We start from the raw sequence: 115,343 nt of genomic DNA, 5'->3' as shown, positions 1-115,343 counted from the left end.
AGGATGTTATGGATGTTGTGCACCCTATCTTTGCGTACAACAAAGGACAAAGGCTCGAGATACAGAACAAATCCTTCAGGACAGACAATCTGCTCATGGTGGATGTATATGAAAAGAATAAGCCCAAAACCATATATTTTTCGCTGCTGCACGACAGCCATAATTGCATAGGCTTTATGGCATCGGAGTTCGATTCCATGAAGGATACGGTTGATCAGTATTATTTTGACTGGGTTCTGAAAATATCGCTCGCCCTGAATAAGCATTTCATTTCAGCTGAGCTAAAACACCTTCTGGAGCAGACAAAACAGAAGAGTCTTACTGATTTCATGACCGGTATGAGTAACCGCCGCGGTTTTGAGATGTGGGTTTCAAAGAATACAAAGGAATGGATTGCATCTAAGGAAGAAATCGCATTCATGACGCTCGACCTCGACGGCCTTAAGAAGATTAACGACAATCTTGGACACGAGGCAGGAGATATGGCTATAGTAACTGCCTCTAAGATCATAAAAAAGAAATGCCCCAAAAGCGGCATCTGTGCGCGAACCGGTGGCGATGAATTTCTTATGGTATTCCCTGCCTCAAAGGCATCACCAGAGGAGGTGGCAGCTAAGATTGAGAGCAGTATGCAGAGAAAAAATGCAGCCGGAGCCTTCCCCTTCAAACTGAGTATTTCTCAGGGCTGGTACATCACCAGGATGCAGCATACCACCCGCGTGGAAGACTGTCTCGCCGAGAGCGACAAAAAAATGTACGAAATGAAGGACCTCCACCACCAGGACGAAACCATGTAAAAAATACGCCCCCTAGATATGTGTATTCGCTCCCAGCCTCGTTGCGCTACGCGCATAATCGGCTGGTTTCGAACACATATATCCCGGGGACGTATTATTCCATAGATTTTAGGGCATCAGTACCTGTAGGCGGTGTAGTAGATTTCGTAGGTGTCGGCGCCATCGGGAGGAGTGAGATCGTTCACTACCGTTTCGCCGGCCTTTACGTTGTAGTTACTGTTTACAACATAGGAATCCTCGAAACCTACGATATTGTGATCTTCATCGAAGAACAAAGTAGCTGCCTGGATGGTACTGATATCCTTGTCGCTATTGTTTGTTGCCTGGATGATCAGCTTGCCGTTGCTGGACATAGATGCCTCAAGGGTTACATCATTTTGTGCAGGAACAATGTACTGTGCATTATCTATTTTGATCTTGTAATCGTAATTTTCCGCATCATCAGAGTCAAGGAAAAGAGCATAGAGTACAAACCATTGACGGCCAACTACGTAAGAACTGTAGGATGAGCCGGTTTCCAGAATATTATTGTTTGCATCATAACTAACGGTATCCCAGGATACCTCAAGATCCTCATCTGTATTGTTTTTGCATACGGCGATAAGGTACTTATAACCCCACTCAGAAGAGTGCTCATAGGTTTCCATTACCTGAATATCGGCATCGGGAGAGGTTGCGTCAATCATATCGCTATCGGTGGCTGCAGCTGCCAGTGCGGTGTTTGCTGAAAGCAAAAAAATAATCATCGCTGCCATGAAAGATTTCAATATTTTCATAGTAAGAGACCTCCTTTTCGCAAGAAATTTCCTACATATAATCTAGCTTAATCATGTGTACGTGACATGTCCGAGGTCTGTATTTTTTATAAAAAAAGGATGAAAAATATGGTAAGATAGGGATGCGGCACGCCGAAAAATCAGGAGGAGATACGTTAATGGCACAGCTATATTTCAGATACGGTGCGATGGGATCATCCAAGACAGCCAACGCGCTAATGGTCAATTACAATTATCATGAGAGAGGTAAAAACTCGATCATATTAAAGCCCGGTCTTGAGAACAGAGACGGAGCTACAATCATAAGATCAAGAATCGGCCTTCAGGCAGAGTGTATGCTTGTGGAGGATTTTTTGGATGAATACCACAGAAAGCATAAGATGATAGAAAAATACGATGCGATCATAGTCGATGAGGCTCAGTTCCTTACTGCAGAGCAGGTCGACATCCTCTCGGACATCGTTGATTTTGATAAGGTTCCCGTTATCTGCTACGGACTTCGTACCGACTTCCAGGAGAAATTTTTCCCGGGTTCTGCGCGCCTTATGGAGATCGCAGACAAGATAGAAGAGGTCAAGACCGTCTGCTGGTGCGGAAGAAAGGCAACCTGCAACGCCAGAATATGCGATGGCAAGATCGTACGTGACGGCGAGCAGGTCTTCATGGGTGGCAACGAAAGCTACATCGCCCTCTGCCGCAAACATTTCAAGAAGGGCAAGCTTACGATATAAAACCCTCATCCGGCACTGCGTGCCACCTTCCCCACAGAGGGGGAAGGCAAAATAGTAAAGCCTTCCACCCCCCAGGGGGAAGGCAAAATAGTAAAGCCTTCCCCCTGGGGGGAAGGTGCCCGAAGGGCGGATGAGGGGAATTTTTATGAAAAACTACGCCCCGGCAATATATATTGTCGGGGCGTATTATTTTATAAAAAGATTACTTAATCGACCCAGCGTTAGATTTGTCTACAGGTGTGAAGGGAACCCATACAAAGGTGAGGTCGTCGGTTACATACTCGACATCCTTTGTGGTTCCTTTTTTTGCAAGAGCGATAGCTGCTTCGATGCAGGCTGCGCCTTGGTCGGATGCAGACTGGAGAACTGTGAACTGCATGCCTCCGTTCATAATGGAAGCGCAACCGTCTGTTGTTGCATCAATACCTACAACAGGAATAGCAGAGGTATCAATACCCAGTTCGTCCATCGCCTGAACAACGCCGATAGCCATTGAATCGTTATTGCAGATTACGCAGTCATAGGGTTGCTGAGTTTTAAGGAAAGTCTTGAAACCATCGGCTGCCTTCTGAGTATCCCAGTAAGCTGTATCGTTGAATACATAGTTTACGTCTACGCCATTATCAATGAAATACTTTTTAACCGCATGAGTTCTCTTGATAGCAGCGGGGTGTCCGGGCTGTCCCTGGAAAAGAACTACGTTAAGGCTCTTCGGTTTTCCGAGAGTATTCCATACATATTCGGCCTGCATGGTTCCTGCATCAATCTCATAACTACCCACATACATGTATTTGTCGGGCTTGAGATAATCATCAGCAGGCTGTGTGTTGGTGAACAGAATTGGAATATCACCTGCTATAACCTCAAGCTGAAGTGCAGTATCGGCATCTACAGGATTGCAGATAATGGCATCGTAGCCCTTTGCTACAGCATCTCTGAACTGCTGAACCTGCTCATCCACGGTGGCGCACGGGGTTCCTACATCTACAGTTACGCCATTTTTTGCACCTGCTTCAATTACTGAGTTCTGGACAAGCTCTTTGAAATCATCAAGAGTCAGTGTGGAGAAAAACACCTTCACACCGGATCCATCGGATCCGCCACCGGAGGAAGCTTTTCCGCATCCTGTCAGGGTGGATGCCGTAAGAACAAGAACTACAGCAATACTTAATAATTTAGTATAAAAATTCTTCTTCACGATAAGACCTCCTCTTAAATCTTGAACTTCTGAACATGGGAAGTAAGAGTGTCGGATGTGTCTGCCAGCTCGTGGGAGTTGTTTGCCACATCTTCACTGTGCTTGGAAATGTTCTTTGCTTCCACAACCATGTTCTCTGAGGTTGCCAGTATCTCATCAGCGCTGGCTGCCTGTTCTTCGGCAATGGCAGCTACGTTCGTTGCTACATCATCAACCTTTTCAACATCTCTGATCATTTCTTCTATGCAGTCATTTGATGCTTGTATGTTCTCATAAATCTGATCGAAGGTTTCTACAGCTACATGGATAAGCTCACTGTTTTCTTCAATGCTGTCGGCACTTGCATTAGCCTGGCCTACAGCCTCATCGATAAGTCTGTGAACTTCCTCAATCAGGTTGGAGATATTGGTTGCACTCTCTGAACTTGTCTGAGCAAGCTTTCCGATTTGAGTAGCTACAACAGCAAAGCCTTTTCCGGCTTCACCTGCTCTTGCTGCCTCGATAGATGCATTGAGTGACAACAGGTTTGTCTCTTCAGCAATTTCACCGATCATGCTGACAATATTTGTAATTTCTTCGGAAGCCTTTCCAACTTCGTTGATGGAATCAACAAGTTTGGTATTTGCGGTCTGGATACCATCCATGGCATGGGATAATTTTTCCATATCCTCGCGGCCCTTCTGGGAAATCTTTACGGTTTCCTTCATGCTCTCATCAGCCTTGACTGAATTGTCACGGGTGTCGGCAACAACAGCTGCAAGAGTGGTAGCATTGTTTGCAATATCGCCGACAGCTAAAGCAAGCTGATCAACGGTGTCGTTCAGCTGCTGCATTGCCTCAGCCTGTGACTGGGATGCATCGAACATGCTTCTTGAAACGGAATCTGAAGCCTCGGACTCTGCCTTAAGCTTTTCGGACTCTTCGCTGATACTTGATAGCATATGTCTCATGCTCTCAACGAATTCTGCAATCTTTCCGCCCATGGCACCGATTTCATCATTACTCTCTGCTTTGACATCAATCGTGAAGTCACCTTCACTCATAGCGTTGATACTCTTGGTGATGCCTGCAAGAGGAGCAATAACTCTGCTGACAACATATAGAATAAGGATGATGATAAGAATGGTTGCTATGAGACCTGCAATTACAAGGTAATTAACAAGCTCTTTGATGCTGGCCATTATTACGTCCTGTTCGATATATGATACAAGTACCCAATCAGTTCCGGTTATTGTTTTGAAAGCAACTACATAGTTGCCGATTTGTTTCGTTGTATAGTTTTCAGCGTTAATTGCCTTTGCCACGTTGGCAAGAAGAACATCACCATTGTCCTCCGCAATCTTAGTGGATACAAGAGCAGTGTCTCTGTGAGCAAGAATCGTATTATCATTTGTGTCTACGAGGAAAGAACTGGCCTTATCCATCTTGACACCTGAATTTACGATAATGGTGATTTTATCAAGGGTAACATCAGCTGCTATAACCTTGATAGATTCGTCGCCCATGTTTAAGATACCGGATGCACTTATAACATCCTTGCCCTGGGAGTTTGTATAGGAAGTTCCGTACTGAAGATTAACTCTTGAAAGACCCTGTTTATACCAGGTGGATTCAGTGGGATTCGCTTCCTCCAGAGTAGATTCGGTGGCCTTATAATATGCGCCATCGGCAGTTCCTATGCGCAGTCCCTCAGGGGAATCGCTGTTATAACCATAGAAACCGTCCAAAATAGTCTGGAGCTGTGCTTCATCAGGGTTTGCAGCTTCTATGGACTGCTTTGCCGTTGAGAAATACTCCAGATTCTTATTTAGCCATGCAACGATGTTATCAGCCTGATTCGAAATTGAGGAATTCAGGTTGGACGTTGCAAGCTCGGTCATACGCTTTTTGGACATGGTGGAAGCGATGGCGATAAGAATGATGATCATGATTACTACGATAGGAACGATGTATAGCAGAAGCTTGTTCCTTATCTTTCCGGTTTTGCGGATTTTTGTGGGCTTGTCACTCATAATGTCCTCCTTAGCAAAAAGGAAATAACTGTTATTTGATAAAAAATTGCGCTTAATTATTTCGATGATATGGCAATCCTATTTATCATTAATAAACGTATCATATTCCTATAAAAAGACTCTTTTTATATTCTTAAATTTGCATAAAATATTACGAAAAAAAGAACAAACTAAAATGATGTACTTTCATGGTTTTTGACGTGTTTTCATTGAAAAATCTGCCGTAAAAGCATATACTTTTATGTAAATCAGCGCTAATTGCGCTAAGTAGAGATAGGGGGCAATTAAATATGGGTAATGATGAAGTGATGCAGAAATTACTGGACAATTCTAATAAGAGCCTTAAACTTCAGAAAATCAGAACTGTTTGCGTTCTGGTGATACTGGTTGCAGTGGGTATTTCGATTTTTGCAATTGTTCCCAGAGTCGTAAGCACTCTGGATAAGGTTGAGACGGCAGCGACTTCTGTTTACGAGACTATTGGCAAGGCAGAAGCCACAATAGATAACATTGATAAGATGGCCGAGTCACTTAAGTCCACCGGTGATAACATGAATTCGATTTTGAATGATAACGGTGATAAGCTGACAGAGTCTCTTGATAAAATGGCAAACATTGATTTCGACGGCCTGAATCAGGGTATTAAGGATCTTCAGGATGCGATCGGACCTTTAGCCAATTTTATGAACAAATTCAGATAATCTATAAACTAACTTAGGAGGGTATGAAAAATGGCAACAAAGAAGACTACAGATAAACTCAAGGATATTGCTAAGGATGTACAGGAGGCTGCAAAGCCCTATGTTGAAAAGGTAGAGCCCTACATCGAGAAGGCAAGGGAGAAGGCTGAGCCGATGCTTGACGAGGTTAAGGAGAAGAGCGCTCCCGTGATCAAGGATGTAAAGGAAAAGGCTGATCCTGTGATCAAGGATGTTATGGAGAAAGCAGATCCTGTAATAAAAGAAGTAAAGAAGAGAACTGCTCCCGCAACAAAGGCAATTAAAGAGCAGAGTGAGAAGGCAGCAGATGCGGTCAAGGCAGCAACTAAGGATATCACTGAGACAGCTGCCAAGAAGAGCACCAAGACAGAGTTCTTTATCCAGTATCAGGACTACGAAGTAAGAACTCAGGATATTGCTGATAAGATTCGTGAGCAGTACATATCTTTAGGCCACAAGGCATCTGACATCAAGGAGCTTCAGATTTACTTAAAGCCCGAGGAAAATGCTGCCTACTATGTGGTTAACCACAAAGACACAGGAAAATTTACATATTAAAAGAAAAGATCACCTGGCGAGAGTATTCGAGCCAGGTGAAATCATTGGAGCACTTATGGCTATTGAAAAGAAAGTATTTTTTAATCTAAAGCACTATGAATACGGCGAAGCATTCTTTGGAAGCTACAAAGGAATGCGTTACCGTCTTGCCAGAGAACCGCTTGAAAACGTGGTTTTCACACCTGTGGAGCAAAGAAATCCGGAATCCCGTCTTATGGCCACGGTCTGGCCTGAGCCCTACAGCTATCACGACACTGAGGATGAAAAGAAAATCTCTGAAAAGTTCGAGATTACAGAGGAAGGCTTCGACGCTGCCATCGCCTGGATAAACGAACAATACGAGTCTCGTGAGTGGAAAGAATAACGCCTTCCCCTTGGGGGATAAGTTTTTTATAAAATAAAAAAGGAAATACAAAATTCCCGCAGAATATTACTAAAGTGAGGAGTTTTTCCGGGAAAATCCAAGATTTCAGGCTTGGTACCAGACTGGAGTGTGTATGAAAATACGTGAAAGCTTAGAAAACAGAGAAAGACTGAACCTAAGTCCGTATGCTACCCTTAGCATGAATTCCAGGGGGAGGAACACGGAGGAGGAACCCTGTGATATCAGACCTTGCTTCCAGAGGGACAGGGACAGAATCCTATATTCCAAATCTTTCAGGCGACTAAAGGATAAGACGCAGGTTTTCCTGACGCCGGACGGCGATCATTACAGAACCAGGATGACCCATACGCTTGAGGTTGCCCAGAATGCCAGAACTATAGCGAGAGCGCTTAAGCTCAATGAGGACCTGGCAGAGGCGATTGCCTTTGGACACGACCTTGGACACACACCCTTCGGCCATGCCGGAGAGCGGGCACTCAATGAGATATGTCCCTATGGCTTTAAACATAACGAGCAGAGCCTTCGAACAGTGGAACTTTTGGAGAAGGACGGACAGGGACTCAACCTTACTTTTGAAGTAAGGGATGGAATTATCAATCATGAGATGGACACGACTCCCGTAACTCTCGAGGGAAGAGTGGTGCGTCTTTCTGATAAGATTGCTTACATTCACCATGACATGGATGACGCTATCCGCGGAGGCATTCTTAAGGAATCCGATGTGCCTGAGAATATTTCAAAAGTAATCGGACACAGTAACCGCGAGTGGCTAGACACCTTTATCCATGACATTGTGGAGGCCAGCACCAATCGCAACGACATCCTCATGTCGGAGGAAGTTCATGAAGCCCTTATGGCGCTTCGAGCTTTCATGTTTAAGAGCGTTTATACCAATCCGAAGGCCAAGAACCAGGAGGGGAAGGCCGAGAATCTTGTGAAGATACTTTATCAGTACTACATGGATCATGAAAATCTTCTGCCGGATTACCTGAAAAGACTCATGGATTCACAGCCAAAAGAAAAGCTTGTCTGTGACTACATAAGCTCAATGACAGACCGTTTTGCGATTGCAAGGTTCCAGGAGTACTTCGTACCCAAGAGCTGGAACGTACTATAGATTTAGGACAACAACATGAGATATTCTGACGAGATCATAGAAGAGGTCAGATCCCGCAACGACATCGTCGACGTTATAGGTCAGTATGTAAGCCTTAAACGAGCAGGTGCCAACTACGTGGGACTGTGTCCTTTTCATAATGAAAAGTCGCCATCCTTCAGCGTATCGCCGGGCAAGCAGATGTTTTACTGCTTCGGCTGCAGAGTGGGTGGAAACGTCTTTTCATTTTTGATGAAATACGACAACTTAACATTTGGAGAGGCCATGAAGACGCTGGCGGAGAGAGCCGGTGTTAAGCTTCCTGAGGAGGATGAATCCCCGGAAGCGAAGAGGATGCGTGATAAGCGCCAGACTCTCTTGGAGATAAACAAGGAAGCTGCCAAATATTATGTATATCAGCTGAAATCTCCGGCCGGTGAGAAAGGCCTTAAATACTTTAAGGATAGAGCTCTTTCCGACGAGACCATCAAAAAGTTCGGGCTGGGGTATTCCAATGTCACGAGCGACGACCTCGTGAAGTATTTAAAGAGCAAGGGCTACAGCGACTCCCAGATAATTGACGCGGGGCTCGCCTCACACGATGAAAAGTACGGAACGCACGATAAGTTCTGGAACCGTGTGATGTTTCCGATTTTAGATGCAAACTCAAAGGTCATAGGCTTCGGCGGACGAGTGATGGGAGATGGCAAACCCAAGTACCTGAACTCTCCGGAGACCATGATTTTCGATAAGAGCCGAAACCTTTTCGGACTTAATTATGCAAAAAATGCCAGGGCAGGTTACATCATAATCTGCGAGGGATACATGGATGTCATAGCGATGCATCAGGCCGGATTTAATATGGCGGTTGCTTCACTTGGAACGGCGTTCACATCCCAGCAGGCAAGTCTTTTAAAGCGTTACACGGATCTGGTTATATTGTCCTACGACAGTGACGGAGCGGGAACGAGCGCCGCACTTCGAGGGATAGAGATATTAAAGGGTGCGGGATTAAAGGGAAAAGTACTCAACTTAAAGCCCTACAAAGATCCCGATGAATTCATAAAAAATGAAGGAAGGGAAGCCTTTGAGGAGAGAATCAAAAAGGCTGAAAATCCGTTTTTCTTTGAAATAGCAGTAAAAGAAAAAGAGTTTGATATGAGCGATCCGGCCGAGAAGACAGAGTTTCACAGATATATAGGAAAAAAACTCTGTGAGTTTACCGAGGCAGTGGAGCGTGAGAATTACCTTGAGGCGGTAGCACAGCGCTATATGATAAGTGCTGATGATTTGCATAAACTGGTGGCGGGACTCGCTGCCGAGGGCGGTATTGTGAAGTCTTCAGAGAGACCGAAGACGCCTAAGCAGTACAACACTCCAAAGGAAGATCCATCGAGAAAACCGCAAAGACTACTTATAACATGGCTTGCAGATGAGCCTGAAGTTTTTTCGGCAGTAAAGAAATGGATAGGTCCAAAAGATTTTGCAGATGAGATGTACCGCAGCATCGCGGATGAAATGTGGAAGGGACTGGATGACGGAAGTTTTGATCCGGCGAAGGTCATGAACCATTTTACCGATGAAGAGGAGCAAAGAGAGGTCGCAGAGCTTTTCAACACTAACCTTGTTAAGGTGGATACAAAAGATGAACGTGAAAAGGCTATGCATGACATTCTCTATGACATAAAAAAATCCGGCTATGAAAAAACGCTGTCGGATATGGAGGCAGATGCTCCGGAGAGGTGGAATTACACTCTCGAAGGCAAACGTATGCTGGAGGAATTGTCGAGAACGAAGATCGTTTTGAAGGCATGAGACAAAAGTTGAAAGGATGGGTAACGTAGTGGCAGATAAGAAAGTGACCGGCAAGGCAGCTGACAAGGATAAAGCAAAGAAGACTGTCGCAAAGACAGCAGAAAAGAAGGAAACTGCAAAGAAGGCAGCTAAGGAAGAGACAGCAAAGAAAGAAACCGCTAAGAAGGAAACTGCAAAGAAAGAGCCTGCAAAGAAGGCGGCTGAAAAAAAGCCTGTTGAGAAAAAAACAGCAGAGAAGAAAGAGACAGTAAAGAAGGAAACTGCTAAAAAGGAGCCTGCAAAGAAGGCTGCTGAGAAGCCTGCAGAGAAGAAGGAAACAGCTAAAAAAGAGACAGCTAAGAAGGCTGAGAAAGCAACCGGATCTTCAAAGAAGGCAGCTAAGGAAAAGGAAGATACAAGCGCTAAGGGCGAACAGAGTAGTGAGGGTCTCGATGAGGAGACCCGAGAGAAGTTTTTACAGAAAATCAGAGAACTTCTCGCTCTTGGCAAAAAGAAGCAGAACACTCTCGACTACAACGAGATTAGTGATTTCTTAAGAGAACTTAATCTGGATGAGGACAACCTCGACAGAGTTCTTGAGCAGCTTGAGGCTGCAGGAATCGACATCATCAGAATGGAAGATGATGTGGATGTTGATATTCCCGATGATGACGGAGTGGTACTCGGTGATGAGGAAGAGGTTGATATGGAAAATATCGACCTGTCGGTTCCGGACGGAATAAGCATCGAGGATCCGGTTCGTATGTACCTTAAGGAAATCGGTAAGGTTCCGCTTCTTACCGCTGATCAGGAGATCAATCTTGCACAGCAGATGGAAGACGGTATGATGGCTGAGCGTATCATGGAAGCCGGCGGCGCCGATAAGGTAGATGTCAAAGAGGAAGAACAGGAAGCTTACGAGCGAGTTAAGGACAAGGATGAGAAGGAACTTAAGAGCATTTCCTTTATGGGAAATGAGGCAAAGAAGCGCCTTGCAGAAGCTAACCTCAGACTTGTTGTAAGTATTGCAAAGAGATATGTCGGAAGAGGAATGCTTTTCCTTGACCTTATTCAGGAGGGTAACCTCGGTCTTATCAAGGCAGTTGAGAAGTTCGATTTTCGTAAGGGATTCAAGTTCTCCACATACGCTACATGGTGGATCCGTCAGGCCATCACACGTGCGATCGCCGATCAGGCCAGAACTATTCGTATCCCTGTTCATATGGTTGAGACTATCAACAAGCTCATCCGTATCAGCAGACAGTTACTTCAGGAACTCGGCCGCGAACCCACTCCCGAGGAGATTGCAAAGGAGATGGGTATTCCGGTAGAGCGTGTGCGTGAGATCTTAAAGATTTCACAGGAGCCTGTATCACTTGAGACTCCTATCGGTGAGGAGGAAGATTCACATCTTGGTGATTTCATTCAGGATGACAATGTTCCGGTACCCGCTGATGCAGCAGCTTTCACACTCCTCAAGGAGCAGCTGGTTGAGGTTCTCGGAACCCTTACAGAGCGTGAACAAAAGGTACTTCGCCTCCGTTTCGGTCTTGATGACGGAAGAGCAAGAACTCTTGAAGAAGTCGGCAAGGAATTCAACGTAACACGTGAGCGTATCAGGCAGATCGAAGCAAAAGCGCTCCGTAAACTTCGTCATCCCAGCCGCAGCAGAAAACTTAAGGATTATCTGGATTAACACTATGAAAAATGTGATTTTATCTAAGAGACTTAGCGCAGTAGCAGAGCTTGTAAAGGGCTCTGCCTGCGTGTGCGATATCGGGACGGATCATGGATTCGTTCCGATTTATCTTATTAATTCCGGCGCCTGTGATCATGTGATAGCAATGGACATAAATGAAGGACCGCTTGAGAGAGCAGGACAGCACATCGCCGAATACGGTCTTGGAGACAAGATAGAAACAAGGCTCTCAAATGGCATGGAAAAGCTGAAGCCAGGCGAGGCTGATACGATTATCTGCGCCGGCATGGGCGGACTACTGATGAAGAGAATCCTCGAAGAGGGCTCTCCCCGTGAAAAAGGGATAAAGAAAATGATCCTTCAACCCCAGTCGGACCTCAGAGCTTTCAGAGAGTATCTGAGGCAGCAATGTTTTTTCATAGAGGATGAGGCTGAGATTTTCGAGGATGGAAAATACTACACCGCCATGCTTGTAAGAGTAAGCGACGATGATAATAATGAAGCTTATGAGAAGGTAGTGGAAGAAATATCTTCCGCTGAAGACGCCATCAGAATCTGCGACCGCTTCGGCCCCACTCTTTTCCTTAACAGGGATAAAACTCTCTACGAGTACCTGACCCACGAGAAGAGCGTCCTGGAAAGCATTTTATTAAAATTATCTGAAAATGAGCATAGCGAAAGAATACATGATATTATAAGTAAAATAAACGATATTTCAATCGTACTTAATTTGTATTAACGCCTTCCCCTAAGGGAGGTATTAGCGAAGATATCATTTTTTGCCTTCCCCTTGGGGGGGAAGGTGTCAGCAAAGCTGACGGATGAGGGGGTATCAATATGCCAAGACTCAATATAGAAGGCGAAGAACGCGAATACGCAAAGGGCACAACCTTTGAAGAGATAGCCGGAGAATTCCAGCACAAGTATGACAATCAGATTGTAGCAGTGGTTTACGGATCCAGAATCCGTGAGCTCATGAAAAAAGTGGACAGGGATGAAAACCTGACCTTTATTACTACTGCGGATGAGATTGGCAACAACACCTACACCCGTACTGCTATCATGATGCTCATCAAAGCTGTTCGCGATGTCTCAGGAAAACATCATGCCTTCACTAAGGTTGAATACAAAATCGGTAATGGTTTTTACTGCAGTATAAAAAGTGACTTCAAGGTAACTGAAGTGTTCGCCGAAAAAGTCCAGAAGAGAATGCAGGATATGGTGGATGATGCCCTTCCTATAACCAAGAAGGGGTATCCCCTTGCAGATGCCATCGAGATTTTCAGAAAAGAAGGTATGGACGATAAGGTTAGACTTCTTCGCTACAGAAGAAGCTCCGAGGTCAATGTCTATAAGCTCGATGAATTCAGCGACTATTTCTATGGATATATGCTTCCGAACACCTCTTATGTAAAGTGGTTCAAGGTTGAAAAATATCACGACGGACTTATTCTGCATCTTCCATCCAGAAAACAGCCGGATCAGATCACGGAGAGTGAGCCCAGGGAAAAGCTGTTTAATGAAATGGTCCGTTCCACAAAGTGGGGCGAGATGATGGGAATCGAAACCGTCGGAGACCTCAATGATGCCATCTGCAGAGGCGAGTTCAATGACATTATGCTTGTGCAGGAAGCTCTTCAGGAGAGACGTATCGGCGAAATTGCCCAGAAAATCTATGAGCGCAAGGATGTAAAATTTGTGATGATCGCGGGACCAAGCTCTTCGGGAAAAACCTCCTTTGCCAACAGACTTTCAATTCAGATGCGTACCTATGGCCTTCGCCCGCATCCGATCAGTCTTGATAATTACTTTGTGAACAGAGAGGATACTCCTCTTAACGAGGATGGAAGCTACAACTTTGAATGTCTCGAGGCTCTTGATGTCGAGCAGTTCAACAAGGATATGGTGGCTCTTCTTGAGGGCAAAAGAGTTGAGATGCCGACCTTTAACTTTGTCACAGGTAAGCGTGAGATGAACGGAGATTTCATTCAGCTTAAACCCGGAGATGTACTTGTTATCGAGGGTATTCATGGACTTAACGAGAAGATGAGCTATGCTCTTCCGGCAGAGTCCAAATTTAAGATTTATATTAGTGCGCTGACAACACTTAGTATTGACGGACATAACAGAATCCCCACAACCGACGGGCGTCTCATCAGACGTATAGTTCGTGATGCCAGAACCCGCGGTGCCACCGCAAAGCACACGATTGCAATGTGGGATTCCGTAAGACGCGGCGAACACCAGAACATCTTCCCGTTCCAGGAAGGTGCGGATGAGATGTTCAACTCCGCCCAGATATACGAACTTGCGGTTTTGAAGCAGTACGCAGAGCCCCTCCTATTTGCTATCAAAAAGGATGAGCCCGAGTACTTTGAGGCAAAGCGCCTCCTAAAATTCCTTGATTACTTTGTTGCAGTCGACTCGCAGACACTTCCCAAGAACTCACTCACCAGGGAGTTTGTCGGTGGCAGCTGCTTTAAGGTGTGAGGATATATTGGATATTATTGGAAATACGAGTAAAATAGGCGTGCATAATTGTACGTCTATTTTTGTACTCATTTTCAAATATGCTTGACATAATTTAATTCATTGCTACAATTCTTATGTATGAGCAGGACAAATGATCGCGGCCGCTAGTCCCGTAAGGGCGCGGGTGAGGAAAGTCCGGGCTTCGTAGGGCAGGATACCGGATAACGTCCGGCGGAGGTGACTCCCGGGAAAGTGCAACAGAAAACAACCGCTCTTTAAGAGTAAGGGTGAAAAGGCGGTGTAAGAGACCACCGTGCAGATGGTAACATCTGTAGCCATGTAAACCCTATCCGAAGCAAGACCAAAAAGAAAACTATGGGCCGGCCCGGTCCGTTTTCAGGTGGGTCGCTTGAGGCTGTCGGTAACGGCAGTCCTAGATAGATGATCATTCTCGACATAACCCGGCTTACAGGCCTGCTCATACATAAAAGGACGAAAGCCCTGCTATAGGATTGATATCGGCAATATGGTATGTGTCATTTTATCGAATCTATAGCAGGGTTTTTGGATATAAAAATGTCCGAAACCGGAGAGAAAAGTAATCATGCATCTGAAAAAGATATTAACAGTATTACTTGCCATGCTTATCACTGTTGGCGTGGATTCATTACATACATCTGCCCAGGGTCCTATGCCTTCCGAAATTGCACAGGACATGCTTTCTATTGATGCATTTGCAGTTCCCTACAATTTTCCAGAAACAAATACAGAAGATGCAGTTATAAAAACCGCACTAAATGTACGATCTTCAACAGTTCAGATACAGGTTGGCAAGCAGTACGGAACCGGAAATATCATATCTATAAATTCAGAAAAAATAAGAATTCTCACAGCAGCTCACGTGGTGCAGAAGTGGGACAATTCAGAAAGTAACTATGTCATTTTCTTTAATGGCAAAGTGGCAGATGCGAACCTTGATACAATCGATGATTATTATGATGCTGCAATTATCAGTGTTGAAACGGCAGCATTAGAGCCCTATGATTTAATGAATCTCAGAAGGGTTACTTTGGATTACTCTGTCATGTCAGGTTTTGATAAGCAAAAAGATGAGAGAGTAATTGCGCTTGAATCCAATCATCTCGTAAATGCCAAGGAAGTCCAGACCTACAACTACTATGGTAACGACACCGGTATCGCCGGCAAGTATATTTACGGTCCTGTCATTAATCCCGATATTCTTGTTGTCGACTACGGCTATAAGATGATCTATACAAAACTTGCTGCCCACAGTGGAATGTCCGGCGGCGGCATATTTGACATAAACGGACATTATGTCGGTATTCTTGTCGGCGGCTCCGATACCGGTGAAACTGTTGGCGTCAGACTGACAGACATAAAGCCGCTACTTTCCATGAGTGAACACTAGACTGCAACAGAGCCTCCCCTTTTTAGTTACCTCTAACAAAATCTTAAGCCTTTCTTAATTTCAAAAAAATCTCTTGCCACAAAATTTTTGCTGTGGTATAGTCTCAACTTGTCGGCATTCAGTCGACAAATGTTCCGGAGTTTCTCCGTGACGATTTTCCATTTATTTTTTTCCAAGAAGTTTTTATGAAAGGCGGTTTTTAGTTTTATGAGACCAATTAAACAAAGTAACTCGATGAAAGAGCTTTTAAAGAAGCTTAAGAGGCATGATACGCTTGTCCTTGGATCAGCTGTAGTGCTTGCGACTATAATGTGTGGAGGATTCGTCTATGTGACAACTCCGGCGATAAGTGCCGATGCAGCTCAGCAGGAGGTTAAGAAGGACTCACTCGGAGTACAGAAAAAAGCGAACGATCAGCTTAAGGAGATTGAGAATTATCTTGAGAGACTTGATAAGGTTGTTACAGAAAGCTCAGAGCTGGTGAAAGAAGTTCAGACTGTTCAGAATGAGCAGAAGGAGCTTACGGAGAAAACTCTGGAAAAAGAGAAAACTCTGGAAAAAGAGAAGAACAACAGCACAAATACTAATACAAACACAAACAACACAAAGGTTGTAGAGAAGATAAACGGACTTGATAAAGCACTCGAGTCTATACATTCAGAAATTACCACTACCAATAATCAGATTAAGAAACTCCAGGAGAGCATGGAAAAGGGCGGAAATAAAGATTCTGACAAGGATAAGGAGAGCTTTGCCCAGATTACGAATGCACTCAGTGATATAAAAAAGAGCTGTGATAAGTCGGGCGGTGATGTGTCAGGACTTTTGGCAGAACTTAAAGAGAGCAAGAAGGAAAATTCCGATTCACAGAAAACGGTTATCAATAATCTTGAAACCATCGAGAAGACCCTTGAGAAGGTAGAATCAAGAGAGAATCTCACAAGGCTTGAGAATGATCTTAAGAGCACTCAGACTACCTATATCAATATGCTTGATAATGTTGAAAAGAGCGTGAGCAAAACAACTGAGGGCGTGAAGAAAGTTGGAGATAAAGTCAGCAAGGTTTCCGAACATATTAATAATGTTGGAAGTGATGTTAACAAAGTCTCTGAGAATGTCAACAAGGTTTCAGAAAATGTTAATAGCGTTGGAGATGGAGTAAACAAAGTGGCTGAAAATGTTAATAACATTGGAAGCGGAGTAAATGAGGTTCGTCAGGCACAGATTAGTACAGACAACCGCATTGATGCATTGGGAACAGGTATCGGAGATGTAAAGGGCGATATTGGAACAGTGAATGCTCAGATAGGTGATGTTCAGGGACAGATTGGTTCTGCACGAAGTGATATTGACGAAGTCAGAAATTCACTTTCGGATACAAACTCCAAAATAGATAAGGCTAACACCAAGATTGAAGAAGTTGCCGGAATGGTACAGCAGGTTTTTCAATGTGCGGACAGTAATCGTAATAAACTAGCATCCATACTGTCCGACCTTTGCGGCTATGAAGCCGGTAAGGATGCAACAATGGCTGAGTTGATTGAAGCAGTCAAGCTTATTCCCTCACATGTAATTAGTTCAGGAAATGTAACTTATGAGCATCATTATCATAAGGATGTAAACGGAAATGTAGTCAGTGATAAATCAGCTTCCAAGGGAGGTTGCTTTACTTCACCGGTATATCACAAACATATAAGCTCATGTTACGAGACTACGAGAACGTATATATATCATCCTCACTTTACTCAGATTAGTGAGGAGACTGAAAAGACCGGAAGTAATAAGAAATACAATGCAGGTAATATGAAAATCAATGAAAGTAATACGAAATACAAATGTGATGTGTGCGAAATGGTTGTAGATAGAATTCCGGAAGATCATAAACATCAGACTACGGACAGAAACGAGGCGCGACAAAACAGTAATTTTTTTAAGGAGATAACAAATACAAATGTAATTTGCGGGAAAACCGAGCAGACAGCCGAGTATTGGCTTCCGGCGTGCGGTTACAAGCATGGAGATATAACCAAGGCAGTAATCGTTTATCCGAAAGTTTATCAGAATTATGAAGTTAATACACTTAATACTTCTATGGTTTCCAATTATGGTGGAATTGAGATTTCAGAAGAAATATTCAATATGGATAGTTATGGCGCCGAAGCTCAGGATGAAGGAGAAGTGACAGATGAGGAAAGTGCTGATGAAGAAAACAATAACTCCGAGGAATCAGAGAACCCCGATGCGAACGATGATGCAACTGTCCCCGAGGAAAACGCCCCGGCGCAGATTCCTGCTGCTGTAAGTGACGGTAATAGCCAAGGCTAACAGGGTTTCTTGACTAGTAAAGCCTCTGGTAATAAAATATGCGTTGAGACATTTAGTATTAGGAACGGAGTGTGATAAATATGACAAAAATTGATATTATATCCGGTTTCCTTGGAGCTGGAAAGACAACGCTTATTAAGAAGCTTTTAAAGGAAGCTCTTGCAGGAACCAAAACTGTACTTATAGAAAATGAATTCGGTGAGATCGGTATTGATGGCGGATTTTTGAAGGAATCCGGAATCGATATCAGGGAGATGAATTCAGGTTGCATCTGCTGCTCACTGGTAGGTGATTTCGGAACATCTCTTAAGGAAGTAATGGATACCTATGCACCTGAGAGAATTCTCATTGAGCCTTCAGGAGTAGGAAAGCTTTCCGATGTTATGAGAGCTATTCAGAACGTAGCAGATGAGAGCGAGAACCTTACTATGAACAGCGCCGTTACGGTTGTTGATGTAAGTAAGGCTAAGATTTACATCAAGAATTTCGGTGAGTTTTTCACTAACCAGATTGAAAATGCAGGAACAATTCTCCTTACCAGAACAGATAAGGCTGATGCAGCAAAGATAGAGAAGGCTGTTGAACTTATCAGAGAGCACAATCCCAAGGCTACAATCATTACAACTCCTCTTGCGGAGCTCTCAGGAAAAGAGGTTCTTGATACTTTTGAAGGAAACCATGATCTTGAGGCAGAGCTTTTGAAGGAAGTTCTTGCGAAGAAGGCTGATGAGCATCACCATCATCATGATCACGGTTCTGAGAAGTTCACAGATGAAGAAGGCGTAACTGTATACAGAGCACACAAGCATGATCATGACCATGAAGATGATCATGACCATGATGATCACGATCACGAGCATCATCACCACGATCATGATGAGCACGACCACGAACACGAGCATCATCATCACGACCACGATGAGCATGATCACGAACATGAGCATGAGCACCATCATGACCACGATCACGATGAGCACGACCATGATCATCATCACCACGATCACGATGAGCACGACCATGATCATCATCACGATGCTGACGACATATTCACAAGCTGGGGTATGGAGACACCTGCCAAGTACAACAAGGCAGAGATAGAGGCTATGCTCGGAAGACTTGAGGAAGAGGAGACCTTTGGAGTAGTTCTTCGTGCGAAGGGCATGGTTCCCAATGAGAATGGCGGATGGATTGAGTTTGACTATGTTCCGGGTGAGCCTGTAGTTAGAGACGGTGCAGCAGACGTAACAGGAAAATTCTGCGTAATCGGTGCAGAACTCAACCAGGACAACCTCGAGAAATTATTCAGGAAAAAGCTTTAAAATTTTATGACTATAACAGGCCCCACCGAAAGGTGGGGCAATTGTACATGGAGTATTGTTTTATATGTTTGGAAGGAATAAAGAAAAGAAAATGAAACCGGTTTATGTAATAAATGGATTTCTTGACAGCGGAAAAACAGACTTTTTCAAGTATACTCTTGCTCAGCCTTACTTTAAGACAAAGGGGGAGACACTCCTTATCGTCTGCGAAGAGGGCGAGAATGAGTATGAAGAAAAGCTTCTGACTGCTACAAACACTATTTTGGAAACTATCGAGGATGAAGAGGATTTCACACCCGCAACACTTATGGCTCTCGAGGCAAAATACGATCCCGAGAGAATTCTTATCGAGTACAACGGCATGTGGAATTTCAAGAACTTCAGACTCCCCAAGGCATGGAGACTTGAACAGCAGATTACTATAATAGATGCTTCAAGCTTTGAACTGTATTTTACCAATATGAAATCACTTCTGTCAGAGCAGCTTAGAAATTCAGAGCTTATCCTTTTCAACAGATGTGACGGAATAGAGGATCTTGCTACATATAAGAGAAACGTTAAGGCTATAAACCAGAAAGCGGATATTATTTTTGAAGATATGAATGGTGAGGTGGATGTAACTCTTGATGAGGATCTTCCTTTTGATCTCAACCAGGATCCCATCGAGCTTAATAACTTCGGATATGGAATGTTCTACCTTGACGCTCTTGAGCATGTGGATCGCTATGACGGAAAAAAGGTTAGCTTTACAGCAATGGTCGCTAAGCCCTTTGATATGGCAGATAATGCATTTGTTCCCGGAAGAATGGCAATGACCTGCTGTGCGGAGGATATGCAGTTTTTGGGATTTAAATGCGAATATGATAAGGCATCTGACTTAAAAGAGAAGGAATGGATCAAAATTACAGCAGAGGTAAGAAAAGCTCTCGTTCCCGAATATCAGGGAGTAGGACCTCTTCTTAACGTAGTTGAACTTGAGCACGTCTCAGAGCCCAAGCACCCTGTAATCGATTTTTCGAATCCGGAAGTATAAGATATTACTCTGAATATAGAAAAATAAAAAGCCTTCCCCTTTTAGGGGGAAGATGGCACGAAGTGCCGGATGAGGGTAAAAAAATACCTCAGATATCGGTGAGAAGATATCTGAGGTATTTTTATTATTCGTATAAATAAATCTTACTGAATCTTGTTAACAGCCTGAGCAAGACGAGAAACTTTTCTGGAAGCTGTGTTCTTCTTGAATACGCCCTTTGACTCAGCCTTGTCGATTGCTGATGTAGCAGCAAGAAGTGCCTTAGCAGCCTCTTCCTTGTTACCAGCCTCGATTGCTGTTCTAACCTTCTTGATTGCTGTCTTAACGCCAGACTTTACAGCCTGATTTCTAGCAGCCTTCTTCTGATTTGTAAGAATTCTCTTCTTGGCAGATTTGATATTAGCCATAATTTCCTCCATATTGTTACTAAATTGAAAATTTGATACGTTATCATTAGGTAATATGGCTATGAAACCGGACACGGACAGTCAATGCCACATACACCATGATATTTTAGCTATTTACAGCTATAATGTCAAGGGTAATTTTGTTCAGAACAATGTCGAAGCCGGATATATGCATAGATAAGTAGTTTCATTAATATAAAATAAAAAAAGTATAATTGCACTTGAAATAAATCATAAAATAGAATATAATTGCAAAATATGTTAAAAGTATGATTGAGTAAAATGTTATTTGTTGGGGCTGACAGTCACTTAATTTGTTTTTTATGAGGTCATATTTATATTATGAAGTACAAATTAAAGCTGATCATAGGACTATTTATATTTTTCTTTGCACTGACCTTTAATAGTAATTTAAAGGTTCAGGCAGAGAATTTCAACTACATATCTAATGATTACGTTACTCCGCCGTTACCTGAAGTTGGTGAGCTTGAGCCGATTATCTACAATGGGGTAGGGCTTAGGGTTCGAAATGCAGCTAATCTGAACATGGATGCTGACACAGGAATCCACTACAGATATCTCGATGATACTTCGAAGAAGATGTACAGGGCATTATACAAGGCGGCTCTTAATGTATATCCCCATGATACAGCAAGCTTTCTTATAACAGATTCCCATATGATTGGAGTCGCGTATGGTGATACTGAGGAGTTTACATTCACAGCTGACCAGTATCAGGCTGCATACGAGGCTGTTAGATACGATCACCCTGATATGGTGCAGTTTAACGCATGCGTAGTTAAGATGTGGTCAGGCTATACCTCATATACTTCTTCTGATGTAAAGGTGTATAACACTTATTTGTGTCTTATTGCGAACGAAGGATATGACCAGGCCAAATTCGACGAGATTACAGCGGAGATTCAGCAGGGACGCACAAGGTTTCTTAATGATTCTTCCATAACAAATGCAACGGGCAAATATGCTAAGGAGCTTGCTATTCATGACTTGCTTCTTAATATAACAACCTACGACTATGATTGTCTTGCGGAAAACACTGTGTATAATATGGGACACAGTGTTTATGGCATTGTAAAAGACGGAAAAGCCGTATGTGACGGATATGCTATGGCATTTTCATATCTTCTTGAAGGCATCGGCATAAACTCTGTGATTGTATCAAGCCAGAGTCATGCCTGGAATGTTGTTCAGCTTGGATATGAATGGTATGAGGTTGATGTCACATGGGATGATGTTAATTCAACCGATGAAGGAACTCTGCACAATTATTACAACTTGTCGACAGAGCAGATAAGCGATGGCTCGGCTGCAAGGACAAGGACAGATGCTTCGGCAAAATTCCCTATAGCTTACGGAACTACATATAATTATACATATGTAAAAGAGCTTATTTTCAAAAACTCAGAAGCGGCGCTGGTTCCTGTTACGGGTCTTACATTGGCCCCGCAGCAGCTAACGGGAAAAACCGGAGACAGTGGGCGCTTTACACTGACCTATAGTCCTGAAAATGCTAACAATAGAAGTGTTTTATGGGAAAGTTCTAACACGGATGTAATTCTGGTAGACGATTATGGCTATTACATTCTTAAAGATCCGGGAAGTGCTACTGTTACGGCTATGACAGCTAACGGTACAGTAAAAAGCAGTGCATCCGTATATGTCACAGATGAAAACGACAATATTTTCGTAGGAAATATTACTTTATCTGATACTTTGCTTGAATGTGAATACGGAGATACCGGAATAATAACTTACACAGTTGCTCCTGCTAATGCTACAAATAAGAATATCATCTGGGAAAGCAGTAACAAGTATGTTGTAACAGTAGAGGATAAAGGAGCTGAGGGTATAGTATATACTGTTACAGGCCCCGGAAAAGCGATTATAACAGCTAAATCAGAAGATGGATCCTGCGAAACAGCATGCGAAATAAATGTACCTTATGTAAATATCAAGGTGACCTATGATCTGGCCGGAGGAACCGGTGATGTTGAGGATAATATCTGGCAGATATGCGGAAGAAGATACAGTCTTCCGACGGAAGTTACCAGAGAAGGATATGAGTTTGCCGGCTGGTATACAGCTAAAGAAGGCGGAGATAAAGTAAACTACTGGACTGTAGTTACTGCAAAAGAAGACCATACTCTCTATGCACATTGGAATGCTATAAAATACACGGTTACTTTTGATGCAAACGGTGGAAGTGTTGCATATGCCGATGCTCAAAGAGAAGTGGCTTATGGTGATGCTATAGGAGAACTCCCGGAGGCTGCATTTGAGGGATATACCTTTGACGGATGGTTTGATGCTGCTGAAGGCGGAAACGAAGTTACAGCTACGGCAATAGTGACCGGAGACATGACTCTCTATGCGCATTGGACAATTATACCGCCGGAAGATCCGGAGCCAGAACAACATGCAGATCCTGATCCGGAACCTGAGCAGCCGGCAGATCCCGATCCTGAACCCACGCAGCCGGCAGATCCCGATCCGGAGCCAGAACAACCGGCAGATCCCGATCCGGAGCCTGTACAACCGGCAGATTCCGATCCTGAACCTGAACAGTCTGAGGAACTCGTGACTCCTGAGCCAGAACAGTCTGAGGAACTCGTGACTCCTGAGCCAGAACAGCAGAAGGCGGAAGTCTCCGAGACCGAGACCGGTACTGCAATTTCTAAGAATGATGTAAATGATTCAGCACAGACAACAGCCAATGAGGCAGTGTTACCTGCAGACGGTAATATTGAGGTTGCGGGTAAGGAATATCACGTAGATGAGACCGGTAATGCAACTGTGATGGTGGCTGAGAATAAGGATGTCACATCAATTAAAATAGGCGATACAATCAACTACAACGGTGAAAGCTACAAGGTTACCGTTGTTCAAAGTAAAGCCTACAAGAATTGCAAAAAGCTTAAGAGCCTTACACTTGGCTCCAATATCGAGAAGATAGGCTCGGGCGCTTTTAGCGGCTGTAAGAACCTCGGTAAGATAACAATCAAGGCAAACAATCTTAAAACTGTCGGTGGTGGCAGCTTTAAGGGCATAAAAAACGGCGCGAAGATTACCGTTGTATGTAAGGATAAAAAGACCTACGATAAGGTGGTTAAGAAGCTTAAGAAAGCCGGAGCAAAGACGGCAAAGTTTAAATTCAAAAAGGGTTAAGGTTTTTAGAAGTTAATGGGCGAAAAGCATATGAAAAGAATATATTCGCTTATGTTGTCTGTGTTTGTGGCGGTGTCCATCCTGGGTGGAATACCGTTCACAAATATAGATGTTAATGCCGCGCCCAAAAATCAATATTTAAGGAAGACCAATGACCTTGTAAAGCTTCCCATGCCGGAAAGCGTAGAGTTGGCAGAACGAACTGTAACAGGGGCGAAGTCGAATGTCCTTGGCAGTACCAATTACAATACCGGGGTCACAACGGGCACACATTATAATTACCTGAGTGATAATGCCAAGATTATCTACAGAGCGTTTATGGCAGCAAGCAGTCATGTCTTTGCTTATGGAACAGATGTAGACAATGTAAGCTACACCGAGCTTGCACCGCTTGCAAAATATGAGACTGCTGTATTTTCAGTCTACGACCAGGATTTACAGGATGCATACGAAGCAGTCAGATATGATCATCCGGATTTGCTGCAGCTTACAATGTCTGATATTCAGATAGCCTATGAGCCGGTTAATTATGGGAATGAAATAAAATATAACACATATCTTTTTCTGGTTTCTTCCGATCCTGCTTATAATCAGGCTTGGTTTGATCAGACTACAAGTTCAATGAAAGCTAAGAGAACCGAGTTCCTCTCTGATCAGAGCATAACAAGTGCGAGCGGAGTTTTGGGAAAAGAGCTTGCAATTCACGATAAGCTCATGTCAATCACTACATATGATTTTGATTGTGCAAATAATCCTGCTTATGCAAATAATCCTGCTCAGTTAGGCCACACTGCTTATGGTGCGCTTTTTAGAGGCCTATCAGTTTGCGATGGATACTCCATGGCTTATGAATATTTGCTGGAAGGGGCCGGAATCCATTCTATGGTTATAGGCGGAATGGCTGATGGCGGCGGCCATGCCTGGAATATTGTCAAGCAGTCAGGCCAGTGGTACGAGGTTGATGTCACCTGGGACGACGACGATACGATCAGCGGCGTGTCTGCGGAAACAGAGTATGAGGAAAGGCACCGTTTTTATCATCTGACAACAGCTCAGATATCTAATTATTCATATACTGATGGTTCTACGCAGGTAACAATTACCAGATACAGGGATGGTTTTTCAACAAATTCTCCAAAAGCGACGTCAACACAGTATAGCTGGGAGAATGTTAAAACGCTGCTTGCTTCCGGTGGTGACGTTCAGTATGTTGAAGTTACAGGTATATCTATTGATCCTCAGACTGTGAAAGCTACAGGAGCTGATATCGGCACAGAAGGAGTCCTTACAGCGACGATAACTCCTGCAAATGCAACGAATAAGACGCTTGTCTTTTCAAGCAAAAATGAACAGGTTGTCACGGTGGATGAAAACGGTCGCTACAGGATTGTAGGCACAGGCAGAGCATATGTCACGGTTTCGACTTACGATGGAGAATATGAGGCTTCCTGTCTGTTTACAGTAAGCGCTGATGATAATGCTGCAAAAGATGATAATATCGACTATACTGGGATTTTTGACGGCGATGGAGATAATGCCGAAAATAACGAGCAGGAGACTGCTATCGGAGATAATATCAGCAGTAGTGACAAGAACTATCTGGTAGTCTCTTCTGACAGTGTTGCTGTTACAAAGCAGAGTAACAAGAAGGTCAAAAAGGTGAAGATTGGCGATAGCGTCACCTACAACGGCAAAACCTATAAAATCGTTGAAATCAAGGCGAATTCCTATAAAAATTGCAAGAAATTAAAAACTCTCAGCCTTGGTAGAAATATTACCAAAATTGGCAAGGGCGCCTTTAGGGGCTGCAAGAATCTCGATAAGATTACAGTAAGGGGCAACAGCCTAAGTACAATCGAGTCAGGCAGTTTTGCGGGCATAAAGGATGGAGCCAGGATCACAATTATTTGCAAGAACAGGAAGATGTTTGAAAAGCTTGTAAAGAAATTCAAACAGGCTGGAGCGAATAAGGCTGTTTTCATCTATAAAAAGGGATGATTAAAAAATAAAATTTTTGTATATGTTTCCGGAGGGTATTTAAGAAATGAACAAGAGATTTTCCAATGTTTTGACTGCGGTGGCAGGTTTGATGATTGGAAGTACTATATTAACAGCTTCTGGCATGGGGGTACATGCTTCAGAGGCTGTTAATTTTATGCAGACAGAACCTGAAGAAGTTTTCATAACTGATAATGCGGGCGAATCTGAAGAACTTCTTGAAGGCTTCATGCATAAGCAGGCTTATTCGAAGTCTTCAGTAAAAACCAGAAACAGTAAGAGAAGATCAACGCTTAGCGGAGTGAATGTATATATTTACGATGAATTAAAGAAGTCAATAGAAAAAATAGCAAATGGTGAACTTGCTTCTTCTAAAATGACAGTGTCAATTTCTCTAAAAGATTATTTTGGAGATAACTGGAAAGACAAATATACTCCGGCGGACTTTGGCCTTTCGAGTTTTAGAGATAGCGATGGATATCTTTCAGCAGAAGTGACTAAGACTTTGACAGGGTATTTGGGGTATGAGCCTTCAAAAATAACGCAAGCGCTTCGCTTTGATTCACCTTATGAGATGTACTGGTTCGGAAACAGTACATCTCATTCTACGGGGTTTTCCTGTAAAATTTACGGAGATGGTACCACAACTTGGTTAGAGTTGGATGAGGTTCAGAATTATACATTTTCTTTTACTGTATCTGCTAATTATAGTGTATCCGGGGAAAAGGACACATTTGATGTAGATACTAATAAGTGTAAGGCAGTAAAGACTGCTGCAGCTAATGCTAATGCTATCATAAGAGCCAATGCAGCGAAGAATGACTACGAAAAGCTTAAGGCATATAACGATGCTATTTGTGAACTGAATACTTATAACAAGCAAGCTGCAAAAGATGACAGCACTCCTTATGGAAATCCCTGGCAAATGATATATGTTTTTGATGAAGATCCCACTACAAATGTTGTATGTGAAGGGTATGCGAAGGCCTTCAAGTATCTTTGTGATGGTAGTACATTTGAAAACAGTTTGATTGAATGCTACATCATAACGGGAACAATGAGTGATGGTAAGGGATCTGAAGGCCACATGTGGAATCATGTGCGTATGGATGATGGAAAAATCTATCTTGTTGATGTCACCAACTGTGATTCAAACAGTGTCGGATATCCTTATAAACTGTTCCTGGCGGGCGGAAAGAAGGTAAGCTCTACAACATGGCTTAAGCCCAATAAAGTAAATGTTTATTATACCTGCGATACGGATACTATAAGCACCTATTCTGTCACTGAAAGGACATGGTCTGAAACAGATTACAATGCTGCTGATGCCCAGTATGCCCAAAAGGTTACTGTAACTTTTGATCCCAACGGGGGACAACTGGAGACCAATACAAGAGTGGTAAGTGCCGGAATAAATATAGGCACATTACCTACTCCTACAAGGACTAATTATATTTTCGACGGATGGTATACCGAAAAAACCGGTGGAAGGCAGATTGGTACTGCCGAAACATTTGATGCGGATACGACTGTTTATGCGCATTGGACCGGAGTGAACGTAAACGTAATATATAAAAATAATGATGGCACCAATAATAATACTCAGAAAATCGTAAGATATGGTGAAGCATACGGAACCATGCCGCAGATAACAAGAACAGGCTATACTCTTGATGGCTGGTATACAGAAAAAGATGGCGGAGTTAAGGTAACTGTGGATACTGTTGTATCCAATCTCAATACGCATACACTCTATGCTCATTGGAATGCTAATGCTTGTACCATAACCTTCGATGCAAATGGTGGACAGGTAGGAGAAACTAGCAGAAACAGGAATTATGATGCGCAGTATGGCGAATTGCCTGTTCCTACACGTGCATACTATAGTTTTGACGGATGGTATGATGCACCTGAAGGTGGAAAAAATGTTTTGGATACATACGCTGTTAAGGGCGACATAACACTCTATGCTCATTGGAAAAAAATTGAGTTAACTGCCAGCTTCGACAGTAATGATGGAAGCGGAAAAATAACAAGAAAAGCAGTAGCATATGGCGAAACCTACGGAGAATTATCCGTACCTTCCAGAACAGGATATGCCTTTGAGGGCTGGTATACTTCCGAACAGGGTGGAAGCCGAATCACAGCAGATACAATAGTTAGTTATTCATCAGATCATACACTTTACGCACATTGGAAAGTTAATACTTATACCGTAACCTTCGATGCAAATGGCGGACAGGCTGAAGAAGTAAGCAGAACCAGGAATTATGGTGAGGCATATGGAGCTTTCCCTGAAGCTACCAACGGATATTTGAAGCTTGAGGGATGGTATGATGCGCGTGAGGGCGGAAATCAGATAAATATCTCCGATAAGGTTAAGGGAGATATAACACTTTATGCTCACTGGTATGAACTTGGTTTGAACGCTACTTTTGTAAAAAATGATGGCTCAGGGAAGACAACTATCATAAGAGTAATATATGGAAAACCTTACGGGGAGCTTCCTATAGTTACGAATGAGGGCTATACATTTGAGGGCTGGTACATTGAGGACCAGGGAGAGCCTATCACTGCGGATACACTGGTATTAACAGATAAGCCGCACAAGATATATGCTCGCTGGGCTACTATCCAGGAACCACAGGATGAAAATGCCGAGTACAGCCTCAGTACTATTCCCAATAAAAGTATTCGCATCTTTGAGAAAAATACGGTTGAAGCTACACTGTTGAAAAACGGAAGCGTAGTTCAGGATCTGACTGATTATAGGTTTGAATGGGGAAATTATGCGAGTGATAGTGGGAACTATTGTGAAATAAAACCTTTATCTCAAAGACAGGATTCCGTGGTTATTGAGTTTTTTAACAAATATTCCAATGCGGATAAAGGACAATTTTATCTTAAGGTATATGAAGGAACTAATCCTGAACCGATTGCTACAACAAAATTTACATTCTTCTATAAGATATATAACATGACCGTGTCCTTCGACTATAACGGCGGAACAGGATCAGCGTCCCCTATTCATGTTACTGAGGGTAAGCCTTACGGTCCACTTCCTACAAATGCGTACAGAGAAGGCTGCAATTTTGATGGATGGTTCACAGCGCCAGACGGAGGATATGAAGTTACTGAAGACTATGTTGTTGGGGAAACTCAGGATCATACGCTCTATGCACATTGGTCATGGGATGTATCGAAGCAGCAGGGGCAGAACCAGAATCAGCAACAGGAACAGAATCGTCAGGCAGATGAACCTGATGCAAACGAAAATGGCGGACAGGCTCATAATAACGAAAGCCAGGATAGAACACCTGAAGAACCTGTACAGGATACGATTGTTGCGATTGATAATAATGATCAAAACGCACAGCTGCCTGAAGGCGGAATGGTAGAGAACGGCGGAAATGAGTATCAGCTTTCTGAATCCGGCACTGCTTCTGTTGCTGCGGCAAATGATAAAAATGTTACTTCCGTAAATATCGGCAGCGAGGTTTCCTACGGCGGCCAGACTTACAAGGTAACTGAGATTAAGAGCAGCGCCTATAAGAACTGTAAAAAGCTAAAGAGTGTTACTATCGGTTCTAATATTGTGAAGATAGGCTCAAATGCGTTTAACGGCTGCAAGAACCTTAAGAATATTACAATTAAAGCAAATAACCTCAAGTCTGTCGGAGGAGGCAGCTTTAAGGGCATTAAGAGCGGAGCTAAGATCACAGTAATCTGTAAGGATAAGAAGACTTATAACAAGATTGTGAAAAAGCTCAAGAAGGCAGGAGCCAAGAAGGCTAAGTTCAAATTTAAAAAGGGATGAACAATTTTTTCGGGGATAAAAGAAATACTTGAAATTAATAATGAAATATTGTTATGATAAGAAGCTGGTAACTTTCAGAGGGAACGTTATCAACGATACTATCAATTTTTGTTTTATTTTTTAGGGAGGAAAAGGGGAATGAAAGAAAAGTTCTTCAAATTCTCGCAGATGCTTGTTGCAATGGCAGCATTTGCAATTGTATTCGCCATGGGTGGGGATTCCACCAAGGCTGCTAGTTATGGCTATGTTAGCAATATAATGCAAACAGCCCAGACAGAGACTTCTGTTACAATATCATGGACTCATACAGGACCGGGTGTGGACTATATTGGTTATAGTACTGATCCTGATAGCGGTAATGCCGGAAAACAGGCCAAGGCTATGGCTGAAAGCAGACAGATAGCAGTTCCGAAGGGACAGACTTCATATACTATCAGTAATCTTGCGCCTCACAGCACAGTTTGTTTTGCTATAGGAACTCCCGGATATAAGAATAGCATGTACGCTTCAACAAAACATTGCAAAACTCAGCCCGGAGTTGTAATACCCAGACAGAAAGAGTGGTATAGAGCAGCTCTTACATGTTGGATTGAGTGGGATAAGCAGGCTTGTGCAGATGGATATGAGTATATCTTCACAGATTCAAGAGGCAATGTTATCGACCAGGGAACTTGTACAGGTGGAACTTTCAGTGAGTCTGTAAAGAACAACAAGATTTATAAGGTACAGATAAGAGCTTATTCTGATATAAATAATAGACAGGAGCAGAGAGTTTATTCTGAATGGTCACCCTGGACTTACCTTATGACTCAGCCGGGCGCTAAGCCGAGGAGAGGACAGACTCAGCTTGGCCTTGATGTACATGTATCAGGCGGAAAGCTTATCGTTGACTGGGAAAAGGTTGATGATGTATCAGGATACTACATTTATATTGCAACCAAGAAGGGTGGCAAGTTTACAAAGGTTAAGACCTGTAAGGCAAGCACCGGCAGAGCAGTAATCAAGAAGTTTAAGAAAAAGAAGTTTAAGTCAAACAAAAAGTACTATGTATTTGTTCAGTCCTTCAAGGATGTAAACGGTCAGAGATATAATTCCGGTATGAACTACATCTCATATAATAATGGCAGATACAGTAGCTTCATATATGCTCAAAGTTGGAATTAAAAAAAATATGAAACCTTTAGGAGGCTCATGCCACACCTGGGATTTTGAAAATAATAAGCAGCGGCTTTGTCTGCTAAAAGAACTTACAAATTAAAAAATAAGCGCTTCAGAGAAGTATATAAAACTCTCTGAGGCGCTTTAATATTTTTATTTAAAGAATACCTGAAGTGCGTGGTACAGGTGAAGCTGCCATGCCTTGATGTCATGAACTCCGCCGGGGATGATGTAGAAATCATAGTTCTGTCCCTGAATGAGAAGGTCTGACTTGGCGACAGCCTTTTCCATGATATCCTTGTGCTCTTCGAAGGCGATGTCCTTATCGCCGTTGCAGCAAAGCATGTATTTGAGATCGAAGCCGTTTGCCTTTCCGTCAGCCAGAGTCTTGCAGATTCTCTCTACCTCAACCGAGTGATCGCCGAAAGGCCCGCAGCATCCCGAGAAGGGGCCGTACCATGCAAACAGATCAAAGTTGTTATAAAAAGCAGCGCGGTAGGTGGTCATGGAACCGAGGGAAAGACCTGCAAAAGCGCGGTGGTCTCTGGTCTTTATCAGATTTTCTTCCGAAACATTTTTGTCTGAAAAGCCGGAATACTTGCTCTCGACTGCAGGAATCAGATCCTTTCTGATCTCGTATCTGAAGTTCTCGCATCTGGATTCATCATGTGTGTGCTGGTCCTCTTCATCATGGTAGAAAGTGGGAGTTACTATGATGCAGGGATCACATATTTTCTCTGCAAACATGTTATCCAGAATCGTAACCGTCTCAGGAAAATCCTTGAACCAGTAATTATGATTGCAGGCGCCGCCGTGCAGCAAGTAGAGAATGTTGTACTTCTTTGATTCATCATATCCGCAAGGCAGATATACAAGCGCTTTTTTGTGCAGAATGCGTGCCTCGTCATCATAGGTCTGTGAATCATATTCCAGAATTTCTATGCGTCCTTTGTTGGGTTGTTCAGAAAGCATTTTTGAGGGCATTTCGTATATAAAGTCCATTTGTCATCCTCCTTATAATTGATAATACATATTATAGAGAAAGATAGAGGAATAAACCTATCGGAAATTGCGAAATCGGCAATATATTTTTGCAAAAAACCGTTTTACAATGATAATGTGCGATACCACACATTCAGGAAAAGCGGAGGGCAAAGGATGAACTTTTCAGAGCAGACAAAGAAAAACATTTATCTTGTTGTTATCGGATTATCGGTTATTGTGATGATTATACTGGTGTGCGGATATATCAGGGATAAAAAGTCCGCCCCGGATGAGATTCAGGGAGAAACACCGATAGCGCAGATGAAGCCTCAAAAGGATAAAGTCCTGGTGTCAATAAGCACTGAGACGATACAGGACGGACTTTCAAATATGGGGATACTGCTGACGCAGGAGTACTATTTTACGCAGGTTGAGAAGTACACCAAGGAAAAGAAAATTCTGAGCGTGCTGCCTACATCCTCTGAGTTCATGTACAGTTATGACGGTGCGGTCATGGCGGGGATTGATTTTGAGAAAATCGAGATCACCAAGGATGAGAAAGAAAAGAAGCTCACGGTCCATATGCCGGAGTCTGAGATACAGACGGTGAATGTCGATAAGGATACCTTCAAGATTTATTCCGAAAAGGACTCATTGTGGAATCCGCTGAAGCTTGAGGATTATAATATTTCTCTCGCTGAGTTTGAAAACACGGCGAAACAGAAGGCACTTGACAGCGGAATTCTGGAACGATCCGATGAGCAGGCAAAGAATTTGGTGATGAATTTTATAAAGAATTTCCCTTCTGCATCGGACTACGAAATTGTATTTGAATAAGGAGCGCGGCTATGACATTAAAGAAATTTACATGGATTGTTGTTCTTATACTTGTGGCAGTTATCTCTTTTACAAAGGTTGCTCCCTGGGCGGTGAAACCTGAAAATCATACGCATACGATGGAGCAGACGGAGGAGAAGATAAACACGGTTCTTACTCTTTCCGGCGGTGCAGCGGCAACAGCGGCTACTCTTTCTCTGCTTCCCGGGGACATGTGTACACCGATAGCAGAACAGCTTGCGGAGCTTGCAAAGTATTTTCTGCTTATTCTGAGTGCCCTCTATCTGGAGAAATTCCTTATAAGCATCTCGGGATATATCGCGTTTTCCGTGTTTATCCCGCTTGCCTGCATTGTTCTGTGCGGCGTGGTCATATTTGGGAAAAAGAGCTGGATAGCTGTTGCAGGCAAAATAGCTCTTATCGGACTCATAATTTATATGATTGTTCCGGCCAGCGTTAAACTCTCAGACATGGTTTATCAGACACAGGTTTCAAGAGTTAATGAGACGGTTGAAGAGTATAACGAGCTTGATATTGAATCGGATTCCGAGGGCGGAATTTTGGATGAGCTCACGACACTTACAAGTGATACGGTGGACAGGGTGACGAAATTCTTAAGCGGCCTTTTGGAGTCTCTGGCGGTTATGATTGTTACAGCCTGCGTCATACCGATACTTGTATTTGTGTCCCTTGTCCTTCTTGTGAAAATGATATTCACATCAAATGTGATGACGCTTGATTCCGGAGTGATTGATTTAATTGCGGAAAAGGTTTCGAAGAAACGATAGATTTGTTATAATGGTTAAGTCACTAACTGTTTCGGGGGAAACAAAAAACTCATAAAGGAGGAGAAGGTATAATGAAAGGTTTTGCAATGCTCAAAATCGGCGAAGTGGGCTGGATCGAGAAGGAACGCCCTGCTTGCGGACCCATGGATGCTATCTGTCGTCCGCTCGCTATCGCTATCTGTACTTCAGACGTTCACACAGTCTGGGAAGGTGCGGTAGGTGATCGCCACAACATGATTCTCGGCCACGAGGGATGTGCTGAGGTCGTTGAAGTTGGTAGTATGGTTAAGGATTTCAAACCCGGTGACAAGGTTCTGGTACCTGCTATCACACCTGACTGGAATTCACTTGAAGCACAGGCAGGCTATTCCATGCACTCCGGCGGAATGCTGGCAGGATGGAAGTTCTCTAATTTCAAGGATGGTCTTGATTCCGAATTCTTCCATGTAAATGATGCTGACGGTAACCTTGCACACATGCCTGAAGGTATGTCACTTGAGGATGCCTGCATGCTTTCAGACATGGTTCCTACAGGATTCCACGGCGTTGAGCTGGCAGATATCCAGTTTGGTGATACTGTTCTTGTTATCGGTATCGGACCTGTTGGTCTTATGAGTGTTGCCGGTGCACACATGCGCGGCGCATCAAGAATCATCGCAGTAGGAACACGTCCGAAGTGCGTTGAAGTTGCTAAGGCTTATGGCGCTGATGAATTCATCAGCTACAAGAACGGCACAATCGAGGATCAGGTTCTTGCAATGACAGACGGACAGGGTGTTGACAGAGTCGTTGTAGCAGGCGGCGGTGTTCAGACCTTTGAATCAGCTGTTAAGTCACTCAAGCCCGGCGGAAAGATCGGTAATGTCAACTATCTTGGAAGCGGCGACTATATCACAATCCCCAGAGTAGAGTGGGGCGTAGGTATGGGACACAAGCAGCTTGCAGGCGGACTTATGCCCGGTGGAAGACTTCGTATGGAAAAACTCGGAGCTCTTGTTTCTTCAGGAAAACTTGATGTAAGCAAGCTTTCAACACATGTATTCCACGGCTGGGAGCATATTCCGGAGGCATTACAGCTTATGAAGGATAAGCCCGCCGAACTTATTAAACCTGTTGTAATTCTTGATAATCAGCCATAATAAAGGATTTTCCGGGGCGGTCATCTGACCGCCCTGTTTTTAAGTAGACTTTGAATTGTTAGGAGCATTAAAGATATGCAGATTTTACTTATATCCGGCTTTCTCGGAGCAGGTAAAACCACGTTTATAAAGGAACTGATTAAAAGGACGGATAAGCGCCCTGTCATAATGGAAAATGAATATGGTGCGAATAACCTGGATTCACTCGAACTTCAGAATGCATCATCAAAAGAATCAGATATAAAGGTATTGGAGTTTATGGAGGGATGCGTGTGCTGCACCATGAAGGACAGCTTCGTCAATTCGGTGCTTGCGATCTTTTCATCCCTTGATCCCGAGTACTTGATAATAGAGCCTACAGGTGTAGGAAAGCTTAGCAGCATTATTGAGAACCTGAAGCCGGTTCTGAACAAAGTGATATTCCTGCTTCAGCCGACGGTGGTGATTTCACCTCTTTCCTTCAGGCAGAATATGAAGGAGTGGCCGGAGCTTTATACAGATCAGATTGCTAATGCGGGCAGAGTTGTCTTTTCAAAATGCGAAAATGCGGATCCGGATGAAATAAAGAAGGTTACGGAAGAAATCAGGCAAATAAATCCCAAGGCTGAAATTATCAGTGAGCATTACTCGAAGATGGATGATAAATGGTGGGACAGCCTTTTTCAGACAGAACTGACAGGCGATGGGGCTGTGGGATTAACGCATGACAATGGTGACGGTACTAAAGCGATGACAGTCTCAGATGAAACTGAAAGCGGCAGTTCGGAAGTATTCTCACAAGTAAGCATACAGAAGGCAGGAGTACATAATCCCACACAGCTCGTTCAGCTCCTGGAGGACTGCCTTAGAGGTGAATTCGGACTTGTGAGCAGGGCTAAGGGTACGCTTTGGGTAGGCAGTGAAATACTTCGATTTGACCTGGCGGATAGAATGTATGCTGTAACAGACTCTCCGGATGATAACTGCCAGTGCGTTTTCATCGGGAAAAATCTGGATGAAAAGAAGCTAAAAGACAGGCTAGTCAGCAGCTCTAGAAGGACTTTGAAGTGAGCTGCATGTTATGGTATCATGTTTCAGGATGTATAGGCATCATTGAAACAAATTAGTAAGGAATGGATTTTTAAATGTCAGAATTTGATCAGAGTAAAATCAGGAATTTTTGCATAGTTGCTCATATTGATCACGGTAAGTCCACACTTGCCGATCGTATGATTGAGACCACAGGTGTTCTCACCAGCAGAGAGATGCAGAACCAGGTGCTGGATAACATGGACATCGAGCGAGAGAGAGGTATAACCATCAAATCTCAGGCTGTGCGAATGGTATATAAGGCTAAGGACGGCGAGGAGTATGTTTTCAATATGATTGATACTCCCGGTCACGTGGATTTCGGATATGAGGTTTCAAGAAGCCTTGCGGCCTGCGACGGCGCAATCCTTGTTGTTGATGCAACTCAGGGCGTAGAGGCGCAGACTCTTGCAAACGTTTATCTGGCCCTTGACCACGACCTGGATGTCTTTCCTGTGATAAATAAAATAGATCTTCCCAGTGCCAGACCGGACGAAGTAAAGGAAGAAATCGAGGATGTCATCGGTATTGAGGCCCATGATGCACCTCTTGTTTCCGCAAAACTTGGAACGGGAATCGAGGATGTGCTTGAGGCTGTTGTGCACAGAATTCCCGCACCTACAGGTGATGCGAATAAGCCTCTTAAGGCGCTCATTTTTGATTCGGTATATGATTCATACCGCGGAGTTATCGTTTTTGTAAGAGTAAGGGACGGTGTCCTGAAAAAAGGAATGACCGCTAAGTGCATGGCTTCAGGAGCTTCATGGGAAGTTGTTGAAGTAGGTTATTTCGGTCCGGGACAGTTTATCCCCTGCGATGAATTGTCAGCAGGAAGCGTAGGATACTTTACCGCTTCAATTAAAAATATCCAGGATGCGCGTGTCGGTGATACAGTTACGGATGCGTTAAATCCTTGCGAGGAAGCGCTGCCCGGTTATAAAAAGGTAATGCCCATGGTTTACTGCGGACTTTACCCGGCTGATACAGCAAGATATCCTGAGCTTCGTGATGCGCTTGAAAAGCTCCAGCTTAATGATGCTTCGCTTTTCTATGAACCTGAGACTTCACAGGCTCTGGGCTTTGGATTCCGTGCAGGTTTCCTTGGACTGTTACATCTTGAGGTAATTCAGGAGAGACTTGAGAGAGAGTACAATCTCGACCTTGTAACCACAGCACCGGGCGTTGTTTATAAGGTGCACAAGACCGACGGCACAGTGTTTGATTTGACAAACCCTGCAAATCTCCCTGATCCTGCGGAGATTGAATTTATGGAGGAGCCCATTGTAAACGGTGAGATCATGGTTACTACGGACTATGTCGGATCCATCATGCAGCTTTGTCAGGAGAGACGAGGCAGATACATCAGTACCGAATACATCGAGGCTACCAGAGCGGTTCTTAAGTACGAGCTTCCGCTTAATGAGATTATTTATGACTTCTTCGATGCTTTAAAATCACGTTCAAGAGGCTATGCATCCTTTGATTATGAGATAAAAGGCTACGAGCAGTCTACACTTGTTAAGCTTGATATTTTGATAAATCATGAGCAGGTTGATGCACTTTCATTCATCGTACACAAGGACGGAGCGTACGATCGCGGCCGTAAAATGTGCGAGAAGCTAAAGGGCGAAATCCCTAGACACCTCTTTGAGATTCCGATCCAGGCGGCAATCGGAGGAAAGGTTATCGCCAGAGAGACCGTCAAGGCTATGCGTAAGGACGTGCTTGCGAAGTGCTACGGCGGTGATATCAGCCGTAAGAGGAAGCTTCTTGAGAAACAAAAGGAAGGTAAAAAGAAGATGCGCCAGATCGGCAGCGTAGAGATACCTCAGCAGGCCTTCCTCAGCGTATTAAAACTGGATGAGGGAAATTGATGACTTCACTTGGTATCTACATCCACATACCTTTTTGTATCCAGAAGTGTCTGTACTGCGACTTTCTCTCCTTTCCGGAGGGGAGACAGCAGCAGGCACTTTATTTTGATGCCCTGAAAAAGGAAATGCAATCAGCGGCGGATGAATGCGGAGATTATGAAGTTGTATCTGTTTTCTTCGGTGGCGGAACACCTACTTCCGTGGAACCGCAGTTTATCGCGGAAATAATGGACATATTGAAGGCGAAGTACAACCTCTCTGCGGATGCTGAAATAACTATCGAATGTAATCCCGGAACCGCTGATTTTAATGCCATTAATCTCTACCATGAATCAGGAATAAACAGACTGAGCATAGGGCTTCAGTCCGCAAAGGACGAAGAACTGCGGCGTCTTGGAAGAATCCATAATCTGTCACAGTTTGAGGAATGCTTTAAAAATGCCCGGGCAGCAGGTTTTGATAATATAAATGTGGATATGATGAGTGCCCTTCCGGGGCAGAGCCTCGAGGACTGGAAAAGTAATCTGGAGTTTGTCTGCAAACTTGATCCAAAGCCTGAACATATCTCTGCGTATAGTCTCATAATCGAGGAGGGGACCCCTTTCTATCAGATATATGGAGACGAGGCGGAGCAGCTTGAAAAAAGTGGTGATGCGACTAATGTTGCAAGCGAAAATGTGTACCTTCCGCTTCCCGATGAAGAAACAGAGCGCGTAATGTATCGGCTAACTAAGGCGATTCTCGCTGAAAACGGTTACCACAGATATGAGATATCAAACTACGCGACGGAAGGATTTGAGTGCCTTCACAATAAGCGCTACTGGCAGGGGGGTGACTACATCGGATTCGGCCTTGGAGCAGCGTCGCTCATGAGAGGCGAGCGTTTTCACAATACCGTGGATTTTCAAAAATACCTGAAGTGCCTGATCTCAGATGAAAGTGTGAGTGATGATTTCAGACCGGAAAGCATTCGTGAGGATATAGAAAAACTTGATACCACAGCCAGGATGGAGGAGTTCATGTTCCTTGGACTTCGCATGATATGCGGTGTTTCAGTGGAGGAATTCAAAAAAAGATTTGACCGTGAGATTGACGAAGTTTACGGCGATGTAATAAATGAGCTTGTATCTGACGGGCTCATGATTCGTGAAGGGGATAGTATTCGACTCACCGATAAGGGACTTGATATCAGCAATTACTGCATGGCGAAGTTTTTGCTATGAGCTTATGCAATGAAGCATATTTTGATGGGGGAAGACAAAAGAGAAAAATATATAAGACAAGGAAAATATAGTTAGATGAAAAAAGAAACACGAAGTAACAAAAAGCTTTTATGGATAATAATCATTCTTTTATTTATTATCCTTGCGCTTACCGCATGGTTTGAAATCCCTGTAACAGAGCATTTTAAGCTTGAAAGTGGCGGCAAAATTACCGGTCACGTGCGTTTTGCACTTATCACGGACCTCCATTCTTGTTATTACGGAAAAGACCAGGAAAAACTTAAAAATATGATCGATAAGGAAGAGGTGGATGCAGTACTTTTATCAGGAGATATTTTCGATGATAGATTTGATGATTCCAATTCGAAAATGATTATTGAAAAACTTGCTACCGAATATCCCTGCTATTATGTTGCCGGGAACCACGAGTTTTGGAGCGGCAGAGTACAGGAGATGAAGGAATATCTTAAAACTGTCGGAGTGACAGTGCTTGAAGGTGGCAACACTGAACTTGAAGTTCGTGGGAATACAATAGACATCTGCGGAGTTGATGATCCCACCTATATGTCCATGGATGAGTGGAGAAAGCAGCTTGAAAGCGCCATGACCACATCGGATAATTACAAGATTCTTTTGTCACACAGACCTGAAAAGGTAGATGTGTATAAGGATTATAATTTTGACCTTGTTGTAGCAGGACATGCTCACGGCGGACAGTGGAGAATTCCCTTTACAAAGTACGGAGTAGAAGCGCCGGATCAGGGCCTTTTCCCTAAATATGTCGATGGGCTTCATGCTTTATCTGATAAAACCAAAATGATTGTAAGCAGAGGCCTTTCAAGGGAGAGAATACCGCTTCCAAGGTTTTTCAATCATCCGGAAGTGGTGATTATCGAGATTGATTAAATATCGCAGTTCGGATTTTGCTTTTGCAGACCGAATAAGATTCTGCGATAATAATATATATGAATAATAGATTATCTGATAAAACTAAAAAACAATATGACATGCTAAGCGGGAGTTTGCTGGATAAAATTGTTATCTTTGCACTTCCGCTTGCTATTTCCAGTATATTACAGCAGCTTTTTAATGCTGCTGACCTTGCTGTGGTCGGAAGATTCGCTTCTTCGGAGGCAATGGCAGCGGTAGGAAGCAACTCATCGGTAATCGGACTTCTTATCAGCTTTTTTATCGGCTTGTCCGTTGGTGCAAATGCTCTTATCGCCATGGAAATCGGAAGAGGAAGAAATGACCAGATAAAGGAGACTGTGCACACGGTAATTGCGGTTTCTCTCATCGCGGGTATTGCACTCGTTTTTATTGGCTTTTTTATATCAAAACCGATTCTGATACTTATGGGTGCGCCGCAAAATGTTATGTCTCTCGCAATCGTTTATCTTCGCATTTATTTCCTTGGAATGCCTGCAGTAATGATATACAACTATGGCTCGGCGATCCTTAGGAGTAAGGGAGATTCGAAGCGCCCTCTGTATGCCATGATGATTGCAGGAGTAATAAACATTCTTTTGAATCTTCTTTTTGTTGTGGTGTTCCATCTGCATGTAATCGGAGTTGCTTTGGCGACGGTGCTTTCAAATATGTTCAGTGCGGGGCTTGTTCTGAGCTTTCTGATGACGGAGGAAGAACCGTTCAGATTGGAGTTTAAAAAGCTTTCCATCAAAAAGAAGTACCTCATCCGTATGATGAAGATAGGCCTTCCGGCGGGGCTTCAAGGCGCAGTTTTTTCTCTTTCCAATGTTGTGATTCAGTCTGCTGTAAACAGCTTTGGAGCAGATGCGATTGCAGGTTCAACTGCCGCAACCAATTTTGATTTCATTTCGTATTGTGCAATGAGTGCTTTTGCACAGTCTGCAGTAACTTTCACCAGTCAGAACTACGGCGCCTGCAATTTCGATCGCTGCAAAAAAGTATTCAGGATTTGCATGCTGTGTGGAATCGGGGTGTCTGCTACGGTAGTATTTTTGCTGGTGACCTTCAGATATCAGGCGATTCAGCTATTTACAACCGATCAGGCGGTAACAGAGTTTGCCATGAAAAGAATAATGACAGCGTTCGTACTGCATTTCCTTATAGGATCTTATGAAATCAGTGGTGGCGCACTAAGAGGAATGAACCATTCTCTGGCGCCTGCGGTTATATCTATTTTTGGAACCTGCGTCTTCAGGCTGATTTATGTATTTACCTATATTCCGAGCCATCATACTTTTGAGGCACTTTTCCGCGTATATCCGATTTCCTGGGTTATAACAGGGACAGTAACTTTAAGTGTGTATTTTATTGTGAGGAACAAAGAGTTTAGAAAGATTGCTGATAGGAAATAAGAAAAATATAAGGAACGCAAATTATCATGAACAACGACAGTAAATACAGGCTTGCAGAGGCAATTAAGGAGTGCATGAAAACAACCTCTGTTGAGAATATTACGGTAAAACAAATTGTGGATATCTGTGGTGTTTCAAGGCAGACGTTCTACCGCAATTTTATAGATAAGTACGACCTCATAAACTGGTACTTCGACAGACTCCTTGAGCAGTCCTTTAAAGAAATGGGCAGTAAGGAAAATCTGAAAGAGGGACTTATAAAGAAATTCAAGTACATAAAGGCTGAGAGAGTATTCTTTTCTGCAGCCTTTCGCTTTGATGAGCAAAACAACCTCAAGGAACATGACTTTATCATGATTTATGAGTTTTACTGCAGACTCATAAGGGAAAAGACAGGGAAGCTTCCGGATAAGAAAATCCGAAAGCTTCTGGAAATGTACTGTCAGGCCTCAATTTATATGACAGTTCAGTGGGTGCTTAAAGGCATGAAGGAATCAGAGTCAGAACTTGCTGATCTGATGATAGATGCCATGCCGGCTCCGATTGCAAAACTCTTTTCCGAGCTTGGAATATCATGGAACAAAATATCAAAAGTGTAACTTATATTTGTATCCCATAAATGCTAAGGTTTTAAGTGGTAGGTAATATCTGTGTAACGCAGGCAAAATAATAATTTTTTATGGGAGGCATTTATAATGGCAAACAGAATTTCATTAAACGGCACATCCTATCATGGAGCAGGTGCCATCGCAGAAGTAGTTAACGAGATTAACAACAACGGATTCAAAAAAGCATTCGTGGCTTCTGATCCCGATCTTATCAAGTTCGGGGTAACATCAAAGGTTACAGATCTTCTCGACGGAGCTAAGATTCCTTACGAGATATATTCCGATATCAAACCCAATCCCACAATTGAGAACGTAAAGAACGGCGTTGAAGCCTTCAAAAAGTCAGGTGCTGACTGCATTGTTGCTGTTGGTGGCGGATCTTCAATGGATACCTCCAAGGCCATCGGTATAATCATCACAAACCCTGAGTTTGCTGATGTTCGTTCACTTGAAGGTGTTGCACCCACAAAGAACCCTTGCGTTCCGATCATTGCAATTCCCACAACAGCAGGAACAGCTGCAGAGGTAACTATCAACTACGTTATCACGGATGTTGAAAAAGAGAGAAAGTTCGTATGTGTTGATACACACGATATGCCCATCGTTGCTATCGTTGATCCCGAGATGATGAGCTCGATGCCCAAGGGACTTACAGCAGCAACAGGTATGGATGCGCTTACACATGCAATCGAAGGTTATACAACAAGAGCAGCCTGGGAGATGACAGACATGTTCCATCTCGAGGCTATCAGACTTATCTCCAAGAATCTTCGCGGCGCTGTTGAAAATACCAAGGAAGGCCGTGAGGGAATGGCACTTGGTCAGTACATCGCAGGAATGGGCTTCTCCAACGTAGGCCTTGGAATTGACCACGCTATGGCTCATACACTTTCAGCTCACTATGATACTCCTCATGGTGTTGCCTGCGCTATGTTCCTTCCTATCTCCATGGAGTTCAACCGCGAGCACACCGGCGAGAGACTTCGCGAGGTTGCAAGAGCAATGGGTGTTGAGGGCGTAGATAACATGAGCCAGGAAGAGTACAGAGATGCTGCAATTGCCGCAGTTAAGAAGCTTTCTGAGGATGTTGGTATTCCGAAGACTCTTGATAAGATCAAGGAAGAAGATCTCGATACACTTGCAACAGATGCTCTTAACGATGCTTGCTATCCCGGCAATCCTCGTGAGGCAACCAAGGAGCAGGTAATCGAAATGTTCCGTATGCTTATGGCATAATGTGTAGATATTTTTGATTTGGATAGTAGTATTCGTGAAAATCACGGAAAATTAATATTGTCAAGTACGAATTATGCATCAATCTATTCATAATCCGTAGATTTTACGTCCCCCTTTTCAGCTATAATTTTGCTGGAGAGGGGGAAATTTTATATGTCTTGATTCAAAAATCATTCACTAATATTCGCATTGTTTATTCTTTTGTTTGTTGTAGGCTTTTATCTTGGTACGGATTCTGCATTGGTTCTGCAAGCTACAGTGTACTATCCTCATGATGTAAGAACTGAAGTGGTAAGGGAGGAGGTAGGCAGAGATTAACCCCGCCTATAAAACCCGGTCCCGGTCTGGGATACGATACCCATAATGCATAATTCCACCAGGCAGTTCATGACTTGAGCAACTGTCACTTCAATTCCGTTTGACAACAGTTTTTCAAAAATAACGGATGTGGTCTGGGGATAAAAATCCAGAGAATTAAAAATGTATTCCTGTGTCTTACTAAGCCCAAATGTGGAAGAAGCATTTATAGATTCTGTTCCACTTTGTGAAGAACCACCGGCAATTGCAGAAGATTCTTTGCAAACATTCTTCCCAAGATTTCTTTTCAGATAATCCACGATATCTTCCGGACTTGATGCGATATTTGCACCTTGTCTGATCAGTGAATTACATCCATAGCTAAGGCTGTCGCAGATCCTTCCGGGGAGTGCGAATACCTCACGGCCCTGTTCAAGGGCCATATCAACAGTGATAAGTGTGCCGCTTTTTTCTCTTGCCTCTATCACAAGGACGACATCTGACAATCCGCTTATTATCCTGTTTCTTGGCGGGAAAAACTGCGGCTTTGGCTGCGTTCCCGGAAGATATTCCGATATCACCCCTCCGGAGGATATCAGCTCATCATAGAGACTCCGGTTTTCCTCGGGATAACAGATATCTACGCCGCAGCCCAGAACTCCGTAGGAGTCTCCTCCGGCATATACAGCTGCCTGCTGAGATATGCCGTCGATGCCACGAGCCATGCCGCTTATTATCTGGACTCCCATGGACGCCAGCTTTTCGCCGAAAAGTTTGGCGGCAAATTTTCCGTATTCGGAACTGTTTCTTGCACCTATAATCGACACGGAAGGCCTCCTCTCATCAGGAAGTTTGCCGGCGCAGTATAGGGCAAAAGGCGGATCCGGGATATCAAGAAGTCGTATCGGATAGCCTGCTGATCCATAGTGATAAAAGTCGATTCCGGTATTGTATAGATGCTCATATTCAGCTTCAAGATTCCACTGCTTCTTTTTTAAGGCGAAGGCCTTGAACTGCTTCACAGTCATGATTTTCTTTAGCAGACTTTCATCGGCTTCAAAGATATTCTTACAACTTCCAAATTCCTGAAGGAGTTTCATAAGAGTCTTATTTCCAAGCCCCGGAACATTATGGAGCATATATGCGTAAGCATTTTCGGTTATCATGACACGCTCCTTTCTGAAACTCTTTTGCTGAAATATTTTGAATCCATCATTCTGTAGCAGGCAGCTTCTGTCAGATGCCGGGCCTCGATATTTTCAGAGCACTCAAGATCCGCAATTGTACGCGCTACTCGCAGAACCTTGTGATATGCGCGGGCGGAGAGATCCATTGTGTTGAAAATCTGCTCCATGAGGCGTTGTTCCTTGATACCCAGCTTGCAGTATTTTTGAATCTGCTTTGGACTCATCTCAGAATTGAAACGTATGCCTTCGCTTACAAATCTCTTTCTTTGAATTTCTACAGTTCTCATCACACGCTTTCTTATCTCAGCACTTGTTTCGTTGCAAGTGGTTCCGTGACTTAGCTCGCTGACATCCACTTTGGCGGCTTCTATGCTGATATCGATTCGATCCAGTATGGGACCGGATATTCTGCCCAGATACTTGCGTATCTCTGACTCCGAACATTTACATTTGTTGAGATCCGGATAATAACCACAGGGGCAGGGATTCATCGCACCAACCAGAAGCAGATCGGCAGGATAGGAAAAGTTGCCACCGCTTCGTGCTATATGAACCTCGCGGTCCTCGAGAGGCTGCCTTAAGAGATTCAAGGTATTGCGTTTAAATTCTGCCATTTCATCAAGAAACATTACACCTCTGTGGGAGAGAGAAATAACGCCGGGATGAGGATATAATCCACCTCCGGCAAGGGCAGACTCGGTTATCGAGTGATGCGGACTCATGAAGGGGCGTCGGGTTATAAGAGTTTCGCCCTTTTTCAGCATTCCTGCAACACTGTAAATTGATGATACTTCCAGCGCTTCGTCCCTCGAAAGAGGAGGCATGATAGAAGGAATTCTCTTTGCCACCATGCTTTTTCCCGAACCCGGAGGGCCTATCAGAAGAATATGGTGATATCCTGCAGTCGCAATTTCCACAGCTCTCTTAACCGCGGATTGACCGTTGATCTCTGCAAAATCCATGCCTTTTAGATAGTCATCACGGCATTCTGCATTTTTGAAAAGCGCATCGACATCGACTAATGTTGGCATGATCAGCGAATTTCGTTCTTCTTTATCGGTTTTGAGATATGCCACAACTTCGGAAAGGGAGCTTACACCAATTACCTTCATTCCCTGAACAACCGCTCCCTCACGGGCATTGTCCGCAGGCAGTATACATGTTTTAAAACCGCAGGAATAGGCGTGAGTCACCATCGGAAGAATTCCGCTGACCGCCTTTACCTCGCCGTCTAGTCCGAGCTCGCCGATGACAATTGTATCTTCGAGCGCATCTGCCTGAATCTCGCCGACTGCTGAAAGGATACCCACTGCCACCGGCAAATCCACGGCGATACCGGACTTTCTGATATCAGCGGGAGAGAGGTTGACCGTAATCCTCATGGGAGGAAGCGGATAGCCAGCATTTTTCAAGGCGACTTTGACTCTCTCTGCAGCCTCCCGGACATCGCTGCTCATAAAACCCACCATGTTGAACATTGGTATGCCGTCAGAGGTGTCAACCTCTACCTGCATCAGATACGGCATAATACCTTTTACCGCACCTGAAATTACTGTACTGAACATTAAAAATACTCCTTTCGGGCGCAAAAATAGCGCATCAAAGGATTTCTTCGAAATCAAATACAGGAAAATACGGAGAAACTCCGTGTGGAAAAAATAAGCGCGTTTACGCGCAAAGACAATTATATACAAACGAGACCTTTTTGCAAGAGGAAAATTCTAAAGTAACAAAAATTCATCTAAATTTTAGCTTTATTTCATTCTATGTTCGTTGACTTTTACTTCTCACATCTACAAGATAAAGATAGGAGGAAATGTCATGTCAAGGATTGATGATATTCTGAAAACAGCAAAAGAACATGGTGCATCTGATGTGCATATTACGGTTGGTATTCCTCCCAAGATGCGTGTGAACGGCAAGCTCATCGCGCTCGAGGGCTATAACAAAATGCTGCCGGACGATACCAGGGAAATAGCCGATACCATCATGAGCGTAAAGCAAAAGGAGCTGCTGGAGGCAAACGGACAGCACGATATGTCCTTTTCAATTATGGGGCTGGGGCGTTTCAGGCTAAACGTTTTTAAACAAAGAGGCTCAATTGCCATGGCAATCCGCCTTGTTGAGACGACAATTCCGGATGCGGAAACTTTGGGTATCCCCTCATCTGTCATTAATCTGTATCAGAGGCAGAGAGGCCTTGTGCTTGTAACAGGTCCCACGGGATCAGGAAAATCCACAACGCTTGCCTCTATAATCGATATGATAAACAGCAACAGGGAAGCGCATATCATCACTCTGGAGGACCCTATAGAATTTCTGTATCACCATGATAAATCCATTGTAAACCAGCGCGAGGTTGGACTGGACAGTGACAATTATGCGAATGCGCTGCGCGCAGCCCTGCGCGAGGACCCCGATGTTATCCTTGTGGGAGAGATGCGTGATCTTGAGACCATAAGCACTGCGATTACCGCAGCGGAGACAGGCCATCTTGTTTTATCAACGCTTCACACGATCGGTGCCGCAAGCACAGTGGACAGAATTATTGATGTATTCCCTCCGCATCAGCAGCAACAGATCAGAATTCAGCTGGCGAATGTTCTTGAAGCTGTTATCTCGCAGCAGCTTATACCAACAATCGATGAGGAGGCGAGGGTAGCAGCTTTCGAAGTCATGCACGTCAATTCTGCGGTAAGAAACATGATTCGAGAAGGAAAAACACACCAGCTCATCACTATTATGCAGACAAACAGAAAGCTTGGCATGGTCACTATGGATGAAGCCATCATTGATCTGTGCAGAGCCGGAAAGATTTCAAGAGACAAGGCGATTCAGTACGCGCAGGATCCCGAAGTAATGCAGAATAAGATTTTGAGATAAGATCAAAATATTTGATATAAAGATAATTTGTTTAGAGAAAATACGGACGAAAACACTTTTAGAAAGCGTTTTCGCCCTTATTTTATGCGGCTTTTTCAAAACAGAGGGAACGAAAAGCCAGGATTTTAGGGGTAAAATGGCACTTCTGTACAAACTTCATCTGCAAACTAAAAGAGGACATAAAGCTAGTACTTATCAATGGTTTAGCGGTTGCGCAAAGCGCGCACCCTAAAACCACGACTTAATAATCGATTGTGCAAATTGTATAAGGAAAACGTTTTACGTTTGTTAAAAAATCCCCATTGACCACAACAATATACAGGACTACAATTACTTTCAGAACAACCGATTGCGCATATTGTTGCGCAATAGAAACCAAAACCATAGTTTCGGTAAATGGAGGAGAAGAAATGAAAAAGAAATTGGTATCAGTTATGTTGTCTACAGCAGTTGCTGCTACAATGCTTGCAGGATGCGGCGGTAGCGGTGCGGATTCAGCAGCAGACACAGCACAGAGTGTTGAAGATGCAGCCACGGAAACAGCAGATGCGGTTGAGGAAGCTGCAGGAGATGTTGCAGATGCAGCAGAGGACGTTGCAGAGGACGTTGCAGAGGATGTTGCGGATGCAGTCGAGGAAGCAGCAGACGACACAGACTACGGCACAGGCGAGATCAAGGTATGGGTTGCTGATAACGTAGTTGATTTCACAAATGAGCAGATCGCAACTTTCCAGAGCGAGCATCCTGAATTCTCAGGCTACACATTTACAGTTGAGCCTGTAGGTGAAGGCGATGCAGCAGGTAACATGATCACAGACGTTGAGGCAGGTGCCGATGTTTATGCATTTGCTCAGGATCAGATCGCAAGACTTGTTACTGCAGGTGCTCTTGAAGAGGTTGAGGAGAGCAATGCAGAGGCAGTAAAGGCTGAGAACGATGCCGGTGCTGTTTCAGCAGCTACAGTAGGTGGCACACTTTATGCATATCCTATTACATCTGACAATGGTTATTTCCTTTACTATGATAAGAGCGTTGTAAGTGATCCTTCCACACTTGAAGGCATCGTTGCTGATTGTGAAGCAGCTGGCAAGAACTTCTACTGCGAGATCAACTCCGGATGGTATCAGACAGCATTCTTCTTCGGTGCAGGTGCTGAGCTTACATACGATACAGATGATGAAGGTAACTTTACAAAATGTAATTCTACATACGCTTCCGATGCAGGTGTTGTTGCACTTAAGGAGATCGCAGAGCTTGCTTCTTCCAAGTCCTTCCAGAATGGATCTGCAGCAAGTGAGGCTACAAACGTTGGTGCTATCATCGATGGTACATGGGATGCAGGAACAGTTAAGGATCTTTTCGGCGACAACTATGCATGCGCTAAGCTTCCTACATTTGAGGGCGCTGATGGCAAGAGCTATCAGATGAGCGGTTTCGGTGGCTTCAAGCTCCTTGGTGTTAAGCCTCAGCAGGACGACAACAAGCTTGCAGTATGTGATGCTCTTGCAGCATTTCTTTCAAGCGAAGACGTTCAGCTTGCAAGATACAATGCAGTAGGTTGGGGCCCTTCAAACCTCAATGCTCAGCAGTCTGATGAGGTTAAGGCAGACGAAGCACTTTCAGCTCTTGCAGAACAGCTTCAGTACACAATTCCTCAGGGACAGTATCCCGGCGAGTATTGGTCACTTGCTACATCACTCGGTGATTCAGTTATCTCCGGTGAGATCACAAAGGATTCTTCTGACGATGACTTCATGAAGGCTCTTGAGGACTTCCAGGCAACATGTGAAGGCTATGCTCAGTAATTTTTCATAAAACTGATATAAGATCCTAACTTCAGGCTCGGAATCACTATTGTTTCCGAGCCTGTCTTAGGATTTGGGAAGACTAGTTTGTTCTATAGATAAGGAGGCCGAAGGTATGGGAGGAGACGCGAATAATAAGAAAAAAAGCGGAGCGTCTTTGTTCTTTGAGGCTATCGGGAATGGCTTTAAGGAGATCGGAGTAACATTTGCACAGGGAGATATAAAGACAAAGCTCTCATTTATAATTCTCGGACTTGGTCCTATTTTAAGAGGACAATTTGTTATAGGAATTGCGCTTCTTCTGTGTGAAGTGCTTTTCTTCTGGTTTATGTTTGGATTCGGATGGCAATATCTGTCCAAGATAACAACTCTTGGTACAATCGCCACCAAAAAAGTTAAGAGAAAGACGGTTTATGGCGACAACAGCTTTCTTATTCTGCTGTTTGGAATACTCTGTGTTTTCGCTATAATCGCTCTGATTACAATCTGGTACATCAATATTAAGGAAAATCGTAAGGAAGAGCTGGCACTTAAGTCAGGGAAAAAACTTCCCACCAACGGCGATGCCCTTCGTTCCTTACTTGATAAGAATTTTGATAAAACACTTCTGGCACTTCCGGTAACGGGTGTGTTTGTATTCACTGTGCTGCCTATTGTTTTCATGATTCTGGTAGCCTTCACCAACTATGATAAAAATCACCAGTCACCTACCAATCTTTTCACCTGGGTGGGACTGGAGAACTTTAAAAACCTTGTTTCATTTTCAAAGAACGGACTTGGCCCCACATTTGTACAGGTTCTTCTTTGGACACTTATATGGGCTTTTCTTGCAACGTTCATTGATTACTTCCTTGGACTTGCTGTTGCAATTTTGATTAATAAAAAGGGCATAAAATTTAAAAAGCTCTGGAGAACAATTCTTGTCATGACAATTGCGGTACCTCAGTTCGTATCACTTTTGTATGTCATGAAAATGTTCGCAAACGATGGCCTCATAAATGGATATCTGAAGAAGTGGGGATTTATACAATCCTACATCCCGTTCTGGACGGATCCCATGCTCGCCAGAATTACAATTATTGTGGTTAATATCTGGATAGGTATTCCGTACATGATGCTTATAGCTACGGGACTTTTGATGAATATTCCTGAGGATCTGTATGAGAGTGCGAAGATCGACGGTGCCAACGGATGGCAGATGTTCAGAAGTATCACACTTCCCTACATGCTGTTTGTAACAGGACCTTTCCTTCTTACACAGTACACAGGTAACCTCAATAACTTCAACGTCATCTACCTTCTTACTCAGGGAAAACCGCAGTCCATGAATCTTGCTGAGAGAGCAGGTAATACAGACCTTCTGGTAACCTGGCTCTATAAGATGACGGTTACGGATACCAACTATAAGATGGCAGCTGTTCTCGGAATCGTAGTATTTATTGTTACTGCAGTTGTCTCCCTTGTGGTTTACAACATGCTTCCGTCAGTAAGAGATGAGGAGGGCTTCCAGTGATGAAATCATATAAAACAAAAAGAACCGTAAGTAACGTTATCGGATATATCGTTCTTATTTTAATAAGTATTATCTGGCTGTTCCCCTTTGTGGGACTGGTGCTTCAGAGTTTCAGATCCTATTCGAACGAGTACGGCGGAATGGTTGATTATCTGGTGCCTCATACTTTTTCACTGGATAACTACAGATTCCTGTTCTCAGGGGAGACTAACTTTGTAAAATGGTATGCAAACACACTTATCATAGCTGTTTGTGTCACTATTTTTCAGACGATAATCATCCTCTGCGTAAGCTATGCGCTCTCAAGAATGAGATTTAAGGGCAGAACACTGCTCATGCGCTTCTGGCTGATTCTGGGAATGTTTCCGGGATTCCTCACAATGATCTGTCTGTACTTCCTTTTGAAGCAGTTCGGACTTACTCAGGCAGGTGCGGTACCCGGACTTATCCTTGTTTCTGTTGCCAGCTCAGGTATGGGTTACTACGTATGTAAAGGTTACTTTGACACAATTCCGAAAGCTCTTGATGAGGCTGCAAGAATTGACGGTGCTACAAGAGCAAGAATATTCTTTACAATGATTATTCCTATGTCAAAGCCAATCATTATCTACACCGCGCTGGTTGCATTCATGGCTCCCTGGTGTGATTACGTATTTGCATCCTATGTTGCTTTCGGTCATGACACCAGTTACAACGTTGCGGTAGCTATGACAAGATGGGTTTGGACCAACGACTATCAGGGATATTTCACAAGATTCTGCGCAGGCGGAGTACTTATTGCAATCCCTGTATTACTTCTGTTTATGTTCCTTCAGAAATACTATGTTGAAGGTGTAACCGGCGGTGCTGTTAAAGGTTAAGCAGAACTTTCTTATGAAAAATGGCAAGAACATATGACTATGAATAATGCAAAAAAAACAACCTTAGAGGATGTAGCGGCTGCCCTTGGAGTTTCCAAAACCACCGTTTCCAGGGCTATTTCGGGAAAAGGGCGTATAGGTGAAGCTACAAGGACCCGCATTCTTGAATACATTGATCAAAATAATTTCAGACCGAATGTCGTAGCAAAGAGCCTTGCTGAGAGCCGAACCTTCAGTATTGCTGTAGTCTGGCCGGGGGATTATTCTCTTGTGGATCTTTCGTTTTTTCAGAAGTGTCTTGTCGGAATGAGTGAAGTGACCAGCGGACACGGATATGATATTATCGTGTCAGTGGTCAGCGGCGATGACATGAGCAGCCTTAAGAGAATTATTGAAAATCGCAAGGTTGACGGTGTTGTTCTGACAAGAACTCTGATCTATGACAAGCCTGCAGAATACCTGCTAAAAAGCGGTGTTCCTTTCGTTGCAATAGGTGAATCACCGAATGAGAGAATCATCACGGTTGATAACGATCACTTTGATGCATGCAAGGAGCTCACCTCGATTATGATAGGAAAAGGGCACACTAAACTTGCTCTCCTCGGAGGATCAAGAAATCTTGTGATCACGAAGAAGAGATATGAAGGGTTTGCAGCAGCCTTTGCACAGACAGGGAAAAAGCTCGATGAGTCGCTGGTTTTCCTTGATCAGGGAAACGAACAGAAGATGACTGAGATAGTAAAGCGACTGGCAGCCGAGAAGGTCGACGGTGTAATCTGTATGGATGATATGCTTGCTGCTTATGTGATAAGAATCTGCAGAACAGCAAATATCAAAATACCCGAGGACCTTAGACTCGCATCTTTCTACAACAGTACAACGCTTGAAAACTCTGTGGTTCCAGTTACGTCACTAAATTTTGACGACAGAAACCTGGGCGCTGTTGCAACAAGAATGCTACTGCGACTTATCGACGGCGAGAAGGTCGAGAACCAGAAACTCAAGACCTACGAAGTAATAATGAAAGAGAGCACGAAGTAGTGCTCTCTTTACCTTACCCTAGGAGAATATTATGCTATCAAAAGATTCACAATTATCATTTAATACCATGTCACTTACCCTTGACGGAAAGGGCTTCTATCCCGTAATGGGTGAAATGCACTTTTCCAGATACAGGAACAGATATTGGGAGGAAGAACTCTGCAAAATGAAGAGCGGCGGTGTCTCTATCGTATCGCTCTACACAATATGGATTCATCACGAGGAAATTCGCGGTGAGTTCGATTTTAGCGGTGACAGGAATCTCCGAAAATTCCTTGGCACTGTTAAAAACGTAGGACTTAACTGCATCCTTAGAATAGGACCCTGGGCACACGGCGAAGCAAGAAATGGTGGTTTCCCGGACTGGCTTCTTGAGGATGCTAAAGAAAAAGGATACGAACTTAGAAGCAATGCGCCTGAATATCTTGAGCATGCGAGAAATTTTTATGAGCACATCTATGAGCAGGCAAAGGGATTTTTTCTGAAGGATGGCGGTCCTATCATCGGAGTGCAGATTGAAAATGAGTACGGACACTGCGGCGGTTTTGGCGGCGAGGAGGGTGAAAAGCACATGCGAACCCTTCGCGACATGGCTGTGGAAATTGGATTTGATGTTCCGATTTATACAGCAACCGGTTGGGGCGGCGCTGTTACAGGGGGCATGCTTCCTGTTATGGGCGGCTACTGTGAAGCACCCTGGGATCAGAGAACCATTGAAATCGAACCAAGCGGCAACTACATTTTTACCAAGGAAAGAAACGACCACAACATCGGGTCCGACCACGGACTTGGTGTCGGGATCACTTTTGATATGGATAAATTCCCTTATCTTACAGCTGAGCTCGGAGGTGGACTTCAGGTTACTCACCACAGAAGATGCATAGCGACCGGAACGGATACCGAGGCCATGAGCATGGTGAAGATGGGCAGCGGTGCTAATCTTCTTGGCTATTATATGTATCACGGCGGAACGAATCCTGAGGGAAAACTTACTACTCTTCAGGAGAGCAGGGAGACAGGATATCCCAACGATCTTCCGGTTTTGTCCTATGATTTTAACGCTCCTATTAAAGAGTACGGGCAGATGTCCGAGACCTACAGAAGGGTCAGAAGACTTTCCATGTTTACCGCGGATTTTGGAGAGGCACTTTGCGACATGCCATATATCCCGCAGCCCGGAAACCCGGATAAGCCGGATAACTCATCTGACCTTAGAACTGCTGTAAGGGCTGTGAAAAAGGACATAAACGGCGAAGAGCTGATGAGCGGATTTTTATTTGTGAACAACTATCAAAGAAGATATGAGCTCGAAGCTCATGACGCTATTACATTGAAAGCTCATGATGAAAACGGAAATGTGATAGCTGAGTTTGAAGAGCGGGATGTGAAAAACGGTGATTATTTCTTCTATCCCTTTAACATGCCGATTGGCTTTGATGCAGTTCTGAAGAAGGCCAACATGATTCCTCTTTGCATTCTTCATGATGAGAGAGGAAGAGAAAATGCATACGTTTTCTATGCGGATGAAAGAGACTCAGCTGCAGCTGAGATAGAGGGTGACCTTGGGAACATCAAAATCGTTACCTTAAGTAGCTTCGAAGCTGAGCATGCCGTTAAGATAACCGACGAGAGGGGCGCTGAGCACCTGGTAATCTGCGAGTACGATGTTGTCGACAGGATTATCGGAAGCAACCGGAGAAGAAGCGGAGTGCTTGAAAACGGCAATCCGAACGGTTATGAGATTTATGCTGAGATTCCGTCTGATGGAAAAGAGCACACTGTTTCTTTCAGAGTGTGGCCGGATCTCGATGAGACACCTTCGGGATTTATTCATGCCGATGCAGAGAACGTGTCAGACACCTACATGGTGGACAGCATGGATTTTGCGGATTACAGATATGTGGATTCGCTGCTTAATCCGGTAAAGGCTGAGATAAAAGAAGACGAAAAGGCATACCAGCTGAATGTTACCAGCATAGACGAAGAGATTGATGAAGTTTATCTTCATATAAAATATGCCGGAGATCGAGGAGAACTCTTTGCAAAAAGTGACATCGATATTTTCCACGAGGGAGAGCTGATCGCCGACAGTTTTTACACCGGACAGGACTGGGAGATAGGCTTAAAGCGCTTTATCGGTTCTGAAGGAAAAACTGAGCTGGAGGAGAGTTTTGAAGGCGAAGTGGCAATTCATCCGCTTTTCGAAAATCAGGAGATTTATCTTCAGGAATGGCCGCAGCTATCTGAAGAAGCAGAAGGTAAGAAGTGTGCCTGCAGAATTGATGCAGTAGAGAGCGTTGCACAGTACAAGATAAAACTATGGTGATATGACAACAAAGACCGGATTATTTTATTATTTGTTGTTACTTGTAATAGCCATGCATGGTGGATTTTACCCACTGTGCATGGCACTTTTTTATGAAGGTGTTATTAGTCTTTGAGTCTTGTTCATTTTTTCCTATGCAGATTACTTTTATAATAGTAAAATAGTAATGCTGTGTTTAGCATTTTTTAATCTGTAAAAAACGCGGCACAAATTTGGGGGAAAAACAAAAAAACGGAGGAGAGTATATGCTAGAAGACATCTTATTGGGACAAAAAAGTCTCTTTGAGACCGGGGTTCAGACTGTTCTGAGAGGACAGGAAAACAGGTACAGAAAAATCGTTATACAAAACGGTAATCTTGTGGCAAATGAACGCTCAGAGGAGAGCGGAATCTGTGCCAGAGTATATTGTAACGGGGCTTACGGCTTTGCATCTACTGCGGAGTATTCTAAGGACGCTGCGGCAAAGACCATTAAGGCTGCAACTGAAAATGCAAAATATCTTGATAAGTTTAATTCCGAAAAGAAGAAAGCTTATCCCGAAGTTATCAGTTCTCATATAACATCACCCAGAATGATAATTGATTATGGGCAGAAAAAACTGGTGGACATCTGCAAGGAAATCGATGCATACATCGAGAAGACCTACACGGATCTGCTTAGCAGAAGTGTAATTTATACGGAAGATACGATGGAGAAGATAATCGTATCTTCCGATGCGTCTGACGGACATGTGGCTTATCCCAGATGTAGGATAATGGTCGAGTTCAGCATGAATTCAAGAGAAGGAAAACCGGTTGAACTTTTCAGAATGTTCTTTGGCTGCGGCCATGCAGGTGAGCATTTTGCAGATCTTAATCCCATATATGAAGGACTTGAGGATTTATATAAGAATATTAAAGCAAAGGCTGACGGTGTCTATGCCGAGGCCGGAGTTAAAACCGTAATTCTTCATCCTGATGTTGCAGGAATGATCGCACATGAAGCTGTGGGACATACTGTTGAGGCAGACCTTGTTGACGGCGGTTCGGTAGCCGGACCGAATTTCGGAAAACAGGTGGCATCAGAGCTTGTCAGCATTGTTGACTACGCTCATACAGCTTTTGGAGTGGACGCGCCCTTCCCGGTTTATCTTGACGACGAAGGCGTACCTGCAAAGGATGCGGTACTTGTTAAGGACGGAATACTTACAGGCTATATGCATGATCGTGAGAGCGCTCTTAAATATGGAGTTGAGCCCTGCGGTAATTCAAGGGGTTACACCTTTTCTGATGAGCCGCTTATCCGTATGAGAAATACGACTGTTCTTCCCGGAAAAGATAAGCTTGAAGACATGATTGCGTCTGTAGATGATGGTTATTATCTCGTGGGAACCGGTAACGGACAGGCTGACCTTACAGGTGAGTTCATGTTCGGAATAACCTGCGGCTATGAGATTAAAAACGGAAAGCTTGGAAGAGCTATCCTTGATACTACTGTTTCCGGTGTTGCTTTTGATATGCTGAAAACCGTTGATATGGTATCCGACTCCGTAATCTGGTGGAGCGGAACCTGCGGCAAAAAGCAGGCTATGCCTGTTTCAACCGGCGGACCGGCAATTAAGTGCAAAATAACGATCGGAGGTAGATAATGGCTAACTTATACGAAGTGTCGGATATAATTGCCGATTACATAAAGACTAAAGGTGACCTTAAAGCAGATTTCACTATCTATGAGACAGAGACAAATGAGATCACAATGAAAGACGGAAAGTTCACACTTTTCAGAACCATGTTTGATAACAATGTGTCTATCAAGGTAATCAAGGACCATAAGAAGGCATCCACAAGTATCAACAAGTGTGATAAGGAGAGTATTGAAAAGGCGATTGATGAAGTAATCGCATCAGCTGAAGCCGGAAGCCCCGATGAGGCATTCGACATTGCTCCTGGACTTGAACCTGCTTCGTTTACAAAAGGCGCACTTACTCCGGACATTGAGAAACTGATGGAGAGAACAAAGGAGCTTTCCGATGATATTGCCAGAGAGCATAAGAACATTATGCTTATCGAGATGTTTGCAAAGTATATCAGAGGGAAATCTATTTTCATAAATACGAACGGAACAAAAGATGATGTGGATTTCGGTTACTATATGATTGCTACCGAGTTCGCAGGAAATGATGGTGAGAACACCACAGGTGTTGCTGTTTCATATGCAGTGTTCGATAATCTGGACAGCAAACTTATCACTCTCGGAAGCATAGAGAAGGATCTGCAGGATGCAGAGAACTCACTTAATCCGATGAAAATCAGCGATAAGTTTGAAGGCGATGTAATACTCACACCCGGATGCGTATCTCAGATGCTTGGTGCTATAATCGGCAATACGGTTGTTGACCATACTCTTATTACAAAGACAAGTGTATGGCTTGATAAGCTCGGAGAGCAGGTTGCCTCGCCGCTTCTAACAGTTCGCTTCAATCCGTGGGATGAAAGAATTCTTGTCACAGAGGTTCATACATCTGATGGTTTCAGGTCAGAGGACTATAACCTTATTGAAAAAGGTGTTCTCAAAAGCTTTGCCGCAAGTCTGTATGCTGCAAACAAGTGTGGCGTAAAACGTGCGCCGAATTCATCCTTTAATACGGTGGTTGATGCCGGTGATACACCCTATGAAGATATGGTGAAGAGCATTAAGAGAGGCCTTATTGTGGGCTCTGTTTCTGCCGGATCACCGGGGGCAAACGGAGAAATGTCCGGTGTTGCCAAGAACGCTTTCTATGTAGAAAACGGTGAAATAAAAGGGGCTGTCATTGAGACCATGATAAGTGCTAATCTCTTTGAAATGCTTAAAAATATTCGTGCGATTTCGAAAGAACAGCTCTGCGACGGAAATATGGTTATGCCGAGCATTCTCGTCGAGAACGTGACGATATCCGGAAATTAATAAGCCTTCCCCTTGGGGGATGTATAAATAATATGCCTTCCCCTTGGGGGGAAGGTGGCACGAAGTGCCGGATGAGGGGATTTTTGTTATTTTGGAGGTCATTTTGAAAAAAAGGAGTTCATTTTCAGGTAAAGTTGGTTTTGTTTTGTCCGCTGCGGGCGCATCAGTAGGACTCGGAAATATATGGAGGTTCCCATATCTTTGTGCAAAATTTGGTGGAGGTATTTTCCTTCTCGTATATGTAATTCTGGCGCTGACCTTTGGTTACACCATGATCATGGCAGAGACTGCCATAGGAAGAGCTACGAAGAAGAGCCCCGTTGGTGCATTTGAAGCCTTGGGACATAACAAGCTGATGGATATCGGTGGCTGGATCAATGCTATCATTCCGATGCTGATCGTTCCCTATTATTCGGTTATCGGTGGCTGGGTATGCAAGTATCTGTTTGAATACTTTGTGAAAAGTCCTGCTGAAATCGCAGGTGATGATTTTTTTGTTAATTTCATTTCCAACGGAGTATCGGCAGAATTCTGGTTCATAGTTTTCTCGGTGCTGGTACTTGGCGTAATTTTTATGGGAGTTCGTAACGGAATAGAGAGAGTATCCAAAATAGTGATGCCTATTCTTGTTGTGCTTGCTGTAATTATCTGCGCATATTCTGTTACAAGACCGGGAGCAATAGAGGGCGTTAAATATCTGTTCATTCCCAATTTTGCGCAGTTTTCACTTATGACAGTGGTTACCGCGATGGGCCAGATGTTCTACTCACTTTCAATTGCTATGGGTATCCTCATCACTTTCGGATCCTATGTTAAAAAGGAAGTCAGCATCGACGAGTCCACAAGACAGGTTGAGTTCTTTGACACCGCTATCGCAATCCTTGCCAGCCTGATGATCATCCCCGCTGTCTTTGCTTTTTCAGGCGGAGATCCGGAACACCTTAATAAGGGACCTTCGCTTATGTTTATCACCATGCCTAAGATTTTTGCGAGCATGGGAGTAGGTCGTCTCATCGGAATATTGTTCTTTGCACTCGTTCTTTTTGCAGCTGTAACAAGTGCAATTGCTCTTACAGAGAGTGCGGTTTCAACCTTCTCTGATGAGTTTAAATGGAGCCGTAAAAAGGGCACCGTAATTATGGCATTTATCATGCTTGTTCTCGGAAGCCTTTCATCACTCGGTAACGGCCCTCTTGCAGGTGTCACAATATTAAAAATGCAGTTTCTTGATTTCTTCGACTTCATTACCAATTCCGTAATGATGCCGATAGCTGCATTTGCAACCTGCATCCTTATCACAAAGTTTGCAGGCATCGAGCGCATCGAGGAGGAAGTAGAGCAGGACGGACATCCTTTCAAGAGAAAGAAGACCTTCTCCTTTATGATCAAATTCCTCTGCCCTGTTTTTGTAATCGTTATCCTCATTAGCGCCATCTTAAACGTATTTGGAATTATTCAGATGTAATTATGCCTTCCCCCTTGGGAAGATGAATATTTATATGTAATTAAGCCTTCCCCCTTGGGAAGATGAGTATTTATATGTAATTAAGCCTTCCCCTTTGGGGCGCACGACATCCGGGGGATGTCGGTTCTGCGCGGACCGGAGCGGAGCGGAGACAGGTGGCACGAAGTGCCGGATGAGGGGAACCGTATGGAAGAAAAATCAAAAGACTTCCTCGCAGGACGTCTTAAAGATCTCGCGACAAAAGCATATCATAACAGTTTTCTTACTCACACCGATTTTTTATCGGTTTCCGAGCTGGCCAGCGTCTACCGTATATTTGCTTCGGAGGGCGTGCCCGCAAATGTGCATGAATACTGCGGATCAAAATATGTGGTATACGGCGGCTTCGAGGATGCCGAGAGAGCGATGGTTTGTTTTCTTCCGGACTATCTCGATGAAGAAAGCTTTCTGGCCGCAGAAAATGCAGAGCCCTCTGTTCTGAAATGCATTCACATAACACCGGTAAATAACAGGTTTTCGGACGATCTTACTCATAGGGACTATCTCGGATCACTGATGAATCTTGGTATCGAGAGGGACCAGATAGGAGATATTCTTACGGGAGAAAAAGAGGCCTACGTCTTTTCAACACCTGAAATCGGCGAGCTTATCTGTAAGGAACTGATCAGAATCAGACACACCTCTGTGAAATGTACGATGGTCAATCCTTCCGAATGTGAGATCAGACCGGCTTTTGAGGAGATAAGCGGAAGCGTTGCTTCGGAGAGAACAGACGCTATCGTAGCTTTTGTATATCATCTCTCAAGAGCCGAGGCGCAGAAGCTGATAGAAAGTGAGTCGGTTTTCATAGACGGGCGAACAGCCTACAGTGGTGGCTACGACCTCAAGGCAGGCTCAAGAGTTTCGGTCAGCGGCCACGGTAAGTTTATTTACCTGGGGCAGAGTGGCACCACAAGAAAAGGGCGATGCTACGTAAATGTGAAGTTGTTCGTTTAAATGTAAAATTAAAGCATCTGTTCTTAGCTTTTTGCTAAAGACAGATGCTTTTTTGAAATTCTACTCTTTTTATCAGGTTAATGCAGACAGTCTTTTCTCAAATTGTTCATAAAAATCCGAAGCTGTATCATAATCGGTCAGGAAGAAAATTTTAAGAAGTCCCATATTAACGGCTTTTAACTGTTCTTCCGGCATTTCGGGAGCTCTGTCGCCAATCCCTTTTATGAAGAAATGCCACTTATCAATGTAGGCTTCATACTTTGAAAATTCCGGAGTATCTATCCATTTTTTTATCTTGATTTTAGACTGGCGCTCTTTTTTACATTCATTCACCTGAAGAAAATACCTGTGAGTTTCATTTTCATATATTCTTCCAAGTGGAAAAAGTCTGCATATTCCGGGACGGTGCGGATGTATACTGCATCGTCCTTCCGCATTCAGGAAAGAGCACGCATCATTTTCTCCCATTTTAAGGCAAGGGAGTATTATGCCATCAGCCACTCGAAGCTCGAGATTTTCTGCAAGCAGTTGTTCAAAAGACTTCCCAAGCCCTTTTTCCAATCTATACGCATCATAAGGATCCAGCGTTATGGAATCACCCATTCCGATGCAGCAGGCATGGCAGCCTTTGCAGTCACCGACATCAAGCTTAGCCATATCACCGGCGTCATAGATTTTTCCGTCTGAGATTTCTTTTATATCAACATTTCTTTTCATTACTAAGTACCTGTGGATTTCAGTTTTTATCTTATTATACAAGATTATATCTTTGATTTAAAAAGTCCTTTTCGCAAAATGCTTCGTTTTCCATGATTTGTTACCCTTTTTGCTTTGAATATGGCCTTCTTAAGGATGGATATTTCGCAAAATATTTAAATCCAACAGTTTGTTACTCTTTATCTTGGAAAATAGGAGTAACAAAATAATAAAAATGTCTTGATTGCGAAGAATATCCTTAAGAATTTCTTGAAAACAGGCTAAAAAGAGTAACAAAATGATATAAAGAGAATAATTGCGAAAAGAAGTATATGAAATTGACAAATAGGGGAAATTCATGTAAGGTATAGAAATGGATTGTACGCAATCTAAATGCAAAATAGTAAAAAGAACTAATTTACAATCAGGATAATAGGGATATGGCAATAATTGGCCAGGTTCATTTAAATATTATTGAAAGGCAATTGAAATATGGCATACAGCATACTAATTGTAATAATCACAATACTTTATATACTTCTGCTTGAGCTCTCAAAGAACACCCTTCTTGGCTGGGCTGTTGGAATAATACTGGCAGCGGCATTGTTCTGCATCAGAATGTTCATGAAAAAGAGTGGCAAGTGGGATGTTCGCACTGCGATAGGAGCAGTAGTAATACTTCTTATGCTTTTTGCAGTAAACTATAAACTTACTTCACCCCCTGTAAAAAGAATTTCCGCAGTTACCTACAAAAATCCCGAGCAGACAGCGGTGATTCATGTGGCTCAGGGAGATATTTCAGGTGTTTATAATGAGGATCACAGTGCAGAGATTTTCGCCGGAATTCCCTATGCCAAGCCGCCTGTGGGAGACCTTAGGTGGAAGGAGCCGCAGGATCCGGATAGCTGGGCAGGGGTGAGGATTTGTGACACCTACGGCCCCATGGCAATGCAGCCAAGTTCTTCTGAACTTTACTCATCCTTGTCGCAGATACTCGGAACTAACGATTACAGATTTTCATTAACAGATCAGTACAGGGATGCTATGAGTGAGGACTGTCTGTACTTGAATGTATTCAGACCTGCGGATTATAGCGGTGAGCCGCTGCCGGTAGTTTTCTTTATTCATGGCGGTTCGCTCACAACAGGTCAGTCCTACTACACTGAATACCGCGGAGAGAGCTTTGCAAAGAAAGGGGTTATCCTTGTAAACTTCGCTTATCGTCTGGGTATATTGGGCTACATGGCAAATGATGAGTTGGCTGCGGAATCAGTGAACCATACGACAGGCGATTACGGACTCCTTGATCAGATAAAGGCACTGGAGTGGGTTCATGAAAACATCGGATCCTTTGGTGGTGACCCTGATAACATAACCATTGCCGGAGAATCTGCGGGATCTTCTTCAGTTCAGGCGCTGTGCGTATCACCGCTTACAAAAGGATTATTTGTAAGAGCTATTGCTGAGAGCAGCGGAATAGCAGCTAAGAAGCCCTACCACACCTTCAGAGATATGTCCGAGGCTCTGGAAACAGGAGATGAAATCTTGAAGGAGTTCGGCGCGAAAAATGTTGCAGAACTCAGGAAAATAGATGCGGAAAAACTTATTACGACAAAGACTCAGAACAGTGATATGTGTGTGGACGGATATGCGATTGCCGAGCAACCATACCTTACTTATGAAAAGGGCGAAAACCACGAGCAGGCGCTTTTAAACGGATCGAATCTAAAAGAGGCTGACGCATTTTTGCTTTCGACAAAGGCAACCTCTGAAAATTACGAGGAGATTCTGACGGATATACTTGGAGACTACGCAGGAGAGGCAGCAGAGCTTATTCCGCCCGGAGCCGTAGAAAGAGATAAGTATTTCATCATTGATCCCAAAGGGGATGCGAAGGGCAGCCTTAATTTCATATACAGTGATGCATGGTTTTCCTACAGCCACAATGTATGGAGCAGATACATGGAAGCACAGGGCAGGGATGTATACCAGTATTTCTTCACTAAGACGAATCCCTACCTTAGTAATAACCATGCGGGTGAGATGCCCTACGCTTATGGCAACCTGTTCTACCATCCGGGGATGTATAATGATAGTGACTACGAACTTTCAGAGATCATGCAGACCTACTGGACCAATTTCGCCAAGACAGGAGACCCTAATAAGGGAAGTGATTCTTCTGGAACAATAAACATACCCGAATGGCCAAAGTGGAATTCAGAGGAAGATAAACTCCTGGAATTTAATGATGAGATAAAGCTCATTGATAATCCATATCACGAGCTTAATAAGATTATTGATAAGTATCAGAATGAATGACTAAAGCCCTCCCCCTAGGGGAAGACAATTATTACAACGCCTTCCCCCTAGGGGGCGCTCGACGTCCGGGGGACGTCGGCTTAGCGCGGACCGAAGCGGAGCGTAGACAGGTGTCTGCGCAGCAGACGGATGAGGGGACAAAAAAGCTCCTGCCGCTATTCATAAGTGGCAGGAGCTTTTTCAGCTGCATACGCAGTTTATATAGTTACTGATTTGGTTTCTTTGGTCTCATGGACAATATCTTTTCAACAATCTCAAAAATCGCTCTCTGATCGTGAGCAGTTTCCTGCTCGATAAGCAGATAAGATTTCATAGCATAGGAATCCTCTGCAGTATCTATTGTCTCTATATTCTTCATGAAATCAGACATCGAAATATCAAGAGTTTTTGTGATTTTATAAATTGTGTTGACGGAGGGAGTTTTTACACCCCTCTCAAGCTGACCGATATATGAAGGATGAAGATCGCTTTGCAAAGCAAGCTCCTCCTGGCTAAGGTTCTTCTCTTTTCTGTAAAATCGAACACGGTTTCCAATCTCTTCGGTAATATTCATTCAAGTTCTCCTTTAAAATAGTATGTCGTATGCAGCCAATCTAATTGCATACTAACAATACATATTTTCCTAAAATATATACTAGAGATTCATAAAAAATGGCTCAAATTACGATTGTGCCAATTATTGAATTGCGCATACAATTGACGTTACACCGTCAAAAATATATACTATAGATACTAATATATGAGGGAGACGTTCTATAGTACGCGTAATCAATTTATGAAAAGAGCACTTATTGTATCAAGTACAGGTGGATTTCTGTCGCAATTTCTCGAAAATGACGTGACAGTTCTTAAAGAAATGGGCTATGAGATTCACTATGCTTCGGATTTCAATAATCCGGTCTATGAGTTTAATCCTGAAAATCTCAGAAATGATGGCATAATAATGCATCAGATTATTCTGCACAAAAAGCCCTGGCACATGATAAAGAATCTGCAGGGACTCTTACAGCTTTCAAGCCTTATAAAAAGTGAACATATCGACCTTGTGCATTGCCATAATCCGGTTGGAGGAATGCTCGGAAGACTTTCGGGATTTTTGTCAGGAAGAAAACCCTATTGTATTTACACCTCGCACGGGTTCCACTTCTTTGAGGGTGCACCAAAATCCTATTGGCTCATTTTTTATCCGATAGAACGATTCCTTGCCAGATTTACAGACATGATCATAACCATAAACAAAGAGGACTACGACAGAGCTTGCAAATTCCATTTGAGGAAAGGCGGACATGTTGAGCTCCTTCATGGCGTGGGACTTGACACTAAAAGATTCTGCCCTAAGCCCGGCATAAGGAAAGATGTGCGGGAAGAACTGGGAATACCCGATGAGGGATTCCATATCGTTACGGCTGCTGAGCTCAATAACAATAAAAATCACATGGTCGTTCTCGAGGCGCTTAGGCAGTTGGATGATAAGGATCTGTATTACAGCATTTGCGGAAGAGGTGGAAAGCGCCAGGAGCTTCGCCAGTTTATAGATGAACACGGAATGTCCGAAAATGTAACTTTGCGAGGTTACAGAAAGGACATGGAAAGGGTTCTACAGTCGGCGGATGCTTTTGTATTTCCTTCAAAGCGAGAAGGATTCGGAATGGCAGCGGTGGAGGCACTTGGATGTGCTGTTCCTGTTATTGCAGCCGATAACCGCGGGACAAGAGAATACATGAGAGACGGAAAAAACGGAATAGTCTGCAAGGCTGATAATCCCAAGGCATTTGCGCTTGCTATTGAGATACTTAAGAATAATCCGGATATCAGACAGAAATATGCAAATAACGCGCTGGAACTTTCAGGGGTATTTTCCAAGGAAAAGGCGAAAGAAACAATGCGCAAGATATATTCAAAAATAGACAGGTAAATGGGGAGAAAAGTGTATGGAGACGGTTGAGATTTCCGTCATAATGGGGGTTTTTAGCGGTCAGAATACAAATGAACTTGACCGTGCAGTTAATTCCATACTAACGCAGACCTTCAGGGATTTCGAATTCATCATTTATGATGATGGATCTAATCCTAAGGCATCGGAGTTTATCAGAGGTTTGCAGAAAAGAGACAAGAGAATAATAGTAATTGGAAGTGAGGAGAATCACGGACTCGCATTTTCACTTAATAAATGTCTGGAAAAAGCAAGAGGCAGATACATTGCACGAATGGATGATGATGACATCTCCCTTCCAAAGAGATTTGAAAAGCAGAGAGCTTTTCTTGAAGCACATCCGGAGTATGACTGGTGCGGATGTAATGCAAAGATATTTGATGAACAGGGTGTATGGAGTGTGAGTACGAGACCTAAACACCCTACAGCGGAGGATTATCTGAAGTATTCACCATATATACATCCAACCGTAATGTACAGAAGATCGGCACTTATCGAAAATGGCGGATACACTGCAAGAAAAGAGACTTTGCGGTGTGAAGATTATGAGATCTTTATGAGGCTATATCAGGCAGGATTCAAAGGCTGCAACATGCAGGAGGTGCTTTTCAAATATCACGTGGATAGGGAGAACTACCACAACCGCGATTTCAAATTCAGGGTATATGAAATGAAAGTGCGGTATGAAAATTTCAAGAAGATGGGACTTTTGTTCCCTTTTGGCTGGTTATACTGCATGAGGCCGATAATAGGTGTTTTTGTACCAGTTAAACTGATTGAATTCTTTAAACATAAGAAAGCAAATGTATAGGATGGACAGGCTGGTTTATTACAAAAAGATTCTCGAGAAAAATCCTGCATATAATAAAGCGCTTTCTGATTGTATGGAGGAGCTAAGAGGCGATCCGCTCTTATCAAAATCCGTTGATAATACGGATAATGTAAGAGTTAAGGGTAGCATAATTCATTATCTTCACTCCTGGGCACCCGTGCTTACAGAGTTTGCGGCATGGGTGCTCGATGATGCAAAAAAAAGCAGTATTAAGAGACTATATTTTTTGTCGAGAGATGCCTGGCCGGTTTATAGGGTAGCGCTTGCGTTAGCGGATAGCTCGTCACCAGAATTACGTTACCTTCGTGTCTCCAGGTATGCGCTCAGGATCCCGGAGATGGCAATAGATGACAGTCATTTCCTGGACATGATGTTTCTTAGCGGAATAGATGTAACTATGAGAAAAATTCTGCAAAGAGGTGCGCTCTCAGAGGAGGAGATGCTGGAATTTGTGAGTATCCTTGGTTTCTCGGATTCGCTGGACAGGATAATGGGAAGACCTGAGATACTGCAGTGGAAAGCGAAAGCAGAGATACATAAGGAAGAACTCTGGACTATCGTGCAAAGACATGCGAGACAGCGACTTCCTGATGCTATCGGGTATTTCAGGCAGGAAGGAATGCTTTCCGGAGATAGCATAGCAGTAGTTGATAGTGGATGGGTAGGGACTACCCAGAGAAGCATTAAGAGACTTCTGGATTTTGCAAAATCGGGAACGGAACTTCATGGTTACTATTTTGGACTTTATGAGATTCCGAAAAACATGGATCCTAACACATACAAAACCTTTTACTTTGGACCCAAAGGACAGATTCGAAGAAAAGTCTACTTCAGCAACTGCCTTTTTGAAGCTGTGAGCTCTGAGGCAGCAGGCATGACACTTAGATATGAAAACAACAATCCAGTGATCGCTGACTATGGAAGCCTTAACGCAGAGTACCTTGAGACAATGCAACCATATCTTGAGATGTTTGCAAGAGCGTATGCTCGTAATAGAGAACTGGATAACGGAGTATTTGTATCCGAAGATATCTTGTCAAAACTGATGGCAAGACCGGATAAGTGGGAAGCAGAGCTATATGGCACCCTAAAATTTTGCGATGATGTCCTTGAGGGAGACGCACAGGATATAGCAGTTCGGCTCCCATACACAGACATATGTAACCTGCGGCTACATAGAAAAATGGTTATATGGCTCCTAAGTAAGCTTCATATCAGGACACCGGACATCCACGAGAGCGGCTGGATATACGGAAGCATTGTCAGATGTGGTAAAAATGTCCGCTGGAGTCTTCTGCAGGCAAGGCTGTATAACTGTTTGATGTATGTTAGGAAGAACCTATAGTTTAAGCCTTCCTATTTGGGAAAGGCTTATGTAAAGAAAAACAAATGCCTTCCCCTTGGGGGGGAAGGTGGCGCGTAGCGCCGGATGAGGGGAATGGAGGTACAACATGAACAAAAAATTATTTAAACACTCAAAAGACGGATTCACTTTAGCAGAACTCTTAATAGTCGTTGCTATCATCGCAGTTCTTGTCGCGATAGCAATCCCGGTATTCACGAATCGCTTGGAGGCTGCCCGCGAAGCGACAGACGCAGCCAATATTAGAGCACTGTATGCAGAAGTACTGGCAGAGTATCTCGACACCGGAAATGCAGTAGCAGCTAAGTCAACACCTGTACAACAAAAGAAAGCCGGCTGGCAGTCAGAGATCTCATGGCCAAACGGAATCACTGCACCTGCAGCCAAGACATCTGGAAGCTGGTCTGTAAGCTGCTCCGCGGATGGATCGATATCGGTACAATAAGTTTTTGGGATATAACAGCAGAACGATGCTCCAAGGCATGGGATGCTTTGGAGCATTCTTATGCCTTGATATAAGTACAATAGTACCTAAAACCGATTTGACGATTCTATAGTATGGTTATATACTGAAGAGGTACTTTAGTGCGTATATTGGGGAGTAAAAGTACAACAGAAAGTTTTTTGTGAGGAAAGTATGGGAGATATAAAGCAGTACTGGTTTGTAATCAGGGAGCTTACGGGGAGAGAAATCAAAAGAAAATATGCCAGATCCTATCTGGGAATCTTGTGGAGCGTTCTGCAACCACTTTTGTTTATGCTTGTTATGACACTAGTTTTTGGAGTCATGTTTAAGGGTAGTATTCAAAATTTTCCACTATATTATTTGACAGGATTTTTGTTCTGGAATTTGTTTGAACAAATTAGTAATAGTGTAATGACTGTTCTTGTTGATAATAGAGATTTATTACTTAGGGTAAAGGTACCTAAGAACGTTTTTATTTTGTCAAGATGTTATACCGCTTTAGTAAATGAACTATATAGTCTTTTGGCTTATTTCCCTCTTTTATTTTTGTTCGGAGTAAAGCCGAATTTAAAGATGCTTCTATTTCCGATAGATATTACACTATGTACGTTTTTTGGGTTGGGAGTTGGCTATATACTATCGATACTATATGTATTCTTTGCTGATATTAAATATCTGTATTCGGTATTTCTGACAATGCTCATGTATCTATCCGCAATTTTTTATCCAGTTGAACAGGTGCCGATGACAATGCAGATGGTCATTAATAGCAATCCAGTATATTGCTACATGCTCTTTGCGAGAGAAATAATGGTATACGATACTTTTCCAACCGCGGAATTATGGTTCAAGATTGTATTCTGGGCAGTTGGCGCCTATCTATTGGGCTATCTTGTGTTTAGAAGACGTGAGAACGAGGTAATGCAGAATATATGATTAAAAATCCTATTATTCAGGTTAAAAATCTGACTATGAAATATAAGATCAGCACTTCTAATGTTTCAGGACTTAAGGAATATCTGATAAAGACAATAAAAAAAGAAATCAGTTATCGAAAACTGCTTGCGCTAAACGATGTTTCTTTTGATATTTATAAAGGCGAAGTTGTCGGCATTATTGGAACCAATGGATCTGGAAAATCCACACTATTTAAATTAATCGCAGGCGCTATTAATCCTACTGAAGGAGAGATTATCGTCGATAGAAAACACCTTCAAATGTTAACATTAGGGACGGGATTCGATCTTGAGCTATCTGGTCGCGAAAATGTTTACTTAAATGGTGCAATCATAGGATATTCAAAAGAATTTATAGATGAGCATTATGATGATATTGTGAGATTTGCGGAACTTGAGGATTTTATGGAGGAAAAGGTAAAAAACTATTCTTCTGGTATGGTTTCAAGACTTGGGTTTGCAATAGCAACTGTTGGTGATGCTGCTGATATACTACTCCTTGATGAAGTTCTGTCTGTAGGTGATGAGTTTTTTAGAGAAAAAAGTTTAAAAAGAATTAAGGAAATGATACATGGAGGGTCCACTGTGTTACTTATTAGCCATGGAATGGACACTATTCGAGAAAATTGTGACAGAGTTATCTGGATTGAAAAAGGTAAGAAGATAATGGATGGAAATACCGAGGATGTATGCTTTCAATATAGTAAATCTGGATTAAAGTAACCAACAGATTTCTTTAGTTAGTGTTCTTTGCTATGGTGTCAAATAGAGCTAGATGGGGGATCTTTTTGTGATGTATAAAATACAAGACATTTGTATTAAACCAATAATTGGGGATGATAAACTACGCGAACTGTATTATAGATGCAATGGGAATGTATTTAGTACCGAAGATGGTTTAATCATTCTTCCGCCACATAAAGGATATGATTTATTTACATATTTTAATGCGTTGTCTGTAGAAAAATGGTGCAAGTATACCTGGGCTAAAGCATTTGGATTGATTCTTGATATTGAAGGCGATTTTGATATCACATTATTTGGTCATTATATTGAAAATGATGTGATAAAAAAGGAAAACCTTGGCTTTTATCATTATGAAATAGCAGAAAGAAAAATGATTTGTCTTATGTTTCCTCAAAATATAAAAAGTCAAGTCGTTTCTTTTATTTTGGAAACGGAATCAAAAGTATATATTCATGATTCTTATTATGCTGCGGAAATAGAAAAGGTTTCTGACAACACTCCATATATTTCGCTTGTAACTACAACATATAAAAAAGAAAAATATGTATGTGATAATATTGATTATTTGAAAAGAGAACTTTTTGCAGATCCTGAATTTTGCGGTAAATTCTGTTGGAATATTGTTGATAATGGGCAAACATTGGAAGAGAAAAATAATGAATATATAAAAATATTGTCTAATAAGAATGTTGGTGGAGCTGGTGGATTTGCTAGAGGAATGCTTGAATCCATAAATCAAGAAAAGAAACCAACGCATATTATTCTTATGGATGATGATGTGATCGTATCCGCAGAAAGTTTCAAAAGATTATATAGATTATTATCTATTATGAAGCCGGAATATGCTAACCACTTTATTAGTGGGGCAATGCTGGAATTGGAAAATAAAAATATACAACACGAGGATGTGGGCTATTTTAGCCACAAAGGAGTACATGGGCCAGCAAAAGAAAGATACGACCTTAATGTTTGGGACAGCGTTATAAGAAATGAAGAAATAATAAAGCATAAGGATAATCAATATGCAGGTTGGTGGTTTTGCTGTATACCAACTACAATTGTTAGAAGTGATAATTTGCCTATGCCATGTTTCTTTCGTGGTGATGATGTTGAATATTCAATAAGGAATGACGCTCGTTTTATCACCTTGAATGGTATATGTATATGGCACCAGGGGTTTGGCGGGAAGTATTCAGCAGCTGTAGAACTATACCAAGTACATAGAAATGATCTAATATTGCAATCATGGAACGTGACTGCTCAAAAAATCAATGTTATTGGAAGAATGCAAGAATTATTTTGGCAAGAGATATTCAAGTTTAACTATAAAGGAGCGAATCTTATTCTGGATGCAATTGATGACTATTTAAAAGGACCAGAGTACCTACGGCAACTTGATGGTAGTACATGCATGAAAGAAAAAAAAGAAAAAGATAATAAGGTTTTTCCTATTGATGAAGAATTGAGAAAAAAAGTAAAAAAAGAGAACTTATATGAGTGGAAAGCGTTAAATAAAATCAAAAAGTATGCATATGACCATAGCTGTAATGGACAAAAGAGAGTGTATTCATTTTGGGGAGCAAAAGAAACGGGGATAATTCCATATGGCTGGGGATATTATCAAAAGAAAATGTTTTTTTGTAAGAGAATAATTGCTGTAGATATACAAAATGATTGCTATGCGATTTATGAAAAGAACACTAAGGAATTTAAAAAAGTTTCTAAACGATATCATAAAGTCATGAAAGCATATATGGATAATCATGAGGCTATTCAAAATAAATGGAAAGAGGCTAAAGAAGAGCTTGTGAGCAGTAGTTTTTGGAATAACTATTTGTTTTCATGAAATATGATAAATGAAGACTAGAGAAATAATGAATTAAAAAGCAGTCTAAAGGATTCTTGGCTTATGATCAGCTACGTGAGATGTAAAATACGAAAATATAAAAATATAATTAAAGCTATTGTTTTTATTATTGTTGGGCTGTTTATTTTTGTTGAAATTCAAAATATTATTACACCCAAGTTTTTTGTTAATACAGAGTTTAGAGAAGGCGATACCAATAAATATGATGAGTTTTATTCTTTAGAAAGGGATTCTATTGACTATCTTATTCTAGGACCTAGCACATCATTCTATTCCATAAATCCAATGAGTATATATGCGCAAACGGGAATTAAAGGGTTTTCTTTAGGGTCTACGGTACAGGGAATAGGTAGTTCATATTTTATGTTGGCTGAATGCCTGAAATATCAGACCCCTGATATTATATTCATTGATCTTAGTGGTTTGTTTTATGATTACTATGCTACAGATAAACAGGAGGACACAGCGCCAGTCACTAAACTGATTTCTGGAATGAGATTATCAATAAATAAGATTCATGCATGTAGTGAGCTTTCAAATGAGTACAAAGATTTTTGGGAGTATATGATTCCGATAATTCCTTTCCATGATAGGTGGTCAAAACTTGTAGAAGAGGACTTTCATTATGATAATAGTTCGTATTTTTTGAAAGGAGCATGTCCTAGATTTTCAGTCCATAATTACACAGGAGTTATCAATAAAACTAAAAGTGATAATTATATTGACTTGGATTCAAACGCTGATAATAGCGGGGGAAATCGATGTATTGATATTTCAGAAAGTAATATTAAGTATTTTGAAAAAATAGTTAATATTGCGGAAGAAAATGATATAACGCTAGTCCCATTCTTATCTACTTCAAGTTATAGAACTGAGGAACAGAGGGAATACGCGGAAAAATTACTTGAACGATATAACTTATCATTGTGTTTTACTGATACTAATTCAATGGGAATAGATTGGTTGTCAGATACGAATGATTCTGGTAAGCATTTAAATTATTGGGGAGCAAGCAAATTTTCTAAGGCAGTTGCTGATTATCTTCTTACATATTATGACGGCAGGCAGGAGCAGGATTACGACAAAGAGTATGACGGGGATTTGCCTTTGTATGAAGATTATGAAGTGAATAACCTTTTTTCTTCAAAGCAGGAAGCATTGCAATATCTCATGTATCTTAATACAAATAAAGATAAGCGAGTAATTCTTGTTTCCGGCTGTGACGAAGTTACTATGGGCATAGATGATGATATCTACATAGAGTTACATAATCTTGGAATCAGAGAAAATTACAAGAATCATATACAAGATAGTTATATTTGTGTTTTAGATAGAGGAAATTTGGTATTTGAACAGTTTCTAAAAGGATCGATGATTCTTGAAGATAATCTTGATATACAAAATGTAACCATTCCGTTTTATATAAAAAGTGCAGGTTTTCCATGGGGAAATACTTCAAAAATCGAAATAGATGGAACTGATTATGGTTGCAACAAACGTGGTTTAAATATTGTTGAAATGGATGCTGAAACTGGGGAGATAATATCAAGTGGGTGTATAGATACACATATGAGTGATTGTACTGTTTCGTTCCGTGAAAGATATAAGCCAGATATTTTCGAGACTCAGTGTGTTCCAGATGGAGTATATCAGTTATATCCGTTTGATAGTAGTGAATATGCAGTTGATATTGCAGGAGGGACTATAAACGAGGATGAAAATGTGCAGTTATGGTTTGATACTGGTGAAGCACCACAGCAATTTTTTATCCAATACGAAGGGAATGGATTATATACGATAAAAGCAATGTGCTCTGATAAATATTTAACTGCATATAATTTTGGAACAAAGAAAGGAACAAACATTGTGCAGGAAACTTATTCAGGTCTTGCTAATCAAAGGTGGTTCATTTATCAAAGTAATGATGGAAGCTACAAAATTGAGTCTCTTTACAACCATTTGATGATTGATGTTGCGGGAGGCGTAGCTTTCGAAGGCTGCAATATACAATTATATGAGAATAATTATTGTAATTGTCAAAAGTATAGACTTATGAGACAAAAATCAAACACATAATTTAAGAAAGGAAAAAGAATGTTATGAAAGAAAAAGTCATGGAGATTTTAAAGAATATTAGGGATGATATAGATTTCAATGAAGAGAAAGCACTAATAGATGATGGAATTCTTGATTCGTTTGATATCATCGGTATAGTTACAGAGCTAAATGAAGCGTTTGGTGTTGATATAACTGCTGATGATCTCGAACCGGAAAACTTCAATTCAGTGGATGCTATGGTTAATCTTATAAATGGATTGTTGTAATCAGAGGAATGCATAAATGTCTTTAGTATCGCTTGAATTCTTTGTGTTTATTGCAATATTAATAATTGCATATTTCGTATGTCCCAAGAGATATCAGTGGGGCGTGCTTCTTGCTGGGAGCTGTGTCTTTTATTTATGGGGCTCATGGAAAATCGCCTATTATATTGCTGTCACTATAATTGTGCAGTATTTTGCGGCTATTAAGCTTGATGATATAAACCAGATTATGAATAAGGAATTATCAGAGAGCTCGCAGAGTATAGCTGAAAAAAAGATAATAAAGGGAAAATACGCACATATAAAGAACAAATGGATTGTATGTTCACTGCTAATCAGCTTGGGATTGCTGATATTTACTAAATATATAGACTTCTTTATTGATAATGCAAATGGGATATTACATATATTCAACAATAGAATGGTTATTCATAAACTTGGATTAGTAATTCCTCTTGGAATATCATTTTATACATTTCAGTCTTTGGGGTATGTTATAGATGTTTACAAGGATAGGGAGAGAGCAGAAAGAAATTTTTTAAAATTTGCTTTGTTTGTTTCTTTTTTTCCTACTATCGTGCAGGGACCAATTGAAAGGCATAACCATCTTGCTATGCAATTATATGCCGAGCATGAATACAATTATAACAGGCTATGTTTCGGAATTCAGCGGATGTTATGGGGGTACATAAAAAAACTGGTAATAGCTGATAGAGCATTCGTGATAGTTAATGAGGTTTTTAAAAATTATGAGGTAAATGGATATTATGGCTTTGTAATTATTATTGGAGCTCTTCTTGCTGGAATTAGAGTTTACGCAGATTTTTCAGGGGGAATGGATATAGTAATTGGGGTGTGCGAAGCTTTAGGCATAGAACTTACAGAGAACTTCAGGCAGCCATATATGGCAAAAAGCATTAAAGAATTTTGGCAAAGGTGGCATATCACACTTGGAGCATGGTTCAAGAATTATGTTTTCTATCCAATATCCATGTCAAAGAGCTTTAATAAACTAGGGCAAAAACTGCGTCCCAAGCTGGGGAAAACATCAAAATATGTTCCACCAACTATGGCATCGCTGATTGTATTTTTAATAATTGGCATTTGGCATGGGGCAAATTGGAAATACATAGTATATGGATTTTGGAATGCATTCTGGGTATCTTCGGGAACTTTTCTGGCAGATTATTATGCAATTGCTAGGGAAAAGTTTCATATTAGAGCGGATAGTAAGAATTGGCATTTTTTTCAGATGCTAAGGACTTTGCTTTTGGTTACAATCGGAAGATTCTTTTCTCAAGCGGATAGTGTGGGAACTGCTTTTACAATGATAAAAGCAATGTTTAGCAGGGTGAATTTATGGGTATTTACGGATGGCTCATTGTACAAATTGGGACTAGATGAAAAGAATTTCCGCTTTTTATTAGTTGCTATAATGGGCATGTTTTTTGTAGATATCCTTCATGAAAAAGGAATACATATAAGAGAGCAAATTTCAGGCTTTTGGCTTCCTGTCAGGTGGGCAATTTATTATGCGGCTTTTTTCTTTGTTGTGATTTTTGGAATGTATGGTTCTGGTTATAATGCCAGTGATTTTGTATATATGCATTTTTAAATGAATGTGTAGTGAAGGTGGGAGATATTTGAATGAGAAAGATGACAGTTCTTGATTATTTAGAAGAAACAACTGCTAGGTTACCTGATAAAACTGCTGTGATTATTGAAGATAAAACATACTCATATAATAATCTGCTTAGTACAGCAAAGATTGTAGCTACATCAATAATACATGAATGTAAATCAATAAGAAGAAAGCCGATAATGCTTTTTATGGATAAAGGTTTTGAATGTTTGGCTTCTATGTATGGTGTTATATTTAGCGGCAATGCATATGTACCAATGGATATAAAGACGCCAATTGAGAGACTTGATAATATTTTGGATACTATGAATTCAGATATTATTATTACAACAATCAGAGAAAAGCAAATATTGGACAAAATAGGATATACAGGAGATGTTCTAATATTTGAAGAACTGATTACAAAGTATAATGGTAGGATTGAAGCGGGAGAATTATCTATTATACGCAAAAGCATTATTGATACAGACATCATGTATATTCTTTTTACTTCAGGCTCAACTGGAATTCCTAAGGGTGTTGCTATTATGCATAGATCTGTAATGGATTATATTGACGCTTTTATAAACGATACTCCAATTTGTGAAAACGATGTAGTAGGTAATCAGACTCCTTTTTACGCAGATATGTCTCTAAAGGACACTTATATGTCTGTGGCAGTTGGTGCAACTATATGCATTATTCCGCAAAAGTATTTTATGACACCTAAGAAGTTGTTGACCTACATTGATGATAATGATGTGACCATGATAATGTGGGTGCCTACTGCATACAGGCTTGTTTCACAATTTGACGGATTGTCCAAGGTAAGACCAGGCAAACTTCACAAGTTTGTCTTTTCCGGAGAGGCCATGCCTATACCGGTATTTAAATATTGGACAAGCTATTACCATATAGCTGAATGTGAGTACATTCAGCAATATGGTCCGACGGAAATCACAGGTGCCTGCACATCATACCATATTGCTGAAGAGTACGAGGATACAGATACTATTCCGATTGGTAAGCCTTTTAAAAACACAGGTATTTTATTAATTAATGAAGCAGGAAACATCATACAAGAACCAGGGGTTCTAGGAGAGATATGTGTTTACGGAACATGTTTGGCTGCTGGGTATTATAACAATAAAGTGAAGACGGACGAGTATTTTGTGCAAAATCCAGCCATTTCAGAGTATACATCACTGATGTACAAGACGGGTGATCTTGCAAAGTATGATGAGAATGAGAATCTGGTTTTTGTTTCCAGAAAAGATTATCAGATAAAGCATGGTGGTAAACGTATTGAGCTAGGTGAAATAGAGGCAGCAGCAATGGGAGTGAATGGAATAGATGGATGTTGCTGTATACATAATCGTGAGGACGATTCTTTATTATTGTTTTATGTGGGAAGCAAAGAAGAAAAAATGATAAAGAATGAACTTGGGAAAAAGATACCCAAATACATGATACCGACAGAATATAGATTACTTGATCAATTACCAATGTTACCTAATGGAAAAATGGATAGAAAATTATTAGATAATATGGTTAATCAATAAACGACAATTACTATCGCAGAAAGATGGTTTATTAGTATGAGAACAGTGAAATGTACTGATGGTACTGTTGTAACATATTGTGATTATGTAGATGACTATATCAATGCAATGAAGTTCAGTGATTATATTGTTGTCTCCCAAATTATGGATGTTTGTTATGAAGATAGAGTCAAACTCCAGAAGCAAGGATTTGTTTTTGCTGATAGAGCCATTAATATGCAATTTAGACTACCGAATGATATTGATGTAGATATTTCTGATAAACAAAAAAATAGCGCCTATTCTTTTGATGTCAGTACTGACTGGGATGTAAATGTTGTTTTGAACATCGTGGAGAATTATTTTGAAAACGATAGTAGATTTTCTGTAGGAGTGACAAATGAGACGAGAAAAAAAGAGTTAATACGTAATTACTTGGAGTATCTATTATTTTGTAATACTTTGTCACAATTACCTCCCGCCCCCGATAATTTAACGGACGGCAAAAACACTAGTGTCGGTAAATATTTTGCGACATTGATGCACAACGGAAGCGAATGCATAGGAGTGAATATTTGGTTAAGCTCTCAAGAGGGTGCCCGCATTATGCTTGGTGCAGTCCATCCATCATATCTAAACAGAGGTGTTTCGATTTTTTTATATAAACATACGTTGCAAGCGATGAGAAACGTTGGAATTAATCGCATTTCTGAATGGGTTTATAGTAGCAACGTAAATTCACTTAATCTGCATAGTTTATTATTTCAATCCGGATATAAATATGGTAAATGCAGAGATGTATGGATTTGGAGCAAAAATATTTAAAACAAAATAAGGGATAATGATATTTATGCTGGAAAAAGGAAACGATAAATCTAATATTTCTACAAATAAGAACACTAGTAAAAATGATATTCAACTCGATAATACTAGTAATTTATTATTTGATACTGATTTTAGGCAAATCATAGTTATTGGATATGGGAAAGTAGCATTTGAAATTGTTAAGTACCTGAAAAAATGTGCACAAAGTAATGAAATTGGAGTTGAATATATCGAGTATGAAAAGACAAAGATGTCAAATATTATTAAGTATTGTATAGATCAAGGAGTAAACTATTCAGTAATCCATGATAAGACTTTGCTTGGGGAAAAGCTGGCTAGTATAAAAGATAAGGCATTGATCGTGAGTGCAGGTAATAAATTTTTGTTTCCTGCCTCAATCATAGAAAAGAAAAACTTGGTGATTATAAATTTTCACAATGCTTATTTGCCTTATTATCCTGGAAGAAATGCAATAACTTGGGCTATATGGAATAATGAGAAATTTGTCGGAGCTACATGGCATTATGTTGTTGCTGGCGTTGATGCAGGAGATATAATTTGGCAAAGAAAGATTATTATTGATGAAAATACGAAAGCATATGAAGCAGCTGGGAATGTTATGAAGGCAGCACTACAGGGGTTTGAGGAAATATATCCGAATTTACTTAAAGGGAATGTAGCTTCGTATAAACAACAAAAATGTGAAAAAATGAATTATTCTTGGATGCTTCCCAATGGTGGGAGTATTTCTATAATAGAAGAACCTGAAAAAATCTATCGACTTCTTAGATGTTTTGATTATGGACTTGAGACTGTAGTAGGTAAGGTGACAATAGTTGATGGATGCAAGGAATATGAGGCAATCAGATATAATGTCACTGACATATGTAATATAGGTGAGACTGTTTTTGAGAACGATTGGTTCCACATCCCTATGAACGGAAGAATTCTAAATATTAAAGTGCGTAGATCTAATCTTGATAGCGAATCTGAGATTAGGCCATTATAATATCGTCCGTTTTTGGAATTGCAATTGTGGCGTTGCCTTCCGGTATTGTGACAGCGGGGTATCTGAATGCGCTGTCAAAAAGAAGCGAGGAGAAACCTACAGGCAAATAAAAACGCCTCACATTTTTCAAGGTGAGGCGCAAGATAATTGATTATCATTTGCTCTTTAAATCTTCAATCTGTTTTTTTAGGGCTTCGATTTCAGCATCTTTTTGAGTGATTTCGGCATCTTTTTGTTGCTTGAGGGCCTCAATTTCAGCATCTTTTTCTTCCAGCTGCCTGGTGTAATAGATGCGAACATCGTTCTGAGTACGATAGTAGTCCTCACGAGCCTGGCACTGGAGTCGGATTTTTTCTTCCTGAGTGAGGGTATAAACTGTTTCAGATGCCTCTTTTAGTATATCTTTTTCGGAAGCTAACATATTCAGTTCCTCCCATGTTTTTGCGTTGAAGAGTTTCGCCCAGTAATCAATGTTATGGGCTTTGTCTTCATCTGTTGCTAACTCTATCTGAGTTAAGTCTAGCACGCGGAGTTGGAGCTTGTCACTATAAATATGATGAGTCTTTTCGTTTATCAATTTGTATGACGCATAGAACTCAGGGTATTCTTCAAAAAGTGTGAAGTTTAAGATACCAATCTGGTATGCTGTTTTGGCATCCAGGTAATTTTCGCCGTGGTTAAGAGTGTCATAGTTCCTACATAGATATGATAGTGATCGCTCTGGCCAGTTTTGCTCGTTTATTACTTGCATTTCAAGGTTAATATTTGCGTTATCACCCAGAAGGACATTGATATCCAGGATAAATGTTTTTGCATCAATTGTTTCTCCGAGGACTATGGGGTTAGTAATTGTTACTGAAACCACAGAGTCAGATGGCAGGTGTAGCAGATCCTGAATGAGAACCTGTAAAACATGATTATTCCTTTGAAGCAAAGCCCTGAAGAGATAGTCGTTGGTCATCGGGATTTCCAAAGTGCCGGAAGCAGGCAGGGTGATACCTGCTTCGCTATTTTTGGTAAACTGATTAGTTTTATTCCGTTTTTCCATGTAGTAAAATAAATCCTTTCTGTTTGTAGAGTATGAATAATAACAATGTGGAAAAGGCATTGTTATACGGTCAGATGCTACTGCATCTGTAAAAAAATGCGATTAAATCCTGTTTCAAAAAGAAATGGAAATAAACCGTTAGAAAGATGTTCTTCGGGTGCATCGAGATGATGCTTGGACAATATATCACAATTAAATTTATTTTGCAATACACGGAATAAAATATGAGCAACAAACCGTAAAGAAGAGGTTATATTTCAGGAGTTTTTATGTTTGCTCAACATATTGTAAGTGAAAATAAAAAATATGATGAAATAAAAGCATACCTCAATTTTTTTGATGTCCATGCATGGGAAAAGTATACCGGTATTTCGACATGGCAAATAGAGAGTGATAACAGCAATAGTAATGGATATGAACCGGTCGCTGTACAACAAAGAAGAGAAGTTATGTTGGCGTTGAATATTTGTACCTACCATAGGCATGAGCAAATTGAGAAGAATATCAAAAAACTTATGACTATGAAGTTTTTTGATTCTAAAGAAGCAGATTACTTCGGGCATTTATATATCTTTATAGTGGATAATGAGGCCGGTGAAGGATCTGCTTTGGCATTAGAGGGCTATGTCAACAACTATCTTAAGGTTATTCCAAATAGAAATACAGGAGGATCAGGAGGATTTCAGAAGGGGCTTGAATATATCAGGGCTTATGATTCTGAGTTTACGCATGTGATTTATATGGATGATGATGCTGACTTTCTTCCGGAAACATTCTATAGGTTATATGCTCTTTTGACATATATGAAGCCTGAGTACTTTAACCGCTCTGTTGCCGGAAGAATGTTTTGCCTGGATTACCCTTCGGTTCAGTATACAGCTGCAGAGATTTGGAACAAGGGATTCCTGAAGCACGTTGCATTCATGGAAGATATGAGTGAAATGGCTGATAGGGATGCTGACGCAGATGAAGAAAATGATTCTATGACAAATACATATTCATCGTTGAATTATTCAGAAGAGGCTGATTATGGAGGATGGTGGTTTTGCTGCTATCCGTATGAATTTTGCAGGGAGAATGATGTTATGCCGTTTTTCATACACTGCGATGATGTGGAGTATGGCCTGCGATTTCTGGAAAAAGGGGGAGGCCGACCGATAATTCTCAATGGCATCCAGGTGTGGCATGAGAATGCGGTATATAGGCAGAATCCGATTATTCAATATTATGATATGAGAAATCCCCTGTTTGTGAACAAGAAATATGGACTTATGGATTATTCTGAGATGTTGGAGTGGTGGAAAGCAAGAATAAGCTCATTCCACGTTTGTGGAGATTATGCTTCAGAGTACTATACCATCCTTGCACTATTTGATTTTATGAAGGGGCAGGAGTGGCTATATAAGATAGATTCCGAATTACATCACAGGAAGTTGATGGATAAGCGTATCAGCAGATATAAGAATGCGGTGTTGTGGAGAATTGCAGAGAGGAGATTTAGGGAGAGGTATTTGTAGAGTTTGTGGAATAAACACCTCACCTTTTACAAGGTGAGGTGTAAAATACTTATTGTTTGTTCTTTAAATTTTCAATCTGCTTTTTTAGGGCTTCGATTTCAGCATCTTTTTGACTCATGATATCTTTGATGGCAGAATCTTTTTGCTGTCGAAGGGCTTCGATTTCAGCATCTTTTTCATCAAGCTGTTTTTGATAGAAGATACGAACATCGTTCTGAGTGCGATAGTAATCCTCGCGCGCAAGGCATTGCAGCCGGATTTTTTCTTCTTGGGAAAGAGAATAAACTGTTTCAGAGGCCTCTTTTAATATATCTTTTTCGGAAGCTAACATATTCAGTTCCTCCCATGTTTTTGCGGTGAAGAGTCTGGCCCAATAATCGATGTTGTAGGCTTTGTCTTCTTTGGTTGCTAACTCTATCTGAGTTAAGTCTAGCACGCGGAGTTGGAGCTTGTCACTATAAATTTGATGACTCTTTTCATTCATCATTTTGTACGAAGCATAGAATTCAGGGTGGGTTTCAAAGAGCGTAAAGTTTAAGAGCCCGATCTGATATGCGGTTTTTGCATTAAGATAGCTGTCTCTATGATTAAGTGTGTCGTAGTTCCTGCACAGATATGAAAGAGAACGCTCAGGCCAGTTTTTCTCATTTATAACCTGCATTTCAAGATTTATGTTGGCGTTGTCATTTAATAGGACGTTGATGTCAAGAATAAAGGTCTTTGCATCAATTGTTTCGCCAAGAACGATGGGATTTGTGATTGTTACGGATGTAATATAACCATCCGGAAGGTGCAGCAGATTCTGTATAAGTACCTGTAATACGTGGTTGTTTCTCTGGAGCAGCGCCCGGAAGAGATAATCATTTGTCATAGGGATTTCCAGAGCGCCGGAAGATGGCAGTATGATATCTGAACAGCCATTATCCGGGGGATTGGTAGTACTATTGTGCTTTTCCATGTAGTAAATTATTTTCCTTTCTGTTTGTTTTTTTGTCTATAGCAATGTGGAAAAGGCATTGCTATAAATGCAGCTGTGGCATGCAGTTGCTGTAAAATCGATTAAATCCTGTTTCAAATAAGAAATGGAAATAAACCGTTAGAAGGATGTTCTTCGGGTGCATCGAAACAATGCCTGAATAAAATAACATAAATGCCATTAAAGCGCAAGAAAAAATAAATTGTGAGCCAAACCAACTTGTGTGGAGCCATGATATAAAGGACTTTTTTGACTATGAGAATGAAAATATACCAATTTCTTGTTAATAGAGTACCGGGAATAAAGCAGAGATATCACCGCTATCATGATAAGGCTACAGGGGCAAAGAAACTTTTTTCCTGGTTGTACTTGATATATCTAAATGTGGGGTATCATGTATTCCGCATGGAATCGTTGGGGATTATTTCTGAGGCGCAAATCTATGAAAAAAGGTCAGTTCCTGTCCGCATGAGTGAATCTGCTCAAAATGCAGAAAAAAATCCACATCTGACAGTAGAGCAGGTCATTGATGTTTTAAAAGGTTATGATGTCATATCCTTTGATGTATTTGATACGCTGATTTTCAGATCGTTATCAAAACCTACTGATGTATTTTGCTTTGTTGGAGAGAAGTTGGGAATGCTTAACTTCCGTGATATACGTATGGAAGCTGAGTTTAACGCAAGACTTGAATGCAAAAAGAAGAACGGGCATATGGAGATCAGATTCTCCGACATCTGGGACAGGCTATCAGCTGATACTGGACTAGATAGCGAAAAGGGAATGAGGCTTGAATGGGAGTGTGAGCTTTCGCTATGCTATGCCAATCCATTCATGTTGGAAGTATGGAACAGACTGGGAAAACTTGGTAAGAAAAGAATAATAGTATCTGACATGTATCTTTCTCATGATCATATAGAGAATCTTCTTGAAAAGAATGGCTACACCGGCGCAGATAAGATATATATCTCATGTGAGTATGGCATCAGTAAAGCCGATGGTAAGCTTTTCAATCTTGTAAAAGAAGAGTACTCTTCCGGCAAGATGATCCATGTTGGGGATAATCTTATAAGCGATATTAAAAATGCCAATAAGGCAGGTATCGAAACGCTGCTTTATCCCATTATAAACAGAAATGAGCTTCTTTACAGGGCACAGGATATGTCATATCTTGTGGGCTCAGCATACAGAGGGTTAGTCAATGCCCAAATTTATAGTTGCCAAAATGTCTATTCCATGGAGTATGAATATGGCTATATTTATGGAGGACTGTTTGTTCTTGGGTACTGCGCATTTATCCATGACTATTATATTAAGGAGAATCTGGATAAGCTTTTGTTCCTGTCCAGGGACGGGGACATTTTATTAAAAGCTTATAAGCTCCTGTATCCGGATGACAATGCTGAGTATGCATTTTTATCAAGAAAAGCTGTTACCAAGCTTATGTATGATATGGACAGGCATGACTACTTCAGAAGATTTGTCTTCCATAAAGTAAATCAGGGGTATTCGATTAAGGACATCCTGGGCTCGATGGAACTTGATGAGCTTGCAGGAGAGTTGCCGCCTTCTATTAATGCCGGCGATGAGCTTACTGATAAGAATAGCTCTATTTTGCGCAGTTTTATCGAATCAAAATGGGATGAGGTCAGAGCTGTTTATAATTCTCAGGTAAGGGCAGCAGGATGTTACTATAAGACTAAGCTCTTAGGATACTCGCGGGCAGCAGCAGTTGATATAGGCTGGGCAGGCAGCGGTGCCATGGCTTTATACAGGCTATCAGGTGAAGCGTGGAATCTGGGATGTGATGTCAGAGGTATTGTTGCCGGGACGAATACTGTATACAATGCAGAGCCTGACGCTGCGGAGCCGTTCCTTCAATCAGGTCGTATGGTGGCGTACCTGTACTCGCAGTCCCATAACCGAGATCTTCTTAAGAAGCATGATCCGGACAAGGGCTACAATGTGTTCTGGGAGCTTCTTTTGTCATCGGATAATCCGCAGTTTGTGGGATTCTATGAAGGAGATGAGAGGAAGGGCGTCGATGATATTTATGATGCGGCGCTGGATATTACCATGCGCTTTGGCAAAAGGGATGTAGATCCTGACGGCGTTGCGGAGATTCAACGAGGTATCCTTGATTTTGTAACGCAGTATAAAGAACATTTTGAAGAGTATCCTTATATGTTCAATATCAGTGGAAGAGATGCGTACGCGCCTCTTCTGGCAGTTGCCTGCAAAAATGAGAGATATCTTCACGAGATTGAAAAGAAATTCGAGCTTGAGATAAATGTGGTTTGATGATGAAGAGGCATGTATGTGATGTCGGATTAACAAATATTCTCTGCTATGGTAGGATTATTATATACTTAACAATATTAAACAGAAACAGGAATGTTTTGGAGGAAATCTGCCATGGAGAGGAAACTTCCGGTAGGAATACAGGGGTTTGAGAAATTACGCACCGACAATTTTCTATATGTAGATAAGACAAAATACATTTATAAGCTGGCGCATAATAATGTACCCTATTTCCTTAGCAGACCAAGGAGATTCGGAAAAAGCCTGCTGCTTTCTGCTATGAAGGCCTATTGGGAAGGGAAAAAGGAACTCTTCACAGGTTTGGAGATAGAGGAACTTGAAAAAAATAATGAGGATGCATGGGCGGAGTATCCTGTTTTTTACTTCGATTTTAATGGTGAAAACTATAATGAAACATCTATCGAAACTGTTTTGGATGGAATGCTTTCCGATTGGGAAGAGGTGTATGGGACGCAGTATAATCAGCGTACATTAGGAGACCGATTTCAAAAGGTACTGGAACTTGCGGTAGAAAAGACCGGGAGAAGATGTGTTGTTCTTATAGATGAGTATGACAAACCTCTTCTGGATACGCTTGATCATAAGGAACTTCAAAATCATATAAAGGATGTTTTCAAGGGGTTTTTTAGCCGCCTTAAAAAAGCTGATGAATCTATACACTTCATTTTTATAACCGGAGTATCAAAATTTCATAAGGTTAGTATTTTTAGTGACTTAAATCAGCTTCGGGATATATCTTTAGATAGAGATTATGCCGCTCTGTGTGGGCTTACAGGCAAAGAGATTCGCGATACTTTTTGGCCTGAGATAGAGACGCTTGCCAAGTATCAGGAACTAACTGAAGAAGAGTGTTTTAATGCTTTGAAAATGAATTATGACGGATATCATTTTCATTTGTCAGGAGAAGGAATTTATAACCCTTATAGTGTACTGTCTGCTTTGTTCGCAAAAGACTTTGGAGCATATTGGTTTGAGACAGGTACCCCCACTTTTTTGATTCATCAGATTAAGGAAAGAGGGTTTGATCTTAGAAAATTTACTAATAATACTATATATACAAATGAAGCTGCTCTGAAAGATTATACCGGTGACACTTTAGATCTTGTTCCGCTGTTATATCAAACGGGATATCTTACAATTGCTGATTATGATAAGGTAAAGAAAAGATATACGCTGTGCTTTCCAAATGAAGAAGTTAAGTACAGTTTTATGGAAAACCTTATGCCGGCTTATGTCCCCAAAGCAAATGCCGGGAATGGACTGGATATATTTACTTTAGATGAGTATATCGAGAGCGGAAAGCTCGAGAATATCAAAGATTTTCTTACTGCACTGTTCGCAAATATTACATACACTATCAAAGATGATCCATTTGAACATTATTTTCAATCGGTTATCTATTTGGTGTTTACTTTGCTTGGGAAGATTGTGCAGTGCGAGATGCATACATATACCGGTCGTATAGATTGTAAAGTTGAAACATCTGATTATATATATCTGTTTGAATTTAAGAGGGATGATTCTGCTGAGGCAGCATTAAAGCAGATAGATACAAAGGATTATGCTCTTCCGTTTGTCGCTGATTCCAGAAAGCTATACAAGATAGGCGTATCATTTGATTCTGAAAGTCGAAAACTTATAGGCTGGGAAGTGGCTGAAAAAAACTAAGATGAGATGAGCCGGCGCGTCAAGCGCCGGCTCTACTTTTGCTTTAAATCAGACCTTCCTTATCATCCAGGAAAATCTCAAACAAATCATATCTTTCCAGAAACTCATAGGCAGCAAGAAGCTCGTCACGTAGGAGATTGCGAGAGTGCTGAAGATAATCAAGCTCATCTCTTATATACTTGTAGGTCTCGGTCGTGTGCATTGCATGGATAATGGCCTTTCCAAGTTTGCCACGTTTAAAGAGTATCTCTTTTATTTTGTTGTAATTCATAAATAAAATCTCCTTTCTATTTCATCGCAAACAATAGTTATACGAAAGATATAAAGGAGAGAACGTTTTCGTAGTAAGACGTATAAAGTAGCATTCAGAATGAAAAAACGGACGATAGTAACTGTTTTTAGGGAAGATTAATTATATGGGGTAAGAATTTAATTATTATTTAATAGAAATGTTTCTTCAAGAAAACACAATAAACACAAATGTGAGATATTAAAGGATACATGAAATGAGATAAATACGATTGTATATATCCCGAAAATTTAACGGCTCCGACTTGTTGCAGGAAGCCGGAGCCAAGAAAAGTGATTCAAGGATACTATCTTAAAGCTGTCCTTGTTTATATAATTATATACTATAGATATTAAAATATGCAATAACTACACAATAAGCATGAAAGGACAGTTCAAATTTAAAAAGAGAAAGAAATGATTTTATATAATAACGTGAAATTAAATAAACGAAAAAAAGTATAAAATAATAATAGTGACTATTGACTTTATAAAAAGCTAAATCTATACTATAGATATGTTTTGAAAAACAAAACACACAAAAAATACAATAATATGAAAAGGGAGAATGTGATTATGAAGAGACTTATTGCAATGGCCCTTGCAGCAGTAGTTGTTGCTACCTCTGCACCGGCAGTCGGAAATGCAGCTAACGTTGATGCAACAGTACTGAAGGCTGAAAGCGTATCCGTTCAGGAGAAGGATCAGCAGGAGAAGTTCGAGAAGGGCGAAGTTGCTACCGTTAAGGATGAGGACGTTGAAGAGAGCGTTCAGCTTAAGGATGGTGAAGTAACTGTTACAGCTGTTAAGTCTGATGCAAAGACTGTTAAGATTAAGGGCGAAGTTAACGGCAAGCCTGTATCAAAGATCAGTGCTAAGGCTTTCAAGAATTGTTCTAAGGCTACAACAATCGATCTTTCAGATGTAGAACTTACATCACTCGCTGGCAAGCAGTTTGCTGGTGCTAAGAAGGCTAAGACAGTTAAGATTAACGCTTCCAAGCTTAAGGCTAGCAAGATCAGCGCTAAGGCACTTAAGGGCTTCAAGGGTAAGAAGATTGTTCTTAAGGGCGTAAGCAAGAAGACCTACAAGAAGCTTGTTAAGAAGCTTCAGAAGAGTGCTCCTAAGGGCGTTAAGTTTAAGAGAGGATAATATCCATCTTTCATAAGAACAAGTATAAAAGAGACTGGCAGGGCTATTAAGCCTGTCAGTCTCATTCTTTATATAAAGTTTTTTGGGGAGGTTTGTTTTTTTGAATATTTCACTTACTAAACAAAATGCATCGCGTGTTTATTTTCTAATGATTCTTTTGGTTGCACCCTTATATATGACTAATGGATTCAATAATATCTTAAGGGCTAAGACCTACATTGTATGGCTGAGCATCATAATTGCAGCTGTCTTATTACTTTCTCTTTTTATAAAAAATATAGGAATTCAAATCAGAAATAAATCACTTGGAGAATATATTAAAGGCCAGATGTCTGAAGTCGGGAATGGCTTTAATGTTCTTGATGTTTGCGTATTGGCATTTGCGGTTATATGCCTTATTTCCGCTTCCTTTTCCGAATATAGGGATGCGGCATTCTCCGGAGATATGGCGTGGCATGTAGGCGCTCTGATGTTGATTTCCTTATGCGCATTATATTTCGCAGCTTCAAGGGGATATGAACTCGATATCGTGCCCTTTTTTGGCATGATGCTTGGAGGAACTATAGCAATGATTATTGCTATATTGAATGACCTTTGGATCGATCCTCTTAATGCCCAGATGAAGCTTGATCCTAACTGGCGCGATCACTTTACTTCAACAATTGGTAACACCAACCAGTTTTGCGGATACTTATCTATTATTATTCCCATAATGGTGATAATATTTGTGACTTCGGAAAATGGCTTCAAGAAAACAGCAGCAGCTATAGTACTGTTTTTTGCATATCTCAACATGTATCTTACTCATGCTGATGGCATATATGTTGGTGTGGGAATCGGCTATATGTTTATAATTGCTTTTTGCTTCCGCAAAGCAAGCAGGTACATGGGGCTTTTAATTAATGGAATATTATTTGGCGTTTCGGGTTTTGCCGCCAAGGTAATTATTCTCTATAGACCGGAGATACGTCTTGAAGATATTTCACCTATTCTTCTTGCACATAATGTTCATGTGATTATCGGCGGAGGATGTTTTGCACTTTTACTGCTTCACATGTATCTTGAGATGAAGCTTTCGAAAGAACAGCTTGAGTCCATTTTTAAGCGGGTATTTTGGGTATATATTGTAGTGGCGGTATTATGCTGTCTTGGCGCGATTGTTTGGGCTGTGAAAAATTATGATATGAACTTCCTAAACAGAAGAGGACTGTTGTGGTTTATTGCAGTTGATGGCTTTTTTACTCAGGAACTTCCACAGCAGATTATAGGAGTTGGCCCTGGATGTATAGACGCGATATCCATGGACTATTACTTTGAAATTGAAGAAGCTTATGGGGCATTCTATTTCATTGAAAATGCTCACAATGATATTCTTGAATATCTTTTCACAACAGGACTTTTGGGTGCTATTGCTTATCTTGGAATATATTTAAGCGTCATCGTGAGTTTTGTTAGAAGTCTTATTAAGAATGAAAATTTAGAGGGTATTGAGCTTTATGCAACTATTGGACTTGTTGGTTATATGGCTCAGTCTTTAATGAACGGACCTCATCCTTTAACCACAGCGATGTTTTTTGTACTGCTTACAATATACCGGGGGAGTAAATTACGGAAATCACAGATTTCCGACCTCACTTAAGGTAATTTTCCTCAAATTCCTCAGCTGAGCAGGGCTTACCGTAATAATATCCCTCAGCGTAGTTGATACCGATTTCACGAATCTTGTCAGCTTGTTCCTTGGTCTCAACGCCTACTGCACAGCTGATTATATCCAGTGACCGGGCCAGGGCATGAATGGATTTTAAAAGTAAAAGCGAATTATCATCTCTGTCTGCTCGCGATACTAGAGAGTGGGATATTTTTATTACCTTGAAAGTGCAGTCCAAAAAGTTGGACAGACGAAGTTCTCCGCCGCCAAAGTCGTTGAGGCAGAGAGGAAAGCCAAAATTGTAAAGATCAAGAAGGGCTTCCTTGGAGGTTTCTTCGGCGCTCAGCATAACACTTGTACTGATATCAAGCCCAAGGTTACCAACAGGAAAGTTCATATCCTTTGTGACTTTTTTCAAATGATTTATAAAGGTTGTATCCAGCAGCTGAAGTGCAGACAAATTGATAGATATATTGAGAGCCTCATCCCTGTTGCTGTTCCATGTGTTCATACGGCTTACGGCTTCGGTAACAATCCATTTTCCGAGAGAGTCCATGAGACCACATTCTTCCGCAATGGGAATCAGCTCGCCTATTGAATACTCAAAATCTGTATTCTGCTTAAGCCTGGGATATACCTCAGCGCCAAGCAGCTTACCTGTGGACATGTTAACTATAGGCTGATAGTGAAGGACGAAATCCTTCTCGGGGTCAGCCTTTTTAATTATGGATTCAAGCAGTCTGTGTTTTTCAATAGAGGCTACCAGTGCTTTGTCAAAGAATTTGTAATCATCCCTTATGGTGCTTCTTTTTACGGAATACATCGCGGCATCCGCGTAGGAGACGACGAGATTGACATCATCGGAGTCCTCGGGGTAGATAGCTATTCCGATACTTCCCGAAAGATTGAAACTGTAAGTATCAAGTGTGACAGGGGTATTGAAAAGCTTTTGAAGCTTCTCAGCTGCCTCAAGCACATCCTTTCTGCCGATAACATCCTCCATTACGATCATGAATTCGTCTCCGCCGGTTCTGAAAGGAATAAGATTTTTCGGAAGGTCTAGCATTCTCTGGCCGAATTCTGCAAGTACGCGGTCTCCCATATCATGTCCGTAGGTGTCATTGATAGGCTTGAAGTGATTTAAGTCTATAGCAAAAATCGCATAGCGCTGACCGCTCGCCGCATATTCTGAGGAGAGCTTTCTAAGATACATCGCATTGTAACGTCTGTTATAGATTCCGGTCAGAATATCGGTTGATGAAAGTTTCTGAAGATTTTCATAGGCAAACTGAAGGTCCTTTGTTTTTTCTTCGACCTGCTTTTCCAGAATCTGGTTCTGTTCTCTCTGCTGCTTTAAAAGCTGCTCATCAAGCATGGAATTATCATGCGTCGCAGACATTATCCAGTATCCCATGACTGCAATGAGTATGTAGAAAAACTCATTTTCCGACAAAAATCCAATAAAATAGAAGAAACCGTCAAGGAGCACCAGGGTTGAAACCAGTACCTTGAGAAAAGTTGTACTTTTTTTGCCCCGCTGATAATTGACTATATCAAAGGAATACCCGAATTCCGCCTGTGAATATGTGCCGTGAGCAATCATGATCATGAAAAGCATATAGAGAAGATTCATATATACGTTCTCAGGATCCCGTCCCATCGCTTCTTTGTATGTGTAATCAAAGTCAATGAGAATATAGAGGAAAATCCCCAGAGGAACAAAGCAGGTTCCCTTTTTTAGGGATAGTCCCGTCACCATGGTGAGCAGGAAAAACAGAATCATCATGATGAAGAAATTAAGAAAAATATAGATAAGAGCGCGTGCGTACTGTATTGGACTTGGATAAACTCCTCCAAGCAGAACGTCAAGGAATTTACGAAGGAGAACAAAACCTATAATGGTAATTGCAAAGGAGCTGTACGCAATCCTGTTAAGTGATGACCTGTTCAGTTTTTTGAACAGATATAACACAAGGGCTAATCCGAAGAAATAATTTGGGAATATGAAAAATATCGAGCCGATGGTTTCGATGGCGGGAGAGGGATTTACATACTCGAAAATGAAAGTCATCAGATCCCCTGCAACCCATGCCAGTATGCCAAGTCCAAGAAGCGTCATATGCTTTCTGTAGGCTTCAGATATATACGCGCTGATATAAATTACAGCAGCGGCAAGACAGGCTGTGATCGGGGAAAAAAGCGCCAATAAAAGAGAAGCCCCCGCAAAGGTGCTTACCACAAAACATCCATATGAGACCATAAGTGCAATCAGGATGGTCTTGTGAATTCTCTTCATCTTTTCCATAACTCAGTCACGTGCGCTCGTTAATGATATTACGTTTATATTATAATTCAGAAGAATAGGCTATTTATAAATATAAAATGAAAAGATTATTTAAATTATGCTAAAATTGCATAGATGGGAGACAGTGATAAAATGCGAAAGAAGAATAATCTTTTTATATACATATATCTTGGAGTTTCAGTAGTTTTATGTCTTATGCTGGCAACTAGATCGTCTTTTTTGTATCCTCTGAATAACTGGGACGATGCAAACAGCTATTTTTCCATGGGTAAGGCCATTTTCAACGGGAAAATGCCCTATAGGGACGTCTTTGATCAGAAGGGGATGTATCTGTATTTTCTTTACGGGCTTTCTTACCTGATTTCACATACAACTTTTATAGGGGTATTTGTACTTGAATGTGTGCTCGGATTTGCGGACGTGATTGCTTTTTACGGGATAATCAGACTGTTTGACGCAGGGAAGAAGCCTGACTCTTTGGAAGGAAAAGTTCTTTCTGCAATCCTGGCCGTACTGACCTTTGCGGTTATTGTTTGCTCCAGGAGCTTCTGGTGGGGCGGAGCGGCTGAGGAGATATGCCTTCCGTTCTATGCCGCGGGCTTATACCTTTCACTTGCATATTTTAAAAATGATTACAACAAGGCAGTCATGCCGTTTAAAAGTGTTTTTTATGGTGGAATTCTTGCGGGCTTCATCGCGAATATCAAGTTCACCGGACTTGGATTTTTCTTTGCATGGATGATGCTGGTGTTCTTTTCATTCCTTGCACATGGTGAATTTTTGAAGGGGATAAAAGCCTGTTTCGTTTTTTTGTTTGGGATGTTTCTGCCGTTTGTTCCGTGGATAGTATACTTTGGAATTCAGGGTGGTCTCTATGAGTGGTACTGGGGATATGTGTATGTAAATGTTTTTGTGTACACCAAGGTGGAGAGCGAAGTTCCGGGAGTTATGGGGCGCCTTCTCTATATGGCGAAGACACTGTACTGGCTGATTAGAGATGACTGGCAGTATTTTGTGCCGCTTATAGTTGGAATGATCTGGAGCGTATTTGGAGTAAAGTACTCAAAAAACAAGATAAATTTGCTGGCAAGACTAAATGTGCCGGTGCTTTTTGCTTTTATGTTTTTGGGATTTTTCGGAGGCGGAAGAGACCTTCCCTATTATTCGTTGCCGCTCGCTATCTTTGCGGTACTTGGCTTTTCATTTGTGGGAAATTTTGTTTCAAAGGCGGGATTTTCCGGAAAGATATTTATTCCCGCTATTTGCACAGCACTTGCAATGCTTTTTATTGCGAATAATTCCATGAACATTCCTTTCATGAAAGTGGATAGGGACAGCTATTTTATGTACAGATTCCGCGATGAAGTTCTTGAATCAGAGAATCCGACACTCTTAAATGTGGGGTGCCTTGATGCCGGACTTTACACTTTGTGCGATATTGTTCCAAGCTGCAGATGGTTTCAGACTCAGACTCTTAATGTTGACGAACCTGAAAATAATCCCTACCTCGAACAGGAGAGATATGTCAGGGAGGGGCTTATAGATTACGTCCTTGTGCGCGATCATATACCGGATTCCATTGGTGACCATTATGACCTTATCGACAAGGAGACTTACGGATGGGAAGGAGCAGAGTTTAATTATTATTTATATAAAAAGATAAAATAATATTTTTATAAAAAACACAGGCACGTTTTGTGCCAGAACCATAGTCATTGACAAATAGTGTCTGCATGTTGAAGAACAATAATACAAATGACAAAATATATAGTAGATTACTATTTCTTACGAGGAGGTAACACTATGAGGAAGAGACTATTTAAGGTTCTTGGTGCAATGCTTGCGACAGCTATGCTCTTTACGGCTGTTCCGGTTTCTACATTTATCGGTCCGGATAAGGTAAATGCCGAAGAGGACGAAGATGTCGATGAAGAGCTGAAAATAAAAGCTCCTGCCAAGGTAAAGAATATAAACGTGAAGAAGATGAAGAAAGTTGTCAAGATCACCTGGGGACGTGTTGCGAAAAATTGTAAGGGCTACGAAATACAGGTTTCTCCTTATAAGAGCTTCGAGATGCCGGAAGAGGATTATGATAGCGAAGAAGATATCGAATATGAGGAAATCCAGGAATTCACGAATGAAGGAAAAGGTAAAACTTTTGTAAGAGTGACAGGACTAAAAAAGAAGGGAACATATTATATACGTGTTCGTGCATTCAATGAGAATGATGAAGGCATTAAATACGGAAAATGGTCAAAGGTAAAGAAGTACAAATTCAAATAAGATGACTTTTTCCTAAAGATATATGTATTTTTTAATACTTATTTAATATCAATATCTTGCGTGAATTACTATAATAATAGTGAAAGGGGGCTTATGGCTCCCTTTCGTTTTCGGTTAACGGATTAACGATTTTTTCACAAGGATGTGATGATATGAGGATATTAGAGAACATTGCTTACGGATTAATGGGATTAGTATTTGCATGCCTTGCTTTTATTCTTGCGTGCGTGGTAAATCCCGATATTGGTGTATGGGTTGGTGCCCTCCTGCAGCCTGCGGATGAAGAAGAGGTTCAGGTGGACACTTCTAATAAGTATTATGTCGAGGTCCCGGACTGGGACTATATCTACGGCAATTCTGAAGAAACTGATTCCCACGATGTTGAAAGTGAAGAAAATTCTTCCTCCGGTTTAGGTGACATGATTACAAATGCAGTCACCGGTATTTCTGATGCCATTGCGGAGCTTGAAGCAACCGAGGTTGATAATCCTGCAGACAACGACGTTACCGTTGAGGATGTTGCAAACGCTGCCGATGCTATGGTTGACGTACTCACAGGAAAAGGAATTCATGTCGTTGTTGAGTCTGATGATAATAAGACCAAAGCAGAAGATACAGTCTCTTCGGATGGTTCAGACAATGCGGAAGCTGTGGCTTATGCTCCCGGAGTTCCCGCTGGAAAGAGCGGCTATGCAGCTTTTGATCCTGAGATAATTGAGCTTGATGATGAAGGTCTTGCAAGACAGGCCATAAACAGTGTGGATTACGGAGATCTGGGCGAAGGCCTCACCTTTGATTCGCAGTTTTACCCCTATTACAATATGCTAAGTGAAGAGGGAAAATCTCTTTATAGGCAGATATATGCGAATACAAGAGCTTTGAATCCCGCCTTCAGACCGGTTCAGCAGGTAACAATGGACACGATGCAGATGATAATCATGAGTGTTGTGTTTGATCATCCCGAGCTCTTCTGGCTTGATACAACTTTTTATCAGGAATATGACTATCAGGGAGTGGCTGTGAAGCTTCGCCTTCGATACTACGATAAGATAAAGGACATTCCTTCAGCGAACAGTCAGTTCCTGGCTGCGGCTGATCAGATTGTGGCAGGTGCAAGCGGGCTCCCGGATGATCTTTCGAAAGAGGTTTATATCCATAATTTGCTTGCGGAAAAGCTGAATTATAAGCATAATCCCCTCGATCAGAGCGCTTATAGTGCTATTGTCGGAAATGATACAGTGTGCGCGGGCTATGCCAAAGCGTTCCAGTATCTGATGCAGAGACTTGGCGTTCCGACTTATCTCTGTGCGGGCTACGCCGGACAGATGCATGCCTGGAACATAATAAAGCTCGGCGATAACTACTACAATGTGGATGTAACCTGGGATGACCAGGATCCTACGGTCTACGATTACTTCAATCTCTCCGACCGTGATAATTACAATCACAAGAGGATGTATAATTCGGTCTATCTGCCAGCATGCAATGAAGGCGTGTTCATCGCTGTGGCGGATTAAGGGGAAGCAATTGGCCGAGTCATGACATGGGATTATGTAAAACTTAAGGGAAAGTCTTAGCGGTTGGATTTATCTCCAACCGCTTCTTCATGGACAAAAAAATATGGCTGAACTATTATTAGTAAAGTAATAAAGGAGATGGAACAACTATGAATAAATTTCCGTTCAACAAAGAAAACGACAAAAATTTGATTTGGGAAGAGGTTAAGACCGAGCACATAATTAAGAATGAGTGGATTGATTTCAGACAGTCTGCCTTCAGGTTCCCTGACGGAACTGAATTTGAGCCCTACTACAGCTACAGCAGAAGAGATTATGTGGTAATTGTACCCTTTGATGAGGATGGGAATCTGATCTGCGTAAGGCAATACAGGCAGGGGATTAGACAAGTGACCACAGAGTTCCCGGCTGGTGGAATAGAAAGAAGTGACGGAAAAGAGTACAGAGATTTTTCACAAAATGGTGATAACATCAATTGTAGCAAAGCGGAGGAGGCACTTGAAGCTGCAAGGCGTGAACTGACCGAGGAGACAGGGTATGAGTCGGACGATTGGACACATCTCATAACAATTCCTTCAAATGCAACAATTGCTGATAACTATGCATATGTTTTCATGGCAAAAGGATGCAAAAAGGTCTCCGGGCAGCAGCTTGATGACACTGAATTCCTGAACGTTTACAGTATTAAACCGGAAGAAATTGATGAGCTTATAAAAAGCGGAGAGTTTCAGCAGGCGGTGCATGTGATGGCCTGGCTTATGGCATTAAGAGCGCTCGGACAAAAATAATTATTACTTGAGGAGGACATATATGAGGAATGCTTTAAAGGGACTGGCGGTAATAGTGGCCGGCATACTGTTTTTTATAGCCAGCCTTTCAGCTATAAAAAGCATAGGAAGCAGGAGAGCTGTAGCTTCGGACGAAAAATCAGAAAATACAGATATCGAAGAAGACACAAATGATTCCGCTGAAACTGCAGATACTACCCCCGAAGGAGACGATGATATGACAGAAATATCCACTAACTTTGACGAAGAACTCATTTCTTTTCTCGAAAAATCCGGATACAGCGATAAAAACTATATGGTGTCACCGGCATCCTTCAGAGCGGTTCTTGCTCTGGCTGTGGCAGGCGCAGACTCAGACACAAAGACGAGTCTAATAAAAGCTATGGGATTTGAAAACGAGGATGAGATGAATGAATGGTACAACAATGTACTTTTTGCGCCGGATACGGCAAGTGGATTTATAACCTTCAAAATGCTGAACTCTGCATGGCATAATACCGCATCAAAGGGCAGCATAAACAAAGCATATAAACAGAACATCAGGCAGCTGTATCATGCTGATGCGGAGGATGTTGCACCCGATAAGATCACAGATGCTGTTAACGACTGGGTTAATGAAGGAACTGAAGGCCTGGTTCCCAAGATGAGTGATGATCTTTCTCAGGTAGATATGGTCCTTGCAAATACAATCTATTTGAAGAGTAGCTGGGTAGAAAATTTTGAAAAAATGAATACGAAGGAAGGCGACTTTAAGAGCATAGACGGAGATACCGTTAAGAAGGATTTTATGGAGCAGACCGATCACTTCCGATATTATGAGGATGCTGATGGGAAATTTGTAATCCTGCCTATGCAGGGAGATGTCGATGTTATCTTTATGCTGGGAGACATTGAGGATGTTTGCGGCAAGATAGATGATTGCAGATCGGAAAATGTCCATATTAAGCTCCCCAAATTTGAGACGGAAGCATCTTTTGACAATAGTGAATTAACTGAATTCATGAAAAGCAGGGGAGCAGGGATTGCTTTTTCACCAGAGGCAGATTTTTCAGCTATGATAAGCGATTCGGAAGTTTTTATTTCCGACATTATTCAGAAGACAAAGATCAAAGTGGATGAAGAAGGAATTGAAGCTACTGCAGCGAGCATGATAGCAGTGCTTGGGGCGGCGCCTCCCGGTGAAAAGATCGAAACAAAGGAATTTATAGCCGATGAGCCCTTCAAATACTATATTGTCACAGATAACGATGATCCGAAGATACTTTTCTACGGGCAGATTGTAAAATGATGAAAAGGTTATCAATTTGTTATCGTTATTTAATAGAATTTTAGAATTATTCGGATATAATTATCATAACAACACTGTTTCTTATGGAAAGGGGAATTCTTATTATGAGCAGAGTATCAGAAGTTACAGGATTGCAGCAGCAGAGAATAATGAAATATGATCAGGTAGTAAAAAAGGGCGATGATGCTGAGATTCAGAAAATGGCGCTGGAGAACATGATGATGGCTCTCAATGATATTTCGCAGACTCTTGCCATGATCGCAGACAGAGATTCAGCAAATCAGCATGATACCTTTGAGTCGATGGCACGAAGCCTTGCAATGATGGCTGATGCGGGGAAAAAGTAACGTATCCGAATGCTTTAAAGATAATTCATTAATGCCGGCAAAACATGTCAGATACTGCATTTGACAAGTTTTCGCCGGCATTGTTTGTGATAAAATCTATACATTTTGACTATGCTTTATGAAAAAGGTAGACAAATAGCACAAACAAAAATCGATTTAACGTGTTAAAGTGTAAAAAATACACATAAAAAATAAAAAAACTATAAATTTTATGTTGAAAATTTCATAAAAGGGCGTTATCATAGATTCATAAGTTAATGAGCGCCGGTGAGATTAGAGAATGTGGCTTTTACAAATATACAGGCTGAAACCTGTTTGTTAGACATGTTCTTTTTTTGCGCCATTTTTTAAATAAATACGATTTAATAAATTGAGATAAGGCTGAATTTTAATGTATAGAGATTTTATAGATAAGATAGAAGAAAATCCGGTAATCGCCGCAGTTAAGGATGACAAAGGATTATCGGCAGCACTGAAGACAGACTGCGGAATCATTTTTATTCTATATGGTGACATTTGTACCATTGGTGAAATTGTACAAAAAATAAAAGATGCCGGACGAATAGCGATGGTTCATGTGGATCTGGTGACGGGCCTGAACAACAGTAAGGACGTAAGCCTTGATTTCATCAAGAACAACACTAAGGCAGACGGAATTATAACCACTAAGAGCAATCTTATACAGCATGCCAGAGATTTGGGGCTTTATTCAGTGCTCAGGTATTTCGTAATAGACAGTATGGCTCTGGTGAACATTGAGAAACAGGCTCAGTACGGATCATGTCAACCGGATGTGATTGAGATTCTTCCGGGAGTTGTGGTTTCAAAGATTATAAAGCGCGTCAACGGAATAAGCAGAGTGCCTGTTATTGCAGGCGGACTTATTTCAGACAGAGATGACGTTATGAATGCGCTCTCAAGCGGAGCGATGGCGGTTTCTACTACCAACAAAGAGGTATGGAACATGTAAATGTGCCTAAAGCCGAAACGGCTATATAAATAGACTAAAGGAGGATAAGAAAAATGGCAAAATATGTAATGGCTCTGGATGCAGGAACAACCAGTAACAGATGTATCCTTTTTAACGAAAAAGGTGAGATGTGTTCTGTAGCTCAGAAGGAGTTCACACAGTATTTCCCGCAGCCCGGTTGGGTTGAGCACGATGCCAACGAAATCTGGCAGACACAGCTTTCCGTAGCACGTCAGGCTATGCAGAAGGTTGGAGCTAAGGCTGAAGATATCGCAGCAATCGGTATTACTAACCAGCGTGAGACAGTTATCGTTTGGGATAGAACAACAGGTCAGCCCGTTTATCATGCAATCGTTTGGCAGTGCCGTCGTACTGCAGACTATGCTGAGCAGATGAAGGGCAAGATCCCCGGAATCGTTGAGAAATTCCAGCAGAAGACAGGTCTTAAATTTGACCCTTACTTCTCAGGAACAAAGATCCGTTGGATCCTTGAGAATGTTGAAGGCGTTCGTGAAAGAGCAGAGAAGGGTGAGCTTTGCTTCGGTACTGTAGATACATGGCTTATCTACAAGCTGACAAAGGGTAAGGTTCATGTAACCGACTACTCCAACGCTTCAAGAACACTCCTTTACAACATCAATACACTTGAGTGGGATGATGAGCTCTGCCAGATCCTCGAGGTTCCGAAGAGCATGCTTCCTGAAGTTAAGCCTTCAAGCTGCATCTATGGCGAATCTGATCCTGAGTTCTTTGGCGGCCCTATCCGCATCGCAGGCGCAGCCGGCGACCAGCAGGCAGCTCTGTTCGGACAGACCTGCTTCCAGGAAGGCGAAGCAAAGAATACTTATGGTACAGGTTCCTTCATTCTTATGAACACAGGCGAGAAGCCGATCTTCTCCAAGAACGACCTTCTTACCACAATAGCATGGGGACTTGACGGAAAGGTTACCTACGCTCTTGAGGGTTCTGTATTCGTAGCAGGCGCAGCTATTCAGTGGCTCCGTGATGAGCTTAAGATCGTTGATTCCTCACCAGATTCAGAATACTTCGCAACAAGAGTTAAAGATACAAACGGATGTTATGTAGTTCCCGCATTTACAGGACTCGGCGCTCCCTATTGGGATCCTTACGCACGCGGAGTTATCACAGGACTTACACGTGGCGTAAATAAGTATCATGTAATTCGTGCAACTCTTGAGTCACTTGCATATCAGAGTTATGACGTGCTTCACTGCATGGAACTTGACTCCGGCAAGCACCTTACATCCCTTAAGGTTGACGGTGGTGCTTCCATGAACAACTTCCTCATGCAGTTCCAGTCAGATATCATCAATACCAACGTTCTTCGTCCTTGCTGCGTTGAGACAACAGCTATGGGTGCTGCATATCTTGCAGGTCTTGCAGTTGGCTATTGGACAAGCAAAGAAGACGTTATCAAGAACTGGGCAGTTGATAAGGAATTCAAGCCCGAGATGGCTGACGAAGACAGAACAAAGGCTCTTAAGGGCTGGTCACAGGCTGTTGCAGCTACACGTGGATGGGCAAAAGAGTGATCCACACTGGGATGAAAAAGTTTGTATGAAAAGTTAATAATCGGTCCGCCATAGTGGCGGACCGCAATAAAAAGAAACGGGGGTAACCGAATATGTCAGTTTATATTGGCGAGTTTATTGGTACTTTATTACTTGTTTTACTTGGCGATGGTGTTTGCTGTAACGTTTCGCTTGAGAAGTCCGGCTTCAAGGGCGGCGGAGCAGTACATATCCTTATCGGATGGGGTATGGCAGTTATGGTTCCTGCATTTGCAATGAGCAATTTCACAGGATGCCCTTCGGCTTTTAACCCTGCTGTAACAATCGGTCTTGCAATCAGATCAGGTGACTGGAGCACAGTTGCTGGTCAGATCGTAGCTCAGATGCTTGGTGGTTTCTGCGGCGCAGCTATCCTTATGGTTCTCTATGGAGATCACATCAAGGCTACAGCTAATGATGATGTTGTTCGCGGATGCTTCTGCACAGCACCTTCAATCCCGAACCAGGTATTGAACTTCCTTTCTGAGTTCGTAGCTACATTCGTTCTTGTATTCACACTTGCTCTGATCCCTGCTGGCTCAGATCGTACTGTATGGGTACTTGTATACGGCGTAATCGTTGCTTGCGGTGCTTCCTTCGGAGGACTTACAGGATACGCAATGAATGCAGCAAGAGATACAGCTCCTCGGCTTGCTTATCTTGCACTTGCTCCCAGCTTTGGCAAGAAGAACGGCAACTGGAGCTATGGATGGATTCCTGCTGTAGCACCTATCTGCGGCGGTATCGTTGCATCTCTTCTTTACAATGCACTTGCAGCTGCTCACATGTTTGGCTAATTTCTAAATTTTTTAAAAACAGTAATCTTGTATTACTTTTCTTATTCAATAGGGATTATAATATGAAAAGAAGTTCCTATTCTGAAATGGAAATAACTTAATAAAGATACACTGAGGGATGGAGTCGGTATGAAACGTATGATGAGATACGCTTATTAACCGACTCCATTTTTAATGTAGCTAGGGCCGAAAGGCCTGTCTCCGGGGCGAAAAGGCAAGTGTACTATATGAGCCACGGAGAGCAACGGAGGCAGGCCTTTCGGCCTTAATATAATAAAGAAATAGGAGATAAAACTATGTTATATGATGTAATTGTCATAGGCGCAGGAGTTTCGGGAAGCGCGATTGCCAGAGAACTCTCCCGTTATGAAGGCAACTTCTGTGTCCTTGAAAAATGTGAAGATGTTTGTGAGGGAACATCAAAAGCAAATTCCGCAATTGTGCATGCAGGCTTTGATGCTGCTGCAGGTTCACTTATGGCAAAACTGAATGTGCGCGGAAATGAGATGATGGATGATCTTTGCCGCGATCTGGACATTCCATTTAAGAGAAATGGATCCATGGTTGTATGCATCCATAAGGAAGCACTTCCCGGACTTCAGGACCTCTACGACAGAGGAATCAAGAACGGCGTTAAGGATATGAAGATTCTTAGCCGCGAGGAAGCTCTTGAGATGGAGCCTAATCTTTCAGACAACGTAGAGGGTGCTCTCTATGCACCTACCGGTGGAATTATCTGCCCGTTCAAGCTTTGCATCGCTATGGCTGAAAATGCAAATGAGAATGGAGTTGATTTCAGATTCAATACTAAGGTTGAAGATATTAAGAAGAAAGAAGACGGATTGTGGCATATTCGCACAAACAACGGCGAGTATGTTTCAAGATATGTAGTAAACGCAGCAGGCGTTTATTCCGGAGTAATCCACAATATGGTATCTCAGGATGACGACAAGATTGAGATTATCCCGAGACGCGGAGATTACTGCCTGCTTGATAAGGAAGTTGGCGGACATGTAAGTCATACAATTTTCCCGCAGCCTACTAACCTTGGTAAGGGCGTACTCGTATCACCTACTGTTCACGGCAACCTCATTGTAGGACCTACAGCTATTGATATTGAAGATAAGGAAGGAACAAACACAACAGCAGCCGGAATCAATGATCTTATTGCAAAGGCTAATGACCATGTAAAGAATCTTCCTATGAAAAAGGTTATTACTTCCTTCGCAGGACTCCGTGCGCATGAAGCTCGTCATGAGTTCATCATCGGAGAGGTAAAGGGCGCTGAGCACTTCATCGACGTAGCAGCCATCGAGTCACCCGGACTTACATCCAGCCCTGCTATCGGTGAGATGGTTGGAAATATGCTGAAGGATATGATGAGTCTCACAGCTAAGAAAGAATGGAAGAGCACAAGAAAAGACATCATGAATCCTGCAGATCTTTCTGTAGAAGAGAGAAATGAACTTATTAAAAAGAATCCCGCATATGGCAACATCATCTGCCGCTGCGAGTCTATTTCCGAGGGAGAGATCCTCGATGCAATCCACAGACCTTTGGGAGCAAGATCACTTGATGGTGTAAAGAGAAGAACAAGAGCAGGAATGGGAAGATGCCAGGCAGGCTTTTGCTCGCCACGTACAATGGAAATCCTTCATCGCGAACTTGGACTTTCATATGAAGAAATAACCAAGAGCGGCGGGACTTCCAACATTGTAATGGAACGCACCAAACACCAGAAGGGAGGAGAGCAGTAATGACTTCTTATGATATCGTAATCGTTGGTGGTGGCCCTGCAGGCCTTGCTGCCGCTATCTCCGCAAGAAAAGCAGGAGTAGATAAAATTCTTATATTAGAGCGTGACAGAGAACTTGGTGGAATCCTTAATCAGTGCATCCACAACGGATTCGGACTTCACACCTTCAAGGAGGAGCTCACAGGTCCCGAGTATGCACAGCGTTTCATCGATCAGGTTCTTGATGAAAAGATCGAGTACAGACTTCATACCATGGTAATGGATATCTCAGCTGACCGCGTTGTTACGGCAATGAGCCGTGAGGACGGAATGTATCAGATAAAGGCTGGTGCTGTTATCCTTGCAATGGGTTGCAGAGAGCGTCCGAGAGGAGCCCTCAATATTCCCGGATATCGTCCGGCAGGTATCTTCTCAGCCGGTACCGCACAGAGACTTGTAAATATGGAAGGCTATATGCCGGGCCGCGAGGTTGTTATCCTCGGTTCCGGTGATATTGGACTTATCATGGCAAGACGTATGACTCTTGAGGGAGCAAGGGTTAAGGTTGTTGCAGAGCTTATGCCTTATTCCGGCGGACTTAAGAGAAACATCGTTCAGTGTCTCGATGACTTTGGCATCCCGCTTAAGCTTTCACACACTGTTGTGGACATTGAAGGAAAAGAGCACCTTACAGCAGTTACAATTGCTGAGGTTGATAAAAACATGAAGCCCATACCTGGAACAGAAGAGCGCTACACCTGTGATACACTTCTTCTTTCCTGCGGACTTATTCCCGAGAACGAACTTTCAAGAAATGCAGGCGTAGAGATGAATCCTGTTACATCAGGACCTGTTGTTAATGAGTCTCTTGAGACCAACATCCCCGGAGTATTCGCTTGTGGTAACGTTCTTCATGTTCATGACCTTGTTGACTACGTTTCTGAGGAAGCAACAAGAGCCGGTGCAAACGCAGCCAAGTTCGTAAAGGGCGGCGAGACAGCCGGAGATAAAGTGGTAGAACTTTTTGCTACAGACGGAGCCCGCTACACAGTTCCTTCAACAATTAACGTTGATCGCATGGATGATCTTCTTACTGTAAGATTCCGTGTAGGTGCTGTTTACAAGGATTCATACGTTAGTGTTTACTTCGATGATGAGCGTGTTATGCACAATAAAAAGCGCATCATGGCTCCCGGAGAGATGGAACAGGTAATACTTCAGAAGACAAAGCTTCAGGAAGCTTCTCCGAAGAAGATAACAATCAAGATTGAGGCGGAGGACTGATCATGGAAAAAAGAGAACTTACATGTATCGGCTGCCCCATGGGCTGCCAGATCACAGTAGAATTGGAAGAGGGCGAAGTTATAGCCGTAAAGGGCAACACCTGCGCCATTGGTGATAAGTATGCAAGAAATGAGGTTACTCATCCCGAGCGCACAGTCACAAGTACTGCAGTTATCGAGGGAGGAGACAAGCCCCGCGTATCAGTTAAAACTGCATCAAATATCCCGAAGGATAAGATTTTCCAATGCATGAAAGAAATTGATGATGCATGTGTTAAAGCACCCGTCCACATCGGCGATGTTGTGGTAAAAAATGTTGCGGGAACCGGAGTTGATGTTGTGGCAACAAGAGAAGTTGCTGCTAAGTAATTTGGAAACTTAAGAATATCTTAATATTTTCCGAAACATCATCTCGTTGACATTAATTTGTAAGTTAAATATAATTTTAATGGTTGTTGTATGGAGCTCATGTGGGGATTCTGCATGGGCTCTTTTTACGAAAAAAAGGAATGTTTTTTAGCAGGAGGAATTATGAAGAGATTATTAGCAATGATGATCGCAGGTGTCAGCACAATCACAATGCTTGCAGGCTGCGGAGCTAAGACAACAGACACAGCTACTGAGACTCAGACAACAGAGGCTACAGAGGCTACAGAAACCACAGAGGCTACAGAAGACACAGAGACTGCTGCAGCACCCGCTGAGACAGTTAAGATTGATAAGCTTACAATCGGTTTTGTACCTTCACGTGAGCCCGATGAGATCGTAACAGCTACTGAGCCCCTTAAGCAGCTCCTTACAGACGAGCTTGCAGGCCTTGGCTATGAGGTTGGTACAGTTGACATCACTGTTGGAACAAGCTATGAGGCAGTTGGTGAAGGCCTTTCAGCAGGCACTATCGATATCGGACTTATCCCCGGTGGTACCTTTGTTCTTTACGAGGATGGCTGCGATGTTCTTCTTACAGCAACAAGAGACGGTCTTTCAATCGAGAGCCCCAATGCTAAGGATTGGAATGACAACAAGCCCACAGAGCCCACAGAGGATCAGGTTACTTTCTATCGCGGACTTATCATTGCAGGTCCTTCAGAGGCAGGTCAGGCTGTAGCTGAGAAGGTTAACAACGGTGAGAGCCTTACATGGGAAGACCTCGACGGACTTAACTGGAGCGTAATGAACTCTTCATCTTCTGCAGGATATATTTATCCTTCACTTTGGCTTCAGGCAAACTATGAGAAGCATGTAACAGATCTTTCACACGCTGTACAGGCTGACTCTTACGGTAATGCATTTGCAAGACTTGCTTCAGGCCAGATCGACGTTGTTTGCTGCTATGCTGATGCAAGACGTGACAACGAGGACAAGTGGACAACAGATTACGGCAGAGAAGCCAGCATCTGGGATGAGACAAACGTAATTGGTGTAACAGACGGTATTTACAATGATACAATCAGCGTAAGCAAGACATCTCCTGTTATGGATGATGCTTTCAAGGCTGCGCTCAAGACTGCATTTATCAATATCGGCAATTCAGACGCAGGAAAAGAAGTTATCTCAATCTACAACCACAACGGTTATGTAGAGGCTAATTCAGCAGATTACGACGCTGAGAGAGCTGCGCAGGAACTTATCAAGTCTATGAACTAACACCGGTTTCAGTCATAATATAGTACACAAAGGGAAGGTGTTTTAGGATACCTTCCCTGTTTTATTGTGTTTTAGCCTTCCCCTTGGGGGGCGCTCGACTTCCAGGGGACGTCGGTTCAGCGCGGACCGAAACGGAGTGAAGACAGGTGTCAGCGCAGCTGACGGATGAGGGGATACAATAGGCCAGCCTAATATAATTGATTTTGTAAGAATTCAGGAGAAATATCATGATCAGGTTTGAAGATGTAGGAAAAAAATATCCCAATGGTTTCGAGGGCTTAAAGCATGTTAACCTTGAAATTGAGCAGGGAGAATTTGTAGCAATTATCGGACTTTCAGGTGCAGGTAAATCCACACTTATTCGTACCATCAACAGGATGCACGATGTTACGAGCGGAAAACTCACCGTGGATGATGTTGATGTGATGAGTCTGTCCGGAAAGCAGCTCAGAAGGTTTCGCAGAAAGATTGGTATGATATTCCAGTCCTTCAACCTGATCACAAGAACTACCGTAATCAAGAACGTTCTTACAGCATTTGTTCCGGATATGCCTTGGTTTAGATCTACCTTTGGCATATACACAAAGGATGAAAAGATGAAGGCGCTTGAGTGTCTTGATAAGGTTGGGATCCTTGACAAGGCTTTTGTTCGTGCAGATCAGCTTTCAGGTGGTCAGCAGCAGAGAGTTGCTCTTGCGAGAACTCTTGCACAGAGTCCGCAGATAATTCTTGCGGATGAGCCGGTTGCTGCTCTTGATCCTGTAACAGCTAAGCAGGTTATGGATGACTTTAAGCGTATTAACGAAGAGATGAATATTTCAATTCTTATCAATATTCACCACGTAGATCTCGCGCTTCAATATGCTACAAGAGTCGTTGGAATCAGAGAAGGAGAGATTGTATACGACGGTCCTGCCGGCGAAGTAGATAAGGAGGTACTCAGCCTTATCTATAAGGGAAAAGTGGATGCACAGGGCAATGTCCAGGATGAAGAGGGGTGATTACAGTGAGCATATACGATAAGATTTTCAAACCTAAAGTATATACACTGCCTAATGGGAAGACTGTGGAAAAGAAAGCATCAAGAATGCCGGTTTATTTTATTCTTGTTTTTCTTATGTGTGCTGTTTCCGTAAAAGTCACAGGCTTTGATATGAAGATATTATCCGAGCGAATCGGACAGTTTTTTGTAATTCTGGGAGAGATGTTCCCGCCTAACGTTTCTTATATTGAGAAGGTGTGGTCACCTCTTTTCGACACTATAAAAATGTCACTTCTGGGATCAGTTCTGGGAGCGCTTTTATCAGTACCATTTGCGATGCTTGCAAGTACTAACGTATGTCCCAATAAGGTGGTTGTATCAGTGATAAGAGTTATGTTTTCACTAATAAGAACTCTTCCCACACTGGTTACAGCGCTTGTAGCAACACTTGTTTTCGGACTCGGAACCCTCGCGGGTACTTTTGCGATTGCGGTATTTTCCTTTGCATATATCGGTAAGCTCACCTACGAAGAGATTGAGACGGTAGACATGGGAGCGTTCGAGGCTATGGAAGCTATGGGAGCAACAAAGGCGAGAGCTTTTATATCTGCAATTGTTCCGCAGGTGCTTCCGTTCTATCTCTCAAACTGCCTTTTTAACTTTGAGGGTAACGTAAGATATGCAGCTGTTCTCGGATATGTAGGAGCAGGCGGTATCGGTCTTATTCTTAATGAAAAAATCTCCTGGAGAGAGTATTCAAGCGTGGGAACCGTGCTTGTTGCACTTTTCATAGCAGTATTTATCATTGAGTCAATCAGCAGAATGCTTCGTAAGAAGCTTGTATAAGTTCACTGCTTAGAGGACTTGGTGAGTTTTTTAAACACGGTTGGTTTTTTAGGAGATAATTATGAATCAAAGAATTAAAGAAGCATATGAAAAGCGTCCACGTACTTGGATATATCATCTTGCTATTGCAATTATATTTGTCGGACTTATGGTCTGGAGCGGAACTGCTGTTGAAACTGCCGGAACCACTATGGATGGCGGAGAGATAGCCCTGAATATCATCAAGGGAATATTCCAGCCGGATCTGTCCTTCCTTTTTAACCTGACTACAAAAGGCGTTCCTTACCTGATGCTCGAGACTATATGTATCGCATTCCTTGGAACAATTGTCGGAGCTATACTTTCAGTTCCGCTTGCCTTTATATCAGCATCAAATCTTACACCTAAGCCGATAGCTTTTGCAGGCAGAATCATTATTATGGCTGTCCGCACAATACCGGCAGTTGTGTATGGTCTTATGTTTATCCGTGTAACGGGGCCCGGACCTTTCGCAGGTCTTCTCACAATGGGCGTGTGCTCCGTCGGAATGATTAGTAAGATGTACATCGAGGCAATAGAGGACCTCGATACTCGTGTTGTAGAGTCTCTTGATGCTGCAGGTTGTGATACCTGGCAGAAGATCCGCTATGGTATTTTGCCTCAGCTCTTACCCAACTTTGCATCAACAGCAATTTACAGATTCGATATCAACCTTCGAGACGCTACAATCCTTGGTATGGTTGGAGCCGGTGGTTTTGGTGCACCTCTTATTTTCGCAATGAATTCCTACAAATGGAACGAAGCAGGCGCTATCCTCGCCGGACTTATCGTACTAATTCTCATAATAGAGTATATTTCTACACAAATTAGAGTTAAACTAACAAGAGGATAAACCATGCGAATAATATTCACTTCAGACACACACGGACACGTCTTTCCAATCAACTATGCTACAAACAGCCATGAAAACTCAGGCCTTTTTGGCATAGCGGCCCAGATGAAGGGTGAGAAGGAAAAAGACGGTAATACACTGGTTATAGACGGCGGTGACAGCCTTCAGGGAACGCCGCTTTTAGCCTATTATCTTAGCCACATGGATGAGTATGAGCTTAATCCTATGGCTGAGGGCTTTAATGCCATGGGACTGGATTGCTACACATTGGGCAATCACGATTTCAATTTCGGTTATGAAGCAATCAGGGATTTTGCCAAAGCTATGAAAGCTACTCTTGTGTGCGCCAATGTAACGGACAAAAAAGGCGACCTTGGAATAAAGAAGCACATAGTTAAAACTCTTGAGGACGGAACCAGGGTTGGAATTACAGGTGCTGTAACAAGCTATGTAAACGTATGGGAGCAGAAGAAAAATCTCGTCAATTTTGAGATTGAAGATCCCGTCACTGTTTTAAAAGATGAGCTTGCTGAACTTAAAGGGCAGTGTGATATCACTGTTTGCATATATCACGGCGGCTTTGAGGAAGATATGACCACAGGCAATAAACTTTCGGAATCGGATGAGAACCAGGCCTGCAGGATTGCAAGAGAACTCGATTTTGACATCATACTTACAGGACATCAGCATCTGCCGATAGAGGGAATATTCCTGGATGGAACCTTCGGAGTTCAGCCTCCGGATAAGGCGATGAGATATTGCGTTATCGACGCCGATTATGTGGGCGACAGCGATGAGAAGGTTTTGAAGGGAAGTACCAGAACCTCCGGTGGATGGAGCGTTGTTTCATATCTTATCCCTGTGGAAAAAGAGTATGCGGATTTTGATAAAATACAGGCAGAGAATCCGGGACTCAAGGAGATGAACGAGAAGCTCCAGGTATGGCTTGATGAGCCCATCGGAAGCCTTGAAGAGGAGATTCTCCCCGAGAAGAAGTTGGATGTTGCTCTTAAGGGTAGCAGAGTTGCTGCAATTTTTAATCAGGTTCAGCTGGAGCTTACCGGCGCTGATTTTTCATGCACAAGTCTCTCAAATGAGCCGCTTGGACTGCACAAGGATATAACGGTCAGAGATGTACTTGGAATTTATCAGTTTGCAAATACTGAGGAGGTCAAGGAGATGACCAAAGCTGATCTGAGGGCTGCCCTTGAGAGATCAGCAGAATATTATGATTATGATGAGACTACCGGTGAAGTAAAAATTTCAGAAGCATTTCTTCAGCCCAAGGTTGAACATTATAATTACGATATCTATGCAGGACTCTGGTATGAATTTGATATCAGAAGACCTGTGGGCGACAGAGTGGTCGTTATGAGAAAGCTGGATGGAACAGAATTGTCCGATGATGAGACCTATACGCTGGTAACCAGTAACTACAGGGCGACAGGAACCGGAGGTTATTCGAGCATCGGTAAGGCTAAGACCATAAGGACCTATCCTGATGAAATGCCGGATCTGGTTATCGATTTTGTAAGGAGAAACAGCCCTGTAGGCAATATTTGCAACAACAAATTTAAATGTATTTACTAAATTCTGGATACATATTTAAACGGTCTGAATCAAGCAAGACATCCTTTGAGATTGATAAATAATCTCAAAGGATTTTTTTTCTATATTTTTGTATGGGGTGTTTATGAAATTTTAATAGATTCTTTAATGAAATATTGTTTTTAGGGCATTGTTACCCTATATATAAGAATGTTATCATTTATGTTAAGTAGAGAAATTATGTTTTAATTTTCTGCGCTTATGTAGTGTAATAACAATTTATGCGGCAGATTTCGTTATGAAGGAGCCAGAGTGTAAGGAGTATATGCCTTATGAAAATGTTTAACGCGAAAAGTTCATCAGCTGATGTGTCGGAAGCTACAAGAGGATTATCCGGACCGAAGTTTATTTTATTCACAAGTGATGCAAATCACTTTGATGCGAATGTAGCGGAGATTGAAAAGAAATATCCGGGTGTTCCAAGTATTGGCTGCGTAGCTATGGGCTACGACTCTTCGATTCAGGAGAGTGGGCTTATTGTTACTGCTTTCACTGAGGGCGTTAAGGTTAAGACCGGAGTTCTTGAGAAGGTATCCAAAATGCCTGCCCGCTATATCGGAAGGCTTGAAAAGGATATAGAGGAAATCAGACCGGGAAAAGAGAATACTGCGATAATCGATTTTTGCGCAGGAAATGATGCAGCGGTTCTTACAACTCTTCGCGGACTTATTGATAAATATAACCTTCAGGTTATGGGCGCGACAGGCGATGCCGGAAAGGTTTCCGTAAACGGCAAAATCTATGAGGACGCAATGACCTATGCGGTAATAAGAAATGAAGGCGGTAAGGTTAAAGCCTATAAGGAAAATATCTATGAGCCCAAGGATAACAGACAGCTTATCGCGTCAAAGACAGATAAGGCGAAGTATTACCTGGGTGAACTTAACGGTCGTTCCTCCAAACAGGTATACATGGATCTTACCGGCGCGACAAGCGATAAGCAGATTATAGACCAGACCTTCCAGAATCCTCTCGGAAAGATGATAGGTAATGATGTCTGCATCTGTTCCATCAAGGATGTATCGGGTAGCGGACTTATTCTCTACAGACAGATCAACGATTCGGATATCCTGACGCTCCTTGAAATGAGAGATCCCATGGAGGTTGCTCAGCATACGGTTGAAAAGATTAAGAACGATTTTACAAGGATTTCATGCATCTATTCCGTTAACTGCATCTTCAGATATCTGGTACTGAAGGAAAGAGGCGAGCTGAATACGTACCTTTCAAAAATTGCTTCGCTTGGACCTTCCTGCGGACTTATCGGATTCGGAGAGCATTATAATACACAGTTCGTTAATCAGACAATGACCTGTATAGTCTTTGAATGAGGGAGATAGAAATATGCTGACAGATATTTTTAAGAAAAAAACTGAAGAAATCGCAGAAACTGTTGAAACTCCGAAATCCGCATCGGATGATGAAAGGCGCGAATCCCTTATTTACATAGCGGATTCTGTTAAGAAATTCCAGCGCGAACTCGTGGAAAATGAAGTTACTTCACTTACAGAAATCCATGATATGGGTGAAGCTATTGAGGATGTAATTGAAAGCAATACTCAGCTTCATGATCAGATGGACGCATTTAATGAAATGTTTGCGGCAGTAAATGACAGTGCAGGTAAATTCGAGGACGTTAAGGTCAATATTCTAAATAGCGTGCAGAATGCTCAGAATAAAGTATCAGAGCTTAAGGACAGTTCAAATGAAGTGCGTGCCACTTTTGATGAAATGACACAAAGCTATGAAAACTTTAAGAGTGCGGTTGATCAGATTTCCGATTATATGAAGAAGATTATCGGAATCGCAACCCAGACGAATCTGCTTGCACTTAATGCTTCAATTGAGGCTGCAAGAGCCGGCGCTGCAGGAAAAGGCTTTGCGGTAGTTGCTACCGAAGTAAGAGAACTTGCTGATGAGATTAAGGTCATGATCAGCCAGGTTAATGCTTCTATCGAGGCAGCAGGAGAAGAGAGTGAAAAACTCTCTCAGAATATTCAGAACTCTATAGCAGCTATGGATAAGAGCATTGAGGAGGTTGACGAGACCAACGCTACCTTTGATGAAATTATCGAAAGTGCAAACGGAGCAAATGCGGTTCAGCAGGAGATTTCAGATACTGCTGATACAGCTTCCGATGAGCTTAACAGAATCGGCAGCAGCTTTTCGGATATCAATAGCAAGTATGATGCTCTTGTTAGACAGCTTGAACGCGTTAATTCCCTTGGAACAACAAAGAGCAGTGTATTTGAGCATATCGACAATCTGATTTCACAGATTGAGCCTATTGTAAAGGATAGATGAGTAATGAATTATTTGAGAAAGCACCGATAAGAACCGCATATTTGAAGCTTGCAATTCCTGTTGTACTCAGTATGGTGGTGTCACTTGTTTACAGTATGGTTCAGTGGCATTTTGGTTCATAGCAGCAAAATGTGATGGTTTGTCGGTTGATCCCCGTGACTTTGGTCTTAAGGAAGGTGAACTTGCAAAAATCTTTGCAGTAGGTCTTCCCGCATCGGTAACGAATTTTACTCAGACACTTGGAATTACACTTACTAATCGTGCCTTTTCGGCTACATGGGAGTCATTTCCGCTCAGCTCGGTTCGGATGTCATATCAGTGGTTATTGCAGCTGTTCTTTTTTGGATGGTAATAAAGCCGGAACTGGCTTCGAATTAGGTCGTGATCGCTATATAAAGATAAAAAAGGAGTCAGTCGGGAATTGTATCACAATCCCAACTGACTCTTCGTTTTTTTGTATGCGCTTTATTCTACAACTGTAGGATTAACAAAGAATGCTACATCAGCACAAGTGCCATTAAATTCGGATTTATAGAACTGTAAGGTTCCTGTGATTGATTTGCCTTCGTCTGCGCTGTAATCATAGACGTAATCAATTACATAGCCGTTCTCATCGAGAACAAGTGCCTTAATATATCCGGGGGTGAATTTGTCAGCTGAATATACTGTATAATCAATCTTCAGATCACCGTTATCTGTGCCGACAGACCAGTCACTTTCCCAGTATGCATCTTTAAAGCTGGAGTCAGGTATCTGGATTTCATCCCAGTGAATCTCACCGGTAGGAACATCAGTACAAGGAACATCAAAAATTGCTGTGTTTCCGGGACCTACAGCTGATTCATAAAGTGAAAACTCGCCAATATTTTCTCCGGAAGAACCCTTTGCATAACCTGTGCCGTCAAAAACAATAGCCTTGTTATACAGATTTGTTACGCCAACAATGAGATGATAATCATCTTCTGTGTAGAATGGTGTTACGGAGATTACAAGGTAATCCATACCGGTGGGAGAATACTGAACACCCCATTTTACTTTGTTGTAATCAGATTCAAGCTTATCAAGAGTTGCCTGTGCATCTGCATTCAGATAGCTTGCTGTATTGGCAGATGTATTGCTGCTTTCGCTATCTTTTTCTGTAGTCCCGGGATCGGAAGCTAAGGTGTTATCCATATCCTGATCGCCTGCAGTCTCATCCGTAGTATCATTTGAAGCTACATCGGAATTGTCATCGAATTTGTCTTCGGTGGCAACTGAGCTATCGATAGTTTCATCAGTAGTGTCGATAGGATCCTCAGGTGCATCGCTGGCAGCATCTTCCTGACCATCAGTTACATCCTCAGACTCAGGTGTGAGCAAATCGTTGTCCTCAGTAACGATTTCTTCTGTAGTCTCATCAGTGGCTACTTCATCATCATAGTTGGTATCCCCGGGATTTTCTGCTGCAGCATCTTTATCCTTTTTTGCATCCATTGCTACTTTTGCAACGTCATATGCGATTCCGACAAAACCACAACCTGTAAGGCTTGTGGTTATAGTCACAGCGCACATCCCTGTTAATAAAATCCTAACAATCTTATTTTTCATACTTTACTCCTTTTATTACAATGTATTGTTTTTTTGCTCTTATACCATATATACAGACTGGGTCATGAAAATGTTGCAGCCCCTTCATAAATTTTTTAATTATATTTCTCAGACTTACCGCATAATTCCGGCAAACGCCTTACTATCTTACCATATTTGGATGAGAGAAACTAAAAAAGTTGTTGACAATCTATTTCACAGACAGTATCATGTATAACAAGTTAATACTTTAAACCGATGAAGCGGAGATAAAGGTAATGATGCCTACACAGAGAGTCCGGGGTGGTGAGAGCCGGGTAAGAAACAAGTTATCAAATGGACCGCTGAGGGTACGATACAAAAGTGAGTAATTGCTGAGTATATCGTAACGTGATGGCATACGTCAGTTGCCGGGGATATGTTGGTATCCTGCTAAGCGCGTAGCATATAGCTATGAATTCAAGGTGGCACCGCGGATAATAGATTATTCGTCCTTGACAGAAATATATTTCTGTCAAGGATTTTTTTTGGCTCAAACCTTGTAATAGCAAGAAACTGAACAAGTACAATCCCTAAATACAAAGAATAGTTGGGGGAAGATAACGTATTAGAAATTCGAGCGATTTTGCGTGAGCAATCGGAGCGAGAATTTTAATATGTTATCTGACTCCGACCGGCTTAAAAGGAGGAAAGGAACATGATTAAAGAGGCAATCGTAAAAATCGTAAACAAAGAGGATCTCACATATGATGAGGCATACGCTGTAATGAACGAAATAATGGGCGGCGAGACAACTCCCACTCAGAATGCTGCATTCTTATCTGCACTCTCAACAAAGAGTGCAAGAGCAGAGACAACCGAGGAAATCGCAGGCTGTGCGGCAGCCATGAGAGACCACGCGACCAAGGTAGATACAGGAATGGATATATATGAGATTGTTGGTACAGGCGGTGACAACGCTCACAGCTTCAACATCTCAACAACCTCAGCACTCGTTGCGGCAGCAGGCGGAATGAAGGTTGCAAAGCACGGAAACAGAGCAGCCTCATCAAGCTGCGGAACTGCTGACTGCCTTGAGGCTCTCGGAGTTAACATCCAGCAGGATCCCGAAAAGTGCATAGAGCTTCTTAATGAAGTAGGAATGTGCTTCTTCTTTGCTCAGAAATATCACACATCAATGAAGTACGTCGGTGCTATCAGAAAAGAGCTTGGA

The 115,343-nt window shown here is 42.0% G+C and carries 93 protein-coding genes and 1 other RNA gene (2 of these 94 cut by a window edge); 80 read left to right on the top strand and 14 right to left on the bottom strand.

Features of this window, described 5'->3' with window-relative positions:
* Positions 1-797, top strand: the 3' portion of a protein-coding gene (locus G596_RS0105175; protein WP_022760780.1) for a substrate-binding and GGDEF domain-containing protein. Its footprint begins 1,123 nt before the window's first position; the window shows 797 of its 1,920 coding nt (coding positions 1,124-1,920); its start codon lies off the left edge, out of view; the stop codon is at positions 795-797.
* A gap of 116 nt (positions 798-913) precedes the next feature.
* Here G596_RS0105175 and G596_RS0105170 read toward each other — a convergent pair whose 3' ends face one another.
* Entirely contained in the window at positions 914-1,573 is a 660-nt protein-coding gene (locus G596_RS0105170; RefSeq protein ID WP_022760779.1) for a hypothetical protein, read from the bottom strand.
* Positions 1,574-1,731: 158 nt separating this feature from the next.
* Between G596_RS0105170 and G596_RS0105165 the strand changes: the two genes are divergently transcribed.
* Positions 1,732-2,304, top strand: coding sequence for a thymidine kinase (locus G596_RS0105165; RefSeq protein WP_022760778.1), 573 nt, complete (start codon positions 1,732-1,734; stop codon positions 2,302-2,304).
* A gap of 202 nt (positions 2,305-2,506) precedes the next feature.
* Here the strand turns inward: G596_RS0105165 and G596_RS0105160 are convergent, their stop codons facing one another.
* Positions 2,507-3,502 (bottom strand): sugar ABC transporter substrate-binding protein, encoded by a 996-nt coding sequence (locus tag G596_RS0105160; RefSeq protein WP_022760777.1) that lies wholly within the window; start codon positions 3,500-3,502, stop codon positions 2,507-2,509.
* Between the two features lie 14 nt (positions 3,503-3,516).
* A complete protein-coding gene (locus tag G596_RS0105155) occupies positions 3,517-5,514 on the bottom strand; it encodes a methyl-accepting chemotaxis protein (protein WP_022760776.1) in 1,998 nt (665 codons plus the stop codon).
* Positions 5,515-5,804: 290 nt separating this feature from the next.
* Between G596_RS0105155 and G596_RS0105150 the strand changes: the two genes are divergently transcribed.
* The 13 genes from G596_RS0105150 (at position 5,805) to G596_RS0105095 (ending at position 20,343) form a co-directional block, all read left to right on the top strand.
* Positions 5,805-6,215, top strand: coding sequence for a hypothetical protein (locus G596_RS0105150; RefSeq protein WP_022760775.1), 411 nt, complete (start codon positions 5,805-5,807; stop codon positions 6,213-6,215).
* Between the two features lie 30 nt (positions 6,216-6,245).
* Complete coding sequence (locus G596_RS21005; protein ID WP_022760774.1) at positions 6,246-6,791, top strand: DUF6465 family protein; 546 nt, start codon at positions 6,246-6,248, stop codon at positions 6,789-6,791.
* A gap of 55 nt (positions 6,792-6,846) precedes the next feature.
* Positions 6,847-7,155 (top strand): hypothetical protein, encoded by a 309-nt coding sequence (locus G596_RS0105140; RefSeq protein WP_026671207.1) that lies wholly within the window; start codon positions 6,847-6,849, stop codon positions 7,153-7,155.
* Between the two features lie 133 nt (positions 7,156-7,288).
* Positions 7,289-8,293: a deoxyguanosinetriphosphate triphosphohydrolase gene (locus tag G596_RS0105135; protein WP_026671206.1), complete on the top strand. Its 1,005-nt coding sequence runs from the start codon at positions 7,289-7,291 to the stop codon at positions 8,291-8,293.
* Between the two features lie 15 nt (positions 8,294-8,308).
* Positions 8,309-10,087 carry a DNA primase gene (gene dnaG / locus G596_RS0105130; RefSeq protein WP_022760771.1) on the top strand — a complete coding sequence of 593 codons (1,779 nt, stop codon included), beginning with the start codon at positions 8,309-8,311 and terminating at the stop codon, positions 10,085-10,087.
* Positions 10,088-10,550: 463 nt separating this feature from the next.
* Entirely contained in the window at positions 10,551-11,762 is a 1,212-nt protein-coding gene (gene rpoD, locus G596_RS0105125) for an RNA polymerase sigma factor RpoD (protein WP_026499192.1), read from the top strand.
* A gap of 4 nt (positions 11,763-11,766) precedes the next feature.
* The gene (locus tag G596_RS0105120) at positions 11,767-12,504 is read left to right on the top strand and encodes a class I SAM-dependent methyltransferase (protein ID WP_022760769.1); all 738 of its coding nucleotides are present in this window, start codon (positions 11,767-11,769) and stop codon (positions 12,502-12,504) included.
* 98 nt (positions 12,505-12,602) lie between these two features.
* A complete protein-coding gene (locus G596_RS0105115) occupies positions 12,603-14,255 on the top strand; it encodes a nucleoside kinase (protein WP_022760768.1) in 1,653 nt (550 codons plus the stop codon).
* 121 nt (positions 14,256-14,376) lie between these two features.
* Positions 14,377-14,722, top strand: an RNA gene (gene rnpB / locus G596_RS23545) — RNase P RNA component class A.
* Between the two features lie 119 nt (positions 14,723-14,841).
* Complete coding sequence (locus G596_RS0105110; protein ID WP_022760767.1) at positions 14,842-15,666, top strand: S1 family peptidase; 825 nt, start codon at positions 14,842-14,844, stop codon at positions 15,664-15,666.
* Positions 15,667-15,873: 207 nt separating this feature from the next.
* Entirely contained in the window at positions 15,874-17,991 is a 2,118-nt protein-coding gene (locus G596_RS0105105) for a hypothetical protein (protein WP_155829145.1), read from the top strand.
* Between the two features lie 80 nt (positions 17,992-18,071).
* Complete coding sequence (locus G596_RS0105100) at positions 18,072-19,310, top strand: CobW family GTP-binding protein (protein ID WP_022760765.1); 1,239 nt, start codon at positions 18,072-18,074, stop codon at positions 19,308-19,310.
* A 91-nt stretch (positions 19,311-19,401) separates the two neighbouring features.
* Positions 19,402-20,343, top strand: a complete 942-nt coding sequence (locus G596_RS0105095) for a TIGR03943 family putative permease subunit (protein ID WP_026499197.1) — start codon at positions 19,402-19,404, stop codon at positions 20,341-20,343.
* A 143-nt stretch (positions 20,344-20,486) separates the two neighbouring features.
* Here the strand turns inward: G596_RS0105095 and rpsT are convergent, their stop codons facing one another.
* Positions 20,487-20,750: a 30S ribosomal protein S20 gene (rpsT, locus tag G596_RS0105090; protein WP_022760763.1), complete on the bottom strand. Its 264-nt coding sequence runs from the start codon at positions 20,748-20,750 to the stop codon at positions 20,487-20,489.
* Between the two features lie 342 nt (positions 20,751-21,092).
* Between rpsT and G596_RS23540 the strand changes: the two genes are divergently transcribed.
* From G596_RS23540 to G596_RS0105070, 4 genes are all read left to right on the top strand, one after another.
* Positions 21,093-23,936, top strand: coding sequence for an InlB B-repeat-containing protein (locus G596_RS23540; protein ID WP_022760762.1), 2,844 nt, complete (start codon positions 21,093-21,095; stop codon positions 23,934-23,936).
* Positions 23,937-23,966: 30 nt separating this feature from the next.
* On the top strand, positions 23,967-25,934 hold the full coding sequence (locus G596_RS0105080; protein ID WP_196805193.1) for a leucine-rich repeat protein: 1,968 nt from the start codon (positions 23,967-23,969) through the stop codon (positions 25,932-25,934).
* A gap of 46 nt (positions 25,935-25,980) precedes the next feature.
* Positions 25,981-29,751 (top strand): InlB B-repeat-containing protein, encoded by a 3,771-nt coding sequence (locus G596_RS23535; RefSeq protein WP_022760760.1) that lies wholly within the window; start codon positions 25,981-25,983, stop codon positions 29,749-29,751.
* A 138-nt stretch (positions 29,752-29,889) separates the two neighbouring features.
* Complete coding sequence (locus tag G596_RS0105070) at positions 29,890-30,915, top strand: fibronectin type III domain-containing protein (protein WP_022760759.1); 1,026 nt, start codon at positions 29,890-29,892, stop codon at positions 30,913-30,915.
* 147 nt (positions 30,916-31,062) lie between these two features.
* On the opposite strand, the gene G596_RS0105065 is transcribed toward G596_RS0105070, so the two are convergent.
* Positions 31,063-31,911, bottom strand: coding sequence for an alpha/beta hydrolase (locus G596_RS0105065; RefSeq protein WP_022760758.1), 849 nt, complete (start codon positions 31,909-31,911; stop codon positions 31,063-31,065).
* Positions 31,912-32,067: 156 nt separating this feature from the next.
* On the opposite strand from G596_RS0105065, the gene G596_RS0105060 reads away from it, so the two are divergent.
* The 10 genes from G596_RS0105060 to fucO all read left to right on the top strand — a co-directional run bounded on the left by G596_RS0105060 (position 32,068) and on the right by fucO (position 43,008).
* Positions 32,068-32,730, top strand: coding sequence for a DUF4230 domain-containing protein (locus G596_RS0105060; protein ID WP_022760757.1), 663 nt, complete (start codon positions 32,068-32,070; stop codon positions 32,728-32,730).
* Positions 32,731-32,741: 11 nt separating this feature from the next.
* The gene (locus G596_RS0105055; protein ID WP_022760756.1) at positions 32,742-33,518 is read left to right on the top strand and encodes a hypothetical protein; all 777 of its coding nucleotides are present in this window, start codon (positions 32,742-32,744) and stop codon (positions 33,516-33,518) included.
* A gap of 71 nt (positions 33,519-33,589) precedes the next feature.
* Positions 33,590-34,657, top strand: coding sequence for an NAD(P)-dependent alcohol dehydrogenase (locus G596_RS0105050; protein ID WP_022760755.1), 1,068 nt, complete (start codon positions 33,590-33,592; stop codon positions 34,655-34,657).
* Positions 34,658-34,732: 75 nt separating this feature from the next.
* Positions 34,733-35,707 carry a CobW family GTP-binding protein gene (locus tag G596_RS20990; RefSeq protein ID WP_022760754.1) on the top strand — a complete coding sequence of 325 codons (975 nt, stop codon included), beginning with the start codon at positions 34,733-34,735 and terminating at the stop codon, positions 35,705-35,707.
* Positions 35,708-35,781: 74 nt separating this feature from the next.
* Complete coding sequence (lepA, locus tag G596_RS0105040; protein ID WP_022760753.1) at positions 35,782-37,599, top strand: translation elongation factor 4; 1,818 nt, start codon at positions 35,782-35,784, stop codon at positions 37,597-37,599.
* Positions 37,599-38,822: a radical SAM family heme chaperone HemW gene (gene hemW / locus G596_RS0105035; protein WP_022760752.1), complete on the top strand. Its 1,224-nt coding sequence runs from the start codon at positions 37,599-37,601 to the stop codon at positions 38,820-38,822. The genes lepA and hemW overlap by 1 nt, the downstream gene beginning before the upstream one ends.
* A gap of 75 nt (positions 38,823-38,897) precedes the next feature.
* Entirely contained in the window at positions 38,898-39,728 is an 831-nt protein-coding gene (locus G596_RS0105030; RefSeq protein WP_022760751.1) for a metallophosphoesterase, read from the top strand.
* A 59-nt stretch (positions 39,729-39,787) separates the two neighbouring features.
* Positions 39,788-41,164, top strand: a complete 1,377-nt coding sequence (locus G596_RS0105025; RefSeq protein WP_022760750.1) for an MATE family efflux transporter — start codon at positions 39,788-39,790, stop codon at positions 41,162-41,164.
* Positions 41,165-41,190: 26 nt separating this feature from the next.
* The gene (locus tag G596_RS0105020) at positions 41,191-41,763 is read left to right on the top strand and encodes a TetR/AcrR family transcriptional regulator C-terminal domain-containing protein (RefSeq protein ID WP_022760749.1); all 573 of its coding nucleotides are present in this window, start codon (positions 41,191-41,193) and stop codon (positions 41,761-41,763) included.
* Between the two features lie 96 nt (positions 41,764-41,859).
* Positions 41,860-43,008 (top strand): lactaldehyde reductase, encoded by a 1,149-nt coding sequence (fucO, locus tag G596_RS0105015; RefSeq protein ID WP_022760748.1) that lies wholly within the window; start codon positions 41,860-41,862, stop codon positions 43,006-43,008.
* A 314-nt stretch (positions 43,009-43,322) separates the two neighbouring features.
* On the opposite strand, the gene dprA is transcribed toward fucO, so the two are convergent.
* Both dprA and G596_RS0105005 read right to left on the bottom strand, forming a co-directional pair.
* Entirely contained in the window at positions 43,323-44,471 is a 1,149-nt protein-coding gene (gene dprA, locus G596_RS0105010) for a DNA-processing protein DprA (protein ID WP_022760747.1), read from the bottom strand.
* Positions 44,468-46,057: a YifB family Mg chelatase-like AAA ATPase gene (locus tag G596_RS0105005; RefSeq protein ID WP_022760746.1), complete on the bottom strand. Its 1,590-nt coding sequence runs from the start codon at positions 46,055-46,057 to the stop codon at positions 44,468-44,470. The genes dprA and G596_RS0105005 overlap by 4 nt, the downstream gene beginning before the upstream one ends.
* Before the next feature lie 256 nt (positions 46,058-46,313).
* Here G596_RS0105005 and G596_RS0105000 point away from each other — a divergent pair, with 256 nt between their 5' ends.
* From G596_RS0105000 to G596_RS0104955, 10 genes are all read left to right on the top strand, one after another.
* The gene (locus G596_RS0105000) at positions 46,314-47,375 is read left to right on the top strand and encodes a type IV pilus twitching motility protein PilT (protein WP_022760745.1); all 1,062 of its coding nucleotides are present in this window, start codon (positions 46,314-46,316) and stop codon (positions 47,373-47,375) included.
* Between the two features lie 410 nt (positions 47,376-47,785).
* Positions 47,786-49,180, top strand: coding sequence for an extracellular solute-binding protein (locus tag G596_RS0104995; RefSeq protein WP_022760744.1), 1,395 nt, complete (start codon positions 47,786-47,788; stop codon positions 49,178-49,180).
* A 115-nt stretch (positions 49,181-49,295) separates the two neighbouring features.
* Positions 49,296-50,693, top strand: a complete 1,398-nt coding sequence (locus G596_RS0104990) for a carbohydrate ABC transporter permease (protein ID WP_022760743.1) — start codon at positions 49,296-49,298, stop codon at positions 50,691-50,693.
* On the top strand, positions 50,693-51,553 hold the full coding sequence (locus G596_RS0104985; protein ID WP_022760742.1) for a sugar ABC transporter permease: 861 nt from the start codon (positions 50,693-50,695) through the stop codon (positions 51,551-51,553). Before G596_RS0104990 ends, G596_RS0104985 begins: the two co-directional genes overlap by 1 nt.
* A 39-nt stretch (positions 51,554-51,592) precedes the next feature.
* Positions 51,593-52,594 carry a LacI family DNA-binding transcriptional regulator gene (locus tag G596_RS0104980; protein WP_022760741.1) on the top strand — a complete coding sequence of 334 codons (1,002 nt, stop codon included), beginning with the start codon at positions 51,593-51,595 and terminating at the stop codon, positions 52,592-52,594.
* Between the two features lie 31 nt (positions 52,595-52,625).
* Positions 52,626-54,920 carry a beta-galactosidase gene (locus tag G596_RS0104975; protein WP_022760740.1) on the top strand — a complete coding sequence of 765 codons (2,295 nt, stop codon included), beginning with the start codon at positions 52,626-52,628 and terminating at the stop codon, positions 54,918-54,920.
* 245 nt (positions 54,921-55,165) lie between these two features.
* Positions 55,166-56,548 (top strand): TldD/PmbA family protein, encoded by a 1,383-nt coding sequence (locus G596_RS0104970; protein ID WP_022760739.1) that lies wholly within the window; start codon positions 55,166-55,168, stop codon positions 56,546-56,548.
* Positions 56,548-57,846, top strand: a complete 1,299-nt coding sequence (locus G596_RS23530; RefSeq protein ID WP_022760738.1) for a TldD/PmbA family protein — start codon at positions 56,548-56,550, stop codon at positions 57,844-57,846. The genes G596_RS0104970 and G596_RS23530 overlap by 1 nt, the downstream gene beginning before the upstream one ends.
* 91 nt (positions 57,847-57,937) lie before the next feature.
* Positions 57,938-59,311, top strand: a complete 1,374-nt coding sequence (locus tag G596_RS0104960) for a sodium-dependent transporter (RefSeq protein WP_026671202.1) — start codon at positions 57,938-57,940, stop codon at positions 59,309-59,311.
* Between the two features lie 186 nt (positions 59,312-59,497).
* Positions 59,498-60,307 (top strand): YlmH/Sll1252 family protein, encoded by an 810-nt coding sequence (locus G596_RS0104955; RefSeq protein ID WP_022760736.1) that lies wholly within the window; start codon positions 59,498-59,500, stop codon positions 60,305-60,307.
* A 72-nt stretch (positions 60,308-60,379) separates the two neighbouring features.
* Here G596_RS0104955 and G596_RS0104950 read toward each other — a convergent pair whose 3' ends face one another.
* Positions 60,380-61,024, bottom strand: a complete 645-nt coding sequence (locus tag G596_RS0104950; RefSeq protein WP_022760735.1) for a YkgJ family cysteine cluster protein — start codon at positions 61,022-61,024, stop codon at positions 60,380-60,382.
* A gap of 471 nt (positions 61,025-61,495) precedes the next feature.
* On the opposite strand from G596_RS0104950, the gene G596_RS0104945 reads away from it, so the two are divergent.
* Positions 61,496-63,322: a carboxylesterase/lipase family protein gene (locus tag G596_RS0104945; protein ID WP_022760734.1), complete on the top strand. Its 1,827-nt coding sequence runs from the start codon at positions 61,496-61,498 to the stop codon at positions 63,320-63,322.
* 205 nt (positions 63,323-63,527) lie between these two features.
* Here G596_RS0104945 and G596_RS0104940 read toward each other — a convergent pair whose 3' ends face one another.
* On the bottom strand, positions 63,528-63,875 hold the full coding sequence (locus tag G596_RS0104940; protein ID WP_022760733.1) for a helix-turn-helix domain-containing protein: 348 nt from the start codon (positions 63,873-63,875) through the stop codon (positions 63,528-63,530).
* A 222-nt stretch (positions 63,876-64,097) separates the two neighbouring features.
* Here G596_RS0104940 and G596_RS20980 point away from each other — a divergent pair, with 222 nt between their 5' ends.
* The 13 genes from G596_RS20980 (at position 64,098) to G596_RS23520 (ending at position 78,803) form a co-directional block, all read left to right on the top strand.
* A complete protein-coding gene (locus tag G596_RS20980) occupies positions 64,098-65,237 on the top strand; it encodes a glycosyltransferase family 4 protein (RefSeq protein WP_022760732.1) in 1,140 nt (379 codons plus the stop codon).
* A 16-nt stretch (positions 65,238-65,253) separates the two neighbouring features.
* Positions 65,254-66,066, top strand: a complete 813-nt coding sequence (locus G596_RS20975) for a glycosyltransferase (protein WP_022760731.1) — start codon at positions 65,254-65,256, stop codon at positions 66,064-66,066.
* A gap of 1 nt (position 66,067) precedes the next feature.
* Positions 66,068-67,432, top strand: a complete 1,365-nt coding sequence (locus G596_RS0104925; RefSeq protein WP_155829142.1) for a hypothetical protein — start codon at positions 66,068-66,070, stop codon at positions 67,430-67,432.
* A gap of 106 nt (positions 67,433-67,538) precedes the next feature.
* Positions 67,539-67,895, top strand: a complete 357-nt coding sequence (locus tag G596_RS23525; RefSeq protein WP_022760729.1) for a type II secretion system protein — start codon at positions 67,539-67,541, stop codon at positions 67,893-67,895.
* A 192-nt stretch (positions 67,896-68,087) separates the two neighbouring features.
* Positions 68,088-68,852: an ABC transporter permease gene (locus G596_RS0104915; RefSeq protein ID WP_022760728.1), complete on the top strand. Its 765-nt coding sequence runs from the start codon at positions 68,088-68,090 to the stop codon at positions 68,850-68,852.
* The gene (locus tag G596_RS0104910; RefSeq protein WP_022760727.1) at positions 68,849-69,595 is read left to right on the top strand and encodes an ABC transporter ATP-binding protein; all 747 of its coding nucleotides are present in this window, start codon (positions 68,849-68,851) and stop codon (positions 69,593-69,595) included. Before G596_RS0104915 ends, G596_RS0104910 begins: the two co-directional genes overlap by 4 nt.
* 52 nt (positions 69,596-69,647) lie before the next feature.
* Positions 69,648-71,465 carry a glycosyltransferase family 2 protein gene (locus G596_RS0104905; RefSeq protein WP_081646643.1) on the top strand — a complete coding sequence of 606 codons (1,818 nt, stop codon included), beginning with the start codon at positions 69,648-69,650 and terminating at the stop codon, positions 71,463-71,465.
* A 63-nt stretch (positions 71,466-71,528) separates the two neighbouring features.
* Entirely contained in the window at positions 71,529-73,562 is a 2,034-nt protein-coding gene (locus G596_RS0104900; protein ID WP_022760725.1) for an RICIN domain-containing protein, read from the top strand.
* Between the two features lie 23 nt (positions 73,563-73,585).
* On the top strand, positions 73,586-73,810 hold the full coding sequence (locus G596_RS0104895; RefSeq protein ID WP_022760724.1) for an acyl carrier protein: 225 nt from the start codon (positions 73,586-73,588) through the stop codon (positions 73,808-73,810).
* A 16-nt stretch (positions 73,811-73,826) separates the two neighbouring features.
* Positions 73,827-75,422 carry an MBOAT family O-acyltransferase gene (locus G596_RS20965; RefSeq protein WP_022760723.1) on the top strand — a complete coding sequence of 532 codons (1,596 nt, stop codon included), beginning with the start codon at positions 73,827-73,829 and terminating at the stop codon, positions 75,420-75,422.
* A gap of 32 nt (positions 75,423-75,454) precedes the next feature.
* Positions 75,455-76,990 carry an amino acid adenylation domain-containing protein gene (locus tag G596_RS0104885; protein ID WP_022760722.1) on the top strand — a complete coding sequence of 512 codons (1,536 nt, stop codon included), beginning with the start codon at positions 75,455-75,457 and terminating at the stop codon, positions 76,988-76,990.
* A 36-nt stretch (positions 76,991-77,026) separates the two neighbouring features.
* Entirely contained in the window at positions 77,027-77,794 is a 768-nt protein-coding gene (locus G596_RS0104880) for a GNAT family N-acetyltransferase (protein WP_022760721.1), read from the top strand.
* Positions 77,795-77,819: 25 nt separating this feature from the next.
* Entirely contained in the window at positions 77,820-78,803 is a 984-nt protein-coding gene (locus tag G596_RS23520; protein WP_049944844.1) for a formyltransferase family protein, read from the top strand.
* A 154-nt stretch (positions 78,804-78,957) separates the two neighbouring features.
* Here G596_RS23520 and G596_RS0104870 read toward each other — a convergent pair whose 3' ends face one another.
* Positions 78,958-79,851: an Rpn family recombination-promoting nuclease/putative transposase gene (locus G596_RS0104870; protein WP_022760719.1), complete on the bottom strand. Its 894-nt coding sequence runs from the start codon at positions 79,849-79,851 to the stop codon at positions 78,958-78,960.
* A gap of 269 nt (positions 79,852-80,120) precedes the next feature.
* On the opposite strand from G596_RS0104870, the gene G596_RS0104865 reads away from it, so the two are divergent.
* Positions 80,121-81,368, top strand: a complete 1,248-nt coding sequence (locus G596_RS0104865) for a glycosyltransferase (protein ID WP_022760718.1) — start codon at positions 80,121-80,123, stop codon at positions 81,366-81,368.
* A gap of 49 nt (positions 81,369-81,417) precedes the next feature.
* Here G596_RS0104865 and G596_RS0104860 read toward each other — a convergent pair whose 3' ends face one another.
* A complete protein-coding gene (locus G596_RS0104860) occupies positions 81,418-82,326 on the bottom strand; it encodes an Rpn family recombination-promoting nuclease/putative transposase (RefSeq protein ID WP_022760717.1) in 909 nt (302 codons plus the stop codon).
* Positions 82,327-82,599: 273 nt separating this feature from the next.
* On the opposite strand from G596_RS0104860, the gene G596_RS23515 reads away from it, so the two are divergent.
* Complete coding sequence (locus G596_RS23515) at positions 82,600-84,645, top strand: HAD family hydrolase (protein ID WP_022760716.1); 2,046 nt, start codon at positions 82,600-82,602, stop codon at positions 84,643-84,645.
* Positions 84,646-84,759: 114 nt separating this feature from the next.
* On the top strand, positions 84,760-86,334 hold the full coding sequence (locus G596_RS0104850) for an ATP-binding protein (protein WP_022760715.1): 1,575 nt from the start codon (positions 84,760-84,762) through the stop codon (positions 86,332-86,334).
* 43 nt (positions 86,335-86,377) lie between these two features.
* Here G596_RS0104850 and G596_RS0104845 read toward each other — a convergent pair whose 3' ends face one another.
* Positions 86,378-86,605, bottom strand: coding sequence for a hypothetical protein (locus G596_RS0104845; RefSeq protein WP_022760714.1), 228 nt, complete (start codon positions 86,603-86,605; stop codon positions 86,378-86,380).
* A 593-nt stretch (positions 86,606-87,198) separates the two neighbouring features.
* On the opposite strand from G596_RS0104845, the gene G596_RS0104840 reads away from it, so the two are divergent.
* Complete coding sequence (locus G596_RS0104840) at positions 87,199-87,774, top strand: hypothetical protein (RefSeq protein ID WP_022760713.1); 576 nt, start codon at positions 87,199-87,201, stop codon at positions 87,772-87,774.
* 100 nt (positions 87,775-87,874) lie between these two features.
* A complete protein-coding gene (locus tag G596_RS0104835) occupies positions 87,875-89,413 on the top strand; it encodes an O-antigen ligase family protein (RefSeq protein WP_022760712.1) in 1,539 nt (512 codons plus the stop codon).
* Here G596_RS0104835 and G596_RS0104830 read toward each other — a convergent pair.
* Positions 89,406-91,727, bottom strand: coding sequence for an EAL domain-containing protein (locus G596_RS0104830; RefSeq protein ID WP_081646641.1), 2,322 nt, complete (start codon positions 91,725-91,727; stop codon positions 89,406-89,408). The genes G596_RS0104835 and G596_RS0104830 overlap by 8 nt on opposite strands.
* Positions 91,728-91,859: 132 nt before the next feature.
* Between G596_RS0104830 and G596_RS0104825 the strand changes: the two genes are divergently transcribed.
* From G596_RS0104825 to G596_RS24695, 21 genes are all read left to right on the top strand, one after another.
* On the top strand, positions 91,860-93,395 hold the full coding sequence (locus G596_RS0104825; RefSeq protein WP_022760710.1) for a hypothetical protein: 1,536 nt from the start codon (positions 91,860-91,862) through the stop codon (positions 93,393-93,395).
* A gap of 135 nt (positions 93,396-93,530) precedes the next feature.
* Complete coding sequence (locus G596_RS0104820; protein WP_022760709.1) at positions 93,531-94,010, top strand: fibronectin type III domain-containing protein; 480 nt, start codon at positions 93,531-93,533, stop codon at positions 94,008-94,010.
* Between the two features lie 152 nt (positions 94,011-94,162).
* Positions 94,163-95,527, top strand: a complete 1,365-nt coding sequence (locus G596_RS0104815; protein WP_022760708.1) for a transglutaminase domain-containing protein — start codon at positions 94,163-94,165, stop codon at positions 95,525-95,527.
* Between the two features lie 149 nt (positions 95,528-95,676).
* Positions 95,677-96,315 carry an NUDIX hydrolase gene (locus G596_RS0104810; RefSeq protein WP_022760707.1) on the top strand — a complete coding sequence of 213 codons (639 nt, stop codon included), beginning with the start codon at positions 95,677-95,679 and terminating at the stop codon, positions 96,313-96,315.
* A 22-nt stretch (positions 96,316-96,337) separates the two neighbouring features.
* Positions 96,338-97,603: a serpin family protein gene (locus G596_RS0104805; protein WP_022760706.1), complete on the top strand. Its 1,266-nt coding sequence runs from the start codon at positions 96,338-96,340 to the stop codon at positions 97,601-97,603.
* A 104-nt stretch (positions 97,604-97,707) separates the two neighbouring features.
* Positions 97,708-97,950 (top strand): hypothetical protein, encoded by a 243-nt coding sequence (locus G596_RS0104800; protein ID WP_022760705.1) that lies wholly within the window; start codon positions 97,708-97,710, stop codon positions 97,948-97,950.
* 391 nt (positions 97,951-98,341) lie between these two features.
* A complete protein-coding gene (locus tag G596_RS0104795) occupies positions 98,342-98,920 on the top strand; it encodes a glycerol-3-phosphate responsive antiterminator (protein ID WP_022760704.1) in 579 nt (192 codons plus the stop codon).
* A 53-nt stretch (positions 98,921-98,973) separates the two neighbouring features.
* Positions 98,974-100,473, top strand: a complete 1,500-nt coding sequence (gene glpK / locus G596_RS0104790) for a glycerol kinase GlpK (RefSeq protein ID WP_022760703.1) — start codon at positions 98,974-98,976, stop codon at positions 100,471-100,473.
* A gap of 92 nt (positions 100,474-100,565) precedes the next feature.
* Positions 100,566-101,288 carry an MIP/aquaporin family protein gene (locus tag G596_RS0104785; protein WP_022760702.1) on the top strand — a complete coding sequence of 241 codons (723 nt, stop codon included), beginning with the start codon at positions 100,566-100,568 and terminating at the stop codon, positions 101,286-101,288.
* A gap of 296 nt (positions 101,289-101,584) precedes the next feature.
* On the top strand, positions 101,585-103,045 hold the full coding sequence (locus G596_RS0104780; protein WP_022760701.1) for an NAD(P)/FAD-dependent oxidoreductase: 1,461 nt from the start codon (positions 101,585-101,587) through the stop codon (positions 103,043-103,045).
* Positions 103,045-104,307 (top strand): NAD(P)/FAD-dependent oxidoreductase, encoded by a 1,263-nt coding sequence (locus tag G596_RS0104775; protein ID WP_022760700.1) that lies wholly within the window; start codon positions 103,045-103,047, stop codon positions 104,305-104,307. Before G596_RS0104780 ends, G596_RS0104775 begins: the two co-directional genes overlap by 1 nt.
* Positions 104,308-104,309: 2 nt before the next feature.
* Entirely contained in the window at positions 104,310-104,675 is a 366-nt protein-coding gene (locus G596_RS0104770) for a DUF1667 domain-containing protein (RefSeq protein WP_022760699.1), read from the top strand.
* A 162-nt stretch (positions 104,676-104,837) separates the two neighbouring features.
* A complete protein-coding gene (locus tag G596_RS0104765) occupies positions 104,838-105,953 on the top strand; it encodes a phosphate/phosphite/phosphonate ABC transporter substrate-binding protein (protein WP_026497893.1) in 1,116 nt (371 codons plus the stop codon).
* 227 nt (positions 105,954-106,180) lie between these two features.
* Positions 106,181-106,954 carry a phosphonate ABC transporter ATP-binding protein gene (gene phnC / locus G596_RS0104760; protein WP_022760697.1) on the top strand — a complete coding sequence of 258 codons (774 nt, stop codon included), beginning with the start codon at positions 106,181-106,183 and terminating at the stop codon, positions 106,952-106,954.
* Between the two features lie 5 nt (positions 106,955-106,959).
* Positions 106,960-107,781: a phosphonate ABC transporter, permease protein PhnE gene (gene phnE / locus G596_RS0104755; protein ID WP_026497892.1), complete on the top strand. Its 822-nt coding sequence runs from the start codon at positions 106,960-106,962 to the stop codon at positions 107,779-107,781.
* Positions 107,782-107,842: 61 nt separating this feature from the next.
* Entirely contained in the window at positions 107,843-108,652 is an 810-nt protein-coding gene (gene phnE, locus G596_RS0104750; protein WP_022760695.1) for a phosphonate ABC transporter, permease protein PhnE, read from the top strand.
* Positions 108,653-108,655: 3 nt separating this feature from the next.
* Positions 108,656-110,242: a bifunctional metallophosphatase/5'-nucleotidase gene (locus G596_RS0104745; protein WP_022760694.1), complete on the top strand. Its 1,587-nt coding sequence runs from the start codon at positions 108,656-108,658 to the stop codon at positions 110,240-110,242.
* A 290-nt stretch (positions 110,243-110,532) separates the two neighbouring features.
* Positions 110,533-111,591 carry an FIST signal transduction protein gene (locus G596_RS0104740; RefSeq protein WP_022760693.1) on the top strand — a complete coding sequence of 353 codons (1,059 nt, stop codon included), beginning with the start codon at positions 110,533-110,535 and terminating at the stop codon, positions 111,589-111,591.
* 13 nt (positions 111,592-111,604) lie between these two features.
* The gene (locus G596_RS0104735; protein ID WP_022760692.1) at positions 111,605-112,564 is read left to right on the top strand and encodes a methyl-accepting chemotaxis protein; all 960 of its coding nucleotides are present in this window, start codon (positions 111,605-111,607) and stop codon (positions 112,562-112,564) included.
* On the top strand, positions 112,561-112,686 hold the full coding sequence (locus G596_RS25735; RefSeq protein WP_022760691.1) for a hypothetical protein: 126 nt from the start codon (positions 112,561-112,563) through the stop codon (positions 112,684-112,686). Before G596_RS0104735 ends, G596_RS25735 begins: the two co-directional genes overlap by 4 nt.
* Positions 112,668-112,916 (top strand): hypothetical protein, encoded by a 249-nt coding sequence (locus tag G596_RS24695; RefSeq protein WP_155829139.1) that lies wholly within the window; start codon positions 112,668-112,670, stop codon positions 112,914-112,916. The genes G596_RS25735 and G596_RS24695 overlap by 19 nt, the downstream gene beginning before the upstream one ends.
* 113 nt (positions 112,917-113,029) lie before the next feature.
* Here G596_RS24695 and G596_RS0104725 read toward each other — a convergent pair whose 3' ends face one another.
* The gene (locus G596_RS0104725) at positions 113,030-114,151 is read right to left on the bottom strand and encodes a hypothetical protein (protein ID WP_022760690.1); all 1,122 of its coding nucleotides are present in this window, start codon (positions 114,149-114,151) and stop codon (positions 113,030-113,032) included.
* Positions 114,152-114,827: 676 nt separating this feature from the next.
* Between G596_RS0104725 and trpD the strand changes: the two genes are divergently transcribed.
* Positions 114,828-115,343: the start of an anthranilate phosphoribosyltransferase gene (trpD, locus tag G596_RS0104720; RefSeq protein ID WP_022760689.1), read on the top strand. 519 nt of this gene lie beyond the right edge of the window; the window shows 516 of its 1,035 coding nt (coding positions 1-516); the start codon lies at positions 114,828-114,830; the stop codon falls past the right edge of the window.

The sequence above is a fragment of the Butyrivibrio sp. AD3002 genome (genome assembly GCF_000420905.1).
GTDB lineage: Bacteria > Bacillota > Clostridia > Lachnospirales > Lachnospiraceae > Butyrivibrio.
This window is presented reverse-complemented; position numbering and strand designations above follow the sequence as displayed.

What these genes read in the sequence shown, in the direction of transcription:
- G596_RS0105170 (WP_022760779.1), bottom strand. Translation starts at nt 1,573, where the DNA reads ATGAAAATATTGAAATCTTTCATGGCAGCGATGATTATTTTTTTGCTT.
- G596_RS0105165 (WP_022760778.1), top strand. Translation starts at nt 1,732, where the DNA reads ATGGCACAGCTATATTTCAGATACGGTGCGATGGGATCATCCAAGACA.
- G596_RS0105155 (WP_022760776.1), bottom strand. Translation starts at nt 5,514, where the DNA reads ATGAGTGACAAGCCCACAAAAATCCGCAAAACCGGAAAGATAAGGAAC.
- G596_RS0105150 (WP_022760775.1), top strand. Translation starts at nt 5,805, where the DNA reads ATGGGTAATGATGAAGTGATGCAGAAATTACTGGACAATTCTAATAAG.
- G596_RS21005 (WP_022760774.1), top strand. Translation starts at nt 6,246, where the DNA reads ATGGCAACAAAGAAGACTACAGATAAACTCAAGGATATTGCTAAGGAT.
- G596_RS0105140 (WP_026671207.1), top strand. Translation starts at nt 6,847, where the DNA reads ATGGCTATTGAAAAGAAAGTATTTTTTAATCTAAAGCACTATGAATAC.
- G596_RS0105135 (WP_026671206.1), top strand. Translation starts at nt 7,289, where the DNA reads ATGAAAATACGTGAAAGCTTAGAAAACAGAGAAAGACTGAACCTAAGT.
- dnaG (WP_022760771.1), top strand. Translation starts at nt 8,309, where the DNA reads ATGAGATATTCTGACGAGATCATAGAAGAGGTCAGATCCCGCAACGAC.
- G596_RS0105120 (WP_022760769.1), top strand. Translation starts at nt 11,767, where the DNA reads ATGAAAAATGTGATTTTATCTAAGAGACTTAGCGCAGTAGCAGAGCTT.
- G596_RS0105115 (WP_022760768.1), top strand. Translation starts at nt 12,603, where the DNA reads ATGCCAAGACTCAATATAGAAGGCGAAGAACGCGAATACGCAAAGGGC.
- G596_RS0105110 (WP_022760767.1), top strand. Translation starts at nt 14,842, where the DNA reads ATGCATCTGAAAAAGATATTAACAGTATTACTTGCCATGCTTATCACT.
- G596_RS0105105 (WP_155829145.1), top strand. Translation starts at nt 15,874, where the DNA reads ATGAGACCAATTAAACAAAGTAACTCGATGAAAGAGCTTTTAAAGAAG.
- G596_RS0105100 (WP_022760765.1), top strand. Translation starts at nt 18,072, where the DNA reads ATGACAAAAATTGATATTATATCCGGTTTCCTTGGAGCTGGAAAGACA.
- G596_RS0105095 (WP_026499197.1), top strand. Translation starts at nt 19,402, where the DNA reads ATGAAACCGGTTTATGTAATAAATGGATTTCTTGACAGCGGAAAAACA.
- rpsT (WP_022760763.1), bottom strand. Translation starts at nt 20,750, where the DNA reads ATGGCTAATATCAAATCTGCCAAGAAGAGAATTCTTACAAATCAGAAG.
- G596_RS23540 (WP_022760762.1), top strand. Translation starts at nt 21,093, where the DNA reads ATGAAGTACAAATTAAAGCTGATCATAGGACTATTTATATTTTTCTTT.
- G596_RS0105080 (WP_196805193.1), top strand. Translation starts at nt 23,967, where the DNA reads ATGAAAAGAATATATTCGCTTATGTTGTCTGTGTTTGTGGCGGTGTCC.
- G596_RS23535 (WP_022760760.1), top strand. Translation starts at nt 25,981, where the DNA reads ATGAACAAGAGATTTTCCAATGTTTTGACTGCGGTGGCAGGTTTGATG.
- G596_RS0105070 (WP_022760759.1), top strand. Translation starts at nt 29,890, where the DNA reads ATGAAAGAAAAGTTCTTCAAATTCTCGCAGATGCTTGTTGCAATGGCA.
- G596_RS0105065 (WP_022760758.1), bottom strand. Translation starts at nt 31,911, where the DNA reads ATGGACTTTATATACGAAATGCCCTCAAAAATGCTTTCTGAACAACCC.
- G596_RS0105060 (WP_022760757.1), top strand. Translation starts at nt 32,068, where the DNA reads ATGAACTTTTCAGAGCAGACAAAGAAAAACATTTATCTTGTTGTTATC.
- G596_RS0105055 (WP_022760756.1), top strand. Translation starts at nt 32,742, where the DNA reads ATGACATTAAAGAAATTTACATGGATTGTTGTTCTTATACTTGTGGCA.
- G596_RS0105050 (WP_022760755.1), top strand. Translation starts at nt 33,590, where the DNA reads ATGAAAGGTTTTGCAATGCTCAAAATCGGCGAAGTGGGCTGGATCGAG.
- G596_RS20990 (WP_022760754.1), top strand. Translation starts at nt 34,733, where the DNA reads ATGCAGATTTTACTTATATCCGGCTTTCTCGGAGCAGGTAAAACCACG.
- lepA (WP_022760753.1), top strand. Translation starts at nt 35,782, where the DNA reads ATGTCAGAATTTGATCAGAGTAAAATCAGGAATTTTTGCATAGTTGCT.
- hemW (WP_022760752.1), top strand. Translation starts at nt 37,599, where the DNA reads ATGACTTCACTTGGTATCTACATCCACATACCTTTTTGTATCCAGAAG.
- G596_RS0105030 (WP_022760751.1), top strand. Translation starts at nt 38,898, where the DNA reads ATGAAAAAAGAAACACGAAGTAACAAAAAGCTTTTATGGATAATAATC.
- G596_RS0105025 (WP_022760750.1), top strand. Translation starts at nt 39,788, where the DNA reads ATGAATAATAGATTATCTGATAAAACTAAAAAACAATATGACATGCTA.
- G596_RS0105020 (WP_022760749.1), top strand. Translation starts at nt 41,191, where the DNA reads ATGAACAACGACAGTAAATACAGGCTTGCAGAGGCAATTAAGGAGTGC.
- fucO (WP_022760748.1), top strand. Translation starts at nt 41,860, where the DNA reads ATGGCAAACAGAATTTCATTAAACGGCACATCCTATCATGGAGCAGGT.
- dprA (WP_022760747.1), bottom strand. Translation starts at nt 44,471, where the DNA reads ATGATAACCGAAAATGCTTACGCATATATGCTCCATAATGTTCCGGGG.
- G596_RS0105005 (WP_022760746.1), bottom strand. Translation starts at nt 46,057, where the DNA reads ATGTTCAGTACAGTAATTTCAGGTGCGGTAAAAGGTATTATGCCGTAT.
- G596_RS0105000 (WP_022760745.1), top strand. Translation starts at nt 46,314, where the DNA reads ATGTCAAGGATTGATGATATTCTGAAAACAGCAAAAGAACATGGTGCA.
- G596_RS0104995 (WP_022760744.1), top strand. Translation starts at nt 47,786, where the DNA reads ATGAAAAAGAAATTGGTATCAGTTATGTTGTCTACAGCAGTTGCTGCT.
- G596_RS0104990 (WP_022760743.1), top strand. Translation starts at nt 49,296, where the DNA reads ATGGGAGGAGACGCGAATAATAAGAAAAAAAGCGGAGCGTCTTTGTTC.
- G596_RS0104985 (WP_022760742.1), top strand. Translation starts at nt 50,693, where the DNA reads ATGAAATCATATAAAACAAAAAGAACCGTAAGTAACGTTATCGGATAT.
- G596_RS0104980 (WP_022760741.1), top strand. Translation starts at nt 51,593, where the DNA reads ATGAATAATGCAAAAAAAACAACCTTAGAGGATGTAGCGGCTGCCCTT.
- G596_RS0104975 (WP_022760740.1), top strand. Translation starts at nt 52,626, where the DNA reads ATGCTATCAAAAGATTCACAATTATCATTTAATACCATGTCACTTACC.
- G596_RS0104970 (WP_022760739.1), top strand. Translation starts at nt 55,166, where the DNA reads ATGCTAGAAGACATCTTATTGGGACAAAAAAGTCTCTTTGAGACCGGG.
- G596_RS23530 (WP_022760738.1), top strand. Translation starts at nt 56,548, where the DNA reads ATGGCTAACTTATACGAAGTGTCGGATATAATTGCCGATTACATAAAG.
- G596_RS0104955 (WP_022760736.1), top strand. Translation starts at nt 59,498, where the DNA reads ATGGAAGAAAAATCAAAAGACTTCCTCGCAGGACGTCTTAAAGATCTC.
- G596_RS0104950 (WP_022760735.1), bottom strand. Translation starts at nt 61,024, where the DNA reads ATGAAAAGAAATGTTGATATAAAAGAAATCTCAGACGGAAAAATCTAT.
- G596_RS0104945 (WP_022760734.1), top strand. Translation starts at nt 61,496, where the DNA reads ATGGCATACAGCATACTAATTGTAATAATCACAATACTTTATATACTT.
- G596_RS0104940 (WP_022760733.1), bottom strand. Translation starts at nt 63,875, where the DNA reads ATGAATATTACCGAAGAGATTGGAAACCGTGTTCGATTTTACAGAAAA.
- G596_RS20980 (WP_022760732.1), top strand. Translation starts at nt 64,098, where the DNA reads ATGAAAAGAGCACTTATTGTATCAAGTACAGGTGGATTTCTGTCGCAA.
- G596_RS20975 (WP_022760731.1), top strand. Translation starts at nt 65,254, where the DNA reads ATGGAGACGGTTGAGATTTCCGTCATAATGGGGGTTTTTAGCGGTCAG.
- G596_RS0104925 (WP_155829142.1), top strand. Translation starts at nt 66,068, where the DNA reads ATGGACAGGCTGGTTTATTACAAAAAGATTCTCGAGAAAAATCCTGCA.
- G596_RS23525 (WP_022760729.1), top strand. Translation starts at nt 67,539, where the DNA reads ATGAACAAAAAATTATTTAAACACTCAAAAGACGGATTCACTTTAGCA.
- G596_RS0104915 (WP_022760728.1), top strand. Translation starts at nt 68,088, where the DNA reads ATGGGAGATATAAAGCAGTACTGGTTTGTAATCAGGGAGCTTACGGGG.
- G596_RS0104910 (WP_022760727.1), top strand. Translation starts at nt 68,849, where the DNA reads ATGATTAAAAATCCTATTATTCAGGTTAAAAATCTGACTATGAAATAT.
- G596_RS0104905 (WP_081646643.1), top strand. Translation starts at nt 69,648, where the DNA reads ATGGGGGATCTTTTTGTGATGTATAAAATACAAGACATTTGTATTAAA.
- G596_RS0104900 (WP_022760725.1), top strand. Translation starts at nt 71,529, where the DNA reads ATGATCAGCTACGTGAGATGTAAAATACGAAAATATAAAAATATAATT.
- G596_RS0104895 (WP_022760724.1), top strand. Translation starts at nt 73,586, where the DNA reads ATGAAAGAAAAAGTCATGGAGATTTTAAAGAATATTAGGGATGATATA.
- G596_RS20965 (WP_022760723.1), top strand. Translation starts at nt 73,827, where the DNA reads ATGTCTTTAGTATCGCTTGAATTCTTTGTGTTTATTGCAATATTAATA.
- G596_RS0104885 (WP_022760722.1), top strand. Translation starts at nt 75,455, where the DNA reads ATGAGAAAGATGACAGTTCTTGATTATTTAGAAGAAACAACTGCTAGG.
- G596_RS0104880 (WP_022760721.1), top strand. Translation starts at nt 77,027, where the DNA reads ATGAGAACAGTGAAATGTACTGATGGTACTGTTGTAACATATTGTGAT.
- G596_RS23520 (WP_049944844.1), top strand. Translation starts at nt 77,820, where the DNA reads ATGCTGGAAAAAGGAAACGATAAATCTAATATTTCTACAAATAAGAAC.
- G596_RS0104870 (WP_022760719.1), bottom strand. Translation starts at nt 79,851, where the DNA reads ATGGAAAAACGGAATAAAACTAATCAGTTTACCAAAAATAGCGAAGCA.
- G596_RS0104865 (WP_022760718.1), top strand. Translation starts at nt 80,121, where the DNA reads ATGTTTGCTCAACATATTGTAAGTGAAAATAAAAAATATGATGAAATA.
- G596_RS0104860 (WP_022760717.1), bottom strand. Translation starts at nt 82,326, where the DNA reads ATGGAAAAGCACAATAGTACTACCAATCCCCCGGATAATGGCTGTTCA.
- G596_RS23515 (WP_022760716.1), top strand. Translation starts at nt 82,600, where the DNA reads ATGAGAATGAAAATATACCAATTTCTTGTTAATAGAGTACCGGGAATA.
- G596_RS0104850 (WP_022760715.1), top strand. Translation starts at nt 84,760, where the DNA reads ATGGAGAGGAAACTTCCGGTAGGAATACAGGGGTTTGAGAAATTACGC.
- G596_RS0104845 (WP_022760714.1), bottom strand. Translation starts at nt 86,605, where the DNA reads ATGAATTACAACAAAATAAAAGAGATACTCTTTAAACGTGGCAAACTT.
- G596_RS0104840 (WP_022760713.1), top strand. Translation starts at nt 87,199, where the DNA reads ATGAAGAGACTTATTGCAATGGCCCTTGCAGCAGTAGTTGTTGCTACC.
- G596_RS0104830 (WP_081646641.1), bottom strand. Translation starts at nt 91,727, where the DNA reads ATGGAAAAGATGAAGAGAATTCACAAGACCATCCTGATTGCACTTATG.
- G596_RS0104825 (WP_022760710.1), top strand. Translation starts at nt 91,860, where the DNA reads ATGCGAAAGAAGAATAATCTTTTTATATACATATATCTTGGAGTTTCA.
- G596_RS0104820 (WP_022760709.1), top strand. Translation starts at nt 93,531, where the DNA reads ATGAGGAAGAGACTATTTAAGGTTCTTGGTGCAATGCTTGCGACAGCT.
- G596_RS0104815 (WP_022760708.1), top strand. Translation starts at nt 94,163, where the DNA reads ATGAGGATATTAGAGAACATTGCTTACGGATTAATGGGATTAGTATTT.
- G596_RS0104810 (WP_022760707.1), top strand. Translation starts at nt 95,677, where the DNA reads ATGAATAAATTTCCGTTCAACAAAGAAAACGACAAAAATTTGATTTGG.
- G596_RS0104805 (WP_022760706.1), top strand. Translation starts at nt 96,338, where the DNA reads ATGAGGAATGCTTTAAAGGGACTGGCGGTAATAGTGGCCGGCATACTG.
- G596_RS0104800 (WP_022760705.1), top strand. Translation starts at nt 97,708, where the DNA reads ATGAGCAGAGTATCAGAAGTTACAGGATTGCAGCAGCAGAGAATAATG.
- G596_RS0104795 (WP_022760704.1), top strand. Translation starts at nt 98,342, where the DNA reads ATGTATAGAGATTTTATAGATAAGATAGAAGAAAATCCGGTAATCGCC.
- glpK (WP_022760703.1), top strand. Translation starts at nt 98,974, where the DNA reads ATGGCAAAATATGTAATGGCTCTGGATGCAGGAACAACCAGTAACAGA.
- G596_RS0104785 (WP_022760702.1), top strand. Translation starts at nt 100,566, where the DNA reads ATGTCAGTTTATATTGGCGAGTTTATTGGTACTTTATTACTTGTTTTA.
- G596_RS0104780 (WP_022760701.1), top strand. Translation starts at nt 101,585, where the DNA reads ATGTTATATGATGTAATTGTCATAGGCGCAGGAGTTTCGGGAAGCGCG.
- G596_RS0104775 (WP_022760700.1), top strand. Translation starts at nt 103,045, where the DNA reads ATGACTTCTTATGATATCGTAATCGTTGGTGGTGGCCCTGCAGGCCTT.
- G596_RS0104770 (WP_022760699.1), top strand. Translation starts at nt 104,310, where the DNA reads ATGGAAAAAAGAGAACTTACATGTATCGGCTGCCCCATGGGCTGCCAG.
- G596_RS0104765 (WP_026497893.1), top strand. Translation starts at nt 104,838, where the DNA reads ATGAAGAGATTATTAGCAATGATGATCGCAGGTGTCAGCACAATCACA.
- phnC (WP_022760697.1), top strand. Translation starts at nt 106,181, where the DNA reads ATGATCAGGTTTGAAGATGTAGGAAAAAAATATCCCAATGGTTTCGAG.
- phnE (WP_022760695.1), top strand. Translation starts at nt 107,843, where the DNA reads ATGAATCAAAGAATTAAAGAAGCATATGAAAAGCGTCCACGTACTTGG.
- G596_RS0104745 (WP_022760694.1), top strand. Translation starts at nt 108,656, where the DNA reads ATGCGAATAATATTCACTTCAGACACACACGGACACGTCTTTCCAATC.
- G596_RS0104740 (WP_022760693.1), top strand. Translation starts at nt 110,533, where the DNA reads ATGAAAATGTTTAACGCGAAAAGTTCATCAGCTGATGTGTCGGAAGCT.
- G596_RS0104735 (WP_022760692.1), top strand. Translation starts at nt 111,605, where the DNA reads ATGCTGACAGATATTTTTAAGAAAAAAACTGAAGAAATCGCAGAAACT.
- G596_RS25735 (WP_022760691.1), top strand. Translation starts at nt 112,561, where the DNA reads ATGAGTAATGAATTATTTGAGAAAGCACCGATAAGAACCGCATATTTG.
- G596_RS0104725 (WP_022760690.1), bottom strand. Translation starts at nt 114,151, where the DNA reads ATGAAAAATAAGATTGTTAGGATTTTATTAACAGGGATGTGCGCTGTG.